Source organism: Pseudomonas syringae pv. coryli str. NCPPB 4273 (assembly GCF_000972175.1).
Lineage (GTDB): Bacteria > Pseudomonadota > Gammaproteobacteria > Pseudomonadales > Pseudomonadaceae > Aquipseudomonas > Aquipseudomonas syringae.
Genome location: NZ_AWQP01000002.1, coordinates 1 through 115,343, shown reverse-complemented (window position 1 = coordinate 115,343; position 115,343 = coordinate 1). Strand labels below are relative to the sequence as shown.

Genomic DNA, 115,343 nt, shown 5'->3' with positions numbered 1-115,343 from the left:
CGCTTTCAAACCCTCGGCGCTGACATTGTCATCGACATCGGTCTTGTCCGCCGCCCCGACGGCATGATGAGGGTCGGCTGCCGTCGCCAACGGCATATTGGCGCGCATCACCGCTGCGCTGCGCACCATTTCAAGGGATTGAGGATCAGCGCCGGGGTTATCTTCCATGTACTTGGCCACGTCCTTGTCGGCATTGTCGGCAGCCTTCTCCATGTTTTTGGCGAACGCCTTGAGGTCTTTGTTGGTGATTTTGCCATCCGCATTACCGCCATCCTTGCCGACGTCCACCGCCGTCTTCAACGCAGGGTTGGCATTGATGAACGCCATCGCCTTTTCGGCATTGGGACCATGCTCTCTGGCCATCCAGGCTGCGGCGATGGGCCGGTTGAGTTCTTTGGCGGCCTGCTCGCGCTCTTCGGGCGGCAGGTTGGCAACCATCGGTTCCCAGCGCTTGAGCGCCTCGGGCGAAGAATATTCGGAGTTATCGAGAAACGCTGCATCGGTAGCGCTCGGGGCATTCGCCGCGTTGGAGGCCGTCGTGGGTGACGCGCTCGCGGTAGACGAGACCGACGTCATCGGTGACACCTGATCGCTGTCCTGATCGACGCTGGAGGTGCTGTCACTACTGCTGCTGCTGCGAGTCAGCAGACTCATCAGCGATGAGCCGCTTTGCTCGGTTCCCGAAAAGGACGATGGGCTGTCGTTAGCCTGGCCGAACTGTACAAAAGCCTGACCACCACCTGCGCTGCCCTGCGTAAGCGAGGCTTTGGCCAATGGCGTCTCAGCAGCCAGTTCGCCAGAGGTGGGTTGATTCACGATGCTGCCGAGGGCAGGACTGGGAGAACTGGATATACGCATGGTTGCCATCCAAGTGGTGAGGGATGGCAACTGTGTGGTTTTGCGCGCGAGTTGGTTCCAGACAGACGAACACTCAGGCGAACGGGTCTATCTGTTGCTTGAGCTGCACCCGCGCCCGGGACAGCCGGGAGCGGACGGTGCCGATCGGAACGCCGAGCGTGTTGGCGGTTTCCTGATAATTGCCATCCATTTCCAGCGAAACTTCCAGGACCTTCTGCATGTTCGTCGGCAGGCAGTCGATGGCCTCTATAACCCGTGCCAACTGCCGGTGCCCGTCTACCTGATGAGTGATATCGCCGTTCCACTCCAGATCGGTATGGACCTCGTCTTCCCAGCTTTCCTGATAAGGCTGGCGATACATTTTGCGAAAGTGATTGCGGATCAGATTCAGCGCAATGCCACACAACCAGGTTTGCGGTTTGCTGGCGTGCTGAAACTTGTGCTCATTGCGTAACGCCTCGAGAAACACGCATTGCAGGATGTCATCCACATCATCGGCGTTCTTCACCCGCTTCTGGATGAACGCCCTGAGCATCTGGACCTGATCGGCCGTCAATTGCCGGATACCGGCGGACGACGATGGTTTGCGTGGTTCGGTTGCATCAAGGATCACAAGATTCGGGAGCATGGGCTTGCCTCAATTGATGGAGTGCAAGTCCTATAGCGATAACCATGCCAGTCCAAAAATAATCATAACCGCATGATTTATATAAATATTTTAAAATGTGAAATTCTTTGTAATACATTTTTTTGCGCAACATGATTTTTAGCTCTGCAGCTTTTGGCACAAACGCATGAGCCTTCGGCACCAGGGAACCGAACCGGGCCAACGACCCACTCAGCGGTCACACCAGGCCCAGAATCGTCCTATGAAAATTGTCGCCCCGCCTACATTGCCCATTCGTCCGGTAGCGCCAATCCGCGCCATCACGCCGGCTGTGCGAGCGATTCCCGGCGGCGGGTTGCCTGATGAAAAAGGCACCTCGTCACTGCAGGTTTCGCGCTTCGCCGCAGCCTTGGTGCAGCACAGCCGGATACTGCGTGAGCGAGAACTGATCGCGAGCAGGAACGCGCTGCAGTCGCGGGCCGTCAAGCTGGGCGAGCTTTATCAATTGCTGATGAGCGCCAGCGACACCGGGCTGGATAACGCCGCCAGACTGCTGCGCAAAAAACTGCTGCAGGACAACGACGCCGATCTGGAACAGGTTCTGGAATTCGCTGACGGCGACGCTGCCAAGGCTCACGTGGTGTTGCAGGCGGCGCGCAAACAGGCAGAAGACGATGGGGCTGAAGCAGAATATGCAGCGCTGACCCAGACGCTCAAACATCTGCGCCGCCGATTCGGCCCGCGCGCGCGCGCCGGTATCAATACCGCAAGAGCCTTCGGGCGCCAGAACATCGATAACAAGCGCCGCACGGCCTTGCGCAATCTGTATGGCGTTGCGGTTTCCGGACAACCCAATGTCACGGGCTTGATCGAAGCCTTGATTGGCGAGCAGCAGGAACCCGGCGAGTTCGACCTGAACCTGCGCGACATGCGCATCGCCATCGCCGACGATCTTTCGGCGATTACCCCGTCGGCGTCCCATGAACAACTGCGCACGCTGATGCATGGCCTGACCACCGCGCGCCATGTCACCACGCTGTTGCGCGGCTGCGAACACCTGCTGGGACGCATGCGTAAAAAGAATCCGAAACTGACGGTGGACCCACCGGCCTTCCTCAAACACATGCTGACCCTGACGGCCAATGGCATGAATGTGAATCAGACCTTGCAACTGACCCAGCACATCGGGGGCAACAGGCTCGAACACCAACTGGCGTTTCTCAATGGCCTGCGGCCGATGCTGATGCAGTTGCCGATCCTGCTCTGGCGGGACCTGAAAAGCCGTCAGGCCGCGCTGAATAATCTACTCACGCTGATGGCCGAGCTTACGCATAAGGAACAGAAGCAACTATACGAGGGGCTTGCCTGATGAACCGGGTCATCAACTTTCTGAACATGGTCGCGCTGTCGGCCATGCGTCGCTCGGAACTGGTCGGTGCGTTTTTTGTGATCGCCATCGTGTTCATGATGATCACGCCGCTGCCCACCGGGTTGATCGACGTGCTGATCGCCGTGAACATCTGTATTTCCTGCCTGCTGATCATGCTGGCGATGCACCTGCCCAGGCCACTGGCGTTCTCGACCTTCCCTGCCGTGCTGCTGCTGACCACGATGTTTCGCCTGGCCCTGTCGGTGTCTACGACGCGGCTGATTCTGCTCAACCAGGACGCCGGGCACATCGTCGAGGCGTTCGGGCAGTTCGTGGTGGGCGGCAACCTGGCGGTGGGTCTGGTGATCTTCCTGATCCTGACGGTGGTCAACTTTCTGGTGATCACCAAAGGCTCGGAACGGGTCGCCGAAGTCGGTGCGCGTTTTACTCTGGACGCGATGCCCGGCAAGCAGATGTCCATCGACAGTGACCTGCGCGCCAACCTGATCACCGTCCACGAGGCCCGCAAACGACGCGCCGAACTGAACAAGGAAAGCCAGTTGTTCGGTGCGATGGACGGCGCCATGAAGTTCGTCAACGGCGATGCGATCGCCAGCCTGATCATTGTGGCCATCAACATGATCGGCGGCATTTCCATCGGCGTGCTGCAGCACAACATGGCGGCGGGCGACGCCTTGCAGCTGTATACCGTGCTGACCATCGGTGACGGCCTGATCGCCCAGATTCCTGCGCTGCTTATCTCCGTCACCAGCGGCATGATCATCACCCGCGTGCCCAACACCGAGGCAGGTGTGGAAGCCAACATCGGCCGCGAGATCGCCGAGCAGATTACCAGTCAGCCCAAGGCCTGGATCATCGCCTCGGTGGCCATGCTCGGCTTCGCTGCCCTGCCGGGAATGCCGACCGGTGTTTTCATCACCATCGCGATCATCTGCGGTGCCGGTGGACTGCTGCAGTTGCAACGGGCAAAACCCAAGGCCGATGAGCAACGTACAGCCACTGTGGCACCAGAAATGAACGGCAAGGAGGACCTGCGTACCTTTTCGCCCAGCCGCCAGTTTGTGCTGCAATTCCACCCCGGTCAGGACAGCGCGCAGATCGAAGCGCTGGTCAGCGAAATACGCAAGCGCCGCAACCGTCTGGTGGTGCAGTACGGCCTGACCCTGCCTTCGTTCATCATCGAGCATGTCGATGACATTGCCCCGGACGAGTTTCGCTTCACCGTCTATGACGTACCGATGCTCAAGGCCACCTTCACGCAGAGCCATGTCGCCGTGGAAGCGCGCCAGCTGGAAGGCGAAAACCTTCCGGCGGCCATCCCGGGCAATACCGACCGCCAGGAAGATCAATGGGTCTGGCTGCCGGCCGAGCAGTCCGGCGAATTGAACCCGGTCAGTTCCACGACCCTGATCATCGAACGCATGGAGCGCACATTGCAGTCCTGCGCGCCGCAGTTCATCGGCTTGCAGGAAACCAAAGCCATCCTCGGCTGGCTGGAGTCCGAGCAACCGGAACTCGCTCAGGAAATGCAACGGGTCCTCACCCTGACGCGCTTCTCGGCCGTCCTGCAACGCCTGGCCTCGGAGCGTGTGCCGCTGCGGGCGATCCGGGTCATTGCCGAAACCCTGATCGAGCACTGTCAGCATGAACGCGATACCAATGTGCTGACCGACTATGTGCGCATTGCGCTCAAGTCGCAGATCTACCACCAGTACTGCGGTGCCGAAGGCCTGCAAGTGTGGCTGCTGACGCCGGAAAGCGAGGGGTTGTTGCGTGATGGCCTGCGCCAGACGCAAACCGAAACATTCTTCGCGCTGAGCAACGAGATCAGCCAGATGCTCGTGCAACAACTGCACATTGCCTTCCCGGTACGAGCTCCCGAACAGGCGGTTCTGCTGGTGGCACAGGATCTGCGCAGCCCTCTGCGTACCTTGTTGAGGGAGGAGTTCTACCATGTACCCGTACTATCTTTCGCGGAAATCAGCAATGCGGCCAAGGTCAAGGTCATGGGTCGATTCGACCTTGAGGACGATCTCGAGCCGCTGGACAACGAGCACGCTGCCTGAGCCTGCAAGGCCTGAACGCACGGAGACTTTCAGATGTTTGAATTACGCGTACTGAACGGCCAGCACCAAGGCGCGGCATTACCGCTGATCGGTGAGCAATGGTCGATTGGCTCTGCCGGGCAACACGATCTGGCGCTGGACGATGCGGGCGTGGAAAGCCTGCATTGCCGCCTGCAACGTGTCGACGACAACTGGACACTGAACGCTGAACAAGGCGCGGTCTGCGACGAACAGGGCAACGCCCGGCCAAGCATCGACCTGACGCTCAATAATGCCTTCATGCTGGGTTCGGTGTGGCTGTGCGTTTCGCCTGCGGGTGATGAGTGGCCCTCGGTGCCCGTCGTGATCCCCAAGCAGCCCGAGGCCGAATCCGGGCCGGCACACAACGACGTGCCGCTGGAGAAGGTCAAGTCCCGCTCGCAATTTCTCAACCGCACCACGGGCATCATCGCCGGGCTGCTGGTGGGCGTCATCGGCAGCGCCTGGAGCCTGACCCGCCCGCCCGCTATTGCGATGGATCAGAGCCCGGCTCACTTGGCGGCCGCCACGACAGAGGCCTCGCCCGATACACCCAAGGCGCCAGCCAGGGCTGCAAACCCTGTGACCGACAACCGCATACGCCTGAGCAGCGCAGATGCCGTCCGCCACCAGTTGAGCACCATGCTCAGCGACCGCCTGCTGACTGACGTCAGCGTGGAAGAGACGCCCGACGGGCTGGTCCTCAACGGCGATCTGAAAGAAGAATCGCTGCTGGTCTACCAACGCATGCTTCAGCGCTTCAAAGCCTTGTACGCCTCGCCGGTCACCGTCCTGGACAACGTGGGCAGCAATCGCAACACCCTGCCCTTTGTGGTGGTTCAGATCATGACCGGGCCGCATGCGCATCTGGTGACTGCCGACGGTCGACGGGTTTACGTAGGTGACGAAGTGGATGGCCTGCGCCTCACCCGAATCGACAATCAGCGTCTGCAATTCGACGGTAATCGCCACGTCGAGGTGAACTGGTGAATGCAGCACTGAACCTGTGGAAAGACGCGCACGCCAAGCGTTTGAGCCAGTACTGCGCGGTGCGCGTCATTGGCCGCGTCAGCGCCGTGCGCGGAATTCTGCTGGAGTGCAAGATTCCATCGGCCAAGGTCGGCGATCTGTGTGAAGTGAGCAAAGCCGACGGCTCGTTGCTGCTGGCCGAAATCGTCGGCTTCACCCAGGAATGCACGCTGCTCAGTGCCTTGGGCCCACCCGACGGTATTCAGGTCGGTGCGCCGATCCGCCCGCTGGGCGTGGCACACCGGATCGGCGTCGATGATAGCCTGCTCGGCTGTGTACTGGACGGTTTCGGGCGCCCGCTGATGGGCGATTGCCTCGGCGCTTTCGCTGGCCCCGAGGACCGCCGCACGACTCTGCCGGTGATCGCCGACGCCCTGCCGCCGACCCAGCGACCGCGTATCACCCGGGCTTTACCCACCGGGATACGCGCCATCGACAGTGCGATTCTGCTCGGCGAGGGCCAGCGTGTCGGGCTGTTCGCCGGTGCGGGCTGCGGCAAGACCACACTGATGGCCGAACTGGCGCGCAACATGGATTGTGACGTCATCGTTTTCGGCCTGATCGGCGAACGGGGCCGCGAGCTGCGCGAGTTTCTCGACCACGAACTGGACGAAACCCTGCGCCGCCGCTCGGTGCTGGTCTGTGCAACATCCGATCGTTCCAGCATGGAGCGCGCCCGCGCTGCGTTCACCGCGACTGCCATCGCCGAAGCCTTTCGCGCCCGAGGCCAGAAAGTGCTGTTGCTGCTCGACTCGCTGACCCGCTTCGCCCGCGCGCAACGGGAAATCGGCATTGCTTCGGGCGAGCCGCTGGGGCGCGGCGGTTTGCCGCCCTCGGTGTACACCCTGCTGCCACGCCTGGTGGAACGCGCCGGGATGAGCGAGAACGGTTCGATCACTGCGCTTTACACGGTGCTGATCGAACAGGACTCGATGAACGATCCGGTCGCCGACGAAGTACGCTCGTTGCTCGACGGGCACATCGTACTGTCGCGCAAACTGGCCGAGCGCGGGCACTACCCGGCGATCGATGTGTCGGCCAGCATCAGCCGGATTCTGAGCAACGTCACCGGTCGCGAACATCAACGGGCGAACAATCGCCTGCGCCAGTTGCTGGCCGCCTATAAACAAGTGGAAATGCTCCTGCGCCTGGGTGAGTACCAGGCCGGGGCCGACCCGGTCACCGACTGTGCCGTGCAACTGAACGACGCCATAAATGCCTTCCTGCGCCAGGACCTGCGTGAGCCCGTGCCGCTGCAGGAAACCCTGGACAGGCTGCTGCAACTCACCTCTCAACTGCCGGAGTAGCCATGGACGAACCACTGGAAGACGACCCGCAACAGGTCGCTCTGCAGCAGGTGATCGGTCTGCTCACGCCACTGCGCCAACATCGTCAGGCCAGTGCCGAGCGGGCTCATCGCCAGGCGCAGTTGGAACTGAAATCGATGCTCGACCACTTAGCAGAGACAAGGGCGTCGCTGAATCAGGAACGCGACAACCACAAGCGCCGCCGCGAGAGTCTGTCCAATGCGCATTTGCAAAAGACGCTCAGCCTGACTGATGTCGACGGCTGGCACGAAAAGGAAAGAACCATGCTCGACCGCCTGGCTTACATCCGCCAGGACGTGCAGCAACAGCAAATGCGAGTAGCTGAACAACAGGCGTTGCTTGAACAGAAACGGCTGCAAGCCAAGGCGTCTCAGCGCGCGGTCGAGAAACTCGCCTGCATGGAGGAGACGCTCAACGAAGAAGGTTAAGTGACGATGACCGCACCGATCAAAACCCCTGCCAAAGCGCCACCCGCGCCGAGTGCCCCGCCAGCCAGCTCGCGCCCCCTGCCTTCGCTGCGTCAGCCCGCCAGGTTCGATGACCAGCCGCCAGCCTTTACCGGGGCGCCTCGGGGCGATGTGCAGAAGGTTCGTTTCGCGCTGAACCGTTCAGTGACCGACAGCCCGATGAGCGCCGACGGCATGTTCTTCTCGCAACTGCTGATACCGCAGGTAGGCGAAGAGCCGAATCAGCAGGGCTTCGGAGGCAGCGGTGTGGCCTTCTCTGCACAGTCCGAAAACGTACCGACTCAGTTGATCGACGAGCTGGCGCAGCGTCTGCCCGATCAGCCGGACGGTCCGCTGGCCTTCAGCCTGCTCATGCCCAATCTGGGCAGCGTGCGGGTCAACGCCAGCAAATCCGAAAACCGCTGGAGCATTCAACTGGGCTTTGGCCGACGTGACGTTCTCAAGCGCTTGCAGGGCCAGGTCGGCGCATGCCGGGAATCGCTGGCGCAGGCACTTGGTCAGGACGTCGAGCTGGACATGCATGAAGACTTCACAGCATGAGCGCCCTGCGTCTGCGCAAGGTCGACGCTCTGCTGGCGCAAGCCACACGCGCACTTGGCGCCGGACGACGCCTGGGCTTCAGCGCCCGCGGTCAGCACGCCGAACTGAGCCTGCTGCCGCAGCACGAAGACGCGCGGATACCGGCAGACGGTGTCTGGTTGAGTACTGCGGTGGGCCCCTTGTTGCTGAGCGATGCCGAAGCGTTGCTCAGCCTGCTGGGCGAAGTGCCCTTAACGCTCGGCGGCGAGTACCAGGCCTGGTACTGGCAGTTATTCAACCAGCGCCTGAGCCCGGTGATCGCCGATCTGCTGGCGCCTGTTGCGCCGTTTTCAGACGCCCCGACCGAGCCGGCCATCGGCTGCCGGGTTCTCGTGCGACTGGGCAGCGAACGACTCGATGCCCACCTGCACGCCGCACCCGCCACCCTGCTCAGGCTTCTGGGTTCGGCTGACTGGCAAGTCTTGAATCGTAACGTGGACCAATCCTGGTCGGTGGCGACACCGCTGATCGTCGGCGAACTGTCACTGACCCTGGAACAAATCGCCTCGTTACGCCCCGGTGACGTGGTGCTGCCTGCCCGCTGCCGGTTCGACAGCGCCGGACAAGGATCCGTGACACTCGCTGGACGTCAATGGGCGGCCCGCACTGACCAACAGGCCCAGCATCTTTTTCTGCAGCTCAGTCATGAGGAGCACAGTCACCATGAGTACTGAAGATCTGTATCAGGACGACGTCGAGATGCTCGACGACTATGAAGAACCGGTGCCTGAACAGGCTGATCAGCAACAGCATGACGACGAACACGCCGAGCACGCATTCGGGTACGCGGACAGCGAAGCGGAGCATGAAGAGCAGTCGGGAGACCACAATGAGTCGCCGATGCTCGACTCACTGGAGCTGGACCTGACCTTGCGCTGCGGCGAGCTCAGATTGACCCTTGCCGAACTGCGCCGACTGGACGCCGGAACCATTCTCGAAGTCAGCGGCATCGCGCCAGGCTACGCCACGCTGTGCCATGGCGAGCAGGTGGTTGCCGAAGGCGAGCTGGTCGACGTCGAAGGCCGCCTCGGTTTGCAGATTACCCGGCTGGTGGCGCGCTCATGATCATGGAGGGCGTCAACCCGATCATGCTGGCGCTGTTTCTCGGCTCGCTGTCGCTGATCCCGTTCCTGTTGATCGTCTGCACCGCCTTTCTGAAGATCGCCATGACGCTGCTGATCACCCGCAACGCGATCGGCGTTCAGCAAGTGCCGCCGAACATGGCGTTGTATGGCATCGCCCTGGCCGCGACGATGTTTGTCATGGCCCCGGTGGCGCACGACATACAGCAGCGGGTTCATGAACACCCGCTGGAACTGAGCAACGCCGACAAACTGCAGAGCAGCCTCAAAGTGGTCATCGAGCCGCTGCAACGCTTCATGACACGCAACACCGACCCGGATGTCGTCGCCCACCTGCTGGAAAACACCCAGCGCATGTGGCCCAAGGAAATGGCCGATCAGGCCAATAAAAACGATCTTCTGCTGGCGATCCCGGCCTTTGTGCTGTCGGAATTGCAGGCCGGTTTCGAGATCGGTTTTCTGATCTATATCCCCTTCATCGTCATTGACCTGATTGTCTCCAACCTGTTGCTGGCACTGGGCATGCAGATGGTCTCGCCGATGACACTGTCGCTGCCGCTCAAACTGCTGCTGTTCGTGCTCGTATCGGGCTGGTCGCGTCTGCTCGACAGCCTGTTCTATTCCTACATGTGAGGCGGTCATGGAAGCGTTGGCGTTGTTCAAGCAAGGCATGTTTCTGGTCGTCATCCTGACCGCCCCGCCGCTGGCCGTTGCGGTGCTGGTGGGTGTGGTCACCTCGCTGCTGCAGGCACTCATGCAGATTCAGGATCAGACATTGCCCTTCGGCATCAAACTGGGGGCCGTCGGACTGACCCTGGCCATGACCGGCCGCTGGATCGGCGTCGAGCTGATCCAGTTCATCAATATGGCCTTCGACCTGATTGCCCGCTCCGGGGTCAGTCACTAAATGCCCTTCGACGCGCACAGCGCCTTTCAATTCATGCTGGGCATGGGACTGGCAATGGCACGGCTGATGCCCTGCATGCTGCTGGTGCCAGCCTTTTGCTTCAAATACCTGAAAGGCCCGTTGCGTTATGCCGTCGTGGCGGTGATGGCGATGATCCCGGCACCAGCCATCAGCAAGGCTCTGGAGTCCCTCGACGACAACTGGTTCGCAATCGGCGGCCTGCTGATCAAGGAAGCGGTACTCGGCACGCTACTGGGGCTGTTGCTGTATGCGCCATTCTGGATGTTCGCCTCGGTGGGCGCGCTGCTCGACAGCCAGCGCGGTGCGCTCAGCGGCGGCCAGTTGAACCCGGCGCTGGGCCCTGACGCCACGCCACTGGGCGAACTGTTTCAAGAAACCCTGATCATGCTGGTAATCCTCACCGGGGGGCTTTCGCTGATGACTCAGATCATCTGGGACAGCTACAGCGTCTGGCCTCCGACGGCCTGGATGCCGGGCATGAACGCTGGCGGCCTGGATGTCTTTCTGGAGCAGTTGAACCAGACGATGCAGCACATGCTGCTGTACGCCGCGCCCTTCATCGCGCTGCTGCTGTTGATCGAAGCAGCGTTCGCGATCATCGGCCTGTATGCGCAACAGCTGAACGTTTCGATCCTCGCCATGCCAGCCAAAAGTATGGCCGGCCTCGCTTTTCTGCTGATCTATCTGCCGACGCTGCTGGAACTGGGCACAGGTCAATTGTTGAAGCTGGTTGATCTGAAGTCGCTGCTGACGCTTCTGGTGCAAGTGCCGTGAGCGAAAAAACCGAAAAGGCCACGCCCAAGCAACTGCGCGACGCGCGGGAAAAGGGTCAGGTCGGGCAGAGTCAGGACCTCGGCAAACTGCTGGTGTTGATGGCCGTCAGTGAAATCACTCTGGCCCTGGCTGATGAAAGCGTCAACCGACTGGAGGCACTGTTGTCGCTGTCCTTTAAAGGCATCGACCGCAGCTTTGCCGCGTCGGTCGAGCTGATCGCCAGCGAAGGATTCACCGTACTGCTCAGCTTTACCTTGTGCAGCGTCGGTATAGCGATGCTCATGCGCCTGATCAGCAGCTGGATGCAGATCGGCTTTCTGTTCGCGCCCAAGGCGCTGAAAATCGATCCCAACAAGATCAACCCGTTCTCCCACGCCAAACAGATGTTTTCCGGGCAAAACCTGCTCAACCTGCTGCTCAGTGTGCTCAAGGCCATTGCCATCGGCGCGACGCTTTATGTGCAAGTCAAACCTGTGCTGGGCACTCTGGTGTTGCTGGCCAACAGCGATCTGACGACCTACTGGCATGCCCTGGTCGAGCTGTTCAGGCATATTTTGCGAGTGATACTGGGGCTGCTGCTGGCGATCGCCATGATCGACTTCGCCATGCAGAAATACTTCCATGCGAAGAAACTGCGCATGAGCCACGAAGACATCAAGAAAGAGTACAAGCAATCGGAAGGCGACCCCCACGTCAAAGGCCATCGTCGGCAACTGGCCCAGGAGATCCTCAATCAGGAGCCCAGTGCTGCGCCCAAGCCTGTGGAAGATGCCGACATGCTGCTGGTCAACCCGACCCACTATGCGGTGGCCCTGTATTACCGACCAGGCGAAACGCCTCTGCCGCTGATTCATTGCAAAGGTGAAGACGAGGACGCCCTGGCATTGATTGCCCGCGCCAAAAAAGCCGGCATCCCGGTGGTGCAGAGCATCTGGCTGACCCGGACGCTGTACCGCTCCAAGGTCGGCAAATATATCCCCCGCCCCACACTGCAGGCTGTCGGCCATATCTACAAAGTGGTTCGGCAACTGGACGAAGTCACCGATGAAGTGATTCAGGTCGAAGTCGAGCTGTGATGGCTTATTGTCCACTGACGAACCAAAATGCAGCTGTACTTGTTTACGGCATGTTCGAGCATCTCTGCCATGCCACTGTCCATTAAGCTATCCAGATCCATGGGCGTCCCCTCGAGGAGGCCTTCATGACTGACCTCCGCGAAGAACAGGTGTCGCTGACGAATCAAGGAGAAGTGTGGCCAGGTCCATGTATCGGTAAATCGTTGTATTAGGACTAAGCCCCTCGGGAGCTGTGTATGCCATGAAAGTGCCTTGAATGATTGACAGTGGCTATCCATACCAGGTGTCGGCGGTGGCTCAGTTGACGCTTGCACAGAGACTCAACCTGGATGATAAAGCGTCGTTCTAATTGGGCTGGACGATGGGCGGATAGTAAAGGGGTTGTTTGAATACCATTGCGCGCTATGCTGAGAGGTCAGTATAGTCGGCGATGTGGCACCCGCTTGATGCATTGCAAAGGGCGTGCAGTGGAACATTGCCAAGCGTAGGCTGTTTTAAAGTAGTTGGGAAATTTTTTAAAAGGACTTATGCATGCCAGGGACAGAGTTTTACTTTTCAACCGCACTTAACATTGACAACATTGATGGCATCCATCTACTGCAAGATCACATTGGCACCTATTATTCCAAGGCCTGGGATGACTTTGGTTATATCGTCACCTTTCAGGTCTATCATGTAGAGCATGGCAGGCGCGAGTCCTTGGGGCGCACCAAGTTACTTGCGAAGGGTTATGATGACTCTTCGATTTATTTTTTAACATCCCATGATAAAGTCGGAGAAAGCGTTCGTATTACGAAACTGTTGGATCATAAAAAGGTGGTCTCGCTATCATCCGACATTGATTATTATCGTAGGATCCACGCTCTCATTCCTCAGAGGGCAGAAGACTACCTGCGTCAGATTTGTGACGGGAGTTATAATCTGCATGCGTACGGAGATTTTTCAAACTGGGAGGGTTTCGAGCTGTCCCTGTTCAGAGATCGCCTTGCTAAGGCCATCTTAAAAAAAGGCTATCAGATAGCGCTAGGCAGCTATGAAGCGCAGGAACAGTTCTCGTTCAAGCTGGAGGGACTTCCGGATAACTTTGACGCTGTCGAATTTAATTTTGACAACGCCAGGCAGTTAGGTCGTACCAATATCAACTTACTCATTGGCCGAAACGGTGTCGGAAAAAGCCACGTCCTCCGCCACTTGATAGATTTGGTTACGGGAGTGGAAAAACATGCTGAGAGCTGGCCCTTCTTCCATAAAGTCATTGTGGCAGCCTATTCACCCTTTGAGTCGTTCAAAACCGAGGTTGAGCTGTCAAATGCCTTGCCAAACCAAGCCATGGCCCAGACTGACGACAGTCACGAAAGTGATCTGACAGCTAAAGATGAGCAGGAACGGCGCAGGCGACTGGTCAATGAATATGTCTACATTGGTTTCCGTGACCCTGAGGGTAAGTTTTCCCTGACGTGGCCTAAAGAAAGTAGCGCTCGAGCACTCCATCGTATTGTTCAATATGATGCAGATAACGAATGGACTGGCGGTAGCCGTTTCGAGCTGCTGTTTGATACGTTGTCCCACTCCATTGATTTTGATGCAGTTCAAGTTTTCAATTCAGATGATTCGTCGATAGTGCTTAGCCGCACCACGGAAGCGGTACGGCTGAGTCTCGCTACGCGTAAGGATTTTAATTACGCGGCGGGTATCGAATTCCTAAAAGGAGGTAGAACGGTTCCTCTGAGTTCCGGGCAGACCATCTATTCCTACCTGCTGCCGAACTTGGTCGCCGAAGTGGACGAGGAGAGCCTGCTCATCCTTGACGAGCCAGAACTGTATCTCCACCCGTCAATGGAGGTCGGGCTCCTGGATATGCTGAAGCAGTTGCTTGCCGCGACAAAATCCAACGCGATCATTGCTACGCATTCGACGATATTAGCGCGAGAGGTGGAGCGGTCTGCGATTTCGGTGCTGCGAAAGGTGGAGGATAGGACAGATGTTTCGAGACCCAATTTTGAAACATTTGGTCAGACCGTGGAAGTCATCATGGGACTGGCGTTTGATGACTATCAGACGCGCAAGCCCTACGAAGACTCAATTGACGAAGCTGTCGCCGATTGCGCGAGTCCGGAGGAGGCCCTCGAGAAGCTCGGTCCCAAGGTAGGAGACGAGGCACTGGCTTATTTGAGCGGTAAACTTAGCGCGGGTGAGAATGATGTGGATCCTGATATTGAGCGGAGGCCGAAATGAAGGACCTTTCACATCTTCGCACTGGACCGGGTTGCTCTTGGTTTGAATTGGCTATTGGCTCAGCTAAAAAAAATACCGCCATACTTGGATTTATTAAGTATGCTGTTCGCGAGCGCTATGAAGAATTTGACGGCTTTATTGAGGACTATCAAACAGAACCACGAAAAAGCGGGATCTCACTTTCTGGCCACGTCCTGATAGACTTTTATGAGCACCCTCCAGCTGCGTTAAAGACATTGTTAGAGGCTCGCCGTCATGATCATACGCTGGATGAGTGCCCCTATTGTGGATTTCCTCGAGCGCCGGAAACGCTCGACCATTTCTTACCGAAAGAGAGCTGGCCGGAATACTCGATTTTTTCTGATAATCTTGTGCCTCAATGTCGTGACTGCGCTCCAATAAAAGGGGTGAAATATTTTTGTGAACATGAAAATCAGCCGTTCTTTCTTCATCCTATTTATAGCCCTGCGTTGTCGACACTGAGGTTTAAGATTGAGGTAACGATCGTAAAGGGAAAGCTTGTTTTCTCACCGGCCTTCAGTATTCCAGAAAGCATTACAGATGCTGATGAGAAGAGAATAAGTGCCCACTTAAAAAACCTGCATATCAAGCAGCGAATCGTGGACTACTGCGATGAACAATACCGCCATTGGATCAGGATTGCCCAGAGCAAGCCCTGCGATATAAAATCTATATTTGAGTCCAGGCTCAGCGAGCGAGAATGCGATCCATACCCGAATAATTGGGCTACGGCCTTCTATCAAGGTGTTCTTAAAAACCAAAATGCTGTGCGGGAACTCCAACGGCACGTTGTGAGCAAACCGCTGAGGTCCAATGGAGCGCATCGGCTCATTTAGACCCCCACTGGGAGCCTGTCATGTCATTTGCGCAATGGATTAGATCATGCAATGGCTGACGGGCTTACCGTCAGCCCCATCCTGATGGCAGTGCTCGCTACCAGGGTGAAAGCTGTGCAGTGTCGAGAACCGACCGAGCTCCGCATGACCAGCAACTGCCTGATGCTTTTAGATTGCATCTGCGCAAAAAAAAGACCGCTCCCTCTGCACTGGGGCGGTCTTCGTTTCACGCAGTTGTTATCTCCTAAGCCAGATGATCCAGGCCTGCCAGTATCAGTTCGTTTCGGCGGATATCATCCAGGTTGGTGACAGCATGGGGGGCGTCGCTCACCGCATGCCACACCACGAAATCACGCCGCATATCCAGGAACAGAAAGTAGTCATTGAATCGTTCGGCTTCTGAAAACCTCAGTTGCAGCGCCTCTCTGAGTTGTTCGGGACGCAGCGCTCGACCCTCGATGTGCAACGCAATGCCCCAGTCATGATGCTCGCGGCGGCTGACGAAGGAGACTCCGTTTGCCACCGGCCAGACCGCAGGACTCTGCGCCGCAACGTTGTAGTAGAACGCTGTTTTCTCCTCGACCTCGATCATGTCTAGTCCCTTAACTTCACGACGGTGTAATCGCGCTCGTGGTCCTGATCGTCAAGACCGTCACGCATGTCCGGGGGCCACCAGATGACCAGTTCGCGGCTGGTGGAGTCCGGACGTTTGCAGGCAGTGCCCGAACAACCGTGGGTGGCGCACCCGGTCAGGGTAGCGAACACCACCAACACGACTGCAACGCTGCTGATCTTCATGGCTTTGCCCCCCGGAGCAGTGATGGCCGGCTCTCTTTGGCCATTTTCGATATCTGTGGCTGACGTACCGCGATATACACTTCGCTCTCCTCGCCCGGTTGCAGCCATGCGTGAGGCCAGGCGGCGACGCCGATGACCCAGCGACCACCGCAGCGACTCTCGTCGATGCGTACCGGTTTGTCGGTATTGTTGCGCGCTACCACGACAGCCACACCCCAGTCCTTGCGTGCATACCATTGCGAGCGCTGGCCATCGAGGGTCAGGCCCTGGCCCGGGTCACACAGGCTGTCGGTTTCAAAGGGCAGTGTTTCGCCATCATGCATGCCCTCTGGCGCAGCGCCATCGACCATCTGCGTGAAGACTTTCTGGATGTCGCCGCGGGTAGGCAGCTCACCGCCGTCACGCCGTTCCTTGATCTTTTTCATCTGGTCATCGACATCGTGAGGATTACCGTTCTGCACATAGCGAGCCGGGTTGACCTGGTCGCCAATCAGTCTTGGCGTCAGGATAAACAGGCGCTCGCGCTGGCTCAGTTCACGGCTGCGGGACTGGAACAGCAGCTTGCCGATGTAGGGAATGTCGCCCAGCAACGGAACCTTGTGGATCTTGTCGTTGGCTTCAAGGCCATGGAAACCGCCGATGACCAGTGAACCGTGTTCGGCTATGACGGCCTGGGTACTGACATTGCCTTTGCGCACACTTGGCTGCGTGTCATTGATGTCGGAGATGTCGATCTGACCATCCTCGATATCGACGATCAGTTGCACCTGAGGCTTGCCATCGTGATCCAGCGAGCGCGGAGTCACCTGCAGACTGGTGCCAGCGGTGATGGGCTCGATATTGGCCACACGTTCCGAGGTCGCGGTGAGGTATTCGGTGCGACTGAAGTCAATCACGGCCGGCTGGTTTTCAAGGGTAAGAATGGACGGGTTGCCGATCACCGACGCTGAGCCGTTACCTTCCAGCGCATGCAGTTCGGCGGCGAACTTGCCGGCGTTCTGAATGAACAGGGTGGAGCTGGTGCCAGCGTCGAACATGTTGGCGCCCCCGTTGACACTCCCGGCATTGAAGTTCCAGCGGCTGGACAGTTCTGCCAGCTCGTTGCGATCGATGTCGAGAATCACGGCGTCGATTTCGATCAGGTTGCGCGAAACATCCAGCTCTTTGATGAGCTTTTCGTACATGGCCTTGCGCGAGGGCAAGTCGTAGATCAGCACGGCGTTGTTACGGACATCGGCTGTTACACGGATGTTGGCCCGACCGCCAGAACGGCTTTTTCCACTGCTTTTGCTGCCACCGCCGCCATAGTGCAGTACCTGATCGAGGCCCTGCTCCAACGCATTGGTATCGAGACCGCTGGAGCTCATTGGCAGACTCGGCGCGTCCGGGCTGCTACCGCCCGCCAGGCCGTTACCGCGACCGCCTCGCCCCAGCAGATCCATACCATTGATGGACCCGCCATGAGAACGGGTATCCAGCAAATCCTGGAGAATGCTGGCGACACCGGCGACCACCAGTTGTTGATCACGATAGCGAATGGTGCGGTCAGCAGCGCTGGCGTACTTGAGCGGGAATACGATGATGTCCTGCTTGTCGCCCTTTTCCGGCGCTTCGACTTTCTTGCTGTAATCGCGCACCAGTTCCACATATTTTGCCGGGCCGCGAACCAGAACCACGCCTTCGTTCGGCAGTACACCCCAACCGAAGCGCTTGTCCAGCAGCCCCACATCGGTCAAGGCAGTCTGCAGGTCATCTACTGCGTCGGAGGACACTTCGATGCGTGCCGAGGTGTGCTCGCTGGAGGGGCTGACGTACAACGTGTCGTTATACACAAACCACTGGAAGTGATATTCCTGGCCCAGGCGGTCGAGAAACTCTTCCGGGCTCTGAGCACGTATCCGGTCATCAAGGACCCCGGGAATGGGCGGCATATCCAGCGCCATGCCGAATTCTTTGGCGAAGTCGGCCAGCGCTGTCGCCAGCTCGGTCTGCCGGGCATCGTAGGCGTAAGCCGTATGTTTCCAGGCTTCGGGGGTCACCGCCCAGGTGGCGGGGGACAGCCCGATCAACAATAAAGGCAACCACATCAAGGCCTTGCGCATTTCAAACTCCCGGTTGCCGGTGATTGAGGGTCGTGCGCCCGGCTAAGGCGGGCACGGAATTGACCAGAGTGGTGTGCATCAGGCTGAGCAAGGCCGCGCGCTGATTGGCCAGGCTTTCCAGACGGTTCAGCAGATCGGCAAGGCTGCAGGGGCCAGGCATCCAGCTGACCAGCACCATGCAGCAGGTTTGCGGATCAATGGCGAACGCGCCGTCACAGGCACACGCCAGGCTGGCACCGCCATGACTGAGCAATGCTTCGATACGCTGAGGGTCGTTGGCGTCATAGGGGTCGAGTAACTCCATGCTGCAACGGACTCCGCCACCCACCATTTCCAGCCGTGCGTTGGCGTCGTCGACCCAGCAGTCGAGCGGGCTCGCCGGACGCTGATCACGCCACAGGCCGACGACCTCCTCGAACTCACTGAAATCCATCGATGACATTTTTGGTCATTTTATAACCAGCCTGCTGGCATTGATCAGCAATGTTGGAGCTGACCGCAGCCTGCTGGCTCGCCTCACTGAAGGCATCGATGTCGTCGGCGGTGAAATGCCCATTGCCCCCGTCCAGCACGTCATCCACGTCGGACAACGCGCGAGTGAGCGTGGAATCGAGGTTATTTTGCAGGGATTTGAAATTTATCATGTCCTGATACTCCAGCAGAAAGGTTCAAACCTTGAGTGGAGCAAACAGGTGGAGCGGTTCCATTTTCGCCGCAAGAGTCTGTTTCAGGCAGCCGGCTCCGCGCCTGCCAGCCCATTGCGCAGCGTTGCCCAATCGATTTCGAACGCGCCGTTCGCGTCGCTCAGGCGCAGGCTTTCAGTGGCCAGCGTCGCATCACGTTTGAGCTCCCAGTGCTCGGCAAAACGGCTCTCTGCCAACCATTCGGCGACCGGCTCGGCCATCTCCGGATGAACGCTGAGTGTGGCCACGGCTTCGTTGAGCTGACTGGCTGCGAGGTTCCTGACCAGTGCCCGAGCGCGCTCGGCAAGGGTCGTTTCATCGAGCAACTGGCGCAATGCCTCAGTCAACAGCTCCTCGACAGCAGTCATGGCCTGCTGCTGCAAGGCTTCGCGCTGGACGTGCAGCTCGTCCAGAAAGGCATTGGCGCGCTCCCAGAACTGCGCAAGCGCTTCCTGATGCCGACGATCGGCTTTAGCCTGCTCAAGTACCAGCATCTGCTCAGCCTGACGTTGCGCGTCCGTCAGAATATCGCGAGCCAGCAGGCTGTTGGCGATGTCTTCACGGCGCAATACCGGCTCGGGCAGCACCGCGTCGGCAGTTAGGGTAATACTGCGTTTGGCAAGCATCGGGGAATTCCTGGTGCAGAGGGAAGCGGATATTCAGGCCGCGGTGACACGCCATAGAACAGCCTGCCACAGCGTCTGAAGTTTATTTTCGGGGGCCGAGCAAGGGCTGTCGGCGACCTCATCGGGCGCCCAGGCCAGACGCAATCGCGGCCAATACTCAGGCCCGAGCCAGGCACCCAACAGCAAGCGCGCATCTTCATGTTCCAGATCCAGCCAGACACCAGGGCGCAACGCCTTGGTCAGGGCCCAGCACCACTGCCCGTCATGGCCGTCGCTTTCGTTACGGGAAAAACAGATGCGTTGCGCCAGATCCAGCGCCTGATCACGCTGCTCGGGAGTCAGTGCCAGCCAGTTCAACACCGGCTCTGCAGGCATCGGCGGTTGACTTGGCGTGATGCCGACACTCTGCAGGAACACACTGTGACGGCTGACCATCAGGGCTTCACAGTCGCTGACGGTCAGTCCGCAGCGCTCGGCGAACCGGCTTTGCCAGCCCACATGCGCCCATGGCCAGGGATTGCACCACCACTGAGTCCAATAGTCCTCGGCGGTCAGGTCCATCACGCGCGCGCCGGTACGGTCGAGCGGCTACGGCCGGCAAAGCCGATCCGCCGAAGCACTGAGGCGCGCCAGTCACTGCGCAACAGCAGCGCGATGATCAGCAGCAACACCGCCAGGCCAACCGGCACCAGCCAAAGCATCAGGTTCCAGAACGGCAGATTGGCGCTGTCCAGCTTGAACGGTCCGAAACTGACCCACTGTGTGGTTTCCTGAAACTCGGTAGCCGGTACGAACACAATGGAAAACTTTTTCGACTCTGCCGATTGCGTCGACATGCCGGGGATACTGCTGGCGACCATCTGTTGAATGCGCCCACGCACGCTGTCCGGGTCAAGCGCTGCGGAGTGTTTGATGAACACCGCAGCAGAGGCAGGTTGCACCGGTTCACCCGGTGCGATGCGTTCCGGGAGTACCACGTGCACCCTGGCCACGATGACGCCGTCTATCTGCGAAAGCGTCGCTTCGAGCTCCTGAGACAGGGCATAGATGTAGCGGGCGCGCTCTTCGAGCGGGGTCGAAATGACCCCTTCTTTCTTGAAGATATCCCCCAGACTGGCGCGAGACTGGCGTGGCAGGCCGGCAGCATTGAGCACCCTGACGGCGCGGTTCATGTCGCTGGTGGCGACGGTGACGACAACGCCGGTTTTTTCCAGACGTTTGCGCGCGTCGATATGCTGATCGGCAAGACGGGCAACGACCTCATTGGAGTCCTGCTCGGACAAGCCGGTGAACAGATCGGTTTCATCACTGCAGCCGCCGAGCAATACCATGCAAATCAGCAGCAGCCCTGCGCTCAGAAATTTCACGGAAACCTCTACTGCAAGTTAGTCAGCTTGTCGAGCGCCTGTGCAGTCTTGCTCACCACCTTGGTCGTGAGCGCCGTCTGCAAAGAGCATTGCGACAGGGTCCTGGTCATCGCGGCGATATCCAGCGCGTCTCCAGTCCCGGAGGCTTTTTTCATCGACCGCATCGCTTGCTGAGACATTTTTTCGGTTTCGCCCAGACCGCCGGAAATTGCGCTGGCGATATGTTCGGAAAGCGGCGCTCCGCTCGAAACGCCGTCCGGCTGCGTGGCAGCGGTGAAGATGTCGACATCCGCCTGGGCCGGTTCTGAAACGAGCCCCTGTGGCACATCCTGCCCGAGTTCCGGCGAGATGCTTTTAACATTACCAAGGTGGGAAATGGTCACGTGAGTTCTCCGTCAGGCGGTTGTCGGTCAGGCTGCAGCCTGATTGCGGGTGCCTTGCAGCAGCGTACTGACCAGCAAGGTGGCGATTTGCGCAGCGCTCGACTGCACGTCGGTAGCGGTTTGTCCGGCATCCTTGAGCGTCGCTTCAAGGCCCTTGAGCAGCAAGCCGCCCAGCAACTGGTCAAGATCCTGAGCGGACTGTCCGCCATTCGCCGCCGTTCCGGTCTGCGGGGTGTTTACGGGTGTACCCAGCCCACCGCCAGCCAATACCGATTGCAGGCCACGGTCGATAAGCTCGCCGATCAGTTGTCCCGCTTCACCACTGGTAGTGCCGCTGTCACCGGGACCGGTATTGGCGTCGATCAGCGGATCACCCGTCACGGACGAGTTGTTGGAAAAACTGCTCGGAGTGCCCAGACCTCCACCCGCCCCCGCCAGACCGCCAGCGCCACTCTGCTGATTACCCAGTTGCTGGCCGATGATGTCGAGTGCCGAGCGGAATGCAGCCGTTTCGTCGCCATCAAGGAAGTTGTCTTCCTTGAGTTCGTTCACCCAGGAACCCGAGTCCGGCTTGGGAAACTGTGCGGGATTGTCATCCATGAACTGCGCGATCTTGTTCAGCATCGGCATATCGTCTTCGGAGAAGCTTGTCCCGCCATCCTGCTTGGTCAGAAGATCATCAAGCATGGACTTGGCCAGGCCACTGAGCACCTGAGTCATCAGGTCCTGCTGTCCGGTACCCGAGGCGTTATCCGCAGACGCACCAAAGTTGTCACCCAGCTTTTCATGGATCAGCTTGTCCAGCGCAGCGATGACATCCTCGATACCGCCGCCCGCCTTGCCATCCGCGGCCATCGACTTGGCCAGCAGTTTGCCCAATGGCGAGCTGTCGTCGAGTTGACCATTGCGCATCAGTTCCTCGGCCAGCTTCACGACAACTTCCTGAAGCGCCTTGCTCGACGAACTGGCGCCAGTCGTCTCGGTTTCAGGACGTACCAGAACAAGGGCCATTGCCGGGGTTTGCAGCGAGCTGCTGTTAAGACTGAGACTCTGCATCACAACCTCCTCAAAGTAGCAGCCCCCTCAGGTACGAAGGGGCTTCAAGAAATCAGAACTGGACGACCGAGTTCCGGATCTTGCTTGCGACGATCTGGTTGGAAAGCGCCTCTTTCTTGTCCTCAAAGCCCGCCAGCATGCTCGACTCGCGCAGCAGGCCGTTCTCTTCGTTCGCGGTGCCGTCAAGCTCGGCACTTTTTGCATCGCCTTTGCTGATGCTGGAGCGAGTAGCGTCGATGCTGTCAGTGCTACCGGTGTTGCTCACCAGTGCAGCATTACGGTCGGCGCTGCTCTTTACGCTGTTGATGCCCTGAGCGGCACCACCGATCGTGTTGACGACACCGCGACCTGCACCCGCCAGAGAACTCATGATAGTCATAACGTCATACCCCTTCGTCTGTACCAGCGTAATTGCTTGGTACAGCTAGGTGGCATGCGTCCGCGAATCGGTTCCAGAACTTCTGCAAAAAATCAGATGCTCAATTCCTTGATGCGGCGGTAAAGCGTACGACGTGGAATATCGAGCTCCAGGCTGGCCGCGTCGATGCAATTGCGGTGGCGCTTGAGCGCTTGCTGAATCAGGGCCTTTTCAATCGCCCGCAGCTGAAACTTGAGCCCGCACGCCAGGTGCTCTTCGGTCTGCGAGTCAGCCCCCAGCAAGGGGAAGCCCAACACGTGGCGCTTTGCAGCGGCCTTGAGCTCGCGGATATTGCCGGGCCAGCGATGCCCCGTCAGTACCTGCTGAAGCAACGGACATACATCGGGAATCGCGAGGTTAAGTTCTTTGGCCGACGCCGCCACAAACCGGGTGAACAACGGCAGGATACGCTCGGGCTGATCGCGCAGCGGCGGCAGTTTGAGGGTCAGCACGTTCAGGCGAAAGTACAGGTCGCGTCGAAACTTGCCTTCTTCGACGGCATCGTCCAGAGAGGCCTGAGCCGAGGCAATCACACAGATATCCAGGTTGATCGTGGAGGTCGAACCCAGACGCTCCAGGGCACGGGTCTCAAGCACCCTCAGCAGCTTGGCCTGCAGGGCGAGCGGCATGCTATCGATCTCATCCAGGTACAAGGTTCCGCCCTGTGCCGCCTCGATGTAGCCCATTCGGGAACGGTCGGCACCGGTGTAGGCCCCACTCACCACCCCGAACAGCTCGCTCTCGGCGAGCGATTCCGGAATGGCCGCGCAGTTCATCGGGACGAAGCGACCCTGGCGCCCGGACATGTTGTGAATGCGCCGGGCAATGGTGTCTTTACCGGTACCGGTCTCGCCCGACAGCAAGACATCGATGCCGAGCTGCGAAATACTTTCGGCGACGATCCCCAGATTGGGTACGCGCTCCGCATCCAGGTGATCGTCAAACTCATCATCGAGATTCATTTCATGACTCCAATGGCATCAGCGTTGCGCGAGCGCAGCAGCGATTCAGGACTCGGCTACCAGGTCGGTATGCGAAGCAACCCCCAGCTCTTTCATGCGGTGGTAGAGGGTGCGCCGGGGCAGTTCGAGCTCCTCGAGCACAGCGTCGAAATTGTGCCGATGCCGCTTCAAGGCATCCTGGATGAGCATTTTCTCGATGACGCGCATCTGCATGCGCAGTCCTGTTACCGGGTCATGCGCTTCGACCGGCTCGGCGCCCAGCAACGGCAACCCCAGCACAAATCGCTTGGCAGCGGATTTCAGTTCGCGCACGTTGCCGGGCCAGTCATGACTCAACAGGATCTGTACACGCCCGTTATCGAGCGTCGGCACGGAGCGGCCGGATTCTGCGGCGATGTCCTGGGTGAACTGGTCGAACAATGGCAAAATCTGCTCGCGACGCTTGCGCAAGGCTGGCAACTGCAGTGTCAGCACATTGAGCCTGAAAAACAGGTCACGACGAAAAAGTCCTTGTTCCACCAGTTCATCCAGCGGACGCTGGGCCGAAGCAATCACTCGCAGATCCAAAGGTATGAAGTCGGTCGAGCCGAGCCGCTCGACCCCTCTGCTTTCCAGCACCCGCAAGAGCTTGGCCTGAAGGCTCAACGGCATGCTGTCGATTTCATCCAGGTAGAGGGTGCCGCCGTTGGAGGCCTCGATGTAGCCCTCGCGAGCGCGACACACGCCGGTGAACGCACCATTGACCACGCCGAACAACTGACTCTCTGCCAACGATTCGGGGATGGCCGCGCAGTTCATGCCGACAAAGGGCCCGGTCCTGCTCGACCGCTCGTGAATCCGGCTGGCCAGGGTGTCTTTGCCGGTGCCGGTTTCCCCGCAAAGAAGCAAGTCCATATCCAGTAGCGCGCTGTTCATTGCAATTTGATGACCAGCCGATAATGCAGTTACGTTCCAACACGTTCGAACGTCGTTATCAATGTCTGTGCTCATCGATCACTCTCATAGCGGGAGGGAGGCGGGATATTAATACCACGTCTTACAAGGCACACATATGGCTATTTAGTTCCCCACCGACTGTGAAAAATTTCACAAACTCGAGAATCACTATCAAGTAGCGACAGCCCCTTAAGATCCACTCGGTATAGCGCAAGCGCTTTGAAATGACTGTATTAATATATACTTATTCCAAAATTATCATAGACTTACGCTGGCCAATAGTCACTGCAGCCCCCGTGACTGCAGGGGTATCCAGCCGTATGCCCGATCACGGGCCATAATGAAATCGAAAAATTTGTAACTTGCCAATCGTAGCAAAAACAGATAGCCACTCCACGAACCTAGTGGCGTACTTAACAGGCGTCGTAGCACCTTAGTTATTGTCGACACTAAAATCCTATCAGACCAAGAGCACCAGCCACACGAACTTACTGCATTAACTTTAATAACATCTACAACTAACGAACTTAAACAAACACCTGTCAAAGTTAAACTTATTCCACACATCTTAATAGGGAGTGCCGGTTGTAATACAGTACCCGACCACTGGGCGGATATAAACAATACTTCAGTCGGATTTCCGAACGATTTCGCATCTCTGAGTTGGTTGGATCCAGAAATCTCCCATTTTTTGGGCTCATCTCGCGATAGCTTTTTGCCATCTATGCATTCGGCAATCCGAACGCGCCGCCTTTTCAGAATGCGGATTTGCAGGTTTTGAAAATAGCTAATTAGCTGAAAGGATTCACTGTAGGACAATCTGGCAATCCGCGCTTATAGCGCTGTGAAGGCCTACCACCATAAGCAGTGCTGATACCCCATCATCACTGAGATTGTTTCTAAATATGTGTAAGTATTTCCTTACAATTCTTTACAAAGTTTGCATGAGCCGCTGAGAAACATAGTTGCTGCAGCTCGGTCGGCCACCCTTTTTGCGCTCTATAACGGCAAAAAAGGGAATGAAAATTTTTATTCGAAGGTTTCCGGCACGCGCTGAAAACGCGAAAAAGCACTAAAAAAGGTCAATTTTCAGGTGCTTTAAGGGCTCAGGAGAAAAAAATCGAGAGGTTATTGGCGTGGATCGCTTGCGTACACCACGACACGAGGCCCGCTAGGCAGCTCACGCGGCTCATCGCGGTACGCGATCTCGTCGCGCTTGCGTGGCGACGAACGGTCATCGATGTACAGCCTCTTTTGTATTCGACGGTCCAGCAGCGAACGCTCGTTTGTCGCCTGCGATGGCGCCTGACGCGCTGGCTGGATGGATTCGGACACAGTCACCGGTTCGGCAGCCTGAACGGGTTGCGCTGGGCCGGGCAAGGGCTCCTGCCTGGCAACCTGGACGACTTTCGGTTGCGGTTCACGTCTGACCGGTTGTACCGATTCCGGTGCAGGCTCGCGCTCAAGCACCTGCCTCAGGCCTGCCGTCTGCTCGCGCCCTGCTGCTTGCAAAGGTCCAGGCACCGGAGCGCGCTCGGCCACCTGTGACGCTGGCTGACGCTCGATCACACGCTTTCCGGGGCTTGCCGGGATGACAGCGGTTGTCGCCGACTCTCCGGTGATCCGCTCGATACCTGCCGTCAAGACCTGCGTGTGGGTCTTGGGAATCAGCAAACGTCCCGGCCCATCCGGGGTCTTTTTTCGCAGGAATGCCGGGTTGAGGCGCAACAACTGCGCCTCATCTACCCCGGTTGTGGCGGCGAGCTGAGTCAGGTCTACCGTGTGGTTGAGCTCAACCACATCGAAATACGGCATGTTGGCGACCGGCGTCAGTTGCACGCCGTAGGCGCCTGGATTGCGCACCACCAGCGAGAGTGCCAGCAGGCGCGGAACGTAGTCCTGGGTTTCCCGGGGTAGATTCAAATGCCAGTAGTCGACAGGCATGCCACGCCGACGGTTGGCGTCGATCGCTCGTGCAACCGTACCCTCGCCCGCGTTATAGGCCGCCAGTGCCAACAGCCAGTCGTTATTGAACTGATCATGCAGGCGAGTCAGATAGTCCATCGCCGCCTTGCTTGACGCGACGACATCGCGGCGGGCGTCGTAGGTAGCGCTCTGGTTCAAGTTGAACTGGCGACCGGTAGACGGGATGAACTGCCAGAGGCCCGCTGCCGCCGCCGGGGAGTTGGCCAAAGGGTTGTAGGAGCTCTCGATCATGGGCAGCAGCGCCAGTTCCAATGGCATGTTGCGTTCATCGAGACGTTCGACAATGAAATGCAGGTAAGGCGTGGCGCGCTTGCTGGCCCCGGTCAGGAAGCCGCGATTGTTCAGCAGCCAGTCACGCTGGCGAGCGATACGTTCATTGACGCCCTGCCCGTCCACCAGCCGGCATCGCTGCGCCACCCGTTGCCAAACGTCCTCGCCGTTGTAGACGGGCAAATCGGCAACAGTCGTTGCAGCTCGAGGGTCCGCCTGCGCGTCGTCAGAGCGATGCCCCAGCCCGGCAACCAGTCGCGGCAAGCGGTCCAGGCGCGGCTGTGAATAATCGGCTGACTGGCAGCCCACACACAGTGCCCCCAGGGCCAGAACGGCGATTTGTACCGAACGAGCCAGCAAGCGAGGAGACGAAACGTGGAGGGCAACGGCGGCCATGTGCGGAATGTCCTGAACGTGTCCCCCTACGTGGCACGCCCGCCTTTCCAGTTCCCTGCCAGGTGTATTTCGCTTGCGTACGCACAAGCCTGAAACGTTTCAGCCAGCTGTTTTTCTTTGGAACCGGTGCCTTTCCGATGCCACACAGAAGCTGAAGGACTTTTCAAAGGGTTACACAATCGCCGTCGTCGGGCGGCAAATGGAAAGGGAGATGCACCGTGCAGGCACCAACGGTCAACCGCAATACCGGTAACGTCATTGCGCCAGAAGCAACAGCAAGAGCCGACAACCCTTCAAATCTGCGGCAGCAAACCGAACAGCCGACCCAGCGCTCCTCACATTCCCTGGGGAGCATGGGAAAACGGCTGCTGAAAAGTGTCGGCAAGGTTTTCCAGAAATCCAGGGCACCCCGGCAGTCGGCCGCCAGATCGCCCAGTACACAAACACCCTCAAGCTCAGCGCCGCGCTCCAGCCGCGAGGCCGGCAAAAATACCGGTCGTGACACTCGTTTGCCGGATAACCCGTCGCCGCGCAGCGATCATCTCCCCAAGTCCATTCTGCGCACCCGTGCGGACAGGGCGAACGCTTCAGGAACGACGGCACATGAAATAGAAGAAGAATCGACGCGGACAGACACTGCCCCCCGTAACAATCGCCGTGTCACGTTCAATCTTCTACAGGATCAGCTCACGCGCAGCGCTTCGGAGCAGTTAGCCGCAGAGCCCATGACTGACGAAGAGGCCGTCGCCAGCGCTATGCGCGAACGCCGTAACCCCGGCAGCCGCCTGCAAGGCTCCGATGGTACACGCCAGTCAATGCAGCCTGTCGACCCGAACGCGGCAAGCGGTTCCGGCACCAAGGCGGACGATTCAGAGGGACCACCCACCGCTCGCAGTCCGGGTCTGGAGCGCAGCGGCGGCGGTCGTTTCGAGTTCAAGAACGAGAAACTGACGCGCAGCGTGCAATCACAGGGCGCTGTAGGCTTGAGTGCCGAGGGCAAGCCGGATTTCTCTTCGTTCAAGACGCCCGGCATGGCCGCGCTGCTGGACGACATACTCGCCAAGCCCGGACAAACCTATCTGGCGCAGCAGAGTGAGCAAGGCGTGCAGGGCCACCAACTGTTGCAAGCCAACGGGCATCTGCTGCATCTGGCGCAGGGCGACAGCTCGCTGGCCGTCATCCGCAGCAGCGAGCCAACACTGCAGGTACCGGGCGGAAAACCTCCGCCGGTGAGCATGCAGCGTGAAGAAAACCACATTCATCTCGACACCCTTGAAGGGCGGCGCAGCCAGGAGTTGCCGGGCAAGGCCCATATCGCTCACCTCACCGACGTCCATCAGACCACCAGCGGCGACCGCCTGCGCGTACACGAAGACCGGCTGTACCAGTTCGAACCGCTCAACGCTCGCTGGAAACCAGTGAATGAAATCGAGGACATCGCTTTCAACCGCCTGATAACCGGAGGCAACGGCTCGGTCTACGCCAAAAGTGACGATGTCGTCGTCGATCTCTCCAGCCCGTTCATGCCGCACGCCGAGTTCAACGACCTGAAGTCATTTTCGGTCGCGCCTGACGATAGCGCGGCACTGCTCAGCGGCTCGGACGTGCAGACCGTTCTGCTGACCGACATGAGTCCGGTGATTGGTGGGCTGACCCCGAAAAAAACCAAAACCCTGGAACTCGACGGCGGTCAGGCACAAGCCGCCGAAGTCGCCCTGAGCAACGACAGGCTATTTATTGCCGACACGCAGGGCAGGCTTTACAGCACTGATCGCAGCGCCTTCGAAAGCAACGACCCAACGTTGCGCCTGATGCCCGACCGAGCCGGCTACAGGCTGGACGATCAACCAATGGGCGGCCACAACAGCGTCAGCGGATTCATCAGTGGCGATGACGGTCGCGTGCACGCACTGATCAGGAATCGTCAGGGCGAGGTGCACTCCCATGCGCTCGACGAGCAGGGTGCGAAACTGGAAAGCGGCTGGAACCTGACCAATGCGCTGGTCCTGGACAACACACGCGGCCTGACGGTTATGCCAGCGCCCGTCGGGGCCGACCGCCTGCACCTCGACCGTGCCGGTCTGGTCGGTTTGAGCGCCGGTCGCATCCAGCGTTGGGATGCGACGCCGCAGTGCTGGAAAGACGCAGGCATCAAGGATGTCGATCGCTTGCAACGCGGTGCCGACAGCAATGCCTACGTATTGAAAGGTGGCAAGCTGCTCAGGCTGGATGTGGCCCCTAAACACCCCAATGTTGCCTTCGACCACAATACGGCACTGGCCCAGATAGCGCGCTCGACCAAGGTGGCGATGGGCAAGGAAATCGCAGGGCTGGAGAATCGGGTCGTGACCGCTTTTGCCATGGTCAGCGACAAGCGCTTTGTCGCGCTCGATGATCAGAACAGGCTGACGGCCCATAGCAAGGACCACAAACCCATCGATCTGGATACGTCCGCAATTGACGGTGACATCAAGGAACTGGCGCTGGACGAAAAGCACAATCTTTACGCTCTGAGCAGCACCGGCAAGTTGTATTGCATGCCCCGAGAGGCATGGCAGGCAACCCGATTCGGAGGCCAGCTGGCGGCCAAATGGACGCCGCTCACAGCGCCTGACGGGCAACCGGTCAAAGCGCTGTACAGCAATGATGACAATCGCTTGAGCGTCCAGGTCGAGGACGCCGCCGGTCAAGGCCTGATGCAACTCAAAGAGGGGCGGTGGCAAGCGTTCGAACAGCGTCCCGTGGAAAAAAACGGCTTGAATGACGTTTACAACCGCATCACGCGCGCGCACAAGACCTGGCGGATTCCAGGCACCGGGTTGACAGCAAAGCTGGACATCAATGCATTCGGGCGCAGCGGCATGGAGAAAAGCAATCGCCCCACCGCCAGCGAGGCCATTCGCGCCAACGTTTACAAGCCCACGCTGGAACCGCCTCGCTGGATGAAGAACGTCGGCAACAACATCCAGCATCGCTATCACGGTCGCGAGGGCCTGAAGGAGCTCTACAAGAAAGAGCTGATCGCGTTCAAACAACTTGAACTGATTCATGAAGCCGGCGGCACACCCCCGACTCCGGGCAACGATCTGAAAGCGCGAATTGCGCGCCTGCAGCTTGGCCCTGAAGGCGCTGAACTGGCAAAAGAACTCGAGGTCTTCCGCGACGAACTGGAAAAGCACGCCAGAACTGCGTTGGAGAACATTGGCAAGGACTACGGCAAGCTCAAAAACCTCAGGCAGAACGACGGTGTGCTCAACCAGCACAGCGCAGTGGCAAAGTCGTCGAAACGCACTCAGCTCGGCAAGAAGCTGGCTGAACTGGGGTCGATGCTCAACTTCAAAAGCTCCGGCCATGATTTCGTCAATGAGCTGGATAACGCCCTGACCCAGGTCGCCCCGTCCGCAGAAAACCCGACGGCCACAACGCTCAAGCTGCTGAAAGACAACGGGGTGAAGCTTTCTCACACCAAAACCGATATCGGTCTGGGCCAACGCCGCGATGCCAACGAAGATCACGGGCTGAGCAAGGCCCGCCTGGCGCTGGATCTGGTCACCCTGAAAGACCTCGGTGCGCTGATCGGCAAGGTTGAGCTGCTGGCACGCAGCAGCGACCTGCCCGGGCTGCAAGCGGAATTGACCTCGTTGCGCGATGTGACCTATGGCGAGAATCCGCTCAAACAGGTCACCGACATGGGCTTTACCGATAACGCAGCACTGGAAGGCGCGTATGACGCAGTCAAGGCGTTCTCGAACGCACTCAAGAAATCCGACCACGCTGTCAGCGTCAATATGCGCGCGGCAACCGGCAGCCAGGATCAGTCCGAACTGGCCGACACGCTCAAGGCCATGCTCAAAAACCTGGAGCACGGCGACGATGAAATCGGTGTGCAACGCAGTTACGGGCTGAACCTGACCAGCCCGTTCGCCGTACTGGCCGACAAGTCGACGGGTCCGTGGCCGACCGCCGGGGCTACCGGCAATCGCAACTACCTCTTCAGTGCCGAACGTTGCGAAGGCGGCGTGACTCTCTACCTGATGAGAGAAGCGGCCGGCAATATCAGCGGCGGCGTGGGCGGCGGCAAGGACTACTGGCCGGGGTTCTTCGACGACAACCACCCTGCCCGCAGCGTCGATATCGGTAACAACCGCAAGATGACGCCGAACTTCCGTCTTGGCGCAGACGTGACCGCAACCGCTGCCGCCAGCCAGCGTGCCGGGGTGATCTTCAATGTGGCGGACGACGAAATCGACGGGTTCGTCGACGACCTGTTCGAAGGCAAGCTCAACCCCTTGCAGCTGTTGAACAAGGTCAAGGACCACGAAACCTATGAAGCGCGGCGCTTCAATTTCGATATCACAACAGGCTTCAGCGCTGATATGCGCGTCGGCTTTGGTCTGTCGGAGGCCGACAGTGCGCCGCTTTCCGCAGTTGCGCGTCTGGGCGTGGCGGCGAATGTCACGGTCAACCTGCTGAGCTACACCGATTACTCCCTGACCCAGAAGAACGACAAGACAGAGCTGCGCGAAGGCGGCAAGAACCGGCCGCGCTTTTTCAACAGTCTGATCTTCGGCGGACAGGCGCGCGGGCAGATCGGTGGTACGCATACCAACGCCACAGCAACCCCGGCCTCCGCTGCCGGGCCGACGCCAGCGACTCAATCGGCGGCCAATAACCTGGGGGTGTCGGCGAACGTGACCATCGATGACAAAACCGTCAAACGGGTCAAGTTCCGCTTTAACGTAGCGACCCCGATGACCACCGAGAGCCTGGACAAACTATCGAAAAGTCTCGGTGCGGCCTTCAAGGATAAAGCCACGACCGCCCGCCTTGCAGACCTGCAAAATCCGCTGAACGCTCTTTACGCCGACATGAACCCTGAGCAGGCCATTCAGGCTCGACTTGACGGGCTCAAAGCGCTGTTTGCCGACAAGCCGTCGCAGAACGATACGCAATACAAGGCGCTTCGAGACCTGAAACGGGCGGTCGTGCAACACCAAGCGTCGGTCAACAATCACAGCGTGCTGGACAATGCCCGCTTCGAAACCAGCAAGACCAGCCTGTCAGGCCTGAGCAAGGAAAGCATCCTCACCAGAATCATGGGTTCGATACGCGAAGCCAGTGCGCCAGGCAACGCGGCGAGGGTCGCGGAGTACATGCGTCAGGACCCGACGCTCAGCGCCATGGTCAAGCAGCTTGAAAACAGCCAGGGCACCCTCGCCCGGGTACGCCTTGAACCAAAAGACTCGCTGATCGACGACATCGACGAAGGCAGCCGCAGGGGTACGCTGACGCAGACCCAACTCTCCGGCCTTCTGGAAAATCGCAATAACATGAGGATCAAAAGGCTGGTGGTGTTCCATGCCCCACCGCAGACCGAGAATTTCACGTCACCCACGCCACTGATCAGCTACAACAGCGGCGCATCGTTGAGCGTGAACAAGACCCTCGGGCGGATCAATTTCATCTATGGCGAAGACCAGGACAAACCCATCGGCTACACGTTCGACGGGGAGCTGTCGCGGCCCTCGGCGTCGCTGAAAGAGGCGGCAGGCGAGTTGAAACTGTCGGGCTTCGAAGTCAAAAGCTGATAGCTGAAACAACGTAAAAGCGCCGCATGGAGCGGCGCTTTTACGTGCAGCCCCGCCTGTTCAAGCGTGCAGAAATGCGCGGGCTTCGCGTGCCTGAGCAATAAAGCCACGCGTTACGTCGCAAAAGGCTGGCTCATCGAGCGACACCAGCTCACGTTGCGCACACAAGCGTACATCGCCCTGATCGACGGCAAACCAGCAACCGTGCAAGCGGGCGACGTCGAAGTTCAGGCTCAACAAGTGCTGCAAATCGGCAGAGCGTTCAGGGCAGCGCCCGACACGGCAATGAAAGATGACCATCTCACTGTGCTCGGGCAACTCGATGACGGCGGCTTCGTTGTCCTGGCCGTCATACAGCGCGCATACCCCGTTCTGCCAGGTAAGCGAAGTGCCAAGCTGGGCACCCAGCGCAGTGATGAAACGGGAAAACTCATGTTGCGAGGTATTCATCGTCATAGTCCTTTAAGAAAAGCCTGAGCTGACCAGGCAGTGAGTGGCTGCCTGACGCTGTCGGTTCCACAAAAAGGGGCCGCCAGGGACACAGCCCCCCGTGTGTTTATCAGCCTCGACGGCCCTCCTCCATCGAACTCAGTTCGACATCGACGGGGTCAGCGTTGTCCGCAAGCAAAGGTGTCTCTGGCGCGTTGCGTGAATTGCGCAAGGCCGAAACACCTTTCGATACGCCGTCCTCCACCCCGCGGAATGTATCCACCACCAGTTGGGTCGGTAATTGCAACGCCCCTCTGCCCATGTGATAAGCGCTTTCCACGGCTCTGGGGACGCCACCCAGGGTATCCGGCTGGAACGTATGCGGCAGTGAAGCTCTGTCCGGATGGCGAATAGTGTTCCAGGCGCTTTCAGTACGCGGAAGCATCGGCATTGCGCCGCCCATGCCCGCCTCTTTCAAGGCCTTGGCCTCGGCCGTGACCGACTGGTTGGCATAAAGGGTCGACAGGTAAGACACCGAACCGGTTGCCGCCAGCGCCATGTTGCGCAGGATATTCCTCGCGCTGAGCGTGCCGGATGCGCCTTGGGGCTGGAGGGCAACCGGTGGTAGCGCGCCGTTCAGCGCTGCGCTCTGCACCCCCGAAAAAGCCTTGCTGTAGAACGCGGTGCGTACCGCCGGTTCGCGAAGGTCCAGGCCTTTGCCCAGGTCCTTGCCCAGGTCGGCATTGGCGCGGTCCGGGGTGAAGACCGGGATCTTGCGCCCGCGCGGATCGACATAGGTCGAGTTCAGTTGTGCAATGGTCTGGGTGGTGGCTGATATGGCCCCGGCGATCCCGGAAGTCACCGCTCTGGCCGACAGGGTCTGGCCATTGAGCAGATTGAAATCATTGAGCATCTGGCGTACCGCCTGCCCGCCACCAAAGGCGCCGTAGGGGATCATCTCACCCAGTGGATGGGTAGACGAAACCTGAACCTTTTTCTGATTCAAAACCGCTCGCTCGCTTTCGACGAAGGCTTTGTCCTCAGCGGCTTCCTCAGGCGTTTTTCTGACCAGTGCGCCGTTGTTGTTCTTCAACTCGAAAGGGTCGGGAATCACCGAGTCGGTATCAATCCCCTTGAGCGGTACCATATTCAGCCGCTCGTTGAGGCCGGCTTTCTGAAACCCGGCCTGAACCATCGGCTTCAACAGGTTGGTAACGCCCTCGTGAGCCACCCCGGCAGTCAGCCCTACGGCCAGGGCCCTCTTCATGCTGGCGTCGGCGCTTTTTTCGGGAACGGCATCTTTCATCGCGTCACCGGTGGCCGTGCGGATATACCCCAAGTGGAGCATGGACACCATAAACTGCGGCACCGCTGCCGCAACGATCGGACCGAACCCCTTCCAGCCGCCGACCGAGTTGCGATCAACGTTCAGCTTGTCGATCAGAGCATCCATTTGCGTGTGAGCGGCAACGGCATTTAACCGCTTGGCTTCAGGCGACTTGCAGAAGTCGGCGTGCAGGTCGCTCAGCATCGCCCTGGCCGTCTCCAGCGCCTGCCGGTCCATCAGCAGACCCGGTCTGCTGTCCTCAGTGGCGCCCTCCAACTGGCTGTCCAGCGCGGCGATGCGTTCGTCCAGCACCGCAAGACTGTGGTTCAGCCCCGCTTCGATGGACTTACTGGCCCGACCGGCGTATTCGCCAAGCGCCGCCTGACTGACCGCCAGCGTGTTGCGGTCTCGCAGCCCTCCTGGGCCGAATGCATCAGCCGTCGCGTCATGCATGAGCTGGAAGTGTTCCAACTGGTCTGCGAGCGACCGGGCAAAGCCCTTGATCAGTGGTTCGGTCTCGGCCTTGCCTGGCAGATGCCCTGGCTCAGCGAATCGTCCGAGCGTTTGCTGTACATCGGAGCCGTGAAACTGTTGCAACGCATAACGCTCAGGCGACAAACGGGCGGCCATGACCTCGAAGGGCAGTTTTTCAGACTGCAACAAACTGCCGATCAGCAGGGCCGCGTTAGCGCTGATGGTCGGCGTGGAGGTGCCCTTTACGGTGGGCTGTTCGGCACGAAACTTCTCCAATGTCGGCAGATGTCGCGGCGCGACTGGCAGGCGAGCGGCACCGGCCGCCGAGCTTTCCGGCGCTTGCGCGGCCGACTGGCTGGCGGTCAGCGGCGGGTTGCTGCCCGGGCTTACCGCGTGTGGATGAGCCTGGGCGACAGCGGCAGACGGCTGCGGCTGGTTCGCCTGAACGATTTCGGTACTGCCTGATCCGCCGACTCGTATGCCAGTCATTGGAACCTCCCGGAGCTCGCAGGCGTATCACGCATGGTTACCTTGGAGGCAGGCGTATTGACCGGGGCGCTCGCAGTACCCACCGGTCCCATGAAACCGTGCTCGCGCCACTCTTTGGCCAGGTCGGCAAAGGACTTCATCAGCAGCAGCACGCCCTCGGCTGTCGCTCGTTCAAGGCCTATCGATCCCATCAGCAGCACTCGGCCGGTCTGGGCATTCCAGGAGAAAGCCGGGCTGTGGGCACCCGCAAACATATGAAAGTTGATGTCCATCAACGCCAGCAAGGCGCTGTCACGATTGCGCGCGGGCAGCGCGCCCATATCCCCGTAGATCAGAATCGCACGCCCCTCGTCGCGGTCCTGATAGTGAAGGGTGAAGTCGACGTCGCTGATTTTGAAATTGGCTGACTCGTAAAAACGTTCGGGTTCGGAGATCAGGCTGAGCGTGCAAATCTCGTTGATAAGCGTCTGATATTCATCATTTTTGTTCATTTAACAGCCTCTCGGTGCGCTGTGGGTCCACACCATTTTTTTGCTGGCGTGTGCGCACTGAGTCGGAGGGCAAGGCGTTTTGGTTCCTTGGCGCGAGCCGGCCTCTCCAGCCCGGTGCATCGGAGTCAGCGCCAGTCAACGCACACAAACGGGAACCCATCCCCCCGTGCTGCCACTCACTTCGGGCAACGCCAAGGCAGAGTCCTCATCGACCTATAGAACCCGACAAGGACGCGGCGATCAACGCCGGTAACTCCGGAAGACGACGCTGGTTCATATGTCCATCCCATCGAGGTAAAGCACCATGAGCATCGGTATCAACTCCTCCACCTCCTACCAACCCGCTTCAACCCAGCTGGACTTCTCGGCGCTGAGCGGCAAAAGCCCGCAGACCAATACGTTCAGCGAGGAGAGCACTGCACAGGCCGTCGACCCGAGTGCCCTGCTGTTCGACACTGCCAGCCAGAAAGACGTCAGTTTCGGAAAACCCGACAATACGGTTCAAAGCCCCACCGACAGCAGTGCTGCAACTGACCCTCAATCCAATGTCGTCAAGCTGCTCAGCGCGCTCGTCACATCGCTGCTGCAAATGCTCATGAACCTCAATAAAAAACAGGACACGGGTCAGGACGCTAACGAGTGGCAAGACCCGTTTCAAAACAATGGCGGACTCGGTACGCCATCGACCGAAGGCGGTGGCGGTGGTACTGAGGCGGCTTCAGGCGGGGACGACGGCGGAGGCGGTACTGAGGCGACTTCAGGCGGTGACGACGGCGGCGGCGGTACAACGGCAGCGTCGGGTGGTGGCGATGGTGGCGGTACATCCCCAACCACTGAAGGTGACGGTGGCAGCAGCTATGCGTCCACCGGCACAGAGGGCAGCGGCACGCCTTCGACCGACAACGGAAGCGACAGCGGTGATGGCGTAACACCTCAAGTCACCCCACAACTGGCCAACCCTGGCCGCAACTCGGGCAACGGCACGGTTTCGGATACAACGGGCTCTCTTGAGCAATCCGGCGAAGTCAATGTCGTGAAAGACACCATCAAAGTCGGTGCTGGCCAGGTGTTTGACGGTCACGGTGCAACCTTTACCGCCGACAAGTCGATGGGCACCGGCGACCAGGACGAACATCAGAAGCCCCTGTTCGAACTGGCCGAAGGCGCTGTGCTGAAAAACGTGAACCTGGGTGAGAACGAAGCCGACGGCATCCACGTGAATGCCAAAAATTCGGAGCAAGTCACCATTGATAACGTGCACGCCCAGAACGTCGGTGAAGACATGATCACCGTCAAGGGCGAAGGAGGCGCAAAGGTCACCAACCTGAACATCACTAACAGCAGCGCCAACGGTGCCGATGACAAGGTCATTCAACTCAATGCCGATACCCACCTGAAAGTCGACGGTTTCAAGGCCACCGATTTCGGCACGCTGGTCCGTACCAATGGTGGCAAGCAGTTTGATGACATGAGTGTCGAGCTCAATGGCGTGGACGCGACCCATGGCAAGTTCGCACTCGTCAAAAGCGACAGTGACGATCTGAAACTGGCCACTGGCGACATCGCCATGACCGACGTCAAGCACGCCTATGACAAGACCATGGCGTCTACCCAGCACACCGAGCTCTGATACGACGCATACATGAGGAACAAGCAAAGGGGCGCATTCCATAGAGGGCGCCCCTTTGCTTTACCGGCTATGGTTGGAGACGCTTATGAGCGCCCTGGCTGGAACGGCACCGCGCTCGGTGAACCCGCAGCAATGCCACCCTCTTCGATGTCCGGCTCACGAGCATTGCGACGACGTAATGTGTCACGCAAGGATGCCCCCGTCGCAGCAATCGCTTCACCACTCGCGTCAATGCCCGCCTTGGCCAGCTTGACAGTCTGGTCGGCTACGTAGCTGGTCGAACTCGACGCCGCCGATTTGACCGTGTCCTGCAAGAACGACTCGGCTTTTCTTACTGCGGGATCGGTTGCGACCGCTGCGGTGGTCCAGGCCGCAAAAACGCCTGCCGAGCCGGCCATATTGGTCAGTTGGCTGACCGCCGCCTTGGTGGCCGGGTCAGTGATATTTTTGGTCGCCATCTCCTGTAATTTGCCCACGCCGGCAAAGCCGCCTGCCAGGGCCAGCCCGTTTTGCGCAAGACCGGTGGCCGACACCAGGCTTCTCACTGCTTTCAGGCCGTCGGTGGCGACGTCCAGCGGCAGACCCGCCACCCGCTTGCCGGCGTTCAGCGCCGCGCCGGCGTAGCTGGCTGACTTGATCGCATTGTAGGCATCGAGCCAGTCGGTTTCTTCACTCAAGTCTGCCTTGGGTTGCTTGTCCTTGATGCCGAGCACGAATGCACCGCCACGCAAGTGATCACGCGCCTGCACACTGAGCATCCGATTGCCGAACCCCGCGTTGGCCACCAGGCCGCCTGCCGCCGACACGCTGATGTCGACCGCACCCTGCACGGCGGGTCTGGATGCCAGTGCTGGCGCCAGTACGGTACGCACCGCATTACGCGCGCTGTAAGTCTGAACGGCAATGCCCAGATCGACCGCCTGACGCATGACACCCGGCGAATGACGCTTCACGGAAGCCGCCATCGCATCATGCAGTTTCTCAGGCGGGGTACTCAGGTAGTGCAGGTTGCCCGTGGCGCGATTCATGACCGTGGTGCCGACCTGATCCATGATCCCGGACAGCGCTCCGGACACAAATGGCGTCAGGGGTTTGAGCGGCGTCGGCAGCCAGTCGCCCTTGTTGATGGCAGGCTGCATGTATTGCAGCACCGACGCTGCGGCAAACGGCGTGGCGCGCAGCGCGGTCGAAGCGGTGGTTGCCATCCTGTCGAACTTCTCCGCCTTGGCGAAGGTGTCGGCAATAGTGGCAGGCGTTTCGCCCTCGTCCAGCAAACGTCTGGCGCGAGTATCGATGATGTTGTCGATCTGCTCGTTGTGCGCATGAACGGCATCCTGGTCGACGGTCGACTCACTCAACGGCAGTTTGTGCGCAGCGAACACATGATCTTTCAGGTAATCGGTAATGGAATCCAACATGGTCTGCTCGGCAGGGCTGAGCTCGCGCACGGAACTGGAGGCCAATGATTGCGATGCGGAATAAAAGCGCTCCAGCTCGATGCTGGGCTGCGGGCTGCCGGTTCGATTGATGTGCATTGAAACTCCCTCTCTATTGCGTAAGTTGCGTAGCAACGCGACGAGACGGGTCTGGCCGGACGACTGGCCTGCGAACAGGCAAGGCAATGGGGCGTCGGTCCGAGAGTGGTAACCATTGCAAACGTCCGGGAGCCCGTCAGCGAAGAGGACCGACAAGGCTGTGTGGTCGCAAGGGTGCCGGGGGTTCCAGCTGTTGAAATGGTCAAGACAGGCGTAACTGTTTCGCCACCATGGAGAATTAAGCGAGCGTTAAGCCTCGGTCAGTAAGTTTGCAGCGTGGCGTGTTGATTGACCGCGCCAAACCTCTTCCAACCCAGCAAAGGAGTGCCGCAATGCCTGGTCCTTTTGAAAAAAAATGGCTGTGCATCAGCAGAACGGTTACCTACGTTGGCTGGTCACTGTTCTGGCTTCTGCTCTGGGACGTGGCCGTGACCATGGACTTCATGTTGGTCCAGGGTGCGGGGATAGATCTCCCCCTGATGCCGCTTACGTTGTTGTGCTCGGCGCTTATCGTGCTGATCAGCTTCCGCAATTCCAGCGCCTACAACCGCTGGTGGGAAGCACGCACGTTATGGGGCGCGATGGTCAACAGCTCGCGCAGCTATGGCCGCCAGGTGCTGACCTTGATTGAAGGCAATGCCAACGAGCGTGGCAACCCGGTGAAAGAAGTATTGTTCAATCGTCACGTGGCTTACCTGCGGGCACTGCGCGCTCATTTGAAAGGCGATGTCAGCGCAGCGAAACTCGAAGGGCTGTTACCGGTTTCCGAGATTCAGCGTGCAAAGGAGAGCAATAACTTTCCCAATGACATCCTCAATGGTTCGGCGGCCATGATCTCCGAAGAGTTTGCAGGAGGGCGAATCGACAGTATCCGCCTGGCACGACTGGAGTCGACCATGGTCGAACTGTCCAACTGCCAGGGCGGCATGGAACGCATCGCCAATACGCCGCTGCCTTACCCGTATGTCTATTTCCCCAGACTGTTCAGCACGCTGTTCTGCATCATCATGCCGCTGAGCATGGTGACCACTCTGGGCTGGTTCACCCCGGCGATATCCACGGTGGTCGGCTGCATGCTGCTGGCAATGGACCGCATCGGCACTGACCTGCAAGCTCCGTTCGGCGCCAGCCAGCACCGGATCCGCATGGAAGACCTGTGCAACACCATCGAAAAGAACCTGCGCTCGATGTTTGACGCACCGGCAAGGCAAAGTCTGGTGATTGACGCGCAAGACCAGCAGGGCAGCGCCTGGCAACCGCATCGGCTGGTGGTTTAGAAGCGCTTGACTGGCGTGTCTATATTCCACGTTGGCACGCCATCCGGGACGTTGAGCATCACATTGCCAGACCACAGGCAGCACGGTTCAAAACACAAATCCCTGCCCCAGTTCGCCTTCCATCCATTCAAGAAATCGCCTGACTCTGGGGAAGCTGGAGTGCGCCTTGGGGAATACCAGATGGTGCGCGGCGACCGGTGCGGTCAGGGCTTGAGGGGCAACTTCGATCAGCTCGCCCGTGGCCAGGTACTTTTGCGCCAGCAGCGTACTTTCCAGCGCAAACCCCAGCCCGTGGCTGGCCGCTTCGAGTGTCATGTATGAGCGGTCGAAACTCAGCGCGTAGGGCTTTTCTGGACGAGCCAGACCATGCCGGGCAAACCATTCAGGCCACTTCAACAATGTGGCCTCGGAGAGAATCAGTTCGCGGTCGAGCAAGCCAGCCGCGCTGTCCACCGGACGGCGCGCCAATAATTGCGGAGACGCCAGCACAGCGAACTTCTCGTCACGCAAGGTGCGCACTTCATAGCTCGGCCAGTTAGGCCTGCCATGCCGGATATCCACGTCGATCTTGTCCCTGCTGAAATGCAGCGACTCGTAAGAACACGACAGGTTGATCTGAATGTCCGGGTGGCTTACCCGAAAGGCTTCCAGCCTCGGCATCAGCCACAGCAGCCCGAAACTGGGCGCAGAATGCAGACGCAGGCAATCGAGGCTGACATCGCTGGCAGCACGCTCGGTGGCGACGGCGAGGCTGTGCAGCACTCCAGAGACATCTTTCAGATACTGCTCACCCACCGGCGTAAGGGTCACACCACGCGCGGCCCGAACGAACAGCTGGCGACCAATCAAGGCCTCCAGACGAGCCAGTTGGTGGCTGACTGCCGACGGCGTCAGGTCCAGCACTTCGGCGGCTCTGGCCAGATTGCCAAAACGCGCCGTCTGCTCGAAGGCCTGAAGCGCTTTCAGCGGTGGCAGGCTCAGAGGTGCCTCGTCATCAGGCCGCATGGATGCTCCGCTGTGTCGGATTATTTGAATTTCGTTCATTCAACCACTCACCTGCCGAATTGACGAGAGGTGAATTTTTTTCAGCATCCAGTGATTTTTGCGGCATTGCTCAGGGCCGGCACCGGGAACACTCTGAAGTCATCGATCACCCGAATCGAACCCATAACAATAATCAGAGGTAACCCTCATGCTTCTTCAAGGCAAAATTGCAGTGATCACCGGTGCGGCATCGGCGCGCGGTATCGGTCGCGCAACCGCGATCACCTTCGCCAACCATGGCGCACGTGTGGTGATCATCGATCTCGACGAGTCCGCAGCACGCGATGCCGCCGCCGCACTGGGCGAAGGTCATCTGGGCCTGGCAGCCAACGTCGCCGACGAACACCAGGTTCACGAGGCCGTCAGCAAAATCATCGCGCACTACGGTCGCATTGACATCCTGGTGAATAACGCCGGTATCACACAGCCCATCAAGACCCTGGACATCCGCCCTGCAGATTACGACAAGGTGCTCGACGTCAGCCTGCGCGGCACCTTGCTCATGTCGCAAGCGGTGATCCCGACCATGCGTGCCCAGTCCTCGGGCAGTATCGTGTGCATGTCTTCGGTTTCCGCCCAGCGCGGCGGCGGCATTTTCGGCGGACCTCATTACAGCGCAGCGAAAGCCGGCGTGCTGGGACTTGGCAAGGCAATGGCGCGGGAATTCGGACCCGATCAGGTACGTGTCAACTCCATCGCCCCCGGCCTGATCCATACCGATATCACCGGCGGCCTGATGCAGGACGAGCGACGTCACGCGATCATCGATGGCATCCCGCTGGGTCGTCTGGGCGCGGCGCAGGACGTGGCCAATGCTGCACTGTTTCTGGCCAGCGACCTGTCGTCCTACCTCACCGGTATCACGCTGGATGTGAACGGCGGCATGCTGATTCACTGACCGCGAGTGGACGGGCTGGCAAACAGCCTGTGTTTGTTCTGGATCGACGATACGCCAGGCGGTTGCCTGGCGGTCTATAAAAACAAGAGATCAGACCATCATGATAACCACCATGACCCTCGACGCGGTGTCGACCACGCGCGCCAATGCCTACCGCAAGACCGCCTGGCGACTGATGCCGTTCCTGATGCTGTGCTACCTGTGCGCGTACCTGGATCGGGTCAATGTCGGCTTCGCCAAGCTGCAGATGATGAACGACCTGGCCTTCAGCGAAACCGTCTACGGGCTGGGTGCAGGCATGTTTTTCATCGGCTATTTCCTCTGCGAGGTGCCCAGCAACCTGATCCTTCACCGGGTCGGTGCCAGACGCTGGATCGCCCGCATCATGATCTCCTGGGGGATCATTTCCGCGCTCTTTGCCTTTGTCGAAACTGCCTGGCAGTTCTACGCCCTGCGCTTTCTGCTCGGGGTGGCGGAAGCCGGTCTGGCACCCGGCCTGCTGCTGTACCTGACGTACTGGTTCCCCTCTTATCGCCGCGCGCGCATGACCGTGCTGTGGTTCATCGCCATCCCGCTGTCCGGCATGATCGGCGGCCCGCTGTCGGGCTACATCATGACCCGCTTCGCAGGCGTTCATGGCTGGGCCGGCTGGCAATGGATGTTCGTCCTCGAAGCGATCCCGACGGTGATCGTCGGCTTGCTGGTCCTCAGCTATCTGAAGGACGGCGTGCATCAGGCGACATGGCTGTCCGCTGAAGAAAAGGAACTGGTCAACAAAGAGCTGCAAGAGGACAACAGCCAGAAAGTGGTACACGCGTCGGTAGGCGCCTTCATTCGCGACAAGCGTCTATGGCTGCTGGCGTGCATCTACTTCTGCGTGGTGATGGGCCAGTACGCGATCACCTTCTGGCTGCCGACGCTGATTCGCAATGCAGGCGTTTCCGACCCGCTGCATATCGGTCTGATGACCAGCCTTCCCTACCTGTGCGCAATCGTCGTGATGCTGTTGATGGGGCGCAGCGGCGACAAGCATCGAGAACGCCGCTGGCACCTGGTCGGCCCGATGATCGCAGGCGCGCTCGGGCTGAGTCTGGCGGCGCTGTTCGGCGGCAATCTGCTGCTGTCGGTGCTCAGCCTGTGCCTCGCCGCAGCGGGCATTCTCTCGGCATCATCAATGTTCTGGATGCTGCCCACCACCCTGCTGGGCGGGGTATCGGCGGCCGCCGGGATCGCCGTAATCAACAGCTTCGCCAATCTCGCGGGCTTCTGTTCGCCCTATCTGATCGGCTGGATCACCACCACGACCGGCTCGAGCGCCATCGGTATGTACCTGATTACCGGCGTGCTGTTCATCGGCGCGTATCTGGTACTGCGCATCCCTGCCGCCTCGGTCAATCGTTGAGTCAACGGAGTAATCACCATGACAGCCACTACTTTATCTGCGCCTTCTACCTCGCTGGCGCAGCGCGCTCATAACATTCGCCGGCACGCATTACGCATGGGCCAGGTTCAGGGCCAGGGTTATGTCGGACAGGCGCTGGGCGCTGCGGACCTGCTCGCCGTGTCCTATTTTCACGCGCTGAACTATCGCCCTGAAGACCCTGAATGGGAACAGCGTGACCGCTTTTATCTGTCGATCGGCCACTACGCCATTGCGCTGTACGCGGCGTTGATCGAGGCGGAAATCATTCCGCTCGATGAGCTGGAAACCTACGGCTCCGACGACAGCCGGTTGCCCATGTCCGGCATGGCCACCTACACCCCCGGCATGGAAATCACCGGTGGCTCACTGGGTCATGGGCTGGGCATTGCGGTGGGGGCCTGCCTGGGCTTGAAGCGCAAGAACTCCAGTGCCTTCGTCTACAACCTGCTGTCGGACGGCGAGCTGAACGAAGGCTCCACCTGGGAAGCGGCGATGTCCGCCTCGCACTGGAAGCTGGACAACCTGATCGCGATCATCGATGTGAACAACCAGCAGGCCGATGGCCACTCCAGTGAAGTACTGGCGTTCGAACCCATTGTCGATCGCTGGCAGGCGTTTGGCTGGTTTACCCAACGGGTCGACGGTAACGATCTGGACGCGCTCGTCGCAGCTTTCGACAACGCGCGCCAGCACGCCGGTACGCAGCCCAGGGTCATCATCTGCGACACAAAAATGGGCAAGGGTGTGGCGTTTCTGGAAACCCGCGAAAAGACCCACTTCATCCGCGTGGATGAGCATGAATGGGACGTCGCACTGAATAACCTCGACGAGGGGAAAACCGTATGAGCTCTGCCAATCACACACCGGCTCCGTCCGTTGCCGCGAAGAAAAAACTGACCACTTCGGCGATGATCGCGTCTATCGCGTCGGAGGGTCAGGCCACTCGACCGGCTCCGTTCGGCCATGCATTGGCGGCACTCGCTGAGCAACGTCAGGACATCGTCGGACTGTCGGCTGACCTGTCGAAATACACAGACCTGCACATCTTCGCCAAGGCGCATCCCGAACGTTTCTATCAAATGGGCATGGCCGAACAGTTGCTGATGAGCGCAGCGGCCGGCATGGCCAGGGAGGGTTTTGTACCGTTTGCGACCACTTATGCGGTATTCGCCTCCCGACGCGCGTATGACTTCATTTGTATGGCGATTGCCGAAGACAACCTCAATGTCAAAATCGTCTGCGGCCTGCCGGGCCTGACCACCGGTTACGGGCCCAGCCATCAGGCCACCGACGACCTGGCGATCTTTCGCGCCATGCCCAATCTGATGATCGTCGACCCCTGTGATGCACTGGAAATCGAACAGGCGGTTCCGGCAATCGCAGCGCATCAGGGCCCGGTTTACATGCGCCTGCTACGCGGTAACGTGCCCTTGGTGCTGGACGAGTACGGCTACACGTTCGAGATCGGCAAAGCCAAGACACTGCGCACTGGCAACGACGTGCTGATCATTGCCACCGGCCTGATGACCATGCGTGCACTGGAAGCTGCCAAGCAGCTGCAGGCTGACGGTATCGACGTGGCAGTGCTGCACGTCCCCACCATCAAACCGCTGGACGAGCAGACCATACTCGCTGAAGCCAGAAAACCGGGCCGGCTGGTGGTGACGGCCGAAAACCATTCGGTCATTGGCGGGCTGGGCGAGGCAGTGGCGACGGTGCTGCTGCGCAATGGCGTGACGCCCACGTTCAGGCAGATCGCCCTGCCGGACGCTTTTCTCGACGCTGGCGCGCTGCCTACACTGCATGACCGTTATGGCATTTCCACGCCCGCCGTCTGTACGCAAATCAAGGCGTGGCTTTAGCACTGGCAGGCGCAGGGGCTGATCCCCCTGCGCCTCGGGAGCACGTATTGAACGCCAATGAATTACTGGACCCGGCCTATCGTTGGTTCATGGACGAGCCGTCGAGCAACTGGACGCTGCACACCCTTGCCGACATCAGGGCTCGCGTCAGCGCCACCTGGGCCAACGCCGCCACAGCGCGCGGCGAGCAACACTGGACCTCCTCCGATTCGGACAATGGCATCAGGCTATGTCTTTATCGCCCGGACCTTTTACACCCTCACACCGACCTCCCGGTCATTTTGTATATCCATGGCGGCGGCTTTGTACTGGGCAGCCCGGAGATGGCCGATGATGACCTGGCCAAGCTGGCCGTCGAGCTCCAGGCAATCGTCATTGCCGTCGATTACCGGCTTGCCCCCGAGCATCCGTTCCCGATCCCGCTGGAGGACTGTTACGCAGCGCTGGAATGGATATTCTGCAACGGAGCGGCGCAGGGCATGAACACCAGCAATCTGGTGATCATGGGCCACAGCGCCGGCGGCGGGCTTGCTGCCGCGCTCGCCCTGCTGGCCAGAGACAGAGGTCTGCGGACCATCGCTGGCCTGGTGCTGATCTACCCGATGCTGGATCACCGCACAGGCACACCCGACGCTCCGCCAGCCAACCCGACTACCGGCACTTTCAGCTGGTCGCGTCAGGCCAATCATTTTTGCTGGGAATGCCTGCGCGGCGCCTACGCAGTGGACGATGATCGCAAGGCCCTGTTCTCCCCTGCACTGGCCACCGACCTGAGCGATCTACCGCCCACTTTCATCTGCGTCGGCGCACTCGACCTGTTTTTGGAAGAGGACCTGGCCTTCGGGCTGAGCCTGTCGCGCTCGGGGGTGCCGGTGGAATTGCATGTCTACCCAGGCGTGCCGCATATGTTCGATCAGTTGCCGGGGGAGCAGACCGCGCAGGCTGCGCAAGATATTGCCCGCGCCATGCGCAGGATGATCGCCGCCGGGTTATGCGGCTAGAATGACGCGCATGTTGCATCAACTCGGAAACAAAGGAATGTATGTTCAAACAATGCCTGTTACTCGCTACGGCCATCTCACTGAGCGGCTGTTGGAGCCTGATGTATCACCTCGATGGTGAACGTTGCGTCTATCCCGGCACACGACACGGCTGGGCATGGGGTACTAAAGATGTGACATCGACCTGGCCATGGCTGATAGACGTGCCGTTCTCTCTGGCGCTGGATACGCTGTTTTTGCCCTACGACCTCACCGCTTTCCTGCCGGAAAACCTTGGCGGTGATGATCGCGAGTGCCATTTCAATGATGGGCTGAATGTGCTTGGTTGACAGGCACCCATAGAGTAAGGACACGTTAATGCTCGCCACCAGACTTCACCTCCTGTGCGGCAAGATCGCATCCGGTAAATCGACACTGGCAAAATCAATCGCGACCGAACATTCAGCGATCCTGCTGAGTGAAGATCAATGGCTCTCTCGGCTCTACCCTGACGAGATCACATCAGTGGCGGACTACGTGCGCCTGGCCCATCGGATCCGCGACATCATCGGCCCTCTGGTTATCGACATGCTGAATTCGGGCATGTGCGTGGTTCTGGATTTCCCTGCCAATACGCTCGCCGACCGCCAGTGGCTTCGCAGCTTGGCTGATGACGCGCAGGTCAAGCATCGACTGCACTATCTTGATGTGGAGGACGATATTTGCCTTGCCAGACTGCATGCCCGCAACGAAAGAGCCGAGCATGACTTTGCGGCTACAGATGCGCAGTTCAGGCTCATCACCCGCTACTTCCAGATTCCACACACTGACGAGGGGCTGGATATTCTGGTTCACGGCCTGTAACTCACCGCCTGTAACTCACCAAAGGGTGCGTGGCGATGTCCTTCCGGCACTCTGATTTCTGATGTTCCTGCAACAGGCACCCTGCGTAACCGGTCGGCAAAACCCGGAACGAACGGATGCCTTAACGCCACTACACAACGATGCCCGCCATATGAACCTTCGGCCGATATGGCGCTCACTTTATAGGTTGCCTTGTCTCATTGCCGAAAGGAATTCGCATGCTTTCGACCTCACCATCGACCCCTCTTGCCAGCCCTGTCGAGCGTGAACTCAGTCTGCGCGCGGTGATTACCGGGGTTGTGCTCGGTATCCTGTTGACGCCTTCCAATGTGTACGCCGGGTTGAAGATCGGCTGGTCGTTCAACATGTCGATCATTGCGCTGTTGATCGGCTATGCGATCTGGCAAGGGCTGTCGAAGCGCTCGTCCGCGCAGCTGCCGTGGACGCTGCATGAGAGCAACATTAATCAGACGGTCGCCTCCGCCGCTGCGTCGATCATTTCAGGCGGGCTGGTCGCGCCGATTCCGGCTTATACCTTGCTGACGGGCCAGCAACTGGATGCCATTCCGATGATCGCCTGGGTCTTTTCGGTGAGCTTTCTGGGAATCTGGATCGCCTGGTATTTGCGGCCGTCGCTGCTTAATGACGCATCGCTGAAGTTTCCCGAAGGCATGGCCACTCTGGAAACCCTCCTGCACATCTACAATCATGGCCGTGAAGCCGCGACGCGTCTCAAGGTGCTGCTCAGTACCGCGTTGCTGTCGGCACTGGCCAAGTGGGTCGACACGTTCGTATGGGCGTTCCCGCGCTGGTCGCCAAGCGCTCAGTTGGAGCGCCTGACCTTTACCGCGGATCCTTCGCTGCTGCTGGTGGGGTTCGGGGCGATTATCGGTATTCGCGTCGGCTTGACCCTGCTGATCGGTGCCTTGCTGGCCTGGGGTGGCCTGGCGCCGTGGCTGCTGGAACAGGGGCTGGTGACGCTACCGGCCGACAGCAGCGGCCCGCAGTTCGCCGCGTTGGTGGAATGGTTGCTATGGCCGGGCGTGAGCCTGATGGTCTGTTCGACGCTGGCCTCATTGGCCATCCGCCTGTGGACACTGCACGCGTCTACCAAAGCCAGCGGCGCAACCCCCTGGTCAATGCCCAAGCCCTGGCCAGCTGCCGGTTTTGCGCTGGCGATCCTGCTGGTGGTCAGCCTGCAGGCGCTGTTATTCGGTATCAACCTGTGGATGGCCTTGCTGACCATTCCTCTGGCGATCTGCCTGGCGGCCGTTGCCGCGCGCGTGGTCGGTGCTACGGGTATTCCGCCCATCGGCGCAATCGGGCAGTTATCACAACTGAGCTTCGGCATCGTCGCGCCCGGTCAGGTGCCGATCAACCTGATGAGCGCCAACACGGCCGGCGGTTCAGCCGGGCAATGCACCGATTTGATGAACGACTTCAAGGTAGGCCGGGCGATTGGCGCCACGCCGCGCAAACAATTGATTGCCCAGACCCTGGGGATTTTCGTCGGCAGTATCGTCGGGGTCCTGGCCTATATGGCGCTGATCCCGGACCCGCAATCGATGCTGCTCACCGAAGAGTGGCCAGCCCCGGCAGTGGCGACCTGGAAGGCTGTGGCGCAGACGCTGACGCACGGTCTGGACTCGCTGTCGGCGAGCATCCGCTGGGCGATTTTCATCGGCGGGCTGGCTGGCTTGCTGCTGGGCATCCTCGACAGCACACTGCCCGCGCACCGCGCCCGGTACCTGCCCAGCGCCGCAGCACTGGGCCTGGCCTTCGTGCTGCCCGCCTCGGTGTCGTTGATGATGGCGCTCGGTGCAGTGCTCACCTGGCTGGTGAACTGTCGCTGGCCGTCACTTACCGAACGCTTCGCCATCACCGCAGCGGCTGGCCTGATTGCCGGCGAGAGCATTACCGGCGTCGGTGCGTCGTTGTGGCAAATGGTTCAGAACGGCGGATAGTCGCATGCATGGCGCGACAGGCAAACTGCTATGATTCGCGCCTGTGCAAGCGAGTTGAAGAACATGAATCGTCGCAAGAAAATCCAGCAGTTGCTCAAGGCCCATGCCAAAAAAGCCAGCGCCAAACTGGCCCCGCAGAGCAAGGAAAAATACATCAGCAAGGCCGACCGCGTGAAGCTGGCGGCCGAAGCAGACCAGGACTCGACCAGCCCGTCCGAAGGCTGACCCGCCACGTAAGCGCCATCGTGCGACGCAGAGCGTCGGGAACTGCATTCCCACGCGGAGCGTGCGGAACGATCATCGCAACTATCGTGCGACGCTCTGCGTCGTATGCCTTTCCGGACGCTCCGCGTCCTCTTGCGACGCAGCGCGTCGGGAACTGCATTCCCACACTGGAGCGTGCGGAACGATCATCTCAACTATCGTGCGACGCTCTGCGTCGTATGCCTTTCCGGACGCTCTGCGTCCTTTTGCGACGCAGCGCGTCGAGAACTGCATTCCCACGCTGGAGCGTTAGGAACGATCAGCCCGAATATCAGGCACAGCGGTTACTTTGCGAAAGAATATTCCCCGCCCTGCTCCAAAGCCTTGCGGTACGCAGGTCTGCCCTGCAGTCTTTCAACCCACGCGGTCACGTTCGGGTATGGCTGCAGCATTCCCTGAGCCTTGGCAAACTCGCCGATAAAGCTCATCTGAATGTCCGCACCACTCAGTTCGTCGCCAAGCAGATACGGCGTCAGCCCAAGGGCTTCGTTCAGATAGCCCAGGTAATTGGCCAGTTCCGACTGGATACGCGGATGCAGCGGCGCACCGGCGTCGCCCAGGCGTCCGACGTACAGGTTGAGCATCAGCGGCAGAATCGCCGAGCCTTCCGCGAAGTGCAGCCATTGCACGTATTCATCGTAGGTAGCGCTGGCAGGGTCCGGCTGCAGACGACCGTCGCCATGGCGGCGAATCAGGTAGTCGACAATGGCACCGGACTCGATGACCACATGCGGGCCATCTTCGATGACAGGTGATTTGCCCAGCGGATGCACGGCCTTGAGCTCGGGTGGCGCAAGGTTGGTTTTCGGGTCGCGCTGATAACGTTTGATTTCGTAGGGCAGGTCGAGCTCTTCGAGCAGCCACAGAATACGCTGCGAACGTGAGTTGTTCAGGTGATGGACAGTGATCATGTCGGGCTCCGCCGGGTGAGAGTGTCTAAAAAAGACTGCACTACCACCCCGGAGTGCCGTGAAATGATTTTACTTCGATGAACGTACTGGAATCGTTCAGGTAGCTCTGTCACTCGAAACGCTCGCCACTTCGCCACGAAGCTCGCGTTCCACTGCCGCTTTATCGATGACCGACCAGACGCCGACGATCTTGCCGTCGCCAAAGGTGTAGAACACGTTTTCGCTGAAGGTAATGCGTTGGCCACGCACCTCCAGCCCGAGAAAACGGCCTTGCGGCGAGCAGTTAAAGAGCAGACGGGCGGCAACCTGTGGTGCTTCGACCACCAGCAGGTCGATATTGAAGCGCAGGTCGGGGATGATCCTGACGTCGTTTTCCAGCATCGCCCGGTAACCGGCCAGACTGATCCACTCGCCGTTGTAGTGCACGCCGTCGTCGACGAAATCGCCCAGGTCCTGCCAGCGGCGGTCATTGAGGCAGGCGATGTAGGCACGGTACTGCTCGGCCAGGTTCATATTGCGCCCTCCTTTTCAAAAGATACCGACGCAGCCTCGTTGAAAAGGCTGCGCACTATTGCGGCCTTACTGTAGCGCTTATGAGCGGCGCAGAGAGTGAGTAATGACAGCAGCGTATGTGCCAGATAAAAACGGCTTGTAAATCAATGAAAAGCATCTTTTACCAGTCAAAAAAACTGAATTTCATTGACAGCAAAAGGGGAAAACAGGGGCGTTATGACAAGCAAAAGTTAATCGTTTCAGCAGTCTCACGCTCAAGGCTTTCGCCAGGAAAACAATCCTGAGCGGGTTTGTAGGGAACTAGCACGGCCGACACCGCCCTAAGCGTGACATCCACGTACTGGCGCAACGCTGGTTTCAAGCCAAGGACTTCAGATTCATGTCTTCAAGTAGCACCTCAGCAGCGGCGGGTCAGCAAGGCCGGCAACGCGCTGCATCGAATCGACTCATCTTTATCTCTGTGCTTGTGGCGACCATGGGCGCGCTGGCGTTCGGGTATGACACTGGCATCATCGCCGGCGCCCTGCCGTTCATGACCCTGCCCGCCGATCAGGGCGGCCTGGGTCTGGATGCGTACAGCGAAGGCATGGTCACCGCGTCACTGATTGTCGGCGCCGCGTTCGGCTCGCTTGCCAGCGGCTATATCTCCGACCGCTTCGGACGCCGCCTCACATTACGCCTGCTGTCAGTGCTGTTTATCGCCGGCGCACTGGGCACCGCCATTGCGCCGTCGATTCCGTTCATGATCGCAGCACGCTTCGTGCTGGGTATCGCGGTGGGCGGCGGCTCTGCCACAGTGCCGGTGTTCATCGCCGAGATCGCAGGCCCGTCGCGACGTGCGCGGCTGGTCAGCCGTAACGAATTGATGATCGTCAGCGGCCAGTTGCTCGCCTATGTGCTGAGCGCGGTCATGGCGGCCTTGCTGCATACACCGGGGATCTGGCGTTACATGCTGGCCGTCGCCATGGTGCCAGGCGTGTTGCTGCTGGTCGGTACGTTCTTCGTACCCGCGTCGCCGCGCTGGCTGGCCTCCAAAGGCCGTTTCGACGAAGCGCAGGATGTGCTGGAGCAACTGCGCCCCAGCACACAGGACGCGCAGCGCGAAATCGACGAGATGAAAGCGCAGGACGAAGAAGCTCGCCATCGTCCCAAAGCAAGAGAATTGCTGCGTCAGCGCTGGGTCATCAAGTTGTTGCTGATCGGTGTAGGTCTGGGCTTTACCGCGCAGTTCACCGGGGTGAACGCGTTCATGTACTACACGCCGATCATTCTCAAGAACACCGGGATGGGCACCAACGCTGCGTTGACTGCGACGATCGGCAACGGCGTGGTGTCAGTCATCGCAACCTTGCTGGGCATCTGGGCCATCGGTCGCTACGGGCGTCGGCATTTGCTGATGACCGGCCTGGTCATCGTCATTCTGATGCAGGCAGCGCTCGGTTGCGTGTTGCAGTTCATGCCGCAGAACATGACCCAGAGCTACACCGCCCTCGCCTGCATTCTGGTGTTTCTGCTGTTCATGCAGATGTGCATCTCGCCGGTCTACTGGCTGCTGATGTCAGAACTGTTCCCCATGCAGGTGCGCGGCTTGCTGACCGGCACAGCGGTATCGATGCAGTGGTTGTTCAACGCATCGGTAGCGTTCACATTCCCGATTGCAGTCGATACCATCGGCAACCCGACGTTCTTCATCTTCGCCGCCATCAACATTGGCTCGTTGATTTTCGTGTTCCTGTGCCTGCCGGAAACCAAGGGCAAGTCGCTGGAGCAGATCGAAAAGCATTTGAAGAAGGAGCTGTAACGGCGACCGGATGAGGTCGCCAATGGCCTCATCCACCCTCCAGGCAGATCAGCGCACCAGCATCGAAGCTGCCGCCGCTACCATGATTGCCGCCGCACCGCGAAACAGTTTTCTTTGCGCACTCTCACTCGACAGCAAATGTCGAATGCGCAAGGCGGCAAATATGAACACGGCCCCGACCGCCAGCAGTACCAGCACCGTCAGCGGCACCAGAACCAGCCCCCACGTCTGCAAAGAGACCGTTTCAAGATTGATGACCAACGGCAAAAGCGCCAGATAAAAGGCAATGGTCTTGGGGTTGCCCAAGGTGATGGTCAGCCCGGACGCGGCCGCGGACAGCAACTCTTTTTTCTTCGCTGATTTTCCGATTTCTATGGCTTGATGATCTGCGAACCAGAACTGCCAGGCCAGATAGCACAGATAAATCGCCGCCCCCCATCGCACTATCTGAAACAACGCATTGAAGTGTTCGGCAATCATGGCAAGGCCAAATACTGCAAATGAAAGATAGGTCAGGTCACCGAGGATCAGCCCGGACAGCAGGCAGAAGCCTGACACCGCCCCGCCGCTGACACTCCGTGCGACCAGCGCTGCCATACCGGGGCCAGGAATGGCGGCGGCAATACCCAACGCTGCCGAATACGTAAGAACCTGAGTCAGATCAAGCATGTTGCACTCCTTGAAATAATTATAAGTGCCCGGCGAGCAGCGCCGTCAGTCATGTAAGACTGCTACCGTTGCAACGGGACGCGACCCACTGGCGGATTATTTCCCGAGAGAACACCAGGTCCTGCACCGCCAGCCCTACCGACTTGAAAACTGTTATGCCTCGGTTTTTTTGCAGTGTTTCATCTTTGCAAAGTGTGCCGATCTCTGTTGCGCAACCCGACTGGGGAAGCAGACCTTTTTGAACGGCCTTGATCACGCAGTCGGATGCAGCCAGCACCGAGCGATTGCAGTCAGTGAATAACGTAATGTCCTGGTAGACATCCTCGTGCAACTCCTGAAAACCAGGGGCTGAAGCGCCGATCGCGTTGATGTGACAGCGCACCGGAAGATCCGCATGAAACAGAATGGGCGAACGTGCAGCGGTGGTGGTACAGATGATATCGGCGTCGCGCACGGCTTCGGCAGCGCTAGTGCAAATCGAAACGGGCAGATCGCAGTGCTGCGCGCTCCAGGCTGCGAATTCGCGGCAGGCCTCGTTGCTGCGCCCCCATACCGAAACGTACCTGATGGGCCTTACCGCTTGCATTGCCTGCAGATGAGCTCTCGCCTGCAAGCCTGTGCCCAGTATGGCAAGACGACTGGCGTCGGGGACGGCTAGCAGCCGCGTCGCATGAGCCGATGCAGCCGCTGTACGGATTTCCGTCACTGCACCTGCGTCCACCGCGACGACAGGAGTCACCTGCGCTTCGTCATAAATCAGGATCGTGCCCATGTGAGAGGGACCGCCGGCAGCCTCTCCGAACCTGACGACCACTGACTTCAGACCGAATCCCTGGTAAGGACCACTCTTGATGTAGGCAGGCATGACCCCCATCAGTGCGTTATCGCCGCCCTTGATAACCGTACGTAACGGCTGCTCTACCTGTCCTGATGAATGTAACCGGAACGCTGCCTCGCTAAGGTGGAGACTTAGCTGAACATTGATCAGCGACTTGACTGTACTGCCGTCCAAATGAAGCATCATTCAGGCCTCGGACACTGTATTGAGCCCTTGAAAGGCGTCCCACTTGAACCGCGCATCGATTTCAGTACCGGCAATGCTGTTCAGGATCGTTGACATGTTTTTCTGTGCGACAGCGAGAACCACGTCCAGCATGTTTTGTTTACTGAAGCCCGCCTCGAGTACACACTGCACGGCTGTCACGCTCAAGCGGCCACGGCAGTTGATCACTTCCAGGGTAAACTCGCGCAATGCCTGCAAACGGGTATTCAAGCGCCCAGGCTGATGAGCCAATGCCTCGACCACGGACTGATCAACGCCCTTGGACAAGGCAATGAAGGCATGCGCCTGGATGGTATAGGAGCACCCGTTTTCTACCCCCGTGGTCATCCAGACCACCGCTTTTTCCTCCTCGCTCAACGAGCTTTCGATAACCAGGTCATGCGCCCGCTGGTAAGCGCCCAACAATGAAGGCGACTCGGCCATATAGGCACTTTGATTGGGGATCCAGCCAAAGTTGTCGATCGAACTCTGGAGCAACGCTTTACTTTTCAGGGGGGCGGAGTCGATCGTGTGGAGCTTCAAGACAGTCATGATGACCTCGATCAAAAGTGATTCGGGGCTGCCCGGCTCGACCAGGTGCCCTTATGTTTGGGGAATCAGCGCCAGCGTGCGCTGACTTCAACGGGCTGGGTGCTCCACTGGATCGGCGCGAAGACGGACCAGAGCATGCGGATGGGGCGCGTCTTCGATATGAACTGCAGCCCATGGATATGGGCTGCCACCTCGGTGGTCAGCGCGACGTCGACTTCGCCCCTGGCTACCGCAGCTGCAGCGGCACTGGTAGAAAGCGAAAAAATCACCGAGTCGACTTCAAGACCGTCGGGCAGCAACTCCTGAATCAACATGAGCGGAGCGGGATGGGTAGCTATCGTCAGTTTTCTGGTAGTCAATGGCCCCTTGCTCACCAGACCGTACTCCGGGGTGTCAAAGACGAACGTCGCCACAAGGCTTAACCGCGGGTTCATATAAAAGTTATGAATCTGCGGATAGGCGTTGGCCACGATCAATACGCCGGGGATGCGCTCGTCCATCGCTGCGCAGGCATGCTCATAAGAGTCACTGAGGTTGATCTGCACCTGTGATTCAGGAAAACGCTGGCCAAGCCATTCGGTAAAGAAACCAGCCGCCGCTTCACTACTGGTTCCACTCGGCCCCAGTGTATGGATCATCACCTCGCGCCAGTCGCCCACACTCAAATTCAGGAATTTACTGTCCATTGTCATAAATCTCCGGATGATCGATTTCAAAGGGGGCTCAGCCAGTGGGCATATCGGCTATGCGAACCTTTCACCGTTTGCAGGTAGAGGCTTCTCAGCGCGGCGGTCAGCTCGCCCACTTTGTGGTTCTGCAATACGTAATGATCAATCTGTGTCACGGGGACGATCTCGACACCTGTGCCGGCAAGGAAGCACTCGTCGACCGAATACAATTCGGAAAACGAGATGTCTCGCTCCACCACGTTCAAGCCTAGTATTTCTCTGGCCAGGGTCATGATCGAATCCCGGGTAATGCCCTCAAGAATGTGTGCACTAAGAGGCGGTGTGATGAGGCATCCATCCTTGACCACGAATACATTGGAGGTGGTTGATTCGGCCAGATTGCCGTGAATATTCAACATCAATGCATCGTCAAAACCGTTACGTTGCGCCGACTCCATAGCCAACGCCGAGTTGGCATAGCTACCGGTGATTTTCGCCCGCGAGGGAAGAGATACATCGGGGATGCGTCGCCAGCTCGAAACGGCGCAGCGGATGCCGGCAGCGGGCATGTAGGCTCCCATCGCCAGCGTGTTGATAACCAGCCCGGAGCTGACGCCAGTCAGTTTTACTCCAAAACCGACGCCGGGCATCAGCGCCTTCTTGTAGGCCATGGGCCTGATATAGCTGTCGGTCAGCGCGTCATTGCGACGCAGTAAATCGAGAATGATTTCCTTTAGTTCGGCGCGGCCCGGCAGGCTGTCCAACTGCAGCAACCTGGCTGAGTTCTCCATACGTTTAAGATGATCGTCCAGCCTGAAGACGTTCAACTCGCCGTTGTCAGCAACATAGGCGCGTATACCCTCGAACACCGCGGTGCCGTAATTGAATGCCTGGGTCGTTATCGGAACCAGAGCGTCTGCAGCGGCTACAAAACGATCATCCAGGTACACCCATGGGTGCGGTTTGCGCGGAGTACTTGTGGTGTTGAGCGGTACGTCGGCCATGGTCAGGCCCTCCGCGCAGCGATCTTCAAGGCGGTATCACGCTCCAGATTATCGCCGCCCGTGCGTTTGTCGTGGAGTCGCGCAGCCTTCCAGCTGACCATCGCTGCTGTGCCGGTCACCGCATCGGTCGGGCCGACAGTAATACTCACAGGAACACCGAGTGCGGTCTCCATATAGCTGGCGACGGTGTTCAGGTCGTTTCGGGCTTCGCTATTGGGCTGCAACTCGATAATGACGCTTAATTTATCGATACCCGACACGGTTTCGACCTGAATGTGATAGTCCAGACAACCTGTCAGATGCTCGAACAGCGCTGCTTCAACGTCGTAGGCGCAATGATTGCGTCCGTTTATGACCAGCGTGTCTCTGAGCCGTCCGATGGGGATGATCTGCCACTTGCCCTGACTCAGAACCCGGGCTCTGACCGTGTCTCCCGTGCGATACCGAATCAGAGGCTTCTGGCCCTGATAGAGGTGCGTGATAACCAGCTCGCCGGTCATCTGGCCGTCTTTCGGCTCCATGACTTCGCCGGTGATCGGATTGACCACTTCATAGACGACATTCAAGGGCACGGTGCACAAGTGCCCCTGCTTGTCACAGGCGGCAAGAATTGAAGACTCCTGCGATGCGTACATGCAGTTGTAAACCGCACTGCCCCATACATCGCCAATGTTGCGCAACAGGCCAGGGGTGGTGAGTTCACCCAAGGTGAATATCAGCTTCACACCCAGCGCTGAGGGATTCTGCCCCTTGTTTATCAGGTGCCTTGCCAGGCTGATTGCAACGGCGGGAGTACACACCAGTGCAGAGATTTTCAGCTCCCTGATCAGCGTAACGACGCGCTCCATACCGACGACCGGTGAGCGCGGCCACATCTTCACTACCGTATGTCCCAGACTGCGGCAGACGTCCTCGAATGTATCCCCGGTAGAGTGCAGCTCCGTAGGCCCCATGACACCGACTATATGGCGCTCGCCGTGAGCCTGAAAAAGCGCCTCGTAACGAAGTATCAATGGGGTGTTGTTGAATATCGAATCCCGCTCGTTACGCGGGCAGGGCGTGGCCGCACCCGTTGTGCCGGTGGTTTCGTAATAGATCCACGCATCAGACAGCGGAGCAGAGAGCATGAAGTGACCTGCCGTGCGCAAGTCATCTTTCGTAGTAAATGGCAACTGGCGGAAAGCATGCCAGTCCAGCGTGCTTAATGCAGCGTCCGACGCGGACAACAGGTCGCGATAAAACGGAGAATGGGCGTTGACATAACGAAGTGTCTGCCTGAGACGGTCGAGTTGAATAGCGTTCAGTTCCTCGACAGAGATACCATCACTTTCAAACAATGCATGCTGCTGGTACGTGACACGCGCCAACTCTAAAAGATCCGGTTTGAATAAAGCGTACACGACAACCTCCTTGTCATTGAGATAATTACTTGAACAGTGGAAAGTTTCCTGACAACTTACTGATCTTTTTCTTCGGCCCTATCAGCCCGATCGCGACCAACTCGATGGACGAACTGTCAGCCTCCGAGATACGCGACTCGTACTCCTGATATGTTTTGCAGGATTGCGCCAGTGCACTGAACGGAATGCTGAAAATCTCATCATCGGCCAGGGCTTTTTCCTGAAGCTCGTGCAGGCTTTCATTGCTGGACAACAGAATCGGCAAAGGCGCGTAGATGACGCCAGGGTAGTTGACACTGTCGCTGCTCTGCATGTCCGGACCGACCAATCCCTCTACGGAGCGCCCCATACTGACGCCGATGACGCTGACTGCGTTCGCGGCATGCCCCAGCCCCAGCGCCTTATCAACAACGATTACACACTTGTGAAGTGCCGCATCAAAATTCATGGATCCCCCTCAAACTATCGAGAAACGCTCACCGCATCGAGCGGTGCGCTGACCACGTCAGTCCAGCCATCAAGCAGCCCTGACCACTGTGTTGTGTCACTGTTGATATCGATATCCACGACCTGCCAACTGGCGATCTTCTGCCACTTGAGCACGCCGTCCTGGTGATCAGGATGAATAAGGAAACTTGACAGTTCTTCCTGACTTTCAAATAAGCCCATAACCACAAAGTCCATTGCTCTTTTACGCACGCTTATATTTCTTCCACAGGCCCAGCCTGCAATCTCGCTAATACGGTGCGGGTGTCCACGGGTGGCGGCTTCTGCCTCCAGGACTTCACTGTCACACCATTGAAAAGGCTCATGAAACTTGAAGAAAACCAAGTGGAGAATCATGCATCGTCCTTGTTTATCGCCGACCACGTTGACTGGATTATTTAAACGCGGGGCTGTCCCTATTTACTTTCCAACGATCCGGCTAACGGCAAACAGTGTAGTGGTGAGACGTTTGCCAAACCGTGTCTGGAAAAAATACTACACGCTTTAAACGGGAAAAAATCATCTATTCTGATTGCCTGCATCACCGAATTAGGTAGAATTTCCCCCATCCACAAGGAGTTGCGGAATTTATGACCTACCAGACGTTGAATCCTACTGATGTAAGGATCCTCACGGCTCTGCAGCAGGACGGCCGTATCACCAATCAGACCCTGGCCGACCAGATCGGCATGTCTGCCTCGCCCTGCTGGCGACGGGTCAGGCAACTGGAAGAACATCGCTATATCCAGGGTTACCGAGCCGTTCTGGACCGCCGCAAGATAGGGCTTGGCGTCATGGTGTTCATTCGTATCAGCATCGACAGTCATAGTGAGGCCGAGGCCAGAAAATTCGAGAAGGAAGTCATGCAGCTGGAAGATGTCGTGGCGTGCTACAGCATCGGCGGCGATGCGGACTTTCTGCTTCAGGTCGTGGCGCCCGATCTGGATTCCTTTGCTGACTTCGCCATGACCGTGGTCAGACGATTACCCGGCATCAAGGAAATGCAGAGCATGTTCGTGCTCAAGGAAATAAAACCGTTCGTCTCGTTCCCGGTAAAGCAGCCCGCATAGCATAAATGCGTGCATCGGCATCAATGACTGCACGCCCATCATCTCAAATAAAGGAATAGCAATGTCTGCACAGGAGCCAGCCACCGTGACCTTCACCAGCGCCATCCCGATCCTGCGGATGTTCGATGAACGCAAGGCGCGTGAGTTCTACATCGACTTTCTCGGTTTCAGCATCGAATTCGAGCACCGCTTCGAAGCGGATCTGCCGTTGTATCTGGGCATCAGCCGTAACGGGTTGAACCTGCACCTCTCCGAGCATCACGGTGATGCCTGTCCAGGTGCGGCGGTGTTCATCCCGACGCAGAACATCGAGCAATTGCGCGATGAGCTGATCGGCAAGCAGTACGGCTATGCCCGCCCGGACATCGTCCAGCAAGGCTGGGGAAAGACACTGGAAGTCTGCGACCCGTTCGGTAACCGGCTCAGGTTCTGCGAGAGCTGAGAAACCTGCATTGATGTCAGCCGTGCGGCGATACATTCGCCCTGCGGCTGACACGACCTATCTTTGTGCACGCAGAGATATTCAAGCGCAAACATGACGCATGACTGCTGAATAACACCCTGCCAATTGCCGGTAACCTCCCTGTAAATCGCCCTCTGACCAAGCTTGGCCCGTAACGTGCAAACGCGTCAGTTCATCTTGTATACATGAATGAACACCACCATGACTGCACTCGATATCCCTGAACTTCAGTCGGCGCTCAGCTCGGGCGACACCACCCTGACGACACTGGTGCAGACCCTGACCGCACACATTGATGCGGATGACCGGGCAGAGGTCTGGATTCATCGCGTCCCGCTGGCACAGCTTGTCGAGCGGGCAAAGGCGCTGGAGAGTATCGCCGAACAACTGGGCGATGCGCTGTATGACCGATTGCCGCTGTTCGGCGTGCCCTTTGCGGTCAAGGACAATTTCGACGTGGCGCACATGCCGACCACGGCTGCTTGCCCGGCGTTCGCCTACGTGCCCGAGAACAATGCTCACGTTGTGCAACTGCTGCTCGACAGCGGCGCAATCCTGATGGGCAAGACCAATCTCGATCAATTCGCCACTGGCCTGGTGGGCGTCCGTTCGCCCTACGGCGCGGTGCGCAATGCGCATGATCCGGCCTACGTCAGCGGCGGCTCGAGTTCCGGCTCGGCAGTGGCGGTAGCGCGTGGCTACGTCAGTTTTGCACTGGGCACGGACACCGCAGGTTCAGGCCGCGTGCCGGCCGGCTTCAACGGCATCGTCGGGCTCAAGCCCAGCCTTGGCCTGTTCAGCAGCCGCGGAGTCGTGCCTGCCTGCCGCACGCTGGACTGCCCATCCATCTTTGCCAAGGATGTCATGCAAGCCTGGCAGGTGGCGCAGGTCATTGCAGCTTACGACCCGCTGGATGCGTCCAGTGTGGCCGTGCAGGCATTGCCGGTGCAGCGCAGGGTTCGGCGTGTCGCCGTGGCGCGGCACTGCGAGTTCTTCGGTGATGAGCAGGCAAAGGCGGCTTACCTCAAAACCCTTGAAGCCCTGCAGAACGACCCGTTGGTGAAGGTCAGCACTATCGAGTTCGACGTGTTCGCCGAGGCGGCTGCCCTGCTGTATCAAGGCCCGTGGGTGGCGGAACGCCGCGCTGCGATCGGCGAATTCTTCGCCAGCAACGCGGCCGATATACATCCTGTGGTACGCGGCATTGTGCAGAGCGCGGATTCATTCGACGCCGTGGACACGTTCAACGCGCGCTATCGCCTGGCAGAGCTGACCCGCGCTGCGCAGCAGTTGCTGACCGACATCGACGTGCTGGTGGTGCCGACCGCGCCGTGCATGCCGACCATCGAAGCAGTGCTCGGCAATCCGGTCACGCTCAACTCACAGCTTGGCTATTACACCAACTTCGTCAACCTGATGAACATGTGCGCCATCGCCATCCCGACAGATCGTCGCGTGGACGGACTGCCTACGGGCATCACGCTGATTGGCCCGGCCGGTGCCGATCAGCGTCTGGCAGAGATCGCCGCCGCCTGGCAACCGCTGTTCGGCCAGGCTGACCAGCGTGACGCCGTGGCGATGGCCCCCCTGCCCTATAACAGCCCGACCGTGCAGGTTGCGGTGGTCGGTGCCCACCTCGTTGGCCAGCCACTCAACTGGCAATTGCTCGAAGGCGGCGCGCGTCTGCTGCGCAGCACAACCACCAGCGCGGATTACCGCCTGTATGCGCTGGCAGAAACGACGCCGCCGAAGCCGGGACTGGTGCGCGTCGCTGAACAGGGCGCGAGCATCGAGATAGAAGTCTGGGAAATGCCGCTGAGCCAGTTCGGCGCTTTCGTCGCGGCCATTCCAGCGCCACTGGGCATCGGTTCCCTGCAATTGGCCGACGGCCAGTGGGTCAAGGGTTTCATCTGTGAACCTGGCGGCCTTGAAAGCGCGCTGGACATCACTGACTACAAAGGCTGGCGCGCCTACCGCGCCGCGCACACATCTTCCATCGCTCAATGACCCGAGGTAGCACACATGTCGAATGTTGATCGTCGCAGTTTCATCAAGTTGGCGGGCATTATCGGCCTGAGCGCAGCGCTGCCTTTCGGTCGCGCCTATTCAGCCGATGCGCCACTGGTAGTGGGTTTCATCTACGTCGGCGCTCGCGACGACTTTGGTTACAACCAGGCCCACGCCCAGGCAGCGGCCATCATCAAGACGCTGCCCAACGTCAAAGTGATCGAGGAAGAAAACGTTCCGGAAACCGTGGCCGTACAGAAGACCATGGAAGCCATGATCCGTCAGGACGGCGCCACGTTGATTTTCCCGACCTCGTTCGGCTATTTCGAACCGCACGTGGTCAAGGTCGCGAAAAAGTACCCCGACGTCCGTTTCGCGCACTGCGGCGGTCTCTGGCAGAAAGGTCGCGACCCGATGAACGCGGGGAGCTTTTTCGGTTACATCGACGAAGCGCAATACCTCAACGGCGTGATCGCCGGGCACATGAGCAAGAGCAAAAAACTCGGTTTCGTCGCCGCCAAACCTGTGCCGCAAGTGCTGCGCAACCTGAACGCGTTCGCCATGGGTGCCCGCTCGGTCGACCCGAGCATCGTCACCACAGTGATCTTCACCGGTGACTGGTCGCTGCCGGTCAAGGAAGCAGAAGCTGCCAACGGCCTGATCGACCAGGGTTGTGACGTGCTGACCTGCCATGTCGACGGGCCCAAGGTGATCGTCGAGACGGCTGAAAAACGCGGCGTGATGACCTGTGGCTACCACGCCAGTCAGGCTGCGCTGGCGCCCAAGGGCTACCTGACCGGGGCCGAATGGAACTGGGAGACGCCTTATCGTGCTCACGTCGCGGCAGCCCAGAGCGGCGCGCCGATGATCAACTTCCTGCGCGGCGGGCTCAAGGAAGGCTTCGTCAAAACGTCTGCCTACGGGCCTGCGGTCACGGCCGACGCCAGGCAGAAAGCCGATGCCATCAAGGCGCAGATGATGGCCGGTCAGTTCGTGATTTTCAAAGGCCCGCTCAAGGACAACAAGGGCAACGTGGTGATTGCCGATGGCGTCGCCCAAGGCCAGACCGACATTGCTCTGGAGAGCATGAATTACCTGGTCGAAGGCGTGCTTGGCCAGCTCTGAGGAACGTTCATGAGTTCATCGACAAGTCTGCGCCGCCTGGCCAGCGCGTTGTTGCCAGGGTTGCCTACAGTGCTGGCGGTGTTTTCCTCGTGCGTGCTGTTCGGGCTGTTCCTGGCGGTTCAGGGCAAGCCTGCCTGGCAGGCGCTGCAGCTGGTCGGCGAAGGCGCGTTCGGCTCGTGGTTCGCGCTGGAAAACACCTTGCAACGCGCCGCGCCGCTGATGCTGACCGCGCTGTGCGTCGCCCTGCCCGCGCGGGCCGGGCTGATCATCATCGGCGGTGAAGGCGCGCTGGTACTGGGCGGCCTGGCTGCCGCAGTGACACCCTTGTGGCTCAGCCATCTGTCAGCCGCTTTGATGCTTGCCTGCATGGCCGTCGCAGCAATGACCGTGGGCGCACTGTGGATTGGTCTGAGTGGCTGGATGCGCCAGCGTCGCGGGGTCAATGAAACGATCAGCAGCCTGCTGCTTTCGTACATCGCCCTGGCCCTGTTCCGGCAGTTGGTGGAAGGCCCCCTGCGCGACCCGGCAAGCCTGAACAAGCCTTCGACGCCGCCGCTGGACGATGCCTATATGATCGGCACGATCAGCGACAGTTTCGAGGTGCACTGGGGCCTGGTGGCGGGCGTCGTCGCCTGTCTGCTGGCGTACGTGCTGGTGCGCCACAGCGTCAAGGGTTTTGCCCTCGCCGTGGTCGGCGGCAACGTGCGTACCGCGCTGATGATCGGCTTGCCCGTGGACCGGCTGATCATGCTCAGTTGCCTGCTGGGCGGTGCGGCGGCGGGTCTGGCCGGCATGTTCGAGGTCACCGCAGTGCAAGGCAGCGCCAACGCCGCGCTGATCGCAGGCTATGGCACCAGCGGCATCCTCGTGGCCTTCGCCGCTCGCCATCATCCGCTGGCCATTATCGTCTGCGCCATCCTGCTTGGCGGGCTGGAAGCCAGTGGCGGACTGCTGCAACGACGGCTCGGTCTACCGGACGCCACCACGCTGATTCTTGAAGGTCTGCTGTTCACCAATCTGCTGCTCTGGGAAGCCCTGGGTGGGCGTATCGCTGCCTGGAAGATAAGGCTGACGGCGGCGCCTGCACCGCTCGACAAGGGAGCACTGCAACATGGCTGATATCGACCTGACTACCTTTCTGCTCGCCCTGCTGGCCGGAGCTATCCGCGTCGGCACACCTTTTCTGTTCGTCAGCCTGGGCGAATGCCTGACCGAGAAAAGCGGCCGGATCAACCTGGGGCTGGAGGGCATTCTGGTGGCGGGCGCCATGTCCGGATATGCCGTCGCATGCCTCAGCGGCTCGGCGTGGCTGGGCGTCGGCGCGGCTGCCGGGGTCGGCGTTCTGCTGGGCCTGCTGCATGGGTTGGCGTGCTCGTTGCCACGGGTCAACGACATCGCGTTCGGCATCGCACTGATCCTGCTCGGCACCGGCCTGGCGTTCTTTCTCGGCAAAGCCTTTATCCAGCCACAGGCGCCCATGCTGCCTTCACTGGCGCTGGGCGCCTGGAGCAGCGAAGAACGCGTGCGCTCGGCATTGAACATCAATGTGCTGTTCTTCGTCGGTGCAGCACTGGCGTTCGTTCTGCACTGGGGGCTGCGCACCACGCGCTGGGGGCTGATGCTGCGTCTGGTCGGCGACCATGCCGAAACCGCTCAGGCGCTGGGCTATCGACCGCTCAAGGTACGCATTGTGGCCACTGCGGTCGGCGGCGGGCTGGCCGGTATCGGCGGCGCCTACCTGTCGCTTTACTACCCCGGCAGCTGGAACGAAGGACTGTCCAGCGGTCAGGGACTAATGGCCGTGGCGCTGGTGATCTTTGCCCGTTGGCGCCCGTTGGCGTGTCTGTGGGCGTCGTTGCTGTTCGGCGCTGCCGGTGCCATCGGCCCGGCCCTGCAAGCGGTCGGGATCAGCACCGGCTACTACCTGTTTGCTGCAGCACCTTATGCGCTGACGCTGGTGGTGATGTACGCCACCTGTCGCCGTGGTCGCACGTTGAACGGCGCGCCTGGCGAACTCAGCCTGACGCGATGAACTGATCTTTTCGAGGAGGCATTGCATGGCCAGTGGTCTTGGTGGTTTGAACAAGTCGCCCAATGGTGTGGTGATCGGCCTGGCGCAACTGGCGCTGCCCGATCCGCATACGCGCGAGGCGTTGTGGGCGCAGACGCAGAAAGTGGTCGGCATGGTTGCCAAGGCGCGGCGCAGTAATCCGGGCATGGACCTGATCGTATTTCCCGAATACTCGCTGCACGGCCTGTCGATGAGCACGGCACCAGAGATCATGTGCAGCCTCGACGGCCCGGAAGTCATCGCGCTGCGTGAGGCGTGCAAGACGCACCGGATATGGGGCTGCTTCTCGATCATGGAAGCCAACCCGCACGGCAACCCGTTCAACAGTGGCCTGATTGTCGATGACCTTGGAGAGATTCGCCTGTACTACCGCAAGCTGCACCCATGGGTACCGGTCGAACCGTGGGAGCCGGGCGACCTGGGTATTCCGGTCTGCGACGGACCGCGCGGCAGCAAGCTGGCGCTGATCATCTGCCATGACGGCATGTTCCCGGAAATGGCCCGCGAGTGCGCCTACAAGGGCGCCGACATCATGCTGCGCACCGCGGGTTACACCGCACCGATCCGCCACTCGTGGAAGATCACCAATCAGAGCAACGCCTTCACCAACCTGATGCAGACCGCAAGCGTCTGTATGTGCGGCTCCGACGGCACGTTCGACTCCATGGGCGAGGCGATGTTTGTCGACTTCGACGGTACGATCATGGCTGAAGGGGGTGGCCGGGCCGACGAAATCGTCTGCTGCGAACTACGCCCCGACCTGGTCCGCGAAGCCCGTGTGCACTGGGGCGTGGAGAACAACATCTATCAATTCGGGCATCGCGGCTATGTGGCGGTCAAGGGCGGCGCACGCGACTGTCCTTACACCTACATGCACGATCTGAGCGCAGGCCAGTACCGCCTGCCGTGGGAAGACGATGTCGTGCATACCGATGGCAGCTCGTGCGGTTTTGCAGCCCCCGAGCGCGACTTCAAACCCACCCCCAGCAGTTGGAAGGAGTAACGCCATGAGCGAACGTCATATTGCATCGGCGCCCTACCCCTGGCCCTGGAACGGGCAATTGCATGCGCACAACACGGCCTTGATCGTGATCGACATGCAGACCGACTTCTGCGGCGTCGGCGGCTACGTAGACAGCATGGGCTACGACCTGGCCCTGACCCGAGCGCCCATCGAGCCGATCAAGGCGCTGCTCGCCGCGATGCGCCTGCTGGGCTTCACCATCATCCACACCCGCGAAGGCCATCGCCCGGACCTCAGTGACTTGCCCGCCAACAAACGCTGGCGCTCGCAGCGCATCGGCGCGGGAATCGGCGACCCGGGTCCGTGCGGCAAGATTCTGGTACGGGGCGAGCCGGGCTGGGAAATCATCGACGAGCTGGCACCGCTGCCCGGCGAAATCGTGCTCGACAAGCCCGGCAAAGGCTCCTTCTGCGCCACCGATCTGGAACTGATCCTGCGCACCCGCGGCATCGACAATCTGATCCTGACCGGCATCACCACCGACGTCTGCGTGCACACCACCATGCGCGAAGCCAATGACCGTGGCTTCGAGTGCCTGCTGCTGGAAGACTGCTGCGGGGCGACCGACCCTGGCAACCATGCGGCGGCCCTGAGCATGGTCAAAATGCAGGGTGGCGTGTTCGGTGCGGTCGGCCATTCGTCAATGCTTCGCGACTTGTTGGAAGTATGAACATGCGCGCCCCGAGCCTTGAGACAATTGGTGCCAGCAAGCATTTCGGTGCGTTTCGCGCACTCGACGAGGTGTCCTTCAAGGTCCGCGCCGGCACCGTCCACGCCCTGCTTGGCGAGAACGGCGCCGGCAAGAGCACGCTGGTCAAAGGCATCATCGGCTACAGCCCGCTGCAGTCGGGCAGCATTCTGATCAACAACCGCGAACACGAGATTCGCACCCCGCGCGACTCTCATCAGTTGCAGATCGGCATGGTGTATCAGCACTTCACCGTCGCGCCGGGCCTGAGCGTGGCGGAAAACCTGGTGCTGTCGCGCGGCGATCTGCCGTGGCGTATCGACTGGGCCAGCGAGCACCAGCGCCTGGAAGCGTTCATGGCAAAAATGCCTTTTCGACTGGACATCCATCGGCCGGTCAGCAGCCTGGCGGCTGGCGAAAAGCAGAAACTGGAAATCCTCAAACAGCTGTATCTGGAGCGTCGGCTGGTCATTCTCGACGAACCCACTTCGGTGCTCACGCCGCAGGAAGCCGACGAAGTGCTGGGGCTAATGCAGGCGATGGCGCATCGTGGCGAACTGACCGTCCTGATGATCACCCACAAGTTTCGCGAAGTCAGCACCTACGCCGATGACGTCACTGTGTTGCGCAAGGGTCGCTGGGTGGGCAGCGCGGCAGTGGCTGACACCACCACACAACAGATGGCGGCGTGGATGATGGGCGAGGCACAGGTACGCGGGGTGAGCAGCGAGCGCCCGCTGATGGCGGCACGCCCGCCGCAGTTGCAGGTGAAAGGCCTGGATGTACCTGGCGACAAAGGCACGCTGGCGGTGAAAAATCTGTCTCTGGCCGTTCACCCGGGTGAGATCGTCGGGGTTGCAGGTATCTCCGGCAACGGTCAGCGCGAACTCACCGAAGCGCTGCTCGGCCAGCGCGCCTTCAGCGCCGGGCAGATAGCGGTCGACGGTCAGCCTTACCACGCACGGCGTGAACAGATGCAGCGCCTGCGCGTGTTCAGCCTGCCTGAAGAACCCCTGCGCAACGCCTGCATCGGCACGTTCAGCGTGGCTGACAACCTGGCCCTGCGCAATTTCGACCAGCCGCCGCTGTGCCGCCAGGGCTGGCGTCTGGATCGTCGCGCATCAGGTGTCCAGGCACGCAGCCTGATTGAGCAGTTCCAAGTGTCGCCCAACGATCCTGATCGGCCGATCGGCACCTTGTCCGGGGGTAACGTGCAGCGCGCTGTACTGGCCCGTGAACTGACCCACGACGTCGCGGTGCTGATCGTCGCCAACCCGGTATTCGGTCTGGACTTCGCCAGTGTCGCGCTCATTCACCAGCGCCTGATCGACGCTCGCAACAGCGGCACAGCGGTCCTGCTGCTCAGTGAAGACCTCGACGAACTGCTGAGCCTGGCAGACCGTATCGTGGTCATTCACGACGGCGAGCTGGTGTTTGAAACCCGTGCAGCAGACGCCGACCGTACCGAGCTGGGCCGACACATGGCCGGGGCCGAGCATCTCGCGGGGGAACCGGCATGATCAAGGTCAATGCGCGCCCTGACCGCTTCGCCTTCGACACGTCCCGTACCGCTGTGGTGATCATCGACATGCAGCGCGATTTCCTCGAACCCGGCGGCTTTGGTGCCGCACTGGGCAACGATGTCGCACCGTTGCAAGCCATCGTACCGTCCGTGCAACGCCTGCTGGCGCTGGCGCGCGATGAAGGCATGACGGTGATCCATACCCGCGAATCACACCGCCCGGACCTTGCCGATTGCCCGCAAGCCAAACGTGACCATGGCTCGCCGGGCCTGCGCATCGGCGATCCCGGTCCGATGGGGCGCATCCTGATTCGCGGCGAACCCGGCAATCAGATTATCGACACCCTGGCACCGCGCGCCGGCGAGTGGGTCATCGACAAACCTGGCAAAGGCATGTTCTTCGCCACCGACCTGCAGCAGCGGCTGACCGACGCGGGGATCACGCATTTGATCTTCGCCGGCGTCACCACCGAAGTCTGCGTGCAGACCAGCATGCGCGAAGCCAACGACCGGGGTTATCGCTGCCTGCTGATCGAGGACGCGACCGAAAGCTACTTTCCCGCGTTCAAACAGGCCACGCTGGAGATGATCACCGCACAAGGCGGGATTGTCGGCCGGGTTGCCTCACTGACGGACCTGGAGCAGGCGCTGCAGACAAGGAGCACACATTGATGGACATCAACCTCCCCCACGTGGTCGCTGAAGTGACCCACGCCTTTCACGACTACGAACGCGCCCTGCTGGCCAATGAGCTGAGCACGCTGGATGCGTATTTCTGGGATTCAGAACAGACCGTCCGCTACGGCGTCGCGGAGAACCTGCAGGGCGCCGACACGATTGCGCGCTATCGACGCCAGTGTCAGCCGGTCGGACCGGGCCGCACGCTGCTGCGCACTGTGGTGAGCACCTTCGGTGAAGACTTCGCCACGGTCAGTACCGAGTTTCATGATGGCGTCACCCAGCGCCTTGGCCGGCAGATGCAAACCTGGGCGCGACTGGAGGGCGGCTGGAAAGTCGTTGCCGCACATGTCAGCATTGACCTGAGCAGCCTGGAGCCACGCCCTTGAATTCCCCGAACACCACCAACGCGCTGGCTGAAGACGTCTATCGGCGGCTCAAGCAGGAGATTTTCGACTTCTACCTGCTGCCCTACGATCGCTTCACCGAAACCCAACTGGCCGACCGTTATCAGGTCTCGCGAACACCAGTGCGTGACGCGCTCTACCGCCTGCAGCGCGAAGGCTATCTGGATGTCGAGTTCCGGCGTGGCTGGTCAGTCAAGCCTCTGGACTTCAACCAGATCGACCAGCTATACGATCTGCGCATCGTCCTGGAGTGCGCAGCGGTCGAGCGCATCTGTGCATCGGCCGAAGTGCATCCGGAACTCACTGTTCTGCGCCAACACTGGTTGATAGATCGCGATAGCTGGCAGATAGACATGCAAGTAGTCGCCGACCTCGATGAACAGTTCCATACCCAACTGGTAGCCGCTTCAGGCAACCTGGAAATGGCCCGTATCCACCAGGAAGTGACCGAGCGCATCCGGATCGTGCGCCGTCTGGACTTCTTCAAAAGCGCACGTATCGAACACACCTACCTCGAACACGCCGCGATCCTCAATGCCCTTCAGGCGCGCAAACGTGACGAAGCATTATTGCTGCTGCGTTCCCATGTAGAGATCAGCAAACTGGAAGTACGCAAACTGACGATCTCCATGCTCAGTGATGCGCGGCGGCGGTATGAGGCGTGAGCGTATGTGCGCTTTGCGATCTGTAGCCAAGCGCTCGTACTCAGATAAAAAGCACTTCTAAGGTTGCGGATCGATAAGCCGTTCAAGCTCTTCAATAGAGACTTTGCACCACTCCGGGACTTCGTCAACTTTGTATTCGACAATCGAAGCGTCTGTGATTTCTGCTTCGAGCTCTGCAGTATCTCCGGAGTTATCAAACAAGTATGCTCGGCTCGTCGCCTGGATGGCCTCCGGCAGTAACGCCAGGCATCTGTGATAACGAGTATGCACTTTCTCCGGTGTGACATTATGCCCGCCCTCGCCAACACGAATCGCGATCCGGTTGATATTGATACTCGGGTTTTCGGTAGCGACAAAATATAAATAGGTCCGGTATCCCATTGCCTTGGCTTTTTTGATGAACTCCACTTTGGAACGATCTGACATGACCGTCTCAAACGTGAAGCTGGCGGACTGATCAAGCAATTGATGCCTGATGAAGTCAGCAACCACCGAGGCGTGGTAGGACGTGAAGGTAATGCCTTCAATCAATAGCGATTGGGCGGTGAGGACGAAATGCTCAGCCTGGCAAGCCAACTGCTCTCTTTCAATGAGGGGGTGGGACGAAAAAAACGTCCGGAAAGCCTGCTGGTCAGCGTCAATCGAAAAGGAAGAAAGATCCAGAAACCCGTTGTCACCCACCTCACGCTCAAGGTCGTCAGCATTGACGTAGATGTAAATCAGGTCAGGATGAAGTATGCGTTTGATGGTGCTTTTGCCTGAACCGTTGGGGCCGGCAAAGACACGTAGCCTAGGTACGGGCACTGGTAGTGGACCCTGGGCCGATCCTGAAAGAGCCGGTCGTTACCTTGCGTCTCGGCTTCGAGGCACACACGACTTTCTCCGTGCCGTCCGCACATTCGGCGACGATAAATCCTCCTTTGGACAACAACACTGTCTGCCCGGACGATTTTGCCTTCTCATAAGCCATTCTGGTTGCGATGGACGCTTTAGCCGGGATCTGGGCTTCCAGCTCCTGAATAGCTTCTTCAGACAGTATGTTTTCTGGAGATCTGGGCATGAATCCTCCTTATCGGCATATTCAATATGAACCTCAACGACCAGATCATAGCCCTAAAAAGGTTTCCTCGACACCTGCCGATGCGCGTCTGTGTTACCAGTCGTGAGGACCGTGAATCTGACAGACCCTCGCATGGGTGGACTTGCACGTACGTATAAAAACCGTAAACCAGAACACACTGAAACAAGGCGTATCGATCAGTCTATCCAGGCATCTACCGTCCCATGCAACCTTTTCAAACCAGCCCTGTCCTAGCCATTAATACGTGATGGCACTTAACCATCACCTCGTATTCGCTGTATTAACACATGAACCCCTACTGCAGATTCGCCGGTGAATGACAGCCTGGCTTGTTAGGCAATGGGTCAGTCGTCGCCTCGACCAAACGTCGTGAGCAACTTCAAGTCTGTACGTAGTCGCAGCTGAAAACTGCTCAATCAACCAGGCCATGTCTCCGCGCAGCTGGAAGAGGTCCACAGGACGGATCCACCGCTTATGCGCTGCCAAACATGATCCGGGCCACACATGCGCGCCACTCAGGAATAGTGATCGATGAACCCACAGGGCTATGAGCACGACCACGTCATACCGACGAATATTGAAGATGTTGCCAAGGTATTGCAGGCCGCTGCTCACTCCGCCTCGTGCACCGCCGGTTTACTGATGGTATCCAGCGCTACAGGCTGGGAGCAGTTGGTTACCTTTGGTCCAAGCCTGCCCCAAGCGGGTGAGGCATGGTTGAGGATGATCTCGTCGTATGGCGACGTGGTGCTGGTCGGTCAGGACAGCCCGGCGAATGCGATGGAAACCAACACGGGGGCGACGCTGATCTACGTCGCTATCCGTGGCTTCAGGCATGAGTTGCTCGGCGCAATGCTGTTGAGCAACAGCGATGACGCAACGGTGCTGAGCGCAGCGCAACGCTACGCGCTGCAGGCCCAGGCGGTTCATATTCGCACTTACCTGCAACCGGGGCGTGATCCCGAGGCCAACAATCCGCTGGTGACTTCGTTCGAACGCCTGCGCTTGCTTGAATCGGTTGTCATCAACGCCAATGACGCGATTCTTATCACCGAAGCGGAACCCATCGATCTGCCCGGCCCGCGTATCGTCTATTGCAACCCTGCGTTCCTGGCGATCACCGGCTTCACTGAAGAGGAAGTCATAGGCCGCACGCCCCGGATCCTGCAGTGTGAGGACACCAGTCGGGCAACCCTGGACGTTATTCGCGAGGCGCTCAGTCACTGGCGACCGGTCGAGGTCGAACTGCTCAACACCCGCAAGGATGGCAGCCAGTTCTGGGTCGAGCTGAGCATTGTGCCGGTGGCCAACGAAAAAGGCTGGTTCACCCACTGGGTGTCCGTGCAGCGCGATATCACCGAGCGCAAGGAGTCTCAGCAACTGGCTCAGCGAGCTCGGCTGGAGTGGGAGGAAAAGCTTGCGCTACAGAGCCGGCTGGAGGAACGCGAACGCATTTCCGAAGAGCTGACCTATATCGCTTTTCACGATGAGCTGACCTCGCTGTTCAACCGCGCTTACCTGATGAACGAGTTGACCACGACATTTGCAACCCGTGATTCTCGTTACGAACGGGCAACGGTACTGTTTCTGGACCTGGACGGCTTCAAGGTGGTCAACGACAGCATGGGGCACCTGGCCGGGGACAAGTTGCTCAAGGCGGTCGCGAACCGATTGCAGACCTGCGTCCGCTCGAATGACGTGTTGGCACGAATCGGCGGCGACGAATTTGCGATCCTGCTGATGGGCAAGGATCAGCCTGAGACTGCCGTAAAAATGGCTGAACGTATCGTCAGTCAATTGCACACGGCAATACAGATCGAAGGCCAGGACATTTTCATCTCGTGCAGCATCGGCATTGTCACCGCAGGTGAAAGCCATACCAAGCCCGAAGAGTTGCTGCGTGATGCCGATGTGGCCATGTACTCCGCGAAAAAACAGGGCAGAGGGCGCTGGAGCATCTTCAACACCTCGATGCGCGAGGCGGCGATCGATACGCTGGTGATTCAGAACGCGCTACGCCAGGCACTGGAAGACAAGGACTTCCTGGTCTTTTATCAGCCGATCTACAGCGGTAACTGTGAACACCTGGTCGGGGTCGAGGCGCTGGTCAGATGGAACCATGCCACCATGGGCATCATTTCCCCCGATGCGTTCATCCCGATTGCCGAAGACCTCGGGATCATTCATGAGCTGGGGGCCTGGGTCATGCATCAGGCGTGTAGCGAAGTGCAGGCCTGGCGCAAGGAGTTTTCTCACCTGGACCTGAGGCTCAACGTCAATGTGTCCGGGAAAGAGTTGAGCCACCCTGGATTCGTCGATCAGGTGACACGGATCATCGCCGCCACCGGCCTGCCTGCGGGCCAGCTTCAGATTGAGGTCACCGAATCGGTGTTTCTCTATCAGCCTGACGCGATCGCGGAGATTCTCCGACAGATCAGGCAGCTTGGCGTGCGAGTGGCGCTGGATGACTTCGGCACGGGTTACAGCTCGCTCGGCTACATCGACCGCTACCCGATCGATGCGGTGAAGATCGATCGGTCCTTCGTGTCCCGAATGATGACGTATGAGCGCAGCGAAGCCATTGTCAGCAGCATCCTGTCGCTGGGCCGAGCGCTGAATCTGGATATCACCGCGGAAGGCGTGGAGACAGCGGAGCAATACAACCTGCTGCGCAAAATGGGCTGCCCTTACTTTCAGGGCTATCTGCTGAACAGGCCGATGCGCTCAGAGGCACTGCTGCATATCATCAAGTCTGCTGCCGAATGCACTGCCTGATTTACGCCGACGGTGATGGGCCGGAATGACTCCCGGCCATTGCGCAGCCTGAGCGTGAGCATGCTGTCTTGTAATGTGTCCCTACCTGTAAAATCTTGCCAATGATCTGGTAACTGATCCAGGAAGCTCTGCGCAGCGTACTGAATACCGTCGTGATGGGCGTCATGCACCCGTTTATTCATGTGGGTATAGTGCCAGTGCAACCAGTGCTCAGTGCCTGCGGTCCAACTCACGGCATCCATTGTCCAACCGGCATTGCGTCACACATTATCTGATCAGAGCCGCGATCAATTAACGGATCACTCGACAGGAAATCAGATGACCTCATCCAGCCAGCGTCTTGCCTTGCTTGAAGCAGTTGTTGAACAGTCATTCAATGCCGTATTGATCACCGACGCCAATCTGGCAAATGGCGGTCCCTTCATCGTGTACGTCAATCCGGCCTTCTGCTCCATGACCGGCTACACGGCCGAGGCATTGATCGGTGCCTCGCCACGGATCCTGCAAGGCCCGGACACCGATCCTCAAGTGATCGAGCGGATGCGCGAATGCCTGAGCGAAAGTCTTTTTTTCGAAGGGTCGACAGTCAATTACCGCGCGGACGGAAGTCCTTACATCGTCGAATGGAAAATTTCTCCCGTGCGCGACGATGCAGGCACGGTGTGCAACTTTGTCTCCGTGCAGCAGAACATCAGCCCGCGCATCCGCGCCGAGCGGGAGCAACACCTGCTGGCGCAGGCACTGAACGCTGCGCTTGATCCGATTATCATCACCGACTGCAATTCCACCATCGTGTTTGCCAATGAGGCCTTTCAGCAGATCACTGGCTACAGCAGCAGCGAAATCCTCGGCGAAAACCCGCGGATGCTGAGCTCTGGAAAACACGATGAGGCGTTCTATGCGCAATTCAAGGAAGCGTTGAAGAGTGGCGCCCCGCTTCGCACGACCTTCATCAACAAGCGCAAGGATGGCTCGCTGTTCTATGCGGAACACAGCATTTCGCCGCTGTGTAACCTGGAGGGCGCAATCACCCACTATGTCAGCATCAGCCAGGATGTAACCACGCGCCTGGGCCGTGAACAAAAGTTGCTGGAGATTGCTCACAGCGATCCGCTGACCGGGCTGGATAACCGTCGCTCAGCCGAGCATACGCTTGAGCGACAGATACCTGCGGTGAGCATGTCGGGCAAGCCGTTCAGCCTGATCATCTGCGATATCGATCATTTCAAGGCGGTCAACGACCGGTATGGCCATCCTGCCGGCGACAGCGTAATCACCAGCGTTGCGGCCATCCTCAAACAGCGTATCCGCCTGCTGGACGTCGCCGCTCGATGGGGAGGAGAAGAGTTTCTGATCCTGGTGCGCGACAGCTCGTTGAAACAGGCGGCCGAACTCGCGGAGCGCATTCGCAAGAGCGTTGAAAGCCTGGTGATCCCGGAAACAGGGTCGGTGACCATTTCACTGGGCGTTGCAGAGCTCAGCGCCGGAGAATCGGCTGCCAGCCTCATTCAGCGTGCAGACAAGGCGCTTTATCAGGCCAAGCGTCTGGGCCGCAACCGGGTGGAATGCGCTTAGGCCAAGGCTCGGATTTACCCATTGTCCGCCTCGTTTGCCTGCGCATCGAACCCGGGCCTGTCCTTGCAACAGGCCCGAGCGTCGTGTCAGAGCTTCGGCAGCTGTCCGATACGCCCCATCATCTCGGTGACGATCTGCAGATCCAGCAAGAACTGCCCGGTGGTCTTGAACTCGTTGTCCGTATGACCAGTGTATTTGACTTCGGGTCTCGCCAGGCCGAACTGCACACCGTTGGGCAATGAATGGACCGACGTAGCGCCAGCCGACGTGCCAAAGGTGTGTGCCATACCAAGATTTTCACTGGCCACAGCGAGCAGCGCCTTGACCCACTCACCCTCGGGATTGCGGTACATCGGCTCGGCAATGGAATAGTCGAACGCTGGCTTGATAGCGGTCTTGGTACTCCAGGCCGCGAGCTTTTCGGCGATTTCGGACTTGAGCACCTGCGGCGACTTGCCTTTCGGCAAACGCAGATTGACCGCAAGTTTGAATGCCTTTTCATCCATTGCGACGTACGTCAGGGATGCGGTCAGAGGCCCCATGAAGTCGTCGGAGAAGCCGACGCCCAATTTGCTGCCCAGGTAATCGAGTCCCCAGTTGTCGGCGGCATAGCTAGCAGCATCGGTGATCTGGTTGTGTTTAAGCGCAACCTTGCCCTGCAGACTGTTAATGAAGTCCAGCATCCTCGCGACCGGGTTGACGCCGGACTGGGGTGCCGATGAGTGCGCGGACACGCCGGTCACGGTCAGCTTGACGTCCTTGCCGTCGCCCCTGGCATCGACCTCGAAGTCACCGCCATTGCTTTTCACGTACTCGGCACCGACCTGTTGCAAACTTGCAGCCAGCTCGGCAGGTTTGTCAGTCAGCAGAGTGGCGACCGACTTCGATGGAATCTGATTGGTGGCCATACCCCCGGTCATTGAAACGATCTCGGCACCCTCGCCTTCAGCCTTGCGTCGGGCAAAGCTGGCCATGATCGTGCCGTAACCTTTTTCGGCAATCACGACCGGGTAACCGCCATCCAGCGCCAGGTTGTAGGCGGGCGTCGGGTTACGCTCGAAATAGTAAGGGATGGCGTCACCGGCCGTTTCTTCCGTGGTATCGATCAGCAACTTGAAGTTTCTGGCCAGCGGCAGTTTTTCTTCCTTGATGACTTTCATGGCATAGAGCGCCACCACAATACCGTTCTTGTCATCCTCGGTGCCGCGTCCGTACATGCGATCACCGATCAACGTCACCTTGAACGGGTCCAGACGAGTGCCGTCAGGCAAGACCCAGTTGTCCGGCGTGACTGGTACAACATCGGCATGCACATGAATGCCCACCACTTCATCACTGGCCCCGTCGAGCGACACTTCATACACACGGTTATCGACGTTACGGAACTTCAGATTGAAGCCCTCGGCCAGGCGCTTGATCTTGTCAGCGATCTTTATGAATGCCGGGTTTTCATGCTGGGCAACGCCGTCGACACGAACCGTGGGAATCGCTACCAGCTCGCGCAGCGTTTCAGTGGCCGCGCTGCCGTACTTCATGCGGGTATACAAACCGAGCAAGCGATGAATGTCGTTTTGTTGCGCTGCGAAAAGTTGTTTGTTGTCGAGAAAGGCACTGATGGCCGGGCCAAAATCGGCAGTTTTAACCATATCAGCACTGGCAAGATTGTTCAGAAACTGCCTGAAATCCTTTACCGATGTATCACTGAATGTCTTGAGGATAACGGCGCTCTGTTGTGCAGTGACAGTGGCGTTTGCCAGACTGGTGAATGACGAGAGACTGGCCAGTATCAGGGTGGAGACGGCCAGCTTTTTGAGTGACACGTTCATTATTGAAGGCATTCCTTGGCAGGCAAAGTACGAATTTTCTGATCGTTTGATCAGGAAACTTTTCAACTTACACCAAGAGTAATGATGCGAGAATCCCCTTTTAAAACGAGATGACAGTGCACACCTGACTTTTTCACATGTCGTCCTGTCCAGCGAACGACTTCAATAGCGTATGCCGGCTCCAGGGGCCACAGTAGCCGGGAAGACATGCAACCGGCACGTAACCGCAACGCGCGTACCAGCTGGCGACATCGTCATCCAGTGTTTCGATCAGCGCGTCAGTACAGCCTCGCTTGATGGCCAAGGCTTCAAGTCTGTGCAGCGTCTGCGCCCCGAGCCCTTTTCCGCGCGACCCGGCATCGATCCAGAGATAACTCACAAACAGCCGCTGAAACTCGGTTCGGCCTGTGGCGCCGCCAATCAATAGATCGTTCTCCATGATCATGCAGGCAATAGGATCAGCCACTCCCCCTTTCGCCTCGGACAATGCGCGACCGTGTTGCAAGACGCCGTCAGCAACAGCCCGGGGTTGATCATTGGTAATCTGTGCGCCTGTAAGCCACTTCATCATGTCAGCACTTCCTTCTTAACGAACTGCGGATACATGAGCAAGATAAAGGCCAACCACCCGATCAAATACAGTGAATTCTTCCCCCGCCGAACACTCCGAACAGTAACGAGCGAACGCCGCAGATCAGTCGCTCCCCACTCGAGGACATCTGAATGACCACCGCATTCAAAGTTGGTGACGCCGTACACTGGAACTCCGAGGCAGGCCAGGTGCATGGCAAAGTCACCAAAGTACATGTGCAGGACGTGGAGTTCATGGGCAAACATCGGCCCGCTTCAAAGGACGATCCGCAGTACGAAGTGAAAAGCGACAAGACCGGTCATTCGGCGATGCATCATGGGGATGCGCTCAAGCACGCGTGATTGCTCTGCGCAGCGTCGTGGAGAGAAAGGTGTAGCGCCCGTCTCACTCACGCGAGAAAGCTGCAACCATTGGCTTGCCTGCACCCGAAACGGATGCAGGCGTGCACCATCAGATCACGCCGCAGGCAGCACGATCACCGCCACCGCCCAGAGGTGCCGGTTGGTCGGAATGGTTGTCGCCGCCGGCGTGAACCATCAGCGCGTGGCCTTTGACTTCCGAGAGTTTCTTCAGGCGTGGGGCAAGCACCGGATAAGTGGCAGTGCCGTCAGCAGCCACGTACAGCGCAGGCAGATCGCCTAGATGGCCATCGGCGTAAGGCCCCAGATGCTCGCCGGTCTTGGCCGGGTCGAAGTGACCGCCAGCTGCGAGGGCAGCGACCTTCTTGCCGTCCTTGGTACCTGCTTCGCAACTGCCGTTTTCATGCACATGAAAACCGTGGATGCCTGCAGGCAGCTCTTTCAGATTCGGAGTGAACAGCAAGCCGTATTGCGTTTCGCTCACCGTAACGCTGCCGATAGGTTTGGGCGCGCCATCAGCGCTGACCAGATTGACCGGAACGTCCAGCGATGCAGCCTGAACACCGAAAGAGAAAACGCCAAGCAGACCTAGCAAAAGATGAGGTTTCATAATTTCAATGCGTCCCTGATCTGATAATCGAATTGAACGTGGCACCAGGCAGCGCGGAGGCTGCACAGCACGAACGTCTTTCATGCCACAGAGGATGTGACCACAGACCTGCGAACTTGATGCAGGGAAATGAACGGGGATCGCCGGGGAAAGTAATGCAAAACATCACGACTGGCCTGCCGACACAAGGGTCGGCAGGCCAGCGCTGTTCATCTGTGCTCAGTTAACAGCACAGTGTTGCGGATCAGATATCCAGGCAGATCTTGCCGAAATGCTGATTGGTTTCCTGATAACGGAACGCTTCGACGATGTCGGTCATCGGGAAGGACCGGTCCATGACCGGACGCATGCCGTTGGCATCAATGGCGCGGATCATGTCCTGTTGCTGGGTGCGACTGCCGACCAGCACGCCCTGCATGCGCAGTTGTTTGACCAGCGCCGGGACGAATTCCAGTTGACCGGCAACACCGCTCAGAATGCCGATGACCGAGATGTGGCCAGCGACCCGGGCCGCATTCATGGAATGCTGCAGGGTCGATGGACCGCCCACATCGATGATGTGATCCACACCGCGGCCGCCGGTCAGCTTGCGGGCAGTCTCGCCCCAGTTGCTGTCCTTGCGGTAGTTGATCAGGTGGTCGGCGCCCATGGCTTGCAGACGCTCCAGCTTTTCATCACTCGACGACGTGGCGATAACGGTCGCACCGACCATCTTGGCGAACTGCAACGCGAAAATCGATACACCGCCAGTGCCCTGTACCAGAACGGTATCGCCGGCTTTCAACGCGTCATCGACCATCAGCGCACGCCACGCGGTCAGGCCAGCGGTGGTCAGCGTGGACGCTTCGGCATGGCTGTAGCCCTTTGGCGCAAGGGTGAACGAGGTGGCACGGGCAGTGACCTGCTCGCGGGCATAACCGTCGACGCCGTCACCCGGCACTGTGACAAAACCTTCAACCAGCGGCTCGCCACTGATCCATTCCGGGAAGAACGTGCTGACCACGGAGTCGCCAACGGCGAACTCGCTGACGCCCTCGCCTACTGCGGTGACTACGCCCGCACCATCGGCCATGGGAATGCGTTTTTCCGTCGGTGCCCACATGCCGGTGACGACCGCGAAGTCGTGATAGTTGAGCGAGTTGGCGTGCAGACGCACAGTGATCTCACCGGCTTTCGGTGCAAGCACTTCGCTTTCGCCCACGCTGACCTGATCGTAGCCGCCGCCAGCCTGCACGTAGATGGTTGTGTTGCTCATGGTCAATCTCCTATCAATTCAACATTACGCAAAATGACGAAATGTATAATTAGCGCTCAAAGCCTAGAGTTCTTTCTTGAGCCTGTCGGCAAACCGGTCGATGGCCTGCTCGTCACGGCGAAAATAGGTCCACTTGCCAATCCTCGTTGCCTGAACCAGCCCGGCACGTTGCAGGATGGCCAGATGCGCAGACGCGGTAGAAGCCGACAGGTTGGCCTTGGCCTGAATGTGCGACACGCACACGCCTATCGCCGGATCACCGTGGTCCTGGGGAGGGAAATGGGCTTGCGGGTTTTTCAGCCACTCCATGATCAACATGCGAGTGTCATTGCCGACCGCTTTGATTTGCTCAAGAATCATGGGGCACAACATTACGCTTTTTTACGAAATGTTCAACCCCTGATTTACCCTCCCCCGGCCAACGGCATGTTTTGATTACAGCTTCACATCGACCTGACAAATGAAGCAATCTGTCGACTCCAATAAAACCGACTGCACCGCTGAGAGCATCCAGACTGATGATGAATCTTAAATACAGCGCCCTGACCGCCCTGCTGCTGGGTATCACAGGCATGGCTCAGGCTCAGGACTACACCTCGCATCTGGACAAGGTGCTGCAAGCTGGCCAGTTGGCTGTCTGCACCACTGGCGACTACAAGCCCTACACCCTGCTGCGCGAAGACGGTGAGTACGAAGGCATCGATATCACCATGGCCCGTTCACTGGCCAAGAGCCTGGGGGTAAATGTGCAGTGGGTGCCCACGACGTGGAAAAACCTGATGCCGGACATGGTGGCCGGTAAATGCGACATCGGTATGGGTGGCATCTCGGTGAGTCTGGAACGCCAGAAAAAAGCGTTTTTCAGCAACACGCTGGACGTCGATGGCAAAATCCCGCTGGTCCGCTGCGCCGATCAGGCCCTGTATCAGACGGTCGAGCAGATCAACCAGCCCTCTGTGCGCCTGATTGAACCCGCTGGTGGCACCAATGAAGCCTTCGCTCGCGCTCATCTGCCAAAGGCGTCCCTGGCATTTCACGACAACAAGACCATCTTCCAGGAACTGCTGGACAAGAAAGCTGACGTGATGATCACCGATGCTTCCGAAGCGCTCTACCAGCAGAAACGCATGCCCGGCCTGTGTGCGGTCAATCCGACCCGGTCCATGCAATACGGCGAAAAGGCCTACCTGTTGCCACGCGACGATGTCGCCTGGAAAGGCTACGTGGACCAATGGCTGCACCTGAGCAAGGCCACCGGCGAGTATCAGCAGGCGCTGGGGGAATGGCTGGCAGTGCCCGCCGAGTGAGTGTGAAGCAGTTTTGCCGGGCACTGCCTTCGACGTCTTGCTGTGTAATGGTTGCAAGGCGTGTCCGGGTGAAATAGCGTGTTACGGCAACTTTCACTGGAAGGCAGCCAAACGAGCATGAAGCCCAGCAAACCCATCACCCGTGCGTACTGTGTGGAACTGCAGCAGGAGCTGTCGATCGCCGCTGCCCGACGCGAATACTTCTCTCAGGAGCCGCCACGCGCACGCTTCGAGTTTCTCTGCTCGACCGAGGCGTGCAGGGCAATGGGCGCGAAGGTTACCGGGGTTCGCTATGACGTGAAGCCACAGGACAACCCGACCTTCGTCGCCGCGCACTTTCGCGCCAACCCGCATTACGACCATCACTCGGGCTGCGAATGGGTGGATGAGCGCGCAGAAGCAGAGGAAGAACCGAACGATCCGGTCGAAGAAACCGATGTACAGACACGCCTGCGCAAGGCCAAACGCAAGCTGGACGATTACATCGATATCTTCGACCCGGTCATCAAAGCGCCGACCAAAGACGCGTCCGGCCCGGAAAGGCCCGATGCTGGCGCTCAGCGCCCTGCTGCAACGCTTCCGGTCACAGAACCTGCCAAGCCGCCGACTGCTCGCTACAGCGAAACACGCACCAATAACCTCGAGCGGCTGGTGGACAGCTATCGGCAGGCCAAGGCAGAGCTGTCACTGGAAGACTTCAAGCTGCTGAAGCTGAAAATTCCGGGCCAGGGAGAAGTGTCGCTGCGCTCGTATTTTCGCCATATCAAATACGCGCAATCAGGCGATAACGGCCGGGTGCTGTTCGGAGGTGGTCTGATCGAGCAGCGTTACGGGCTGGGCTTCAAGTTCAGGTTCTTCGACCGTCTGGACGGCAAACTGGTGACGCTCTACGTGTCGCCTGCGCAGATGCAGGCCTATCGCTCCAGCCGCTACATCAGTGAGCTGCTGAGCCATGCGGAGGACGTGAAGTTTTTCACGGTGTATGCGTTGGGAACGGTCACACAGAGCCCGTCAGGCAAAAGCTATGGCCTGGAGGTCGACGACTTGCGGCATCTGGCGATCGTGCTGGGGCCGGCGAAGGAGCCGCTTGAGGAAGGGAAAACACCTGAAGCCTGAGCATTGGGTCGAGGATCGTTCCAGCGTTCGACGCTGGAACGATCCGGGTCAGCTCATCAGACTTTGACGATCCAGCCGGCTGGCGCCTCGATGTCACCGGACTGAACGCCGGTCAGCTCCTTGTACAGACGCTGAGTCACAGGACCGACTTCGGTCTGGCTGTAGAACACGTGCAGGTTGTCCTTGTAGGAAATCCCGCCGATCGGAGTAATGACCGCAGCCGTACCGCATGCGCCCGCTTCCTTGAACTCGCCGAGCTGGTCGATGAACACATCCCCTTCTTCGACCGTAAGGCCCAGGCGGGATTTTGCCAGTTCGATCAACGACAGGCGGGTGATCCCCGGCAGCACCGATGGTGACTTGGGCGTCAGGAACACATCGTCCTTGGTGATGGCAAAGAAGTTGGCCGAACCCACTTCCTCGATCTTGGAGTGGGTCTGCGGATCGAGATAGATGCAATCTGCAAAGCTGTGCTTCTTGGCTTCGGAACCGGGCATCAGGCTGGCAGCATAGTTACCGCCGACCTTGGCCGCGCCTGTCCCGTTGGGCGCAGCGCGGTCGTAGCCGGAGATGACGAAATTGTTCGGCTTCAGGCCACCTTTGAAATAGGCGCCCACCGGAATGCAGAAAATCGAGAAGATGAACTCAGGCGCGGTACGCACACCGATGTTGTCACCCACACCGATGACGAACGGGCGCAGGTACAGCGCACCGCCGGAACCGTAAGGCGGGATGAAGCGTTCGTTGGCCTTGACCACTTGCTTGCAGGCTTCAATGAACACATCGGTCGGGACATGGGGCATCAACAGGCGGGAGCAGCTGCGCTGCATGCGCTGGGCGTTCTGATCGGGACGGAACAGATTGATCGAGCCATCCTTGCAGCGGTAGGCCTTGAGCCCCTCGAAGCACTGCTGACCATAATGCAGCGCGGTCGACCCTTCGCTGATATGCAGCGTGTTGTCCTCGGTCAGTGAGCCCTGATCCCAGGCACCGTCGCGCCAATGAGAAAGGTAGCGCTTGTCGGTCTTGATGTAATCAAAACCCAGAGTGTCCCAGTTGATGCTTTCTTGACTCATAACGCCCTCTATCATTTTAGCGACTGCCTGGTCGAGTCAGGCCAATGCCTTATTCTGCCAGATCATTCGGGCCATGAGGCTCGAAATAAATGCAAACCGACATGGCATTTCTGAAGCAGGTCCGAACGCACAGGCGCTTTTGCGGCCAGTCAGTTGCCCAATGGCCGTGATGTGGCCTGGCGCTGGCGAACGTATGAGAGGAAGGCGTCCATGTCCGAGCTGCACAAGGTCCGTGCCACGGATTTGACTTCCTCCATGGGCCAGTCCCACCAGGCCGTCTGCAGCAGCAGTTGACGAACATCCTCTTCAAAGCGCCAACGGATGAATTTGCACGGATTACCACCGACAACCGAATAGGGGGCGACATCGCGTACAACCATCGCGCCAGCACCGACGATTGCACCGTGACCGATCGTGACGCCTGACACGATGAGCGCGTTGGCGCAGATCCAGCAGTCACTGCCAATGGTGACATCACCCTTGCTGGGGGAGTAATCCTTGATATCTGCCAATTGCTCGACCATTGCGGGAAATGGATAGGTCGTGATCCAGTCTGTGCGGTGCTCACCACCCAGCAGAATCCTCACCCCTTCAGCAATCGAAGTGTAGGACCCTACGCGCAGCACGGAGTCATCACCAAACTCGACGATATCCGGCGCGCCGTACGTGCCTACACCCACTTCGGCTCGCGGGTATTGCAGTCTGATCTTCTGCGCAAGCCTCTCCAGTTTGTCGAGTTTGCGCAACTGCTTGCGTATTTTTCTGTTTTTTAACAGCTCGATGAATTTCATATCTTCAATCACATGTTTTTTTGACAGCCAGGCCGCGCTTACCGATAGCTCAGGAGCAAACGCTTGCAGCGCCGCAAGGTCGTTCTGTTGATCTGCCTCCACGGGATGGAAAACAACAGACTCCACGCATATCGCTTGTCCGCGACCGCGGCATATTTCAAGGCCTTGTTGATGGCCTGAGTACGACCACTCTGGTATTCGCGATGATCCCGATAAGGCTCGATGCTCTTCAGGTCAGCCTCAAGCAACACCTTGTACTTGCGCGAAAGGTTGTTCGGGTGACGCCGATAGCGTGTGACGATCTCGGGGAGCACATGAATTTCATAGCCCAGATGAGCGATTTTCAGTGTCGCCTGAAAGTCCTGAACCCTTATCTGCGGGTCATAGCCGTTCGCATCCTTGATGGCCTTCATGCGGTACAGAGCGACCGGCGCGCCGACGACCACCGCGTCGCGCAATATGTCATCGAACGTCAGCCGCTCGATGTGATCGCGAGACTGACGTTTGATTTCCTTGCCGTCGCCATCCATGTAGCTGACCAATGCGCCGACACAGCCTACTGCAGGGTGATTGTCCAGATACTCGGCACGAATCCGCACCGAGGAGGGAAGCATGATGTCATCCAGGTCCGGCGTGGAGAGGTAAACGCCTTTGGCGTAACGCAGACCATGGTTGAGGGCAGCACTGACGCCCTGATTGGCCTGGCGATAAAGCTGGAAAGGATAGCGTTGCTGCAGGGACTCAAGCATCGCGATGCTGTTGTCGGTCGAGCCATCGTCAACGATGATGACCTCGAAGTTCTCGTAGTCCTGAGCAAAAATGCTTTGAATCGCGACCTCGAGAAATCGCTCGGCGTTGTAGCAAGGGGCAACGATGGAAACCAAAGCGCTGGGCGTGGGGTTCTGACTTTCTGAAGACATCATGGGTAGCAGCCATAATCATGATCAGCCCTGGCGGGCTCGGAAACCGGATATCCGTAACAGGTCGCTTGAAAACGGCACATCATGCGGCAAGCGCTCCTGATTTTCCATGAAAGGTCAAAAACGCCCTGCAAACAGGCGTTTACAACCGCCGAAAAACTGTCGGCATGCCCTGCCTTTCATCCAGTGTAGATCGACACCCAAAAAAAACCCCGTTCTTCGCAGAACGGGGTTTTTTCATATCGCGTATCAAGTGGGATCAGAAGGCGTAAGTCACCAGCAATTCTTTCGTCACCTGAAAGTCGACCGACATCATCACGCTCAAGGCAGTAATGGTGAAGATCGAAAACACGAACAGCTTGCGAGCCCAGACAGTATCGTCAACAGCCTTGTAGCCCTTCCAGGCCATGTACAGCCAGTACATGCCCATACCCGCTGCGACAGCCAGGTAGTTGAGGCCCGCGTAGCCACCGACGGTCAACATCAGGGTCGCTACGAGGAACGCCAGGATGTAGAGCATGATGTGGCGCTTGGTAACCAGAATGCCGCGCTTGACCGGCAGAACCGGAATCTTCGCAGCCCGGTAATCATTGAAGCGGAAGATGGCGATCGCATACGAATGCGGCATCTGCCACAGGCTGAACATCACCAGTAGCGTCAGGGCCGCAAAGTCGAAGCTGTTGCTCACTGCGCAGTAGCCAATCACCGGCGGCATGGCCCCCGAAAGACTGCCCACCAGCGTGCCGTGAACGGATCTGCGTTTCAGGTACAGGCTGTAAAGGCCGACGTAGATCACGAACCCGATCACTGCAAACAGTGCGGCCAACGGATTGGCCTCGGTGTACAGCAGGCCAACGCCTGCAATACCGAGCAGGGTTGCGTAGAGCAGCGCCAGTTTCAGTGAAACCAGTCCCTGCACCAGAACCCGGTTACGGGTTCTTTCCATTCGCTGATCGATATCGCGATCGATACAGTTATTGAACACACAACCGGACGCAACGACCAGGGAAGTACCGATGACCGCCGCAAGGAACACGCCGAAATCGATATTTCCCTTGGAAGCCAGAAAAAAGCCACCTGCCACCGAAAGCACGTTACCGAAAATGATCCCCGGCTTGGTGATTTGGATAAAGTGCTTCAGTGACATCTGGTATTCCTCAATGCGCCATCATTTCGCGGTGGACGCTGAAAATGATCCACAGCGACAAGCCGACCAGCAGGACGATAACCATCGTGGTAAAGGCGAAGGCCATCACGTTGTTACGTTGCACGCTCGTGAAGTCCAGATGCAGGAAGTAATGCAGGTGCACCAGAATCTGGATGATCGCGAAGACCAGAACGATTGCGATCGTCATGTCCTTCGGCAGTGAAGGTGACATCACCAGGGCAAACGGAATGGCGGTCAGGATGATCGACAGTACGAAACCGATGACGTACGACTTCACTGAGCCGTGACTATTGTCTTCAGCGGAGTGATGCGAATTTGACATTACAAAGCTCCCATCAGATAGACAACGGTGAACACGCCGATCCAGACAACGTCCAGGAAGTGCCAGAACAGGCTCAGGCAGCTCAGGCGCGTCTTGTTGGTGTTGGTCAGGCCCTTTTTCTGGACCTGGAACATCATGATCGCCATCCAGATCAGACCGCTGGTCACGTGGGCGCCGTGCAGGCCTACCAGCGCGAAGAACGCTGACAGGAAGCCGCTGCGGCTCGGACCGAAGCCCTCTTCGATCAGGTGATGGAACTCATAGATTTCCATGCCGATAAAGGCAGCACCGCACAGAAAGGTCAGTGCCAGCCAGCCCAGTACCTGGCTCTTATTGCCCTTGTACAGTGCCAGCATGGCAAAGCCGTAAGTGATACTACTGACCAACAGGAACGCGGTTTCCACTGCCACGAATGGCAGCAGGAAGATGTCCTGGCCCGACGGGCCGCCCGCGACACTGTTGACCATCACGGCGTACACCGCGAAGAACGAGGCGAACAACACGCAGTCGGTCATCAGGTACAGCCAGAAGCCGTAGACCGTCATGCCACCGCTGTCGTGGTGATCGTCATGCCCATGATCATGGTCGTGACCGTGATCGTGGGCTCCGGAGTTGATTGCAATATTTGACATTGTTTAAACCTGTTCCAGCGAGGACTTGACAGGAGTGTATGCACCGTTGGCCGCCAGGACCTTGTGATGCTCACCTTCAATACGCGCTACATCTTCAGCAGGCACCATGTAGCCCTGGTCGTCACGCATGGCGTGAGCAACGAAGACAGCAATGGTCGCAACCAGGCTTGCGCCTACCAGCCACCAGATGTGCCAGATGAATGCGAAGCCGAAGACCGTCAGCAACATACCCATGTACAGGCCGGTAGCCGTGTTGTTAGGCATGTGGATCGCCGAGTAGCGGGCAGGAACCTTGTAAGCGGTACCGGCACGTTTTGCATCGGTGAACGGGTCGATGTCGTCAGCTTTTGGCAGCTCGGCAAAGTTGTAGAACGGTGGAGGCGAAGAAGTGGACCATTCCAGGGTATGGCCATTCCATGGGTCACCGGTCAGATCGCGGTTGTTGTCGCGGTCACGGATACTCACGAACAGCTGGATCAGCTGCGAAGCGATACCCATGGCGATCAGCACGGCACCGAACAGCGCGACGTCCAGGTAGATGTTCCACTCTGGCATGTCAGTAGCGTTCAGACGACGGGTCATGCCCAGGAAGCCCAGCGCGTACAGCGGCATGAATGCGACGAAGAAGCCGACGATCCAGAACCAGAACGCTGCCTTGCCCCACTTCTCGTTCAGGGTGAAACCGAACGCTTTAGGGAACCAGAACGCGAAGCCGGCGATGTAACCGAATACCGCACCGCCGATGATGACGTTGTGGAAGTGAGCGATTACGAACAGGCTGTTGTGCAGCACGAAGTCGGCACCCGGGATCGCCAACAGAACGCCGGTCATGCCGCCGATCGAGAAGGTGACCATGAAGCCCAGGGTCCAGAGCACCGGCGCAGTGAAGCGCAGACGGCCCTGATACATGGTGAACAGCCAGTTGAACAGCTTCACCCCCGTCGGGATCGCAATCAGCATCGTCGCCAGACCGAAGAACGCGTTGACGTTGGCACCCGCACCCATGGTGAAGAAGTGGTGCAGCCAGACCATGAAGCCCAGGATACAGATCGCACCAGAGGCGAAGATCATCGACTTGTGGCCGAACAGACGCTTGCCGGAGAACGTGGAGATGACTTCCGAGAACACGCCGAAGGCCGGCAGGATCAGGATGTACACCTCAGGGTGACCCCACGCCCAGAACAGGTTCACGTACATCATGGGGTTACCGCCCATTTCGTTCGTGAAAATGTGGAAGTCCAGGTAGCGGTCAAGGGTCAGGAACGCCAGGGTAGCGGTCAGGATCGGGAACGAAGCCACGATCAGGATGTTTGCCCAGGTGCAGGTCCAGGTGAAGATCGGCATGTCCATCAGTTTCATGCCAGGGGTACGCATTTTCAGAACGGTCACGAGGAAGTTGACCCCCGTCAGCGTCGTACCTAACCCGGATAACTGTAGCGCCCAGATGTAGTAGTCAACCCCTACGCCAGGACTGTATTGCAACCCGGAAAGAGGTGGATACGCGACCCAGCCGGTCTTGGCGAACTCACCGACACCCAGAGAGATGTTGATCAGCAGCATACCTGCGACCAGCAGCCAGAAGCTCAGGGAGTTCAGGAAAGGGAACGCCACGTCGCGAGCGCCGATCTGCAGAGGCAGAACGATGTTCATCAGACCCGTGAAGAACGGCATCGCCATGAAGATGATCATGATCACACCGTGAGCGGTGAAGATCTGGTCATAGTGCTCAGGCGGAAGGAACCCTTCGGAACCGTTCTGGGCCATCGCCAGTTGGGTACGCATCATGATCGCGTCGGCAAAACCGCGCAGCAGCATGACCATGGCAACGACGATGTACATCACACCGATTTTCTTGTGGTCGACAGAGGTCAGCCACTCAGACCACAAGTACGTCCACTTGCGGAAATAGGTGATCAACCCGACAACCGCAATGCCGCCGAGCGCGATCATGGCAAGTGTCACCATGACTATGGGCTCGTGGAACGGCACCGCTTCCAGACTTAATTTGCCAAACATCGTTTACTCCTCTGCCCCAGCAGCTGAATTTTTGCCTTTTTCCGCACCAGCCTCACCGGCTACTTCCTTCTCACCAGCAACAACCTTCTTGCCTGGATTCATACCTTCATACTTGTCGATGACGATCTGGAACAGGTTCGGGGTGACCGAGGAAAAGAGTTCGACAGGGTTGCGTTCGCTCGGCTTGATCAACTCGGCGTATTCGGCCGTGCCAAGCTTTTTGGGCGAGCTCTTGACTTCGCTGACCCAGCTGTCGAAATCAGCCTGGCTGGTAGCGATGGCCTTGAACTTCATGCCGGTAAAGCCTGCGCCACTGTAGTTGGCCGAAATACCGTTGAATTCGTGATTCTCGTTGGCAATGAGGTGCAGCTTGGTGTGCATGCCCGCCATCGCGTAGATCTGACCACCCAGACCCGGGATGAAGAACGAGTTCATCACGCTGTCCGAGGTGACCTGGAAGTTGATCGGAGTCTTGGCCGGGAACACGATCTTGTTGACCGTGGCAATGCCGTAGTCCGGGTAGACGAACACCCACTTCCAGTCAACCGAGATAGCCTGGATGGTGATCGGCCTGACGTCCGAATCAAGCGGACGGTAAGGGTCCAGCGAGTGAGTCGAGACGTAAGTGATGTACCCCAGGAAGACCAGCAACAGCATGGGTACGCCCCAGACTGCGATTTCGATCTTGGTGGAGTGAGACCAGTCCGGCGTGTACTTGGCAGCCTTGTTCGACGCGCGATACTTCCAGGCGAAGATCAGCGTCATCAGGATGACCGGGATCACGACAATCAGCATCAGCAACGTTGCGATTATGATCAGGTTCCGCTGCTCGATACCCACCTGCCCTTTTGGATCGAGCAGAGGTACGCCATCGCATCCACTGAGCAAAAGCATACAGAAAAGGGCCAAGAAGCCAAAAAACCTGGGGTACCTTTTTTTACTCATTTCACGACCTCTAAAAGCAGCTTGCGCGGTGCAGTTGGGTTTCGACCGCCAACACTTCGCCCTGCCAGTGCCGGCTAATTTTTTTGAATTGAACAAGGGCCGCCAGTACGCACAGCGGCGTATCGACAAGTCCGGGTTTAGCTATGGATTCTTGTTTTTTGAGTTGCTGGAACTGCCCAAAACTTCGGGCAGACGCTTTCGACGCGGCCATTATACGCCCTCAGAGGCAAGCGTTGCGCTGCCTGTTCAGAGTGCACAGGGGACGCTCCAAGCCTCAAAATGCTGATCGTTCGGCCAAGCTGAACGACAAGTGACGGGGATTGTAGATACGTAAATTTTTAATGACTATGCCTAATTTTGTAACAGTTATTCTCTATACGCGTAACAATCGTCCTGCAAACGCCTCATTTCACCCGAAAAAAGCCCCGTATTCACGGGGCGTTTTTAGCGAAAGCCCCTGTAGTTAGTAAGGTTTGCGGCGATTGCGGATGATGCACGCCGGTACCAGAACTGCAGTCAGGACAAACGCCGTCAGCGCCCATTGCGCGAGTGACAATCCGAGAACCGGCGGATATGGCGTCGTGCAGAAACCGCTGACCTGAAACCCTGTAGGGAACAGTGTAGCCAATGGCAGGCCATCGACAATCGGCTGCAGCACATCGATGCCGCAGCTGTCGGACGGATGGGCGAGGATCCAGACATGCCGGCCGGCAGCAGCAATACCGCCAAGGGCACTGAGGGTGACCAGGGTTTCAAACACCGTGACGCTGCGACGTCCGGGCATTGCGGCACCGATGAACGCAAAAATGGCGATGAACAACAGTGCGTAACGCTGCAGAATGCACAGCGGGCACGGCGCTTCGCCCAGGGCGATCTGCATGTACAGGGCGCCGCCGATCAGGGCCAGGCAGATAATGCCCAGCAAAACCAGAAAGCGCTTTTCGCGTCTCAGGTACAACGTGTTGTCGCTCATTCACATACCTTACTGAACTGATCAAAGGGTTGGTCAACGCCATGCAGCGTGCGTGAGCAACCTGGACGAGGGTGGACGGCCTGGCTGAGCCGAGGCGTGCGCGATGATCATCTGTCTGATTCGGCAACTCAAGCATTGGCCAGCCATACGGACGCATTTGCCGGCCAGGTGGTCTGCGCAGCAGCAGATGCACGACCGACAGGACGTTTTTTGCAGGGGCCGGATGCAAAGCCCTTCTATATATAGAAGGGTGCGTCAGTTTGTCGCAGTTCTTCTTCTATATATAGCTGCGGTATTTTGTCGCAGGGCGCCTTTCTGGCAAAGCACTATGACGTGCGAACCCGCTACACAGGTTGTGGGAATGCAGAGAGCGACAATCTGCCGCCCTCCCCCGGTTTGACTCAACCGAAGCCAGACTGCCACTATCGGCGCATGGGCAGCCAGTTTCTCGGGCCCGCCACGGTGCAGTGCAACGACGTCCAATGGCAAGCGAACGGCGCGCTCGGCTGTCGGTTAAAAATCCTCAAGCCAGCCCGCCTCGGGTCGATAACCTGTCATAGAAAGTTGTTTGCCGCTACCAGGCGACGAAACACCTACAGCCAGAAGGTTCATATGTCCAAGAACGTCCGAGCAGATTCACTTTCGCTGCTCCTCTTCACGTTGCGCAGCGGCAAGCTGATGGCGATCAACCTGCTCAAGGTCAGCGAGATCATTCCCTGCCCGCCTCTGACCCATCTTCCCGAATCGCATCCACACGTCAAAGGTATCGCGACGTTACGGGGTTCGTCACTGTCGGTTATCGACCTGAGTCGTGCGATCGGCGAGCGACCGCTGGCCGATCCCGACGGTGGCTGCCTGATCGTCACGGATGTCAGCCGCTCGAAGCAGGGCCTGCACGTTCAGGCCGTGAGCAAGATTGTGCATTGCCTGACCACCGATATCCGTCCGCCGCCCTACGGGTCGAGCAGCAAGTCGTTCATCACCGGGGTCACGCAGGTCGACGGCGTGCTAGTACAGGTACTGGACATCGAGAAAGTGATCCACGGTATCGCCCCTGCGCAGATCGTCGTGCAGTCCACAGAGCTGGCCAAAGAGGATGCGGAACTGCTGAGCAAGGCGCGGATTCTGGTTGTCGATGACAGTCAGGTTGCCCTGCAGCAGTCGATCATTACCTTGCGCAATCTCGGCCTCGAATGCCACACGGCGCGCAGTGCCAAAGAGGCCATCGACGTTCTGCTCGACCTGCAGGGTACTGCGCGACAGATCAACGTGGTGGTGTCCGATATCGAGATGTCGGAGATGGACGGCTACGCCCTCACCCGCACACTTCGGGATACCCCGGACTTCAGTGACCTGTACATCCTGCTGCACACCTCGCTCGACAGCGCGATGAACAGCGAGAAGTCGCAGATTGCCGGGGCCAATGCCGTGCTGACCAAATTCTCGTCACCCGAGCTGACCAAATGCCTGATCGAGGCCGCACGCACAGTGGTCGCCCAAGGGCTCTGATCCCTGAGCGCACAGCCACACAACGTCCGAACCTGACCGATGCATCCGCCGCGCATTACTGGCTGATGCGTCGGGATCTTGCAGTGCCAGTGCCCATCCCGGCCTGGCCGCCTGGCATCCAGCCACACCCTTTTACGCTTGAGCGAGCCGCAGAGGTTCATCGCCTGCTGACCCTGGGCTATGGCAGCGCGGCAGGCTGCGTGGCGGATTATCCGGACTGGCTGGCTGCATTCGAACACGATCCTGAATGCGATCCGTCGCTGTGCTTTCTGGCCATGCGTGCCGAAACGGTAGTCGGTGTGATCGTGTGCTGGACCAGCGCATTCATCAGGGACCTGGTGGTGCACCCTGATGTGCGACACAACGGGATCGGCCACGCCCTGCTCAATCATTTGTTCACCCATCTGCATACGCGCAATGAAGCATCGGTCGACCTTCACGTCATGGAAAACAACCTGGCGGCGCGGCGGCTTTATGAAAAATCCGCAATGGCTTATCTCAAGCGTTTCGACACCCCCGCAGCCTGAGCCCGCTGTTGACCGGCCCGACGAGTGGCGCGCAACTTGCTTCCCGAGAAACACCAAGCGAGTGAGTGACCAATTGTTGTCGCTTGCCGCCTACCTGTTGGACGGGTCATCGAGATAATGGACACCAAGTTTTCCTGCGTGGGGTGTGGCGGCTGCTGCACCGACCATCACGTACCGCTGACGCTCGGCGAAGCCGCGCAATGGGCGGCAGATGGCGGCAACGTCATCGTGCTGACAGAGGCATTTCTGAGCAATGGCTATGGGGTTTCCGAGACGCAGCTGACCCATGCCAGCCGTCGCTCGGCCGAGGTCAGCACTGGCAGCACCACAGCCTTTGTGGCGATCACCTTCGCGGCCTACAACATGGGGCGCTGCCGGAATCTTGACGAGAAAAACCTGTGTCGCATCTACGAGCGCCGGCCACTGGTGTGCCGAATCTATCCGATGGAGATCAACCCGCACATTCCGTTACGCCCGGAGAACAAAGGCTGCCCGCCGGAGTCCTGGGAGCAGGGTCCTGACCTTATCGTCAACGATAGGCTGGTCGATAGGCAACTGATAGACCTGATCGAACAGTCGCGTCAGGCCGACCGGGATGAAATAGAGACCAAACAACTGATTTGCCAGAAGCTCGGCATCCGTACTACCGCCCTCAAGGGCAACGGTTTCGTCGCTTACCTGCCGGACATGGGCGCGTTTGCCGCCGCTATCGAAGAGGTCGCAAATCCAGCGCAGGATGAGCAAGCCCAAGGCTCGAAGTGGGAATTTCACGTCGCCGGCCAGCACGTTCTGGACACCCTGCAACAGGAAGGTGCCGAGGTGACTGACCGGCAGCCAGTTTCCTACCTGTTCATCCCCTTGCAGGCGGCCTGAGCAGGATCACTCAGGCGATCAGCGCTTGCCCATCGACCTGCGGGTGCCAGCCGGCGCGACGCCGGGGGTCTTATGGTGGCCGTGCTTGTTGTTTTTCTGATGCCACGCCGGCTCCTTTTTGGCCTGGGCAAACTCCGAAGGCTTGAACGGAAAGCTGAAAGGCGCAATGACAGCCTTGTTTTCAGTGTCTGCGAGGGAGTGGGCTGCGGCGTCTTGAACAGGAGGTTGTTCAGGCGTGGTCATGGTGTCACCAGAAAGTCGAATTGGCCGGGCAAATGCCCGCGGCCGCGCAGCATACATCAATCGCCGCACAACCGCCCGAGCCTCCTGTCGCCGTCATTTGTAGAACAGATCGACCATCACCTCGGCATTGAACGGTCCGGGCCTTGGCGTGCTGGTATTCCATAGCAGTTCGGCATTGAAGTCCGCCCTGGCCGTGTTGGTTTCGCCGAGCAATTCCGCCAGATGGAATGGCTCGTTGTAACGTAGCGGCTGACCGTTGACTGCACTGGTAATGCGTATCCCCAATGAATCATTACCGACGGGGACCAGCAGCTCGCCAGACAGAGTGCCTGTCACCGGCCTGAAACGCGCATCGATGCTGAACGGCGAATCACAGCTGCGGCTGGTCAGCAGAGAGAATGTCTGGGTAGCAGTCACTTTGCCAATGGCCACCTGATGTATCGCAACGTCGCCAAATTCCACGGTTTCCGGGAGCACTTGCAGATCGGCGTCGCAGGCCACGAACCTCAGCCCCCGCAGGTTATTGATCACATAACTGAGGCTGCGCCCTGACAGCCGACTCGGGTCTGTCGCGCCGCCCAGCTGAAAAAACCGGTAATCGAGCAGATCACTGGCCACGCCGGAGGACGGTGTAGCGCCGAACTTCTGGATAAATACCGAAAACGCCAGGCTAAAGCGTACTTTCGGGCAGTTTTCGAGCGTGCTCTCACCCTCGCGACACATCGGCACGTAGCTGCCGGTACCGACCCGACCACTGCCTTGCAGGTGATCGATGCCCTGCAACGTCAGTCCGGCGCGAATCCCCTGACCGATCGAACGATTGTCCGGATTCAGGTAGATAAAAACCTCCTCCGCTTCGGACTGCCAGCCTTCTCTGGCGCACTCGACCTGAACAGTCAGAGGTTGGGAACGCCATACCACTTCCCCGTCAGGCATCGACTCCGGGATTGCCACCGTACTGCTCAGGTCATCGTGAATTTCGGTTTCGCCCGTCCCTTGAGTGGTACAGACCACTGCGAAAGTGGAAGCCGGATGCAGTAACAGCAACACGGCAAGGGATCGCAGCCAGCCTCTGGCAGAGAGATGTTTCATATCAGCATTCGTCCTGAATGGAATTGTTTTTCGGCAGCCTGGCGGTAGTGGCCGTCTGCCCGGTGAGCTGTGCGCAATGGGTCCGTCGGCCGCCGTAGTCGGTCAGCGCCTGGTATGAAAAACGATGTGTGGCAGAGGGCTCGACACTCGCCGGTACAACCATCGAAATCTGGGCGCCCGGCGCGAACAGCAGATGATCGCCGAGCTGCACACCGTCGATGCGCAGCGCTTGCAGAGCGGCGTGATAGGGCGTCGGGTTACTGACCGTCAGCACCAAGGCGTGCGACGGGTCATGAGTCAGTGTCCACAGCAGCCGCGCGGGGGTGTCGGCCGGATCACCGTCAAGGCCGGGGGGCCGGTAGAACACGTTGATGCGTTGGCGCACGGCGATGTTCAACTGCCCCGCACCGTCCTGGCGTCGGGGTATCTCAAGCACGTAAAGATGCAGCAGCGACTCGTGTTTCTGCGGCATGCCTGTGCCCTGATACAGCACGCGCAAGGTCTGCCTGCCGCCCACCGGCAGGCGTGAAAGCGGTGGCGTGACCACGAATGGCAGCGCCTTGCGCAGCTCACCCGGGGTGTCGGCATCGTGCGCGGCGTCGCTGAGCCAGGCCTGTACAAGTGCCTCGGACGTGCCGCGATTACGCACCTCGAGCGTGACTTCGCGATACTGCCCGTCGAAAACCAGCCGCGTTCCACTCAGCGAAACAGCGCCCTGCGCCGCCAGGCCGCTCGTCAACAGCACAGCCGTCAACAGCGCCTTGCATGAGCCAGCGAAAGCGCTCATCGGCATATCACCCTGATCCGCTCGTAGGCACGCGACGGGTCTCTGGGCGGTAGCGAGAATGTCGCCTGACATCGTTGATCGGACCAGCGCACCCACAGGCTGCCGGCATCCTGCTCGCTGAGCACCAGCGCCTGGCTGCCGGGATCGACCACTGCCAGCGCCCTGCCCTGCTCATCTTCGACACTGGCACCCAGCGGCACCTTGCTGCCATCGGCGCGTACCAGTTCGAACTGGACCCGGCGGCCCACGTTGGCCTTGAAGCGCACCACCGGTATTGCGCCCCTGCGCGGCACGATCTGGGTGATGGCGTTTTCCAGATCGACATCAGCGCCCAGCTGCCGGGTATCCAGGCTGACCCAGTTGGTGCGGTAGGCCTGCGCATAAGGCAGAACCGCATAGCCGTTGCCGGCGGTCTCGACGTTGCTGAACGATTTCAAGCGGGCGCCACCGACATCCGGCACCTGAACCAGCGCAAAGGTTTCTCCCAAGGCCTGCCCCAGGTTCACACCACCGGCATGCGCCACCAGCGAACCCGCAGCGGACAGGCTGAATGCATCGTAGTCCTGGCCCTGGCTATAACCGGCCTCGAAACGGCCGAATGCCGTGCTGGTGCTGACCTTGCCTGCGCCAAAACTGCCGGAGGTGCTGTCACGTCCAGCCTGTACCGAATAGAACGTGTCGCGGTCGCCCAGCACCTGGCCGTTGAGACCGGCCTGCGCGTTGTACTCGCCACGGCTGTCGCGCACCGCGTTGAAAGACAATCGCGACGAGCCGGGGCTGGACCCGAGCGGCAGGGTCACGCTCAGGGCAATACGATTGTCGGTGCTTGCGTCACCGCTTCGTCCGAAATCCTCGTTGCGTTCGATGGACAGGCTGTAATTGAGCGAACGCCAGGCCGCGTTGTAGGACAGGTAAAGTTGCCGGGTCTTGCCGGGCAGGTTCCAGTAGCGCTGCTCGGACGCCGTCAGGCTCAGCGACGCCGACTGGCCGGGCACTATCTGAGTGATACTGAGTTCCAGCCGATCCCGCGCCAGCCCAGAGGGCAACACTCGCCGCTGCGCGCCGCTGTCGCTGACGTGCTGGTTCAGGGTCCGGTATTGCTCGGTCGAATATCGATAACCGGCCACTGCCAGCGTGGTGTCGGTGACGTCCAGCGTGTTGGCATAACGCACCCGCAGGCTCTGACCACTGCGCGTCTGCTGATCTATTTTGCTGACCGAGCGGGTGAGGTCCATCGACACTGCGCCCAGCCCGGTGTTGACCCCGGTGCCTATATTCGCGGCCTGATAATCCTCGGCCAGTTGCGCCCCAGCGAACCCGGTAATCCGTTCGGAAAGACCGTAGATCAGGGCTGCGCTGGTAAACGCAGGAGCGGCGTGCTGATCGTCGTTGTTGTCGACCTGCCCGCCGGCCAGGCTGTAGCGCAGCGAGCCTGCGGGAACCATGATCGGCAATGACGCATAGGCCTGGGTGAAGGTTCGCACACGCCCGTCGGCTTCGATGACAGACACCGACAAGTCGCCATTGGAGCCACTGGGATAGATATCGGCAATCTCGAAAGGCCCGGGCGACACACTGCCGCTGTAGAGCAGAAAGCCGTTCTGGCGAACTTCCACGGTCGCATTGGTTTCGGCAATCCCGCGGATGACCGGGGCATAGGCGCGCTCGCTGTCCGACAGCATGCCATCGTCAGAGGCCAGGGCCGCGCCCCTGAAGCGGACACTGTCGAAGACTTGCGAATCGGTAAACGTCTCGCCCAGCGTGAGCTGGCTTTTCAGGGCGGTGATGTCGCGCTGCGCGAACGTACGATTACTGCGATAACGCCAGGGCCTGTCACTGCCGCCGACCAGAGAGGACTCGTTGCGCAAACGCCAGGCGCCGACGTTCAGGCCATTTCGCAGCCCTACGTAGTACTGATCCGTTTCCAGGCCCTTGTTACGCCGCCGACTGCCATTGAAGTTGTAATTGATAAAGCCTGCGGTCTCGCCCTGGTCCCAAAGCTCCGGCGCCACATAACCACGGGTACCGCGCGACATCACCGCTTGCGGCACACTGATCGTCAGTCGCAACGCACCGGGCTGATAGTCGACGCGAGCAAATTCGACACGTGCAGGCAGGTCGAAACAGGCCTGGGCAGATACCTCACCTGACGGCAGACGACTCACGTCCAGACCAAAGCTCTGTAGCATCTCGAGCGACAGGCAGGGCTCGATCAGGCCTGACAGCGGATTTTTCAAAAAGCGGATGTCGCGTCTGCCGCTCAGCTTGCGATTGACGTAGATATCAACCCGGTAAGTACCGGGCAGCACGCTATTGGAGCGCAGAAACTCCTGAAGGTCAGCCGGCTGATCGCTTCCCTGGATAAAAGCCGTATTGAATCTGGCTGCCCCGTCGCCACCCGACGAGGCGGCCGACGCGCTGACCGCAAACATCAACGTCAATCCGAAACCGATACCCAGCGCACAGCGTCGGGGGTGAGGGATCGCGCACTGGGCAATGACTCCCTCATAAACTTCTTTGCGCCATTCCATAGCGGTCTTCACTCTACTTCGGCTGTCGCGCGCGCCGCGCAATCCTTTTACACAGACGCAGGTCTGCCGGGCTGCCTTGTCACTGAGGCCCGACGGTTTGAATAGTGAACGCTGACAGTGGATAAGCCCGCTTATCGGGGCGACGCCTTGCCGGCGTTAACCGGTTGTTTATGGGTAAGGGTTGCCTGATAAGGCACTTGTCCGCCGTAGTCATTGAGACTGACGAAACTGAGCAGCAACGGCGCATTTGCCGGGGTGTGCTGTAACGGAATACGCAGACGCTGATGCGGCGCCAGCATCTGACTGTCCAGAAGGGCAAGTTCAGTATCATGTTGGCGTATGGAAATCCGGAGCATGGAGACATGATAGGGGCCGGGATTTTCGACCTGCACACCGGTGTCATCGATCCACTGCCAGCTCAGTCTTTCCGGTGCCTGCTGTGGATCACCCTGCAAACCATCAGGCCGGAAGAAAACCTTGATGCGCTGACGTACCGCGATCTGCAGCGTGTTTTCTGCTGCGGTCTGGGGTATTTCCTGAACATTGAGCCACAATACCGATTCACGATCGGTGGGCATGTCGGTCCCGGAATGAATGATCCGCAACAGTTGCCTGCCACCCCCGGCCATACGCGCAAGTGCGGGGGTGACAATGAACGGCAGGTTCGGCAGACTTTCGTGAGTGCCGGCCGCCGCCACAGGCGATTCAAGCCAGGACTGCAGGAGAATCTCTCCCCCGCCACTGTTGTGAACACCCAGACTGACCTCTTTATCAGTGCCCTGGTAAATGACTCGCGTCGTATTCAATACAATGCCCGCCTGAACGGTGGATGCGCAGAACAACAACGCAACAAGCATCGTGTAGCGGAAAAAATCGGGAAACATGCTGACGTTCGCCTTGAATTCGGTAGAGGACAGAGCGAGCACTGCCCGCCCTGTCCGACACGATTACTCGTAATCCATCACGAACGGCAGGAAGCCGTCGGCATTACCAGGATTGGTGGGCGTGCCGTTAAGCACATACACCGCGCCAAAATTGATTTCGGCGGTGGCACCGTTGGCGCCATCCTTGATCAGCGTGGTGTCGACGGTTTCGTCACCACTCAGATCCATCAGCACACTGGACGCATTAAGCAGGCCGATACCGACGCCATCTGCCGCACCGGTGGTGCGCAGGAGTTTCGCGTCGTTGTTGTCCAGGCCACTGCCGTTACGGGCAATAAGGCGCATCTTCACCATGTTGTACTGGTCAGCACCTGCACTGCAGTTGACCAGCAACTGGATGGGGGCAGCCGTCTCGAATCGGCTTTCGCTCGATACACCGATATCGGAGAAGGACACGTTGCCCAGGTCGATATTGATTTCGCCAGGGTTGGTCCCGGCACTGACACCCGTGCCCGGCCCCACATCGCAGGAGATATTGGTCAGTGTTCCGTTAAAGACCATTGTGCCGTTGTTCGCCGCACTGGCGGTACCTGCCATGCCAACGCCCATTACGCCCAGAACTGCCAATGTAAGAGAAAGCTTTTTCATGCTAACGACCTTCCTTGTGTTATTTCGTGTGTGCCCGCTATCGGACGATGAGCACTATAGAGCCAGGTCTATTTCAGTGCTGTCAGCTCGATAACTTTCACCCCGCAGACAACACAACACGACACGCAGGACAGGTCTGTAGGAATAATTATAAGGTGTGCCGGGCACACTGATAAAAACCCTTTTTCCACACAGAAGCGCGCCGTTAATCAGGTACAGACTACCGACGCCTTCACTGTGGCCGAGATTATTTATCGTTGACACTTTGCGGGCACTGGACTGCCACTTGAGAACGTGACAGTCCGGACGAAAAAAACACGACAGACCGGTATTTACTGATAGCTCAACGTGACCACCGCAGCGCGTGCCTGCAGGGCTTCTCCGTCGATGACCACGGCGGCAGGCAACACCTGATACTGCGTCACGAAAGGCATTGCCTGCTCACCACAGACATTGCGTTCGGTGCTCACATGAATAGTGACCCCGGGTGCAACTTCCAGCGTTCTCGACTGAACACCGGGCGCCGTCATTTCTGTACTGGAAACCCTGCAACTGCTGTTGACGATACTGCCACGCAACGTTATTGCACTGTCCTTTGCCCATGACACAGCGGGAGCAGTCAGCCACACCGTCGACAGGATTGCGACCCACAAGCGTTTATCAAGGGCCCGCAACTTCCACATCACTTTTCCGTTCGTTTTCTGACTGCTCATGGCGTACTCCATTCATTGACTCATACGATAATTTAAGTTGATGAGAGAATGACCTGCCAGAAACCTACTTAGGAAAATGTAGGAAAACTCCTAGGACTTAATAAACATCTGGACAACTATCTCTTCAACATAGGTATCGTCCAATTCCGACTTTTCTTGACTGCACGCCACACCCGCTGGAGGCTTTCTGACAAACCTGACAGCTGAAAGTCATTCTGTTGACCGGGTTTGCAGGCTATAAGGAAGCTGTAAAAAACATCTCTCCCGTACTGACATTTGGCGTTTTCTTCATATGCGCAGAAAGACCCTGACCGTCACCGCCGTCGTCCTGGTGATCGCCTGTGCGGCGATTGCCGGCTGGAAACTGACACGCCCGGCCACAGTCCCCAAACATGCCGCTGCCGCCGTGCCCGTCAAAGTGATCACGGTCAGCCTTGAGGACGTGCCGCGTTTCGTCACAGGGATCGGATCGGTGCTGTCGCTGCAAAGCGTCGTGATCCGCCCCCAGGTGGATGGAGTGCTGACGCGCGTGCTGGTCAAGGAAGGTCAGCAGGTCAAGGCCGGGGACCTGCTGGCAACGCTGGATGACCGCTCTATCCGGGCTGCGCTGGAACAGGCGCGTGCCCAGTTGGCGCAGAGCAAGGCGCAGCTGGACGTCGCGCAACTGGACCTCAAGCGCTATCGCCAGCTCACCCAGGAAAATGGCATCTCGCGACAGACGTTCGATCAGCAACAGGCACTGGTCAGGCAGCTCGAAGCCACGGCGAAAGGCAACGAAGCGAGCATCAACGCCTCACAGGTGCAGTTGTCCTACACTCAGATTCGCTCGCCGGTGACGGGACGGGTCGGTATTCGCAATGTCGATGAAGGCAACTTCCTGCGCGTCAGCGATACTGCCGGGCTGTTTTCAGTGACCCAGATCGACCCGATTGCCGTGGAGTTTTCCCTGCCGCAACAGATGTTGCCCACCCTGCAGGGGCTGATTGCCGAGCGCAACGCAGCGGCCGTCAAGGCGTATCAGGGCGACGGCGCGGCCAACGGCCTGCTGCTGGGTGAAGGCACGCTTTCATTGATCGACAATCAGGTGTCGGCAAGCACCGGTACGATCCGCGCCAAGGCTCAATTCAAAAACCCTGGCGAGCAACTCTGGCCAGGGCAACTGGTGACCGTGAAGATCCAGACCGGTATCGAACTCAACTCGCTGAAAGTGCCGCCACAAGTGGTGCAGCGCGGCGTTGACCTGCACTTCGTCTATCGGCTCACTGCCGACAACAAGGTGGAAGTCGTACCCGTCAAAGTGCTCTATCAGGACAGCGAGCAGACACTGATCAGCGGACCACGTGCTGGCGATGTACTGGTCAGCGACGGCCAGTCGCGGCTACGCCCGGGAGCCACGGTCGAAGTGATCACCGCGCCTGCTGCGGATGTCGCCAGCGCGCAAGTGGAGCCCGCACGATGAACGGCCGGGGCTCGGTGTCGGCGTGGTGCATCGACCACCCGGTGGCCACCTTGTTGTTGACCTTCGCATTGGTACTGCTGGGGGTCATTGCCTTTCCGAGACTGCCGATCGCGCCGTTGCCGGAAGCGGAATTCCCGACCATTCAGGTCACCGCACAGCTCCCCGGCGCCAGCCCCGAGACCATGGCGTCTTCGGTTGCCACGCCACTGGAAGTGCAGTTCAGCGCGATACCGGGCATGACCCAGATGACCTCCAGCAGCGCACTGGGCTCCACCAACCTGACCCTGCAGTTCACCCTCAACAAAAGCATCGACACTGCGGCCCAGGAAGTCCAGGCCGCCATCAATACCGCAGCCGGACGCCTGCCGGCCGACCTGCCCAACCTGCCGACGTGGCGCAAGGTCAACCCGGCCGACAGCCCGGTGCTGATTCTCAGCGTGAGTTCCAGCCTGATCCCCGGCACAGAACTGAGCGACGTCACCGAAACTATTCTGGCGCGCCAGCTCAGCCAGATCGAAGGGGTGGGCCAGGTATACATCACCGGTCAGCAGCGTCCGGCGATTCGTGTCCAGGCCGCCCCCGAGAAACTGGCTGCGCTGGGGCTGACCCTGGCGGACATTCGCTTGGCGGTGCAGCAGACCAGCCTGAACCTGGCCAAGGGTGCCCTGTACGGCAAGGACAGTATTTCGACCCTGTCCTCCAACGACCAGTTGTTCAAGCCGCAGGACTACGCGCAACTGATTGTTTCCTACAAGAACGGCGCACCCGTCCAGCTCAAGGATGTGGCACGGGTAGTCGCGGGCTCGGAAAACGCCTACGTCAAGGCGTGGTCCGGCGATCAGCAAGGCGTCAACATCGCCATCTTCCGCCAGCCGGGCGCCAACATTGTCGACACCGTGGACCGTATCCAGCGTGAACTGCCACGCCTGCAGGAAATGCTCCCGGCCAGTGTCGATGTCTCGGTACTCAATGACCGGACGCGTACCATCCGTGCCTCGCTGCATGAAGTGGAACTGACCCTGATGATCGCGGTGCTGCTGGTGGTCGCGGTCATGGCGCTGTTCCTGCGCCAACTGTCAGCCACCCTGATCGTCAGTGCGGTACTCGGGGTCTCGCTGATTGCCAGCTTTGCGATGATGTACCTGTTCGGCTTCAGCCTGAACAACCTGACACTGGTGGCCATCGTGGTCGCGGTCGGTTTCGTGGTGGACGACGCCATCGTGGTGGTCGAGAACATCCACCGTCACCTCGAAGCCGGCCAGGGCATGCGTGAAGCCGCGATAAAGGGCTCCGGGGAAATCGGCTTTACCGTGGTGTCGATCAGTTTCTCGCTGGTGGCGGCGTTCATTCCGCTGTTGTTCATGGGCGGCGTGGTCGGGAGGCTGTTCAAGGAATTCGCACTGACCGCAACCGCGACCATTCTTATTTCGGTGGTCGTTTCCCTGACCCTCGCGCCGACCCTGGCCGCCCTGTTCATGCGCGCGCCCACCCATCACCCGCATCAGAAACCGGGGTTCGGTGAACGCCTGCTCGCCTCCTACGAGCGTGGCTTGCGCAAGGCCCTGGCCCATCAGCGGCTGATGCTTGGCGTGTTCGGCCTGACCCTGGCGCTGGCAGTGGTCGGTTACATCCTCATACCCAAAGGCTTCTTTCCGGTTCAGGACACCGCTTTTGCACTCGGGACGACCGAGGCGGCTGCCGACATCTCCTACCCGGACATGGTGGAAAAACACCTGGAGCTGGCAAAGATCGTCGGCGCGGACCCTGCGGTGCTGGCGTTCTCGCATTCGGTCGGTGTTTCGGGCAGCAACCAGACCATCGCCAACGGCCGCTTCTGGATCTCGCTCAAGCCACGCGCCGAACGCGATGTGTCGGTCAGTGAGTTCATCGACCGCCTGCGCCCCAAACTGGCCAAGGTCCCGGGCATCGTTCTGTATCTGCGCGCCGGCCAGGACATCAACCTCAGTTCCGGGCCGAGCCGCAGTCAGTACCAGTACGTGCTCAAGAGCAACGACGGCGAATTGCTCAACACCTGGACGCAACGGCTGACTGAAAAACTGCGCAGCAACCCGGCGTTTCGTGACATGTCCAACGACTTGCAACTGGGCGGCAGCGTCACGCACATCGACATCGACCGCAGTGCTGCTGCGCGCTTCGGCCTGACCACCGCCGATGTCGACCAGGCGCTGTACGACGCGTTTGGCCAGCGGCAGATCAGCGAGTATCAGACGGAAGTCAACCAGTACAAGGTGATCCTTGAACTGGATGCCCAGCAGCGCGGCAAGGCTGAAAGCCTGGCGTACTTCTACCTGCGCTCACCACTGACCAGCGAAATGGTGCCGCTGTCGGCGCTGGCCAAAGTCAGTGCGCCGCGCATGGGCCCATTATCGATCAGCCATGACGGCATGTTCCCGGCGGCGAACCTGTCGTTCAACCTGGCACCCGGGGTCGCGTTGGGCGATGCTGTGCGCATGCTCGATCAGGCCAAGAACGAAATCGGCATGCCCGCCTCGATCATCGGCAGCTTCCAGGGCGCAGCGCAGGCGTTCCAGAGTTCGCTGGCCAACCAGCCCTGGCTGATCCTTGCGGCGCTGGTGGCGGTGTACATCATTCTGGGTGTGCTCTATGAAAGCTTCGTGCACCCGCTGACCATCATCTCCACCCTGCCCTCGGCAGGTATCGGCGCACTGTTGCTGCTGTGGATGATGGGCCAGGACTTCTCGATCATGGCTTTGATCGGCGTGGTGCTGCTGATCGGTATCGTCAAAAAGAACGGTATTCTGCTGGTGGACTTTGCCCTGCAGGCACAGCGCGAGCAGGGCCTCACGCCCCACGAAGCCATTTATGAGGCCTGCATCACCCGCTTCCGACCGATTATCATGACCACCCTCGCCGCGCTGCTCGGCGCGCTGCCGCTGATGCTCGGTTTCGGCGTCGGTTCCGAGTTGCGTCAGCCGCTGGGCATTGCCGTGGTCGGCGGCCTGCTGGTGAGCCAGATGCTCACGTTGTTCACCACGCCGGTCATTTATCTGCAACTGGAGCGGCTGTTTCATCGACGTCACCCGGCGCCCGACGCACCGGCGCTGGCCCTGCACAAGTGAGAGTCGCCCGATGCGCGTGCTGATTATCGAAGACGAAGAAAAAACCGCCGATTACCTGCGTCGCGGCCTGACCGAACAGGGCTATGCCGTGGACGTGGCGCGCGACGGGATCGAGGGCCTGCACCTGGCGCTGGAGAATGACCATGCGATCGTGATTCTCGACGTGATGCTGCCGGGTCTGGATGGTTTTGGTGTATTGCGTGCGTTGCGCGCACGCAAACAGACGCCCGTGATCATGCTGACCGCGCGCGAGCAGGTCGACGACCGCATTCGCGGCCTGCGCGAAGGCGCGGATGATTACCTGGGCAAACCGTTTTCCTTTCTGGAACTGGTCGCCCGCCTGCAGGCCCTGACCCGGCGCAGCGGTGGCCACGAACCGGTGCAGATCACCATCGCCGACCTGTGGATAGACCTGATCAGCCGCAAGGCGACCCGCGCCGGACTGCGCCTGGACCTGACCGCCAAGGAGTTTTCGCTGCTCAGCGTGCTGGCCCGGCGTCAGGGCGACATTCTCTCCAAGACGTCCATCGCCGAGATGGTCTGGGACATCAACTTCGACAGCGATACCAATGTGGTCGAAGTCGCGATCAAGCGCTTGCGGGCCAAGCTCGATGGCCCTCACGAACACAAGCTGCTGCACACCATTCGCGGCATGGGCTATGTGCTGGAGAACCGCAGTGCGGGTTGATTCGATTGCCCTGCGCCTGAGCGGACTGTTCGCGCTGGTGGCACTGGTGGTCTTCCTGCTGATCGGCTGGGCCCTGTACCTGCAGGTCGACAAGAGCCTCGACTTGCTGCCCCGCGCGGAAGTGGATGCGCGCTACAGCGTGCTGGAATCGGCGGTCAATCGTTTCGGCAACCCGGAGCACTGGGGCAAGATCAAGACCAAGCTCACCTTGCTCAGCGAAGAGGATAAACGCCTGCGCTTCTGGGTGGTGAGTGATAATCCGCTCTACGAGTTCGGCGACCCTGGCGCTGACATTCGCCGTTTTGCGCAGGGGCCGCTGGGCATGCACGACCTGAAACTGGCGGATCACCCGTTTTCGTTCAAAGTGCTGGTCAGCGAGTTTCCCGCCAAGGAACAGCGTCCGGCACTGCGCTTTCTGACCGCCATCGACACCGAGACGTTCTGGCACACGCAGCACTCGCTGCTGGTCGCCTTGATCAGCCTCGCCACGCTGGGCATTCTGCTGGCGTCGGCGCTGGGCTACTGGGCCGCGCGAATCGGCCTGCGACCGCTGACCAGCCTCTCGCAGGAAGTCCAGAAGCTCGCCCCGCCGCGGCTGTCCGGACGCTTGCAGCTGTCGCCGCTGCCGCCGGAACTCGAACAATTCGTCGCCTCGTTCAACTCCACGCTGGAACGCGTGGAGCAAGCCTACTCGAGGCTGGAGTCGTTCAATGCGGATGTGGCGCACGAGCTTCGTTCACCGCTGACCAACCTGATCGGTCAGACCCAGGTGGCGCTGACCCGCGGCCGCTCTGCCGAGCATTATTTCGAGGTGTTGCAGTCGAACCTCGAAGAGCTGGAGCGCCTGCGCTCGATCATCAACGACATGCTGTTTCTGGCCAGCGCCGATCAGGGCACCAAGGTCAAGGCACAGACCTGCACCTCACTGGCTGAAGAAGTCGCTACGACGCTGGATTACCTGGACTTCATTCTGGAAGACGCGCACGTGCAAGTCCGCGTCAACGGCGACGCCAGAGCGCCGATTGAAAAACCCCACTTGCGCCGCGCGCTGATCAATCTGTTGCATAACGCCGTTCAGCACACTCGCGCTGGCGAAGTCATTGAAGTCAACATCGAATCCCGCGATGCCCATGTCACTGTCAGCGTGACCAATCCGGGCGTACAAATCGCTCAGGAACATTTACCCAGACTGTTCGAGCGCTTTTATCGGGTGGATGCCTCACGCAGTAACAGCGGCGCCAATCACGGCCTGGGGCTGGCCATCGTCAAGGCGATTGCCTTGATGCATGGCGGCACCGTGTTCGTGAACAGCGCCAAGGGCGCCAATACCTTCGGCATCCAGTTGCCTCGTTGACACCTGAAAATACTGACTACACTGACCATTTTCACGGCCCTCAATGTGCGCCTGTTCGCAGCATTTCAAATACACTTGCTTTATTCACATTCCCTTCATATGAGGCTATAAGGAGCGTGTTATACACGCATCAATAAGTTCCCCACCTAACTGATAATTTTATTAACCGATTATCAAGAATCATTCGTCTGCAGGTAGAACAACCGATGATGGTGTTTGCGTTTTCTCGGCAAGCCCGGCTCAAATGGACCCGTCCGGAGCTGATATTGATTATTGGCAGCTCGGTTTCAATGCTCGCCATTCTGGCGATTGTCGCGTCTTTACTGGCCCAGGAGCGCGACGACGCGGCACAGACAGCGGCACGTGCAGCGTCCAATATCGTGCGGTTGATCGATGCCGACGTCATGCGTAACGCCGAACTTTACGACTCTTCCCTACAGGGCATGATCAACGCCTGGCAGCGTCCGGACCTCCAGCAATTGTCACCTGAGCTGCGCCAACTTGTTCTGTTCGATCGCGCCACTGCCGCCTCTTACAAGGGCGACCTGGTACTACTCGATAACCGCGGCAAAATAGTGGCTGATTCTTTGTCTGTCACCCCTCGACATGACAACTTCGCTGACCGCGCCTATTTCAAGGACCATGCAACAGACCGCTCTTTGACGCTACATGTCAGCGCGCCGTACAAGACTCGCTGGGGCTACAAGGATTGGTGCATCAGTTTCAGCCGTCGCCTATCAGGCCCCAATGGCGAGTTCATGGGGATCGTGAGCGCGGAGATGCGCCTGGTGTATTTCAAGCACCTGTTCATGAGCCAGAACCTGGGCAGTGAAAGCAGCATCAACCTGATCAATACCTCGGGCATTCTGATCGTTCGTTACCCGGAAATGGAAGGCCAGGAATTGATCGGCAAGGATTACAGCAACAGCCCCAACTTTCAGCGCATCCTTAAGGAAGGCGATGGCAGCTTTGCGGCGATGTCGACGCAGTTGAACGCTCGTCGGCTGTATACCTTCTCCCGAGTCGGCAACCTGCCGCTGATCGTCGTCATCGGGCAGTCCGAGGATGAGGTGTATGCCGTCTGGCGGCGCAATGCCTGGCTGGTCGGCTCGGCCACCAGCGTTTTGTGCCTGGGCATTCTGTGGCTGACCTGGCTGCTGTGTCGCGAACTGCGAAGACGCCACCGTGCCGAGGATGCGCTGGCCAGCCTGGCCGCGACAGATGGGCTGACCGGACTCGATAACCGCCGCCAGCTCGATGAAGCCATGGAAACCGAATGGGCGCGAGCGCAACGCTCTGGCAAGCAGCTGTCATTGCTGATGATCGATGTAGACCATTTCAAGGCATTCAATGAGCGTCATGGCCATCAGGGCGGGGACGAGGCGCTGCGTCTGATTGCGCAGACCATCTCATATTGCATCCGCCGTCCGGGCGACCGGATTGCGCGCTATGGCGGCGAAGAGTTCGTGGTGGTGCTGCCGGAAACAGATTTGCCGGGCGCCATGCTGATCGCGGAAAAAATCCGCAAGGCCGCGGAGTCACTGCCGTTGTTCAGGAATGCCGAACATCCCATCACCGTGAGCATCGGGGTCGCTTCGGAGGTCGTTCGCCAGGGAGACAAACTGGAGGCATTTTTCGGCGTGGCCGACAAGGCACTGTATCAGGCCAAGGACAATGGGCGTAACCGGGTCGAGTACCGCAGCTCGGTTGCCAGAAAGGTGACAGACCAGGTCTGACCGGCTGCGTTCGGGCATAAAAAAACGCCAGACTGGCTGGCGTTTTTTTGGTTACCGCTGACGTATCGAGTTACGATGCGGCGTGGGCTGCACGTGCTGCGTCACGCAGTGCTTTTACCTTGTCGTGGTTGGCAAGAACGCCAGCCTGCTGCTTTTCAATCAGCGCGATAACGTTAGGGGAAGCGTTCTTGGCATGGGCTTTTTCCAGCGCTTCGCGATAAGCCTTCTTGGCAACGTCTTCGCCTTTTTCAACTTCTTCCAGAACGGCCTTGTCGTCGTCCGAAGTAACCATCGACTTCAGGTTGACCCATGCGCGGTGCAGTGCGCCAGATACGCTGGAAGAATCTTCAGGCTTGCCACCCAGTGCGGTTACTTGAGTTTGCAGTTCACGGACGGCTGCAGCTACTTCAGTAGAGCGGTTTGCAAGGAACGATTTTACCTGGGCGCTTTTTGCGTGTTCTGCGCTGGTACGGAAACCTTCTTCACCGTCTTTGCTGGTTTCGATCAGGTCATTCAGGATAGAGATCGTTTCTTTGTTGATATCAGTCATTTGATAATTTCCTAATGGCAGGTTGATACGAAAGTGTTCGATGTATAGGTAATTGCAGACACCGTGCCAGTTTCTGATATGAAAATAATTGTTTAATATCAATATCTTACGAAATTTTCACATTTAACCGTTCGTGACTTCTGCATGATCGGCGGTTTGGCCTGCATGCAGAATGCACGTATCGTACTGACCGAAACAGAAACACAGGCGTATCGCGGATGAATCCGGAAAAACTCAAGCTGCTGGTGACACAAGAAATGCCGTTCGGCAAATACAAGGGTCGGCTGATCGCTGATTTACCGGGGCATTATCTGAACTGGTTTGCCCGGGAAGGCTTTCCCAAAGGAGAGCTGGGCGGTCTGTTGGCGCTGATGCAGGAAATCGATCACAACGGCCTTGGCGCGCTATTGGACCCGCTGCGCACACGTCCGCGTCAGTCGTTCAAGGACAAGGGGTAAACGAAGAGACGGTCCGGAGAGAAAAAAACGGTGCTCCGGACCAGGGAGCACCGAAAAGCCATACAACCAACAACAACTTCCTTGTCGGAATCAGCCGCAGGGGCTGACTCCGAAATCCTGAAAATCAGTCAAACAGCGCCATTGCCTGCGCAGTCGCTTCCTGGATACGCCCCCAGTCGCCATTCTTGACCCAGGCGTTATCGATCATCCAGGTGCCGCCCACGCACATGACGTTGGGCAGGGCCATGTAGCTCTTGAGGTTCTGCTCGTTGACGCCACCCGTTGGGCAGAAACGCACCTCGTTGAACGGCCCGCCCAGCGCTTTGATCGCTGCCACACCACCACTGATCTCAGCCGGAAACAGCTTGAAGCGGCGATAGCCCATGGCGTAACCGATCATGATTTCCGAGGCACTGCTGATACCCGGCAACAATGGCAAGGGGCTGTCGACCGCGGCTTGCAGCAGGTCTTGCGTGCTGCCGGGAGTGACGATGAACTGCGAACCGGCCGCTTCAGCGTCAGCCAGCATCTTGCGGTCCAGGATCGTCCCTGCGCCCACACATAACTCGGGGCGCTGTTCACGCAGGATACGAATGGCGCTCAAACCGAACGCCGAGCGCAGGGTCACTTCCAGCGCAGTCATGCCGCCAGCGGCCAGTGCATCGGCCAGCGGCAGTACGTCCTGGTCACGGGCGATGGTAATTACCGGCAGAATCTTCGCCTTGGCGCAGAGTTCGTCGATCTGGACAATCTTGTTCGCCATGCTGGTCAGCGGCTGATTATTTTCATTCTGTGTCATGGCGACGGTTCCTTTGTTTGTGGGGCTTATCGGAGCTTATGGGCACCAGTAAATCTCGAGAGACGGGTTGAGAAAGGCACGTACCGGCATCTCGGCGAGGTCATCGCCTGCCAGCGCGGTGCGCAGGGTGTCGAGTTTGGCCTGACCGGACACCGACAGAATCGGCGAACGTGCCGACGCCAACAGGCGGCGGGTCAGGGTCAGGCGCTGGTGCGGCACGCTCGGTGCGAGCATGGGCAGGCAGCGGCGCTCGCCTTGCAGGTCAAGGGCTTCGCTCAGATTCGGGCTGTTGGGGAACAGCGATGCGGTATGACCGTCGTCGCCCATGCCCAGAATCAGTACATCGATGGGTGGCAGCTCGGCCAGTGCCTGATCGGCAGCCTGTGCGGCTTCCTCGACGCTGCCCGCCACGCTGTACAGGCCGAGAAACTTCGCCTTCGCCACAGGCCCCTGCAGCAAGTGGCGCTGCAGCAGGCCGGCATTGCTGTCGGCGTGTTCGGTCGGCACGAAGCGCTCGTCCGCCAGACTGATCACGACCTTCGACCACTCCAGCGGCTGTGCCGCCAGACGCTGGAAGAAGGCGACCGGGCTGCGTCCACCGGACACCACCAGCGTCGCCAGACCGTTCTCGCTGATCGCCTGTTTCAGGCGCTCGGCGACATTTGCAGCCAGTGCATCGGCCAGTTGATGCGCTGTGTCGAAATCGTGTGCTACCAGCCCTGCCGGCAGCTTGAGGTCACATGTCGCCATACCAGGATCTCCCGTCGCGAGTAATCAGGGCAATGGAGCTCATTGGCCCCCAGGTTCCGGCCGGGTAAGGCTTGGGCGCGTCGCCCGCCTTCTTCCAGCCAGCGATCAACTGATCGCACCATTGCCAGGCGTACTCGATCTCATCTTTGCGGACAAACAGGTTCTGATTGCCACGCATGACTTCCAGCAACAACCGCTCATAAGCGTCGGGGACACGAGCGCTGCGGTAGGTGTCGGAAAAATTCAGTTGCAAGGGACCGCTGCGCAGCTGCATGCCCTTGTCCAGGCCCTGATCCTTGGTCATCACCTGCAAGGAAATGCCTTCGTCAGGCTGCAGGCGGATGATCAGGCGGTTGCTGATCTGCAAACGCTGTTCAGGCGCGAAGATGTAGTGCGGCGGCTCTTTGAAATGGATCACGATCTGCGACAGCTTCTGCGGCATGCGTTTGCCAGTGCGCAGATAGAACGGCGTACCCGACCAGCGCCAGTTGCGGATGTCGGCACGCAACGCGACGAAGGTTTCGGTATCGCTCTGGGTATTGGAGTTTTCTTCCTCCAGATAGCCAGGCACCGCCTTGCCTTCGCTGTAGCCAGAGGTGTACTGGCCGCGCACCACCTGGGTCGCCAGACGCTCCGGAGTGAACGGCGCCAATGCCTTGAGCACCTTGACCTTCTCGTCACGGATACTGTCGGCCGACAGGTCGCTTGGCGGGTCCATGGCAATCAGGCAGAGTAGTTGCAGCAGGTGGTTCTGGATCATGTCACGCAACTGGCCGGCCTGATCGAAGTAGCCCCAACGGCCCTCGATGCCGACCTTCTCGGCCACCGTGATCTCCACGTGGGAAATATGGTTCTGGTTCCATTGGGTTTCGAACAGGCTGTTAGCGAAGCGCAGAGCGATGAGGTTCTGTACCGTGTCCTTGCCCAGATAGTGGTCGATGCGATAAACGCGGTTTTCCGGGAAAAACTGCGCGACGGCGTCATTGACCCGGCGCGAAGAGGCCAGGTCGTGGCCGATGGGTTTTTCCAGAACGGCACGCGTGCGCTCGGCGAGATTTACCGACGCCAGGTTCTCGCAGATAGCGCCGTAGACCGAGGCCGGTGTGGCGAAATAGGCGATCAGGGTTTCGGCATTGCCGACGCGCTCGGCAAGGGCGACGTAGTCCTCGGCCTTGAGGAAGTCGACATGCAGATAGCTGAGGCGCGCCAGAAAGCGGCCCAGGTTGTCCGGCTCCAGTTCCGTCTCGGGAATGAAGCGGCGCATGGATTTTTCGATGTACGCCAGATGCGACTCTTCGTCGCCTGGCTCACGCGCCAGGGCAAGAATTTTCGTGTCTTCATGCAGCAGTCCAGCGCGATCAAGCTGATAAAGAGCCGGGAACAGCTTGCGTACCGCCAGGTCCCCCAGGGCACCAAACAGGGCAAATGTGCACGGTTCAACCGTAATCAAGGGCATAATGTTGGTTCTTTTATCAAGTTAGGCTACAAATACCTTTTTTAAAGGCGTTACTCAAGGCCATATGTAGTAATAACCACAACATTCTGCCTGAAAGCATATTCCAGTGGTGATCAACACAGGCCCTCAGTACGATAGGCCACCTTTGCTACAGGCTAAAGGGCTAATAAAAGCCCGAGACAAAACCGTTGGTAAATCAGCCCCGACAAGGACTTTGAATGGACCGCGTAAGAAACCTCCTGGAGCAAATCCAGGGCCGACTCGACGAGCTGAACAAGGCCGAACGTAAAGTGGCCGAGGTCATCCTGCTCAACCCGCAGATGGCCACGCGGCTGAGCATTGCAGCGCTTGCCCAGGCCGCCAAGGTCAGCGAGCCGACGGTCAATCGCTTCTGCCGTTCGTTCAGTGTCAGCGGCTATCCGGAATTGAAGCTGCAACTGGCCCAGAGCCTGGCCAGCGGCGCGGCTTATGTCAGCCGTGCGGTGGAAGCGGATGATAATCCGGAGGCCTATACCCAGAAGATTTTCGGCAGTGCCATCGCGTCACTGGACAGCGCCTGCCAGCAACTGGACCCGGCCTTGATCAGCAAGTCTGTGGACATGCTCATCCAGGCGCGGCAGATCCATTTTTTCGGGCTGGGTGCTTCGGCGCCGGTGGCTCTGGATGCGCAGCATAAATTCTTCCGTTTCAATCTGGCGGTGACGGCGCATGCCGATGTGCTGATGCAACGGATGATTGCGTCGGTGGCGCATACCGGCGAGTTGTTTGTGATCATTTCGTATACGGGGCGTACCCGTGAGCTGGTGGAGGTGGCGCGTATCGCGCGGGCCAACGGCGCGTCGGTGCTGGGCCTGACAGCAGCCGGTTCGCCGCTGGCCCAGGCCAGTACGGTGAGTCTGAACATTCCTCTGCCGGAAGATACGGATATTTATATGCCGATGACGTCGCGGATCATTCAGTTGACGGTGCTCGATGTGCTGGCCACGGGTATGACGTTGCGCCGCGGCGTCGATTTTCAGCCGCATTTGCGCAAGATCAAGGAAAGTCTGAATGACAGCCGTTATCCGATCGAGGATCAGGGCTGACTGGGTGTCGTTGACTGTTCTGCGACATCAGGTGAATTGGGGTTGGGGTCCGGCCCGGAGCCTGATGACTATCGTTCCTCACGCTCCGCGTGGGAATGCAGTTCGTGACGCTCTGCGTCACACGGCGGTTTTTCTTTTTCAGGTGGATTGGGGTTCGGCTCAGGTCACCTTTTCGCCCC

General features: G+C 58.9%; 113 protein-coding genes (1 of these 113 running past the window's edge). 54 read left to right on the top strand and 59 right to left on the bottom strand.

What is annotated here, in order from left to right; genetic code table 11:
- Both P406_RS00970 and hrpL read right to left on the bottom strand, forming a co-directional pair.
- Positions 1-858, bottom strand: the beginning of a protein-coding gene (locus P406_RS00970) for a type III effector HrpK domain-containing protein (protein WP_046235052.1). The gene continues 1,452 nt to the left of window position 1, outside the view; the window shows 858 of its 2,310 coding nt (coding positions 1-858); it begins with the start codon at positions 856-858; its stop codon lies off the left edge, out of view.
- A gap of 73 nt (positions 859-931) precedes the next feature.
- Positions 932-1,486 (bottom strand): RNA polymerase sigma factor HrpL, encoded by a 555-nt coding sequence (gene hrpL, locus P406_RS00965; RefSeq protein WP_032698059.1) that lies wholly within the window; start codon positions 1,484-1,486, stop codon positions 932-934.
- A gap of 241 nt (positions 1,487-1,727) precedes the next feature.
- Between hrpL and sctW the strand changes: the two genes are divergently transcribed.
- The 14 genes from sctW to P406_RS26965 all read left to right on the top strand — a co-directional run bounded on the left by sctW (position 1,728) and on the right by P406_RS26965 (position 15,294).
- The gene (sctW, locus tag P406_RS00960) at positions 1,728-2,834 is read left to right on the top strand and encodes a type III secretion system gatekeeper subunit SctW (protein ID WP_003409091.1); all 1,107 of its coding nucleotides are present in this window, start codon (positions 1,728-1,730) and stop codon (positions 2,832-2,834) included.
- Complete coding sequence (gene sctV, locus P406_RS00955; protein WP_003415393.1) at positions 2,834-4,921, top strand: type III secretion system export apparatus subunit SctV; 2,088 nt, start codon at positions 2,834-2,836, stop codon at positions 4,919-4,921. The genes sctW and sctV overlap by 1 nt, the downstream gene beginning before the upstream one ends.
- Positions 4,922-4,954: 33 nt before the next feature.
- Positions 4,955-5,929 (top strand): type III secretion system inner membrane ring subunit SctD, encoded by a 975-nt coding sequence (gene sctD / locus P406_RS00950; RefSeq protein ID WP_046235051.1) that lies wholly within the window; start codon positions 4,955-4,957, stop codon positions 5,927-5,929.
- Complete coding sequence (hrcN, locus tag P406_RS00945) at positions 5,926-7,275, top strand: type III secretion system ATPase HrcN (RefSeq protein ID WP_046235050.1); 1,350 nt, start codon at positions 5,926-5,928, stop codon at positions 7,273-7,275. Before sctD ends, hrcN begins: the two co-directional genes overlap by 4 nt.
- 2 nt (positions 7,276-7,277) lie before the next feature.
- The gene (locus P406_RS00940) at positions 7,278-7,724 is read left to right on the top strand and encodes a hypothetical protein (protein ID WP_046235049.1); all 447 of its coding nucleotides are present in this window, start codon (positions 7,278-7,280) and stop codon (positions 7,722-7,724) included.
- Positions 7,725-7,730: 6 nt separating this feature from the next.
- Positions 7,731-8,303: a type III secretion system protein HrpP gene (gene hrpP / locus P406_RS00935; RefSeq protein ID WP_046235048.1), complete on the top strand. Its 573-nt coding sequence runs from the start codon at positions 7,731-7,733 to the stop codon at positions 8,301-8,303.
- Positions 8,300-9,016: a hypothetical protein gene (locus tag P406_RS00930; RefSeq protein ID WP_046235047.1), complete on the top strand. Its 717-nt coding sequence runs from the start codon at positions 8,300-8,302 to the stop codon at positions 9,014-9,016. The genes hrpP and P406_RS00930 overlap by 4 nt, the downstream gene beginning before the upstream one ends.
- Positions 9,006-9,407, top strand: coding sequence for a FliM/FliN family flagellar motor switch protein (locus P406_RS00925; protein ID WP_046235046.1), 402 nt, complete (start codon positions 9,006-9,008; stop codon positions 9,405-9,407). The genes P406_RS00930 and P406_RS00925 overlap by 11 nt, the downstream gene beginning before the upstream one ends.
- Positions 9,404-10,057 (top strand): type III secretion system export apparatus subunit SctR, encoded by a 654-nt coding sequence (sctR, locus tag P406_RS00920; protein WP_003409078.1) that lies wholly within the window; start codon positions 9,404-9,406, stop codon positions 10,055-10,057. Before P406_RS00925 ends, sctR begins: the two co-directional genes overlap by 4 nt.
- Before the next feature lie 7 nt (positions 10,058-10,064).
- Positions 10,065-10,331 (top strand): type III secretion system export apparatus subunit SctS, encoded by a 267-nt coding sequence (sctS, locus tag P406_RS00915; RefSeq protein WP_003339811.1) that lies wholly within the window; start codon positions 10,065-10,067, stop codon positions 10,329-10,331.
- On the top strand, positions 10,332-11,126 hold the full coding sequence (gene sctT, locus P406_RS00910) for a type III secretion system export apparatus subunit SctT (RefSeq protein ID WP_003339813.1): 795 nt from the start codon (positions 10,332-10,334) through the stop codon (positions 11,124-11,126).
- A complete protein-coding gene (gene sctU / locus P406_RS00905; RefSeq protein ID WP_046235045.1) occupies positions 11,123-12,202 on the top strand; it encodes a type III secretion system export apparatus subunit SctU in 1,080 nt (359 codons plus the stop codon). The genes sctT and sctU overlap by 4 nt, the downstream gene beginning before the upstream one ends.
- A 531-nt stretch (positions 12,203-12,733) precedes the next feature.
- Positions 12,734-14,437, top strand: coding sequence for an AAA family ATPase (locus P406_RS00900; RefSeq protein WP_046235044.1), 1,704 nt, complete (start codon positions 12,734-12,736; stop codon positions 14,435-14,437).
- A complete protein-coding gene (locus tag P406_RS26965; protein ID WP_082100662.1) occupies positions 14,434-15,294 on the top strand; it encodes an HNH endonuclease in 861 nt (286 codons plus the stop codon). Before P406_RS00900 ends, P406_RS26965 begins: the two co-directional genes overlap by 4 nt.
- 244 nt (positions 15,295-15,538) lie before the next feature.
- Here P406_RS26965 and P406_RS00890 read toward each other — a convergent pair whose 3' ends face one another.
- The 14 genes from P406_RS00890 to P406_RS00825 form a co-directional block, all read right to left on the bottom strand.
- Complete coding sequence (locus P406_RS00890) at positions 15,539-15,886, bottom strand: negative regulator of hrp expression HrpV (protein WP_003339817.1); 348 nt, start codon at positions 15,884-15,886, stop codon at positions 15,539-15,541.
- Positions 15,887-15,888: 2 nt separating this feature from the next.
- Positions 15,889-16,092 carry an HrpT family type III secretion system protein gene (hrpT, locus tag P406_RS00885; RefSeq protein WP_003314144.1) on the bottom strand — a complete coding sequence of 68 codons (204 nt, stop codon included), beginning with the start codon at positions 16,090-16,092 and terminating at the stop codon, positions 15,889-15,891.
- Positions 16,089-18,194: a type III secretion system outer membrane ring subunit SctC gene (gene sctC, locus P406_RS00880; RefSeq protein WP_046235042.1), complete on the bottom strand. Its 2,106-nt coding sequence runs from the start codon at positions 18,192-18,194 to the stop codon at positions 16,089-16,091. Before sctC ends, hrpT begins: the two co-directional genes overlap by 4 nt.
- Position 18,195: 1 nt before the next feature.
- Complete coding sequence (locus tag P406_RS00875) at positions 18,196-18,636, bottom strand: type III secretion system protein HrpG (RefSeq protein WP_082100661.1); 441 nt, start codon at positions 18,634-18,636, stop codon at positions 18,196-18,198.
- Positions 18,614-18,838: a type III secretion protein gene (locus tag P406_RS00870; protein ID WP_003314139.1), complete on the bottom strand. Its 225-nt coding sequence runs from the start codon at positions 18,836-18,838 to the stop codon at positions 18,614-18,616. The genes P406_RS00875 and P406_RS00870 overlap by 23 nt, the downstream gene beginning before the upstream one ends.
- 83 nt (positions 18,839-18,921) lie before the next feature.
- A complete protein-coding gene (gene sctL, locus P406_RS00865; protein WP_046235040.1) occupies positions 18,922-19,503 on the bottom strand; it encodes a type III secretion system stator protein SctL in 582 nt (193 codons plus the stop codon).
- Between the two features lie 33 nt (positions 19,504-19,536).
- The gene (locus P406_RS00860) at positions 19,537-20,064 is read right to left on the bottom strand and encodes a hypothetical protein (protein ID WP_046235039.1); all 528 of its coding nucleotides are present in this window, start codon (positions 20,062-20,064) and stop codon (positions 19,537-19,539) included.
- A complete protein-coding gene (gene sctJ / locus P406_RS00855; protein WP_003314136.1) occupies positions 20,064-20,870 on the bottom strand; it encodes a type III secretion system inner membrane ring lipoprotein SctJ in 807 nt (268 codons plus the stop codon). The genes P406_RS00860 and sctJ overlap by 1 nt, the downstream gene beginning before the upstream one ends.
- 8 nt (positions 20,871-20,878) lie before the next feature.
- Positions 20,879-21,253, bottom strand: a complete 375-nt coding sequence (gene sctI / locus P406_RS00850; protein WP_003314135.1) for a type III secretion system inner rod subunit SctI — start codon at positions 21,251-21,253, stop codon at positions 20,879-20,881.
- Between the two features lie 27 nt (positions 21,254-21,280).
- A complete protein-coding gene (hrpZ, locus tag P406_RS00845) occupies positions 21,281-22,309 on the bottom strand; it encodes a type III secretion system effector HrpZ (RefSeq protein ID WP_046235038.1) in 1,029 nt (342 codons plus the stop codon).
- Between the two features lie 52 nt (positions 22,310-22,361).
- Entirely contained in the window at positions 22,362-22,688 is a 327-nt protein-coding gene (locus P406_RS00840) for a type III secretion system major pilin HrpA (RefSeq protein WP_003314134.1), read from the bottom strand.
- A 92-nt stretch (positions 22,689-22,780) separates the two neighbouring features.
- Positions 22,781-23,689 (bottom strand): transcriptional regulator HrpS, encoded by a 909-nt coding sequence (gene hrpS / locus P406_RS00835; protein ID WP_046235037.1) that lies wholly within the window; start codon positions 23,687-23,689, stop codon positions 22,781-22,783.
- A 45-nt stretch (positions 23,690-23,734) separates the two neighbouring features.
- Positions 23,735-24,679 (bottom strand): transcriptional regulator HrpR, encoded by a 945-nt coding sequence (gene hrpR / locus P406_RS00830; protein WP_082100660.1) that lies wholly within the window; start codon positions 24,677-24,679, stop codon positions 23,735-23,737.
- Between the two features lie 1,074 nt (positions 24,680-25,753).
- A complete protein-coding gene (locus tag P406_RS00825) occupies positions 25,754-27,277 on the bottom strand; it encodes a lytic transglycosylase domain-containing protein (RefSeq protein ID WP_046235035.1) in 1,524 nt (507 codons plus the stop codon).
- A gap of 218 nt (positions 27,278-27,495) precedes the next feature.
- On the opposite strand from P406_RS00825, the gene P406_RS00820 reads away from it, so the two are divergent.
- The gene (locus P406_RS00820; protein WP_046235034.1) at positions 27,496-32,865 is read left to right on the top strand and encodes an AvrE-family type 3 secretion system effector; all 5,370 of its coding nucleotides are present in this window, start codon (positions 27,496-27,498) and stop codon (positions 32,863-32,865) included.
- A 60-nt stretch (positions 32,866-32,925) separates the two neighbouring features.
- Here the strand turns inward: P406_RS00820 and P406_RS00815 are convergent, their stop codons facing one another.
- The 3 genes from P406_RS00815 to P406_RS00805 all read right to left on the bottom strand — a co-directional run bounded on the left by P406_RS00815 (position 32,926) and on the right by P406_RS00805 (position 36,075).
- Positions 32,926-33,315: a type III secretion system chaperone gene (locus P406_RS00815; protein ID WP_003314129.1), complete on the bottom strand. Its 390-nt coding sequence runs from the start codon at positions 33,313-33,315 to the stop codon at positions 32,926-32,928.
- A gap of 109 nt (positions 33,316-33,424) precedes the next feature.
- Positions 33,425-35,584, bottom strand: a complete 2,160-nt coding sequence (locus P406_RS00810) for a hypothetical protein (RefSeq protein WP_046235033.1) — start codon at positions 35,582-35,584, stop codon at positions 33,425-33,427.
- Positions 35,581-36,075: a CesT family type III secretion system chaperone gene (locus P406_RS00805; protein ID WP_046235032.1), complete on the bottom strand. Its 495-nt coding sequence runs from the start codon at positions 36,073-36,075 to the stop codon at positions 35,581-35,583. The genes P406_RS00810 and P406_RS00805 overlap by 4 nt, the downstream gene beginning before the upstream one ends.
- 304 nt (positions 36,076-36,379) lie before the next feature.
- Between P406_RS00805 and P406_RS00800 the strand changes: the two genes are divergently transcribed.
- On the top strand, positions 36,380-37,705 hold the full coding sequence (locus tag P406_RS00800; protein ID WP_046235031.1) for a pectate lyase: 1,326 nt from the start codon (positions 36,380-36,382) through the stop codon (positions 37,703-37,705).
- A gap of 83 nt (positions 37,706-37,788) precedes the next feature.
- On the opposite strand, the gene P406_RS00795 is transcribed toward P406_RS00800, so the two are convergent.
- Positions 37,789-39,240 (bottom strand): type III effector, encoded by a 1,452-nt coding sequence (locus tag P406_RS00795; RefSeq protein ID WP_082100659.1) that lies wholly within the window; start codon positions 39,238-39,240, stop codon positions 37,789-37,791.
- 332 nt (positions 39,241-39,572) lie between these two features.
- Here P406_RS00795 and P406_RS00790 point away from each other — a divergent pair, with 332 nt between their 5' ends.
- Positions 39,573-40,517 carry a bestrophin family protein gene (locus tag P406_RS00790; RefSeq protein WP_046235030.1) on the top strand — a complete coding sequence of 315 codons (945 nt, stop codon included), beginning with the start codon at positions 39,573-39,575 and terminating at the stop codon, positions 40,515-40,517.
- An 87-nt stretch (positions 40,518-40,604) separates the two neighbouring features.
- Here the strand turns inward: P406_RS00790 and P406_RS00785 are convergent, their stop codons facing one another.
- Entirely contained in the window at positions 40,605-41,522 is a 918-nt protein-coding gene (locus tag P406_RS00785) for a LysR substrate-binding domain-containing protein (RefSeq protein WP_046235029.1), read from the bottom strand.
- Between the two features lie 187 nt (positions 41,523-41,709).
- Between P406_RS00785 and P406_RS00780 the strand changes: the two genes are divergently transcribed.
- From P406_RS00780 to P406_RS00740, 9 genes are all read left to right on the top strand, one after another.
- Positions 41,710-42,459, top strand: a complete 750-nt coding sequence (locus tag P406_RS00780) for an SDR family NAD(P)-dependent oxidoreductase (RefSeq protein WP_003314121.1) — start codon at positions 41,710-41,712, stop codon at positions 42,457-42,459.
- A gap of 100 nt (positions 42,460-42,559) precedes the next feature.
- On the top strand, positions 42,560-43,861 hold the full coding sequence (locus tag P406_RS00775) for an MFS transporter (protein WP_046235028.1): 1,302 nt from the start codon (positions 42,560-42,562) through the stop codon (positions 43,859-43,861).
- An 18-nt stretch (positions 43,862-43,879) separates the two neighbouring features.
- Positions 43,880-44,728, top strand: a complete 849-nt coding sequence (locus P406_RS00770; protein ID WP_024664439.1) for a transketolase — start codon at positions 43,880-43,882, stop codon at positions 44,726-44,728.
- Positions 44,725-45,744, top strand: coding sequence for a transketolase family protein (locus P406_RS00765; protein ID WP_046235027.1), 1,020 nt, complete (start codon positions 44,725-44,727; stop codon positions 45,742-45,744). The genes P406_RS00770 and P406_RS00765 overlap by 4 nt, the downstream gene beginning before the upstream one ends.
- A gap of 47 nt (positions 45,745-45,791) precedes the next feature.
- Positions 45,792-46,745, top strand: coding sequence for an alpha/beta hydrolase (locus P406_RS00760; RefSeq protein ID WP_046235026.1), 954 nt, complete (start codon positions 45,792-45,794; stop codon positions 46,743-46,745).
- A 41-nt stretch (positions 46,746-46,786) separates the two neighbouring features.
- A complete protein-coding gene (locus tag P406_RS00755; protein WP_003314115.1) occupies positions 46,787-47,074 on the top strand; it encodes a YceK/YidQ family lipoprotein in 288 nt (95 codons plus the stop codon).
- A 28-nt stretch (positions 47,075-47,102) separates the two neighbouring features.
- Positions 47,103-47,588 carry a P-loop nucleotide/nucleoside kinase family protein gene (locus P406_RS00750; RefSeq protein WP_003409034.1) on the top strand — a complete coding sequence of 162 codons (486 nt, stop codon included), beginning with the start codon at positions 47,103-47,105 and terminating at the stop codon, positions 47,586-47,588.
- Positions 47,589-47,806: 218 nt separating this feature from the next.
- A complete protein-coding gene (locus tag P406_RS00745) occupies positions 47,807-49,552 on the top strand; it encodes an OPT family oligopeptide transporter (RefSeq protein ID WP_046235025.1) in 1,746 nt (581 codons plus the stop codon).
- Positions 49,553-49,615: 63 nt separating this feature from the next.
- Positions 49,616-49,777 carry a DUF2986 domain-containing protein gene (locus P406_RS00740; RefSeq protein WP_080052484.1) on the top strand — a complete coding sequence of 54 codons (162 nt, stop codon included), beginning with the start codon at positions 49,616-49,618 and terminating at the stop codon, positions 49,775-49,777.
- A 323-nt stretch (positions 49,778-50,100) separates the two neighbouring features.
- Here the strand turns inward: P406_RS00740 and P406_RS00735 are convergent, their stop codons facing one another.
- Together P406_RS00735 and P406_RS00730 are read right to left on the bottom strand one after the other, a co-directional pair.
- Positions 50,101-50,727, bottom strand: coding sequence for a glutathione S-transferase family protein (locus tag P406_RS00735; protein WP_003339874.1), 627 nt, complete (start codon positions 50,725-50,727; stop codon positions 50,101-50,103).
- Between the two features lie 96 nt (positions 50,728-50,823).
- Positions 50,824-51,240 (bottom strand): ester cyclase, encoded by a 417-nt coding sequence (locus P406_RS00730; RefSeq protein ID WP_046235023.1) that lies wholly within the window; start codon positions 51,238-51,240, stop codon positions 50,824-50,826.
- 379 nt (positions 51,241-51,619) lie between these two features.
- On the opposite strand from P406_RS00730, the gene P406_RS00725 reads away from it, so the two are divergent.
- Complete coding sequence (locus P406_RS00725) at positions 51,620-53,041, top strand: sugar porter family MFS transporter (protein WP_024664442.1); 1,422 nt, start codon at positions 51,620-51,622, stop codon at positions 53,039-53,041.
- Between the two features lie 48 nt (positions 53,042-53,089).
- Here P406_RS00725 and P406_RS00720 read toward each other — a convergent pair whose 3' ends face one another.
- From P406_RS00720 to P406_RS00685, 8 genes are all read right to left on the bottom strand, one after another.
- On the bottom strand, positions 53,090-53,710 hold the full coding sequence (locus P406_RS00720; protein WP_046235022.1) for a LysE family translocator: 621 nt from the start codon (positions 53,708-53,710) through the stop codon (positions 53,090-53,092).
- A gap of 49 nt (positions 53,711-53,759) precedes the next feature.
- A complete protein-coding gene (locus P406_RS00715; RefSeq protein WP_144431028.1) occupies positions 53,760-54,734 on the bottom strand; it encodes an ornithine cyclodeaminase family protein in 975 nt (324 codons plus the stop codon).
- Complete coding sequence (locus P406_RS00710; RefSeq protein ID WP_046235094.1) at positions 54,735-55,304, bottom strand: carboxymuconolactone decarboxylase family protein; 570 nt, start codon at positions 55,302-55,304, stop codon at positions 54,735-54,737.
- 65 nt (positions 55,305-55,369) lie between these two features.
- Entirely contained in the window at positions 55,370-55,990 is a 621-nt protein-coding gene (locus tag P406_RS00705; RefSeq protein ID WP_004403028.1) for a hypothetical protein, read from the bottom strand.
- Between the two features lie 26 nt (positions 55,991-56,016).
- Positions 56,017-56,976 (bottom strand): branched-chain amino acid transaminase, encoded by a 960-nt coding sequence (locus tag P406_RS00700; RefSeq protein ID WP_046235021.1) that lies wholly within the window; start codon positions 56,974-56,976, stop codon positions 56,017-56,019.
- Positions 56,977-56,978: 2 nt separating this feature from the next.
- Entirely contained in the window at positions 56,979-58,376 is a 1,398-nt protein-coding gene (locus P406_RS00695; RefSeq protein ID WP_046235020.1) for a phenylacetate--CoA ligase family protein, read from the bottom strand.
- 25 nt (positions 58,377-58,401) lie between these two features.
- Positions 58,402-58,824: a DUF2000 domain-containing protein gene (locus P406_RS00690; RefSeq protein ID WP_004403022.1), complete on the bottom strand. Its 423-nt coding sequence runs from the start codon at positions 58,822-58,824 to the stop codon at positions 58,402-58,404.
- A gap of 14 nt (positions 58,825-58,838) precedes the next feature.
- A complete protein-coding gene (locus tag P406_RS00685) occupies positions 58,839-59,219 on the bottom strand; it encodes a Dabb family protein (protein ID WP_016567350.1) in 381 nt (126 codons plus the stop codon).
- 233 nt (positions 59,220-59,452) lie between these two features.
- Between P406_RS00685 and P406_RS00680 the strand changes: the two genes are divergently transcribed.
- The 12 genes from P406_RS00680 (at position 59,453) to P406_RS00625 (ending at position 70,582) form a co-directional block, all read left to right on the top strand.
- On the top strand, positions 59,453-59,932 hold the full coding sequence (locus P406_RS00680; RefSeq protein WP_004403020.1) for an Lrp/AsnC family transcriptional regulator: 480 nt from the start codon (positions 59,453-59,455) through the stop codon (positions 59,930-59,932).
- A gap of 61 nt (positions 59,933-59,993) precedes the next feature.
- On the top strand, positions 59,994-60,374 hold the full coding sequence (locus P406_RS00675; protein WP_046235019.1) for a glyoxalase superfamily protein: 381 nt from the start codon (positions 59,994-59,996) through the stop codon (positions 60,372-60,374).
- A gap of 222 nt (positions 60,375-60,596) precedes the next feature.
- Entirely contained in the window at positions 60,597-62,402 is a 1,806-nt protein-coding gene (gene atzF, locus P406_RS00670; protein ID WP_046235018.1) for an allophanate hydrolase, read from the top strand.
- A 15-nt stretch (positions 62,403-62,417) separates the two neighbouring features.
- Complete coding sequence (locus P406_RS00665; RefSeq protein WP_004403015.1) at positions 62,418-63,527, top strand: BMP family ABC transporter substrate-binding protein; 1,110 nt, start codon at positions 62,418-62,420, stop codon at positions 63,525-63,527.
- 9 nt (positions 63,528-63,536) lie between these two features.
- Entirely contained in the window at positions 63,537-64,646 is a 1,110-nt protein-coding gene (locus P406_RS00660) for an ABC transporter permease (protein ID WP_046235017.1), read from the top strand.
- Positions 64,639-65,559, top strand: coding sequence for an ABC transporter permease (locus P406_RS00655; protein WP_024639183.1), 921 nt, complete (start codon positions 64,639-64,641; stop codon positions 65,557-65,559). The genes P406_RS00660 and P406_RS00655 overlap by 8 nt, the downstream gene beginning before the upstream one ends.
- 25 nt (positions 65,560-65,584) lie before the next feature.
- Complete coding sequence (locus tag P406_RS00650) at positions 65,585-66,601, top strand: formamidase (RefSeq protein WP_004418891.1); 1,017 nt, start codon at positions 65,585-65,587, stop codon at positions 66,599-66,601.
- 4 nt (positions 66,602-66,605) lie between these two features.
- Positions 66,606-67,292, top strand: coding sequence for a biuret amidohydrolase (biuH, locus tag P406_RS00645; RefSeq protein WP_046235016.1), 687 nt, complete (start codon positions 66,606-66,608; stop codon positions 67,290-67,292).
- Positions 67,289-68,830 carry an ABC transporter ATP-binding protein gene (locus P406_RS00640; protein ID WP_167338273.1) on the top strand — a complete coding sequence of 514 codons (1,542 nt, stop codon included), beginning with the start codon at positions 67,289-67,291 and terminating at the stop codon, positions 68,828-68,830. The genes biuH and P406_RS00640 overlap by 4 nt, the downstream gene beginning before the upstream one ends.
- Positions 68,827-69,504, top strand: a complete 678-nt coding sequence (locus tag P406_RS00635) for a cysteine hydrolase family protein (protein ID WP_046235014.1) — start codon at positions 68,827-68,829, stop codon at positions 69,502-69,504. The genes P406_RS00640 and P406_RS00635 overlap by 4 nt, the downstream gene beginning before the upstream one ends.
- Positions 69,504-69,899, top strand: a complete 396-nt coding sequence (hpxZ, locus tag P406_RS00630) for an oxalurate catabolism protein HpxZ (RefSeq protein ID WP_046235013.1) — start codon at positions 69,504-69,506, stop codon at positions 69,897-69,899. The genes P406_RS00635 and hpxZ overlap by 1 nt, the downstream gene beginning before the upstream one ends.
- Positions 69,896-70,582, top strand: coding sequence for a GntR family transcriptional regulator (locus tag P406_RS00625; RefSeq protein ID WP_003341908.1), 687 nt, complete (start codon positions 69,896-69,898; stop codon positions 70,580-70,582). Before hpxZ ends, P406_RS00625 begins: the two co-directional genes overlap by 4 nt.
- A gap of 57 nt (positions 70,583-70,639) precedes the next feature.
- Here P406_RS00625 and P406_RS00620 read toward each other — a convergent pair whose 3' ends face one another.
- Entirely contained in the window at positions 70,640-71,386 is a 747-nt protein-coding gene (locus P406_RS00620) for an ATPase (RefSeq protein WP_003341906.1), read from the bottom strand.
- Entirely contained in the window at positions 71,373-71,642 is a 270-nt protein-coding gene (locus P406_RS29615) for a hypothetical protein (protein WP_003341904.1), read from the bottom strand. Before P406_RS29615 ends, P406_RS00620 begins: the two co-directional genes overlap by 14 nt.
- A 552-nt stretch (positions 71,643-72,194) precedes the next feature.
- On the opposite strand from P406_RS29615, the gene P406_RS00610 reads away from it, so the two are divergent.
- Entirely contained in the window at positions 72,195-74,438 is a 2,244-nt protein-coding gene (locus P406_RS00610; RefSeq protein WP_003409015.1) for a putative bifunctional diguanylate cyclase/phosphodiesterase, read from the top strand.
- 318 nt (positions 74,439-74,756) lie between these two features.
- Positions 74,757-76,013 carry a sensor domain-containing diguanylate cyclase gene (locus P406_RS00605; RefSeq protein WP_046235012.1) on the top strand — a complete coding sequence of 419 codons (1,257 nt, stop codon included), beginning with the start codon at positions 74,757-74,759 and terminating at the stop codon, positions 76,011-76,013.
- An 86-nt stretch (positions 76,014-76,099) separates the two neighbouring features.
- On the opposite strand, the gene P406_RS00600 is transcribed toward P406_RS00605, so the two are convergent.
- Positions 76,100-77,839: a dipeptidase gene (locus P406_RS00600; RefSeq protein WP_046235011.1), complete on the bottom strand. Its 1,740-nt coding sequence runs from the start codon at positions 77,837-77,839 to the stop codon at positions 76,100-76,102.
- Positions 77,840-77,972: 133 nt separating this feature from the next.
- Positions 77,973-78,410 carry a GNAT family N-acetyltransferase gene (locus P406_RS00595; RefSeq protein WP_046235010.1) on the bottom strand — a complete coding sequence of 146 codons (438 nt, stop codon included), beginning with the start codon at positions 78,408-78,410 and terminating at the stop codon, positions 77,973-77,975.
- 152 nt (positions 78,411-78,562) lie between these two features.
- Between P406_RS00595 and P406_RS00590 the strand changes: the two genes are divergently transcribed.
- A complete protein-coding gene (locus P406_RS00590) occupies positions 78,563-78,772 on the top strand; it encodes a hypervirulence associated TUDOR domain-containing protein (protein ID WP_003320186.1) in 210 nt (69 codons plus the stop codon).
- 109 nt (positions 78,773-78,881) lie between these two features.
- On the opposite strand, the gene sodC is transcribed toward P406_RS00590, so the two are convergent.
- The 3 genes from sodC to P406_RS00575 all read right to left on the bottom strand — a co-directional run bounded on the left by sodC (position 78,882) and on the right by P406_RS00575 (position 81,027).
- Positions 78,882-79,400, bottom strand: coding sequence for a superoxide dismutase family protein (gene sodC / locus P406_RS00585; protein WP_046235009.1), 519 nt, complete (start codon positions 79,398-79,400; stop codon positions 78,882-78,884).
- 244 nt (positions 79,401-79,644) lie between these two features.
- Complete coding sequence (locus P406_RS00580) at positions 79,645-80,655, bottom strand: zinc-dependent alcohol dehydrogenase family protein (protein WP_003365244.1); 1,011 nt, start codon at positions 80,653-80,655, stop codon at positions 79,645-79,647.
- A 63-nt stretch (positions 80,656-80,718) separates the two neighbouring features.
- Complete coding sequence (locus P406_RS00575; RefSeq protein ID WP_017277782.1) at positions 80,719-81,027, bottom strand: ArsR/SmtB family transcription factor; 309 nt, start codon at positions 81,025-81,027, stop codon at positions 80,719-80,721.
- Positions 81,028-81,173: 146 nt separating this feature from the next.
- On the opposite strand from P406_RS00575, the gene P406_RS00570 reads away from it, so the two are divergent.
- Both P406_RS00570 and P406_RS00565 read left to right on the top strand, forming a co-directional pair.
- Positions 81,174-81,962 (top strand): transporter substrate-binding domain-containing protein, encoded by a 789-nt coding sequence (locus P406_RS00570; protein ID WP_046235008.1) that lies wholly within the window; start codon positions 81,174-81,176, stop codon positions 81,960-81,962.
- Positions 81,963-82,079: 117 nt separating this feature from the next.
- Positions 82,080-83,078, top strand: a complete 999-nt coding sequence (locus P406_RS00565; RefSeq protein ID WP_046235007.1) for a hypothetical protein — start codon at positions 82,080-82,082, stop codon at positions 83,076-83,078.
- Positions 83,079-83,134: 56 nt separating this feature from the next.
- Here P406_RS00565 and P406_RS00560 read toward each other — a convergent pair whose 3' ends face one another.
- From P406_RS00560 to P406_RS00515, 10 genes are all read right to left on the bottom strand, one after another.
- Complete coding sequence (locus P406_RS00560; protein WP_003314085.1) at positions 83,135-84,154, bottom strand: branched-chain amino acid aminotransferase; 1,020 nt, start codon at positions 84,152-84,154, stop codon at positions 83,135-83,137.
- 149 nt (positions 84,155-84,303) lie between these two features.
- The gene (locus tag P406_RS00555; protein ID WP_003415305.1) at positions 84,304-84,945 is read right to left on the bottom strand and encodes a CatB-related O-acetyltransferase; all 642 of its coding nucleotides are present in this window, start codon (positions 84,943-84,945) and stop codon (positions 84,304-84,306) included.
- Positions 84,946-84,983: 38 nt separating this feature from the next.
- Positions 84,984-85,868, bottom strand: coding sequence for a glycosyltransferase family 2 protein (locus P406_RS00550; RefSeq protein WP_032698049.1), 885 nt, complete (start codon positions 85,866-85,868; stop codon positions 84,984-84,986).
- A gap of 256 nt (positions 85,869-86,124) precedes the next feature.
- Positions 86,125-87,012, bottom strand: coding sequence for a heme o synthase (gene cyoE, locus P406_RS00545; RefSeq protein WP_003314082.1), 888 nt, complete (start codon positions 87,010-87,012; stop codon positions 86,125-86,127).
- 10 nt (positions 87,013-87,022) lie between these two features.
- Positions 87,023-87,355, bottom strand: coding sequence for a cytochrome o ubiquinol oxidase subunit IV (cyoD, locus tag P406_RS00540; protein ID WP_003409003.1), 333 nt, complete (start codon positions 87,353-87,355; stop codon positions 87,023-87,025).
- On the bottom strand, positions 87,355-87,987 hold the full coding sequence (locus P406_RS00535; RefSeq protein ID WP_003409001.1) for a cytochrome o ubiquinol oxidase subunit III: 633 nt from the start codon (positions 87,985-87,987) through the stop codon (positions 87,355-87,357). The genes cyoD and P406_RS00535 overlap by 1 nt, the downstream gene beginning before the upstream one ends.
- Positions 87,988-87,990: 3 nt before the next feature.
- On the bottom strand, positions 87,991-90,003 hold the full coding sequence (gene cyoB / locus P406_RS00530) for a cytochrome o ubiquinol oxidase subunit I (protein ID WP_003408998.1): 2,013 nt from the start codon (positions 90,001-90,003) through the stop codon (positions 87,991-87,993).
- Positions 90,004-90,006: 3 nt separating this feature from the next.
- Positions 90,007-90,948: a ubiquinol oxidase subunit II gene (gene cyoA, locus P406_RS00525; protein ID WP_046235006.1), complete on the bottom strand. Its 942-nt coding sequence runs from the start codon at positions 90,946-90,948 to the stop codon at positions 90,007-90,009.
- Between the two features lie 10 nt (positions 90,949-90,958).
- On the bottom strand, positions 90,959-91,159 hold the full coding sequence (locus tag P406_RS28515) for a hypothetical protein (protein ID WP_003314077.1): 201 nt from the start codon (positions 91,157-91,159) through the stop codon (positions 90,959-90,961).
- A 252-nt stretch (positions 91,160-91,411) separates the two neighbouring features.
- A complete protein-coding gene (locus P406_RS00515; protein ID WP_003408994.1) occupies positions 91,412-91,921 on the bottom strand; it encodes a disulfide bond formation protein B in 510 nt (169 codons plus the stop codon).
- A gap of 612 nt (positions 91,922-92,533) precedes the next feature.
- On the opposite strand from P406_RS00515, the gene P406_RS00510 reads away from it, so the two are divergent.
- The 3 genes from P406_RS00510 (at position 92,534) to P406_RS00500 (ending at position 94,830) form a co-directional block, all read left to right on the top strand.
- Complete coding sequence (locus P406_RS00510) at positions 92,534-93,430, top strand: chemotaxis protein (protein ID WP_003408993.1); 897 nt, start codon at positions 92,534-92,536, stop codon at positions 93,428-93,430.
- Positions 93,431-93,495: 65 nt separating this feature from the next.
- Positions 93,496-93,957 carry a GNAT family N-acetyltransferase gene (locus tag P406_RS00505; RefSeq protein ID WP_046235093.1) on the top strand — a complete coding sequence of 154 codons (462 nt, stop codon included), beginning with the start codon at positions 93,496-93,498 and terminating at the stop codon, positions 93,955-93,957.
- A 117-nt stretch (positions 93,958-94,074) separates the two neighbouring features.
- The gene (locus P406_RS00500; RefSeq protein WP_046235005.1) at positions 94,075-94,830 is read left to right on the top strand and encodes a YkgJ family cysteine cluster protein; all 756 of its coding nucleotides are present in this window, start codon (positions 94,075-94,077) and stop codon (positions 94,828-94,830) included.
- An 18-nt stretch (positions 94,831-94,848) separates the two neighbouring features.
- On the opposite strand, the gene P406_RS00495 is transcribed toward P406_RS00500, so the two are convergent.
- The 7 genes from P406_RS00495 to P406_RS00465 all read right to left on the bottom strand — a co-directional run bounded on the left by P406_RS00495 (position 94,849) and on the right by P406_RS00465 (position 101,728).
- A complete protein-coding gene (locus P406_RS00495; protein WP_046235004.1) occupies positions 94,849-95,073 on the bottom strand; it encodes a hypothetical protein in 225 nt (74 codons plus the stop codon).
- A gap of 93 nt (positions 95,074-95,166) precedes the next feature.
- Positions 95,167-96,165, bottom strand: a complete 999-nt coding sequence (locus P406_RS00490) for a fimbrial protein (protein ID WP_046235003.1) — start codon at positions 96,163-96,165, stop codon at positions 95,167-95,169.
- Position 96,166: 1 nt separating this feature from the next.
- Positions 96,167-96,952, bottom strand: a complete 786-nt coding sequence (locus tag P406_RS00485; protein ID WP_046235092.1) for a fimbrial biogenesis chaperone — start codon at positions 96,950-96,952, stop codon at positions 96,167-96,169.
- Entirely contained in the window at positions 96,949-99,483 is a 2,535-nt protein-coding gene (locus P406_RS00480; RefSeq protein ID WP_082100657.1) for a fimbria/pilus outer membrane usher protein, read from the bottom strand. Before P406_RS00480 ends, P406_RS00485 begins: the two co-directional genes overlap by 4 nt.
- Before the next feature lie 131 nt (positions 99,484-99,614).
- Positions 99,615-100,367, bottom strand: a complete 753-nt coding sequence (locus P406_RS00475; protein WP_046235090.1) for a fimbrial biogenesis chaperone — start codon at positions 100,365-100,367, stop codon at positions 99,615-99,617.
- 63 nt (positions 100,368-100,430) lie between these two features.
- Positions 100,431-101,015 (bottom strand): fimbrial protein, encoded by a 585-nt coding sequence (locus P406_RS00470; RefSeq protein WP_003314067.1) that lies wholly within the window; start codon positions 101,013-101,015, stop codon positions 100,431-100,433.
- 332 nt (positions 101,016-101,347) lie between these two features.
- Entirely contained in the window at positions 101,348-101,728 is a 381-nt protein-coding gene (locus P406_RS00465) for a hypothetical protein (RefSeq protein WP_046235089.1), read from the bottom strand.
- 292 nt (positions 101,729-102,020) lie between these two features.
- On the opposite strand from P406_RS00465, the gene P406_RS00460 reads away from it, so the two are divergent.
- The 5 genes from P406_RS00460 (at position 102,021) to P406_RS00440 (ending at position 110,066) form a co-directional block, all read left to right on the top strand.
- Positions 102,021-103,187, top strand: a complete 1,167-nt coding sequence (locus P406_RS00460) for an efflux RND transporter periplasmic adaptor subunit (protein ID WP_046235002.1) — start codon at positions 102,021-102,023, stop codon at positions 103,185-103,187.
- Positions 103,184-106,288: a multidrug efflux RND transporter permease subunit gene (locus tag P406_RS00455; protein WP_046235001.1), complete on the top strand. Its 3,105-nt coding sequence runs from the start codon at positions 103,184-103,186 to the stop codon at positions 106,286-106,288. Before P406_RS00460 ends, P406_RS00455 begins: the two co-directional genes overlap by 4 nt.
- Before the next feature lie 10 nt (positions 106,289-106,298).
- Positions 106,299-106,976: a heavy metal response regulator transcription factor gene (locus P406_RS00450; RefSeq protein ID WP_003314062.1), complete on the top strand. Its 678-nt coding sequence runs from the start codon at positions 106,299-106,301 to the stop codon at positions 106,974-106,976.
- Entirely contained in the window at positions 106,966-108,330 is a 1,365-nt protein-coding gene (locus P406_RS00445; protein WP_082100655.1) for a heavy metal sensor histidine kinase, read from the top strand. Before P406_RS00450 ends, P406_RS00445 begins: the two co-directional genes overlap by 11 nt.
- Before the next feature lie 206 nt (positions 108,331-108,536).
- The gene (locus tag P406_RS00440) at positions 108,537-110,066 is read left to right on the top strand and encodes a sensor domain-containing diguanylate cyclase (RefSeq protein ID WP_046234999.1); all 1,530 of its coding nucleotides are present in this window, start codon (positions 108,537-108,539) and stop codon (positions 110,064-110,066) included.
- 70 nt (positions 110,067-110,136) lie between these two features.
- Here the strand turns inward: P406_RS00440 and P406_RS00435 are convergent, their stop codons facing one another.
- The gene (locus P406_RS00435) at positions 110,137-110,616 is read right to left on the bottom strand and encodes a PA2169 family four-helix-bundle protein (protein ID WP_046234998.1); all 480 of its coding nucleotides are present in this window, start codon (positions 110,614-110,616) and stop codon (positions 110,137-110,139) included.
- A gap of 218 nt (positions 110,617-110,834) precedes the next feature.
- Between P406_RS00435 and P406_RS00430 the strand changes: the two genes are divergently transcribed.
- Entirely contained in the window at positions 110,835-111,074 is a 240-nt protein-coding gene (locus tag P406_RS00430; protein ID WP_003341842.1) for a DUF3820 family protein, read from the top strand.
- Between the two features lie 124 nt (positions 111,075-111,198).
- Here the strand turns inward: P406_RS00430 and P406_RS00425 are convergent, their stop codons facing one another.
- From P406_RS00425 to zwf, 3 genes are read right to left on the bottom strand one after another with little or no spacing between them, the layout of a single operon-like run.
- Entirely contained in the window at positions 111,199-111,873 is a 675-nt protein-coding gene (locus P406_RS00425; RefSeq protein ID WP_046234997.1) for a bifunctional 4-hydroxy-2-oxoglutarate aldolase/2-dehydro-3-deoxy-phosphogluconate aldolase, read from the bottom strand.
- Between the two features lie 36 nt (positions 111,874-111,909).
- Positions 111,910-112,623: a 6-phosphogluconolactonase gene (gene pgl / locus P406_RS00420; RefSeq protein WP_046234996.1), complete on the bottom strand. Its 714-nt coding sequence runs from the start codon at positions 112,621-112,623 to the stop codon at positions 111,910-111,912.
- Positions 112,610-114,079, bottom strand: coding sequence for a glucose-6-phosphate dehydrogenase (zwf, locus tag P406_RS00415; RefSeq protein WP_003408964.1), 1,470 nt, complete (start codon positions 114,077-114,079; stop codon positions 112,610-112,612). Before zwf ends, pgl begins: the two co-directional genes overlap by 14 nt.
- 218 nt (positions 114,080-114,297) lie before the next feature.
- Here zwf and P406_RS00410 point away from each other — a divergent pair, with 218 nt between their 5' ends.
- Complete coding sequence (locus tag P406_RS00410) at positions 114,298-115,164, top strand: MurR/RpiR family transcriptional regulator (protein ID WP_002552324.1); 867 nt, start codon at positions 114,298-114,300, stop codon at positions 115,162-115,164.
- The last annotated feature ends 179 nt before the right edge of the window (positions 115,165-115,343 follow it).

Coding starts and splice junctions, on each gene's coding strand:
- P406_RS26965 (WP_082100662.1), top strand. CDS start 14,434: ATGAAGGACCTTTCACATCTTCGCACTGGACCGGGTTGCTCTTGGTTT.
- P406_RS00680 (WP_004403020.1), top strand. CDS start 59,453: ATGACCTACCAGACGTTGAATCCTACTGATGTAAGGATCCTCACGGCT.
- atzF (WP_046235018.1), top strand. CDS start 60,597: ATGACTGCACTCGATATCCCTGAACTTCAGTCGGCGCTCAGCTCGGGC.
- P406_RS00800 (WP_046235031.1), top strand. CDS start 36,380: ATGAGCATCGGTATCAACTCCTCCACCTCCTACCAACCCGCTTCAACC.
- P406_RS00480 (WP_082100657.1), bottom strand. CDS start 99,483: ATGGAATGGCGCAAAGAAGTTTATGAGGGAGTCATTGCCCAGTGCGCG.
- P406_RS00900 (WP_046235044.1), top strand. CDS start 12,734: ATGCCAGGGACAGAGTTTTACTTTTCAACCGCACTTAACATTGACAAC.
- P406_RS00775 (WP_046235028.1), top strand. CDS start 42,560: ATGATAACCACCATGACCCTCGACGCGGTGTCGACCACGCGCGCCAAT.
- P406_RS00505 (WP_046235093.1), top strand. CDS start 93,496: ATGCGTCGGGATCTTGCAGTGCCAGTGCCCATCCCGGCCTGGCCGCCT.
- P406_RS00705 (WP_004403028.1), bottom strand. CDS start 55,990: ATGGACAGTAAATTCCTGAATTTGAGTGTGGGCGACTGGCGCGAGGTG.
- P406_RS00470 (WP_003314067.1), bottom strand. CDS start 101,015: ATGAAAAAGCTTTCTCTTACATTGGCAGTTCTGGGCGTAATGGGCGTT.
- sodC (WP_046235009.1), bottom strand. CDS start 79,400: ATGAAACCTCATCTTTTGCTAGGTCTGCTTGGCGTTTTCTCTTTCGGT.
- P406_RS00595 (WP_046235010.1), bottom strand. CDS start 78,410: ATGATGAAGTGGCTTACAGGCGCACAGATTACCAATGATCAACCCCGG.
- hpxZ (WP_046235013.1), top strand. CDS start 69,504: ATGGACATCAACCTCCCCCACGTGGTCGCTGAAGTGACCCACGCCTTT.
- hrpT (WP_003314144.1), bottom strand. CDS start 16,092: ATGAAGATCAGCAGCGTTGCAGTCGTGTTGGTGGTGTTCGCTACCCTG.
- P406_RS00410 (WP_002552324.1), top strand. CDS start 114,298: ATGGACCGCGTAAGAAACCTCCTGGAGCAAATCCAGGGCCGACTCGAC.
- P406_RS00795 (WP_082100659.1), bottom strand. CDS start 39,240: ATGCACATCAATCGAACCGGCAGCCCGCAGCCCAGCATCGAGCTGGAG.
- P406_RS00570 (WP_046235008.1), top strand. CDS start 81,174: ATGATGAATCTTAAATACAGCGCCCTGACCGCCCTGCTGCTGGGTATC.
- P406_RS00790 (WP_046235030.1), top strand. CDS start 39,573: ATGCCTGGTCCTTTTGAAAAAAAATGGCTGTGCATCAGCAGAACGGTT.
- P406_RS00655 (WP_024639183.1), top strand. CDS start 64,639: ATGGCTGATATCGACCTGACTACCTTTCTGCTCGCCCTGCTGGCCGGA.
- P406_RS00710 (WP_046235094.1), bottom strand. CDS start 55,304: ATGACTGTCTTGAAGCTCCACACGATCGACTCCGCCCCCCTGAAAAGT.
- P406_RS00810 (WP_046235033.1), bottom strand. CDS start 35,584: ATGACTGGCATACGAGTCGGCGGATCAGGCAGTACCGAAATCGTTCAG.
- P406_RS00640 (WP_167338273.1), top strand. CDS start 67,289: ATGAACATGCGCGCCCCGAGCCTTGAGACAATTGGTGCCAGCAAGCAT.
- P406_RS00720 (WP_046235022.1), bottom strand. CDS start 53,710: ATGCTTGATCTGACTCAGGTTCTTACGTATTCGGCAGCGTTGGGTATT.
- cyoB (WP_003408998.1), bottom strand. CDS start 90,003: ATGTTTGGCAAATTAAGTCTGGAAGCGGTGCCGTTCCACGAGCCCATA.
- hrpS (WP_046235037.1), bottom strand. CDS start 23,689: ATGAATCTCGATGATGAGTTTGACGATCACCTGGATGCGGAGCGCGTA.
- sctC (WP_046235042.1), bottom strand. CDS start 18,194: ATGCGCAAGGCCTTGATGTGGTTGCCTTTATTGTTGATCGGGCTGTCC.
- P406_RS00650 (WP_004418891.1), top strand. CDS start 65,585: ATGGCCAGTGGTCTTGGTGGTTTGAACAAGTCGCCCAATGGTGTGGTG.
- P406_RS00825 (WP_046235035.1), bottom strand. CDS start 27,277: ATGGCCGCCGTTGCCCTCCACGTTTCGTCTCCTCGCTTGCTGGCTCGT.
- P406_RS00450 (WP_003314062.1), top strand. CDS start 106,299: ATGCGCGTGCTGATTATCGAAGACGAAGAAAAAACCGCCGATTACCTG.
- P406_RS00665 (WP_004403015.1), top strand. CDS start 62,418: ATGTCGAATGTTGATCGTCGCAGTTTCATCAAGTTGGCGGGCATTATC.
- P406_RS00785 (WP_046235029.1), bottom strand. CDS start 41,522: ATGCGGCCTGATGACGAGGCACCTCTGAGCCTGCCACCGCTGAAAGCG.
- pgl (WP_046234996.1), bottom strand. CDS start 112,623: ATGGCGACATGTGACCTCAAGCTGCCGGCAGGGCTGGTAGCACACGAT.
- P406_RS00485 (WP_046235092.1), bottom strand. CDS start 96,952: ATGAGCGCTTTCGCTGGCTCATGCAAGGCGCTGTTGACGGCTGTGCTG.
- P406_RS00730 (WP_046235023.1), bottom strand. CDS start 51,240: ATGAACCTGGCCGAGCAGTACCGTGCCTACATCGCCTGCCTCAATGAC.
- P406_RS00455 (WP_046235001.1), top strand. CDS start 103,184: ATGAACGGCCGGGGCTCGGTGTCGGCGTGGTGCATCGACCACCCGGTG.
- P406_RS00460 (WP_046235002.1), top strand. CDS start 102,021: ATGCGCAGAAAGACCCTGACCGTCACCGCCGTCGTCCTGGTGATCGCC.
- hrpP (WP_046235048.1), top strand. CDS start 7,731: ATGACCGCACCGATCAAAACCCCTGCCAAAGCGCCACCCGCGCCGAGT.
- P406_RS00860 (WP_046235039.1), bottom strand. CDS start 20,064: ATGGACCTGACCGCCGAGGACTATTGGACTCAGTGGTGGTGCAATCCC.
- P406_RS00890 (WP_003339817.1), bottom strand. CDS start 15,886: ATGATCGAGGTCGAGGAGAAAACAGCGTTCTACTACAACGTTGCGGCG.
- biuH (WP_046235016.1), top strand. CDS start 66,606: ATGAGCGAACGTCATATTGCATCGGCGCCCTACCCCTGGCCCTGGAAC.
- P406_RS00465 (WP_046235089.1), bottom strand. CDS start 101,728: ATGAGCAGTCAGAAAACGAACGGAAAAGTGATGTGGAAGTTGCGGGCC.
- P406_RS00635 (WP_046235014.1), top strand. CDS start 68,827: ATGATCAAGGTCAATGCGCGCCCTGACCGCTTCGCCTTCGACACGTCC.
- P406_RS00875 (WP_082100661.1), bottom strand. CDS start 18,636: ATGTCATCGATGGATTTCAGTGAGTTCGAGGAGGTCGTCGGCCTGTGG.
- cyoE (WP_003314082.1), bottom strand. CDS start 87,012: ATGTCACTGAAGCACTTTATCCAAATCACCAAGCCGGGGATCATTTTC.
- P406_RS00690 (WP_004403022.1), bottom strand. CDS start 58,824: ATGAATTTTGATGCGGCACTTCACAAGTGTGTAATCGTTGTTGATAAG.
- P406_RS00510 (WP_003408993.1), top strand. CDS start 92,534: ATGTCCAAGAACGTCCGAGCAGATTCACTTTCGCTGCTCCTCTTCACG.
- P406_RS00770 (WP_024664439.1), top strand. CDS start 43,880: ATGACAGCCACTACTTTATCTGCGCCTTCTACCTCGCTGGCGCAGCGC.
- sctL (WP_046235040.1), bottom strand. CDS start 19,503: ATGCTTGCCAAACGCAGTATTACCCTAACTGCCGACGCGGTGCTGCCC.
- P406_RS00575 (WP_017277782.1), bottom strand. CDS start 81,027: ATGTTGTGCCCCATGATTCTTGAGCAAATCAAAGCGGTCGGCAATGAC.
- P406_RS00840 (WP_003314134.1), bottom strand. CDS start 22,688: ATGACTATCATGAGTTCTCTGGCGGGTGCAGGTCGCGGTGTCGTCAAC.
- P406_RS00870 (WP_003314139.1), bottom strand. CDS start 18,838: ATGATAAATTTCAAATCCCTGCAAAATAACCTCGATTCCACGCTCACT.
- P406_RS00490 (WP_046235003.1), bottom strand. CDS start 96,165: ATGAAACATCTCTCTGCCAGAGGCTGGCTGCGATCCCTTGCCGTGTTG.
- P406_RS00675 (WP_046235019.1), top strand. CDS start 59,994: ATGTCTGCACAGGAGCCAGCCACCGTGACCTTCACCAGCGCCATCCCG.
- P406_RS00600 (WP_046235011.1), bottom strand. CDS start 77,839: ATGAACGTGTCACTCAAAAAGCTGGCCGTCTCCACCCTGATACTGGCC.
- P406_RS00435 (WP_046234998.1), bottom strand. CDS start 110,616: ATGACTGATATCAACAAAGAAACGATCTCTATCCTGAATGACCTGATC.
- P406_RS00515 (WP_003408994.1), bottom strand. CDS start 91,921: ATGAGCGACAACACGTTGTACCTGAGACGCGAAAAGCGCTTTCTGGTT.
- P406_RS00685 (WP_016567350.1), bottom strand. CDS start 59,219: ATGATTCTCCACTTGGTTTTCTTCAAGTTTCATGAGCCTTTTCAATGG.
- P406_RS29615 (WP_003341904.1), bottom strand. CDS start 71,642: ATGCCCAGATCTCCAGAAAACATACTGTCTGAAGAAGCTATTCAGGAG.
- P406_RS00940 (WP_046235049.1), top strand. CDS start 7,278: ATGGACGAACCACTGGAAGACGACCCGCAACAGGTCGCTCTGCAGCAG.
- P406_RS00565 (WP_046235007.1), top strand. CDS start 82,080: ATGAAGCCCAGCAAACCCATCACCCGTGCGTACTGTGTGGAACTGCAG.
- P406_RS00700 (WP_046235021.1), bottom strand. CDS start 56,976: ATGGCCGACGTACCGCTCAACACCACAAGTACTCCGCGCAAACCGCAC.
- P406_RS00430 (WP_003341842.1), top strand. CDS start 110,835: ATGAATCCGGAAAAACTCAAGCTGCTGGTGACACAAGAAATGCCGTTC.
- P406_RS00815 (WP_003314129.1), bottom strand. CDS start 33,315: ATGAATACCTCGCAACATGAGTTTTCCCGTTTCATCACTGCGCTGGGT.
- hrpZ (WP_046235038.1), bottom strand. CDS start 22,309: ATGCAGAGTCTCAGTCTTAACAGCAGCTCGCTGCAAACCCCGGCAATG.
- sctW (WP_003409091.1), top strand. CDS start 1,728: ATGAAAATTGTCGCCCCGCCTACATTGCCCATTCGTCCGGTAGCGCCA.
- P406_RS00750 (WP_003409034.1), top strand. CDS start 47,103: ATGCTCGCCACCAGACTTCACCTCCTGTGCGGCAAGATCGCATCCGGT.
- P406_RS00735 (WP_003339874.1), bottom strand. CDS start 50,727: ATGATCACTGTCCATCACCTGAACAACTCACGTTCGCAGCGTATTCTG.
- P406_RS00500 (WP_046235005.1), top strand. CDS start 94,075: ATGGACACCAAGTTTTCCTGCGTGGGGTGTGGCGGCTGCTGCACCGAC.
- P406_RS00590 (WP_003320186.1), top strand. CDS start 78,563: ATGACCACCGCATTCAAAGTTGGTGACGCCGTACACTGGAACTCCGAG.
- P406_RS28515 (WP_003314077.1), bottom strand. CDS start 91,159: ATGGCCGCGTCGAAAGCGTCTGCCCGAAGTTTTGGGCAGTTCCAGCAA.
- P406_RS00495 (WP_046235004.1), bottom strand. CDS start 95,073: ATGACCACGCCTGAACAACCTCCTGTTCAAGACGCCGCAGCCCACTCC.
- P406_RS00605 (WP_046235012.1), top strand. CDS start 74,757: ATGACCTCATCCAGCCAGCGTCTTGCCTTGCTTGAAGCAGTTGTTGAA.
- P406_RS00425 (WP_046234997.1), bottom strand. CDS start 111,873: ATGACACAGAATGAAAATAATCAGCCGCTGACCAGCATGGCGAACAAG.
- sctT (WP_003339813.1), top strand. CDS start 10,332: ATGCCCTTCGACGCGCACAGCGCCTTTCAATTCATGCTGGGCATGGGA.
- P406_RS00475 (WP_046235090.1), bottom strand. CDS start 100,367: ATGTTTCCCGATTTTTTCCGCTACACGATGCTTGTTGCGTTGTTGTTC.
- zwf (WP_003408964.1), bottom strand. CDS start 114,079: ATGCCCTTGATTACGGTTGAACCGTGCACATTTGCCCTGTTTGGTGCC.
- sctD (WP_046235051.1), top strand. CDS start 4,955: ATGTTTGAATTACGCGTACTGAACGGCCAGCACCAAGGCGCGGCATTA.
- P406_RS00555 (WP_003415305.1), bottom strand. CDS start 84,945: ATGAAATTCATCGAGCTGTTAAAAAACAGAAAAATACGCAAGCAGTTG.
- P406_RS00560 (WP_003314085.1), bottom strand. CDS start 84,154: ATGAGTCAAGAAAGCATCAACTGGGACACTCTGGGTTTTGATTACATC.
- P406_RS00440 (WP_046234999.1), top strand. CDS start 108,537: ATGATGGTGTTTGCGTTTTCTCGGCAAGCCCGGCTCAAATGGACCCGT.
- hrpR (WP_082100660.1), bottom strand. CDS start 24,679: ATGAGCACAGACATTGATAACGACGTTCGAACGTGTTGGAACGTAACT.
- P406_RS00780 (WP_003314121.1), top strand. CDS start 41,710: ATGCTTCTTCAAGGCAAAATTGCAGTGATCACCGGTGCGGCATCGGCG.
- P406_RS00535 (WP_003409001.1), bottom strand. CDS start 87,987: ATGTCAAATATTGCAATCAACTCCGGAGCCCACGATCACGGTCACGAC.
- P406_RS00550 (WP_032698049.1), bottom strand. CDS start 85,868: ATGATGTCTTCAGAAAGTCAGAACCCCACGCCCAGCGCTTTGGTTTCC.
- sctS (WP_003339811.1), top strand. CDS start 10,065: ATGGAAGCGTTGGCGTTGTTCAAGCAAGGCATGTTTCTGGTCGTCATC.
- P406_RS00805 (WP_046235032.1), bottom strand. CDS start 36,075: ATGAACAAAAATGATGAATATCAGACGCTTATCAACGAGATTTGCACG.
- P406_RS00610 (WP_003409015.1), top strand. CDS start 72,195: ATGAACCCACAGGGCTATGAGCACGACCACGTCATACCGACGAATATT.
- sctR (WP_003409078.1), top strand. CDS start 9,404: ATGATCATGGAGGGCGTCAACCCGATCATGCTGGCGCTGTTTCTCGGC.
- P406_RS00715 (WP_144431028.1), bottom strand. CDS start 54,734: ATGATGCTTCATTTGGACGGCAGTACAGTCAAGTCGCTGATCAATGTT.
- P406_RS00745 (WP_046235025.1), top strand. CDS start 47,807: ATGCTTTCGACCTCACCATCGACCCCTCTTGCCAGCCCTGTCGAGCGT.
- P406_RS00740 (WP_080052484.1), top strand. CDS start 49,616: ATGAATCGTCGCAAGAAAATCCAGCAGTTGCTCAAGGCCCATGCCAAA.
- sctV (WP_003415393.1), top strand. CDS start 2,834: ATGAACCGGGTCATCAACTTTCTGAACATGGTCGCGCTGTCGGCCATG.
- P406_RS00925 (WP_046235046.1), top strand. CDS start 9,006: ATGAGTACTGAAGATCTGTATCAGGACGACGTCGAGATGCTCGACGAC.
- P406_RS00755 (WP_003314115.1), top strand. CDS start 46,787: ATGTTCAAACAATGCCTGTTACTCGCTACGGCCATCTCACTGAGCGGC.
- P406_RS00765 (WP_046235027.1), top strand. CDS start 44,725: ATGAGCTCTGCCAATCACACACCGGCTCCGTCCGTTGCCGCGAAGAAA.
- hrpL (WP_032698059.1), bottom strand. CDS start 1,486: ATGCTCCCGAATCTTGTGATCCTTGATGCAACCGAACCACGCAAACCA.
- P406_RS00930 (WP_046235047.1), top strand. CDS start 8,300: ATGAGCGCCCTGCGTCTGCGCAAGGTCGACGCTCTGCTGGCGCAAGCC.
- cyoA (WP_046235006.1), bottom strand. CDS start 90,948: ATGAGTAAAAAAAGGTACCCCAGGTTTTTTGGCTTCTTGGCCCTTTTC.
- P406_RS00725 (WP_024664442.1), top strand. CDS start 51,620: ATGTCTTCAAGTAGCACCTCAGCAGCGGCGGGTCAGCAAGGCCGGCAA.
- P406_RS00580 (WP_003365244.1), bottom strand. CDS start 80,655: ATGAGCAACACAACCATCTACGTGCAGGCTGGCGGCGGCTACGATCAG.
- P406_RS00660 (WP_046235017.1), top strand. CDS start 63,537: ATGAGTTCATCGACAAGTCTGCGCCGCCTGGCCAGCGCGTTGTTGCCA.
- cyoD (WP_003409003.1), bottom strand. CDS start 87,355: ATGTCAAATTCGCATCACTCCGCTGAAGACAATAGTCACGGCTCAGTG.